We start from the raw sequence: 115,343 nt of genomic DNA on the forward strand, positions 1-115,343 counted from the left end.
GATGAAGACCCTGTGAACCGTAAGGTTCTGGTGTCTATTTTCAACCTGAAGAGCGGGCAGATCAAAGGTGAACGTAATTACCGCTGGACAGACAATAATACCCCTCCAGACGGGGGATTCCGTTCTGGAGGGGCGTATGGTACAGCATTTCTGGACGGCGACAACCTGTATGTTATGCAGGGCCGGAAGGTCGCCCGGTATAACTTCTGGAATTATACTGAGAATGGGAAACCCCTCAAGCAATGGGATCAACCCTTATCCGGCAGTATATTTCCTCTCTACAAGGTAATTCAGGACCGGCTAATGTATTACAATTATAGCGATCAGACCCTGATTGCCATGAAGCTTGCAAATGGACAGGTGATCAACATGAAGCAAGGCGAGAATCCTTCCGTACAAATGGATATCTTCGGCCAGGCCATGTACATTGGACAATCTGACGGATTATTTCATGCCTATGATATCATCAGCCAGAAGCCTCTGTTCACCGTCAGAACTTCTTCCCGTGAATTCCAGCCTTCGCTAAAAACAGGGAACATTCTTATTGTCCGGAGCGGGGGCACCATGACGGGTATACAGCTGCCTGCCGGGATTCAGTAGAAACTGCATTTCTTATTCAGCCGGAGCTACAAAGGTGCGTCCTGCGAATTCAGCATCCAGCATGTAGAAGGCGTTGCTGTCGGTTTCAATCCGCTTCAGCTTGGCGATGATATTACTGAACAACGACTCTTCTTCTACCTGCTCATCGATGAACCATTTCAGGAAATAGATTGTGGCATGTTCACGCGCATCGAGTGCAAGATCAGCAAGATGGTAGAATCTTGAGGTGTTCTGCTGCTCATGGGCGAATGCATGTTCAAAGGCATCCAGCATGGATGTATACTCATTTTTGGGCTCTGGAAGGGCAGCAAGTGTGGCCCGGAAATCACGGTCATTCAGGAATTTGTAGATTTTCATCGCATGGAACCGTTCTTCTTCTGCCTGGATCAGGAAAAAATTTGCGAAGCCATCGAGACTTTCACCGGAACAATACGCAGCCATCGCCAGGTAGACATGTGCGGAATAAAACTCAAAATTCATCTGTTCATTGAGCGCTTTTACCAATTCTTCTTTCATGATCAAGTTCACCTCTTCATATAAATTTGTCTGTCTTGCAGCCATTTCTATGTAGCATCTCTCAATCCCATCTTAACACCTGCACTTGTGATCCAGCAAACATTAAGGAGGAACAGCTTCCAATGACCCATTTCAATGAACACAGCAAGACAACGGTTCGAAGCTATAGAATGATTACTTTGGTTATGGCCATGACTTGCCTCCTCATCAGCAGCGGCTGCAGCGGAAAAGCTGGTTCTGGTCTAGCAGCAGAGCCTCAGGAAGTCCCTTCTACCGCTTCCCCTTCTTCTGTTAATCCACCTTCCCGGCAGACGGAGACCGTCTCACCCTCGGCTAATCAGTCTCCTCTACCGGTGACTTCGGCTTCACCTGAGCCTGCTGTCTCTGAAGGTATCAGGCCCGCAGACGACATCGAACAGCAGATAGCTACTTTGCCGCTAGAAGACAAAATCGGCCAAATGCTACTCGTAGGAATTGACGGTACTGAAGTAAGCGCACAGACGCAGAACATGATCACTACAGATAAGGTTGGCGGCATCATCCTGTATGCGGATAATATTGACAACCTAAAGGGACTGGTCAGCCTCACCAATGGGCTGAAGCGAAGTAATGCTGGAAACCCCGCACCGCTGTTTGTCAGTGTCGATCAGGAAGGCGGCAAGGTCAGCCGCTTGCCGGATGAATATGCCAAGATCCCTGCGAATGGAGCCGTTGGCGTAAGTGGTAATGCGGAAGCTGCGGAAACCATGGGCAAGCTTCTGGCCAGAGAGGTCCAGGGTGCAGGCTTCAATATGAACTTTGCTCCGGTACTGGATATCAACAGCAATCCTAACAATCCGGTGATCGGAGACCGCTCCTTCGGTAGCACCTCCGCGAAGGTTATCAAGCTTGGCATTGCTGAAATGAAGGGGATCGAGAGTGAAGGTGTGGTCCCTGTCGTTAAGCATTTCCCCGGACATGGAGATACATCGGTCGATTCCCATTTGGAGCTACCGGTAGTGAAGAAAACAGAAGCCCAGCTGGCAAAGCTCGAATGGCTGCCCTTCCAGGCCGCGATTAAGGAGCAGACCGATGCGGTAATGGTGGCCCACATCCTGTATCCGAAGCTGGACCCTGACCGGCCTGCTTCCTTATCCAAAGTCATCGTCGGACAATTGCTCCGGGAGCAGATGGGCTTCAAGGGCGTGGTCATCACGGATGACCTGACTATGGGTGCTATCTTGAAGAATTACAGCCTGGCTACGGCTGCTGTGAATACAGTACTCGCGGGCAGTGACATTCTGCTTATCGCTCACGAATACAGCAATGAACAGACGGCGCGAAAAGCCCTGCTGGCTGCTGTGAGGAGCGGTAAGATTTCGGAAGCCAGGATTGATGAGAGCGTCTATCGGATTCTTGCACTGAAGCAGAAATACAAGCTAACGGACGAGCTAATTCCTATCCCTAAGCTTACCGAGCTTAACAAAGACATTAAAATATGGCGACAAAAAATCTCTTTATAACAACAAAAGAAGTAATCCTTCCACTGTTGTGGATAGATTACTTCTTTTTGCATGAAATATTGTCTTTCTTACTGAAGCACTACGGTGTCACCCGGTTTCAGCCCGGTCAGCACTTCTACCATATCTGTGGTTTCCAGTCCGGTAGTAATTTGTTGCCGCTCTGTTTTTCCGTTTCCTTTATCCACCATAACGTAAGAAAGATCTCCTTCATGGATGATAGCAATGTTTGATACCGCGGTAACATTATCTTTGCGTAAGGTTTCTATCTCGCCAGTTAAGCTGAGACCGCCAATTAATAGCTCATTCGGTTCAAGTGAAATGACCACTTCGAACTGCGGGGTTTGGTTGGTCGTTGTATCCTTGGCCGATACAGTCGTCGCGAATTTGGATACCTTTGTTACTACTCCTGACAGCTTCACATCCTTGGAAGCTGTCATTTTGACTTTTACTTTCATACCTGGCTTAATGCTGAATATATCCTGTTCACCCACCAGAGCGATAAATTCCAATTTGCTGAGGTCCACAATTTTGCCGATGTACTGATTGTCGGTTACCAATTGTGGAATTTCACTGGAATTGTCGAACAAGAAAATCCCCGAGGCTGGGGCGCGGTAGCTCGCTGCTTGAATTTTCTTCTTTTTATCCGCAATTTCACGTGCTTGAATCTCCGCATTGACCTGATTCAAATCATCGCTGATTCTTGAAGTCTCTTGTGTCGCAAGAGTCTTTAAGCGCTCAGCTTCAGTAGCACCTACAACGGCTGTCTCCTCATTCTGCTGGTTGATAAAGGCATTCAATTCGGCTTCCAGCTTTGCTTTGCGGATCGTTGCTTCCTGGGTGGCAATGTCATTCTTGAGCGCCTCCGTATCCAGCGTGTACATCACAGAGCCTTTTTTTACTTGTCCGCCGTTTTCTACTTTCCAGTCTGTTACTTTGGAAGCAAAAGGAGCATAGACCAGGGTTTCATGCTGATATTTTGAAGTGCCTTTAACCTGTATAGATTTTGTCATCGTTTCTTTGGTTACCGGGAAGGTAATAGCCTGCATCGGTTCTTCAGGCGCAGCCTGCTCTTTGGGTTTATTCATTTGGTTATAGATAAAATAACCTGCGACAGATAGTATCACCACTAGGATACTCCACTTTATGATCCTCTTCATTCCTGTAACTTCCTTTCAGCTTATAAATGGCTAGTCCCGTTTAATCGCAGTGAGCGCATTGGTTCTTGCTGCACTGATTGCAGGATATATCCCTGACAACACTCCTGTGATTACTGCAAAAACAATGCCAAGGGGTATTGTAGTCAATGGAATAGAAACGATAAGGCTTTCCCCAGTACCCAGTGTCATTTCTCCTGAACTACTGACCAGCTTATTAATCCCTTCCACAATCAAATATGAAAAGCCGATTCCGAGTACTCCACCCATAAAGCCCAGCAACGCGGACTCCATAATGAACATCGTGCGAATTTGCCGCATGTTGGAGCCCAGCACCTTCATAATCCCAATCTGGCGGCGCCGCTGGTGTGTAGACATCGTCATGGCTACTATGATAGAGATGGAAGCAATGATCAGGATAAATCCGCCGACTCCTAAAGCCACCATTTTAAACATAGCAAATTGTGACTTCAGTTGTTCCAGTTGATACAGATTGTTGCTTGTATTTAAAGTTAGTTTCTTAATCAGTGTCTCTACCTGCGGTAAATTCTTCTGGTTATCTACCCGAATAAGTGCTTGGTTGTAAGTTTCACCCGATCCGGCATTTTCCGTCTTCATGTTGAATTCTTCCTTAAGTCTGTCAAAGGTTTCTTGGGATACGTAAATCTTCTTATCATACATAGCTTGATCCGCGCTCATCCCATCCGCTTTTTTCAATATGCCGACGACTTGAAGCTGGGAACTGAGATAGGTTTTTGGAGTATTGTTGTCAAAATTACTGTAACGAAACTGAACCTGCTGCTGGTACAGATCAGAAGGCATTCTGGATAGTTCGTCGTACTTCTGCATCACTTCAGGGTCGTAGGCATTAGTGTTCATCTGTTCGAACAGCTTTTTTTGAGTTTCGATGTCCATTAACCCGATAGTAGCTCCATAGTTAAGCACTAAGCTGCCTACTTGTTTACTGGGTACCCCTTTTTGAAAAGAAAAATCATATTTGGTCAGCAGGGTAAGATCAGTTACAACCAAATTGAAATTGGATATTTTATTGTCAGCGGTTATGATCTCAAAATATCCTGCATCTTGAAACGGCGCTGCAGCCGCGACATGTCTGAGTCCCCTGATAATATCCAGCTTCTGTTCAGTCAGCTTGCCGACATTCGAATTCGCCCCTGTTTTGACCGCACCTTCACCGCCGCCTTGGGAGACTCCTTCATTCGGTGTCACGGTAATCTCATCCATTCTAAATTGGGCAGTGACTTCGCGGCTAACATAGCCTTGCACAGAGTCGCCAAGACTCAAGGCCACGACAATAGCCGAACAGCCGATAGAGAGCCCTAGCATACAAAGCCCCGTAACTACCTTTCTCCGTTTAATCTGGCCCCACGCCAAACGCGTTACATCAAGAATTCGCACGGTCCGGCTCCTCCTCTAAAGGTTCTGATTCAGCGGAACCATCTCTCTCAGTAATCATGTGTCCGTCACGAAGTGTAAAAATACGCTGCATATGCGCTGCCACCTCAGGCTCGTGCGTAACTACAATGAACGTAGTTTTTATTTTTTTGTTTAAATCTAACAATATACTTATGATCTCTTCTTCTGTTTTGGTATCCAGATTACCAGTAGGCTCATCCGCAAAAATAATAGACGGTTCCGTAATCAGCGAACGGGCAATACTGACCCGCTGCTGCTGGCCTCCGGAGAGCTGGGTGGGAAATAACTCGGATTTATCAGGGATACCCACTGCTTCTAACAAAGCAAGTGATTTTTTTCTGCGGACCGACGGAGAGACCGATTGGAAGACAAGAGGAAGCTCCACATTCTCCCGTACCGTCAGGCTGGTGATCAACTCATACGCCTGAAAAATAAAACCGATATTTTTGCGCCGGAATACTGCCAGCTTGTTCTCCCCCATCTTCACGATATCCTTGTCGGCAATGTAAATATGTCCTTCTGTCGGCTTCATCAGACCCGCCATTAAATTCAGCATAGTAGATTTACCGGAACCTGAGCTGCCCAGCAGGGCAACCATATCACCAGGTTTCACCTCGAAATTGATGTTATGGAGCACAGGTGTTACTTCACTGCCGCTTTTAAACGTATGTGATACATTCTCCACTCGCAACATAAGCTGCTCCTTTTTATTCTTTGATATCAGTGCTTGTCTTTAGCTCGGTGGTTGCTGGTCTTTCTATCTTCAGAACGTAGGCCTGGTTGGCCAGCTCGATCCGCTCACCTTGGAATTCATCATACAGTTTGATGGAGTATGTTCCGCCAGTCAGTTTTTTGTACATTTCACTGCTGAAGGTCAAAGAAAACTTGTTATTTTCCCCTTCCATCAAATCCGTTCCAATCGTAATGCTTTTCTCTTGCGTCTGTCCGTATGGATCCGTCATTTTAAGTACAAGCTTGTGATTGAATGCTCCCACATCATAGCTGATATCACGCAGCAGGCTGTAATTCATGTTGATATTAATCGTGTCGCTGCCGCGTACATTGCTGCCTTCTGAATTAAGAACGGACAATGTATAAGGATATAAGGTAACCTTGGATAAATTGTTAACCGGTGTTATGTACTGCGGACTCAGTTCCAAGGCAGAGACATTAATGAAACCTGTTGATTCCTGTCCAGGCTCAGTCAAGTTGTTCCCGGTGATGCCGGGTCCAATATATAGGGTTACATCCGAGGCATCTACTGCTTTTGGGAGCTTTGCCCAGAATGTTACCAGTTGCTTGCCGCCAGGTGTTGCCGCCGTGTCAGGCTGGATTGGTGTGGCCTCATATAGTTGACCGTCTTCGGATTTAAAATAAGCCTGAAGGCGGGCCATTTTACTTTGTCTCTTTTCTTCGCTGCTCATGAACAGTTCAGTGTAGACAATGTTAGAGTTAACACCTTGGTAGATGACCGTTTTGCTCTCCTGTACTTTGGCATTTTTACCTTTTCCGGCAATGGTATAGCTGCCACCTCTGTCAACCTTGTATACGGCATCTGTTACACTGCTCGTGTTCAACGACAGAAAGGGCACAGTCTCTTCTTTCACGACGGAATACAGATTGACTCTCGTTGACTGGAACTCCGTAGTATAAGGGATTTTGCTAAATACATTAACCACCACACTTTGCCCTGGAGCAATAGAGGAACCTTCTTTCTCTATGAATAATTCCGTTGATGCCGTCAAGTCGTTATTATCCAATTTGAGAGCACCTTTAAGTTCTGGCAGTGTAAGATTTACTGACTGCGTATTGGTAATGTTCAACTTGGCGATCAGAATGTCGTCATCTTTCCATGGATAACGCTGCAGGGACAGCAAGCTATAGCCGAATGTACCTGATGGATTGGTGATGGTGTAATTCATATTTTTTTGAGCATCCGTACGTAGTGTGTACGGAATGGAAAAATAAGCGACAGGAATGGTCAGCTTAGCCGTCGCGCCTGGCGATACTGTAGGGCCAGAATTCGCACCTGAGCCCCCCGAAGTCCCTTGATTGACTTGAGCTCCAGTACTGGCCGCATCGCTGCTGCTGACTGCTTCAATCATTTGCAGTTTCAGTGTGTTCTGCTCCACTTCAAGTGGAATCTGGGCTGTAAGTTGTACTACCTTTTCCTCCATGGGCTTCAGCTTGACCCCGCTCACACCGCTAGAGCTGATAGGGAAGGTTGTCCCTTTTGCGGATCGAACCGAGAGGTCATAAGAAGGTAGAACCACCGCTTGTTTGCCGGCATTTTTAATCCGGAACTGGAACGTCCATATCCCTGTAGCATCTTCAGCATAGACATTTGCTGCAGTTAACTGAAATTCGATAGTATTGCTGTTGATGCCGACCTTTTTGATAGCCCCTTTGCCTACGTTCAGGTCAGGGGTTGCAGCCGCAGGAAGCTTGGACGAAAATTTAGCGAGATCAAGTTTAAGCGTCTCATCCCTCTGAACATATTGTATCTTCATGTTGTCGGTCTTTAGGTACGGCGGAATCTCGGTTAGGTAATAAATGGTTTTCTTTTCCTGGGGCTGAATCTTATAACCTGCCTGCGAATTGTCGAGTGCCAGCTCGAAGGCTGTTCCTCCTGCAGACATTAGGTATGCGGAATAACCTGGGTCCGAGAGTACCTTATTCCCCACATTGCTGAAGTTAACCCCAACCTTTGCGAATACCTTGCCTCCATATTTATAGAGCTGTAGGGATTCCGAAGCAGCAGTGACTGGAATGTTGTTAATGTTGAGTTGCTGTTTTTGGCCGATGGCTGCACTCGATGAGTAATTAGAAGGAATACTGAGGGTTCCCGCATGTCTCAGGTAACCTTTGCTTTTGGGGTCCCACACATACATTGTAACTTTAAGTCCGTTAAGTGAATTTATTTTGCCAATGTTAACATAGTAGGTTACCCGTTCGGTTTGTCTGGATACGACTTTGTTCTTAGCCGAATCGGCGGTCACCGGATTGCCTGGAATGACAGAGCCTCCAGAAGTAACTACTCTCGAAAAATAATGACTCAGACTTGCATTGCTACCCCCTGCGTTGGAGTAATTCAGCGTATACGTTAGAATATTCCCTCCCGCCTGAGACCAGAGAGTCACATCTTCTAACGTAGCTTTGACATTCGCCTCCAGCTGGATGGAGCCCAGATTCTTGGGGACGGCGCTTATTGTAGATACTGCAGATCCATGCAAACCGCCGTTATTTACCGGCGCAGAGGCGGCTGATGCAGGATTAGCAGACAGTTGTCCAATAGCGAATGTGCTTAACAGTAACGCGATATATGTAGTTCTAAGCTTTCTCATTGATTTCCTCCCATGTACATTTGCTAGGAATAATTATAGTGGTTGAGAATCAGGTAAATGTATCCAATTTGTAACCATAGATTTCAATCTGTAACTTTCACATGAAAATAGAAACCGTATGTTAAGTCGCAGTTGATCCAAATGCAAGCCTATATTGGTTGGGGGGCATTCCCTCAAACTGTCTGAATACTTTAATAAAATAGCTCGATTGGGCAAAGCCAGCCTGCCGCGCGATTTGTGAAACGGAGAACTCAGTAGATACAAGCAGCAGTTTCGCTCTGGCCAAACGGCATTCTGTCAAATAGCGGTTCGGGGTCTTACCCATGACTGTACGGAACAGACGCAGAAAATGATAGCTGCTGTAACCCGACAACCGGGCCATGGTCTCCAGTGTCCAGGTCCCCGCACACTCCCTGTGAATGAGATTCGCTGTGTTGCGGATGGAATGCCTAATCTCCAAAGAAACTGCGCCATTCTGCGGTTCGGAGTTTTGCAATAGTGTAATCAAGATTTCATATAACAGCGCCGACAGCTTCGGTTCGTAACGGGTCTCGTAGGAAGTGCCAAGCCGGTACATCTCCTCAAATAAACTTTCCAGCCCCGCTTCCGGATCAAAGGTGAAGAAGTAACCCCTCGACTGATCGGCCTCCTCCAGTAATGGCAGCGGCATACCGGTTCCAAAGTGTACCCAACGTACATCCCAGGGCTGGCTCAGATCAGAACCGTACTGTTGATAGGCGCCTCTGGGGAAAAGAAAACCTTTGCCTCTCTCCATCGGAATCCGTTCCCCCTCATGAAATACATAACCTTCCCCGGCAAAGATCAAATGAAGATTATAGCTGTCCAGGAATCCTTCCGCTCTTCTTTCTGTATGCTGGGGAAATTCGGTGTAGTGGCCCAAAAACTCTGGATAACATACATATTTGGTGTAAGCCGGTGTTGGCAGATAACATTGATTTCTCATTCGTTCATTAGCTCCCCTCAGTGCTCTTGTGTAATCTCGCAATATCGTCATATAAAAGCAATATTTTGTTATATAATGTTCATTTCACTTGATAATACAATAGATATGTAAATGAAATAAAGCATATTTTTCATAATATCAGTGAGTCTCTGCCTCTGATATTGCTGCTTTTGCTTGGAAGAAGATCACCCAAAAGCGGCCCCATTTCGGGGACACAACGATGAAGTGTTCTCTATCCTTTGGAGGTTATGATGAGAAAGCCCTTAACAAATGATCAGTTTGAGCTTGGCGTATGCTACTATCCTGAACACTGGCCGGAGGAACTCTGGGCAGATGATTACCGCCGTATGGTTGAAACCGGATTCACAATTGTCCGGATGGCTGAATTCGCTTGGAACCTTTTTGAACCTGAAGAAGGTGTCTTCCAATTTGATCTGTTCGACAGAGCAATCGATCTGGCTCATAGCTATGGCCTTAAGGTAATTCTGGGTACGCCAACGGCTACACCCCCCGCCTGGCTTACCGAACGTTACCCTGAGGTGCTGAATGTTACTTATGACGGAGTGACGCTACAGCACGGCATGCGCCGTCATTACAATTACAGCAGTCCCCAATACCGGGAGCTCTGCGCCAGAATCACCAGACAGCTCGCCCAGCATTATGGCAGCCATCCGGGTGTGGTTGGCTGGCAAATTGACAATGAACTGAATTGTGAAATTAATGTATTCTATTCGGAGAGTGATCACCAGGCCTTCAGAGAATGGGTACAGGCCAAATATGTAACGCTGGAGAAGCTGAATGAGGCTTGGGGAACTGTTTTCTGGAATCAAACCTATAACAGCTGGTCACAGGTTTTCCTGCCGCGCCCTACCCCTTCAACCATGCAGCCTAATCCGCATCAGGCGCTGGATGAGAAGCGGTTCATTTCAGATAACACCATTTCTTTTGCCAAAATCCAAGCTGATATTATACGGGAACTAGCCCCTTCCCAATGGGTAACCACCAATGGATTGTTCGGACATCTGGACAGCCATGAGCTGAATGATCAGCTTCTTGATTTCTTCAGCTATGATTCCTACCCGCAGTTCGCAAGTATCAGTACGGATCCTGCAGAAGCAGAACCGCTGCTGGACCGGAGCTGGAGCCAATCATTGACTGCGGTCCGCTCGATCAGCCCCAACTTTTGCATCATGGAGCAGCAATCCGGCCCTGGCGGCTGGGTTAACCGGATGGATATGCCTTCACCCAAACCTGGTCAAATGAGGCTCTGGACGTATCAGTCCATTGCCCATGGAGCAGACAAGCTGCTCTACTTCCGTTGGCGGACAGCCACGGTGGGCAATGAAATTTATTGGCACGGCATCAATGACTATCATAACCAGCCAAACCGCAGGGTCAGGGAGGCAGAACAGATTGGCCGGGAGCTGGCTGCAGCTGGTAAACATATTGTGGGTACCCGCTCTAAAGCGGATATCGCCATTCTGCGTGACTACGACAATGAATGGGATGGAGAATACGATGTTTGGCATGGACCTTTTACGTGGCAGAGCAACAAGGAATGGTTCAAAGCACTGCAGAAACGGCAAATCCCGAACGATATCATCTACATGCGCAGCAAAACCACCATTGACGACCTGATTCCATATCATGTTCTGGTCTATCCGCATCCGGCCATTATGAGCGATGAGACAGCAGAACTGCTGGATCAATATGTGCAGCAAGGCGGAACGCTGATTTTTGGCTGCCGGACCGGCTACAAGGATACCCGCGGACAATGTTATATGCGGCCTTTTCCAGGTGCTGCGAAGGACCTCTGCGGCATCAGCGTTGAAGAATTCACCATGGTCAAAGGCACCCGTCTTCCTACCTCCATCCGCTGGGGTAACGATTCCGGGGTACTTACCGGGGCAGATGCATTCAACGATATTCTTCATGTCGAAGAGGACACAGTCGAGGTGGTCGGCACCTATGTAACCGATTATTATGCCGGCAAACCGGCAGTCACCAGAAACAAACGCGGCAAAGGAGAGGTGTGGTATTACGGAGCTGTTTTTAACGCGGAAGCAACCCTCCAGATCATAGACAGACTTTCGCTTCACTCCCCTGTAGCGGAATGGCTGGAGCTTCCTTCGGAAGTAGAGCTGCAAATCCGCAAAAGTGAAAATAACAGTTATGCGTTTCTGCTGAACTTCAGTGAAGAACCTGCAACGATTCAGCTCAAAGAACAGAGAATGGATCTGTTGACTGGTGATGTCATCAACGGCCCATACAGCCTTGAAGGCTTCGGAGTACTAGTGCTCTACTAAAGTTGGCGAAAGACTCTTCCATACCGCAGTTATCTGCAGAGGAGGAGTCTTTTTAGTAATTAGAGTTCTCTCTGTAACTGGATATCTTCTTATTTCACTGATCAACCTACGGTTGTTATTCTCATAAAACAGTAAAGAGACCGTTCCGAAGAACCGTCCCTCATAAATCATAAGTTAGTAATTACTTCACCAGACTATTCAGATAAGCATCTGCTTCTTCAAAAGTCGGATAATGGACAGCAAACTTTCCGAATAATCTGTTCATCTGCATCTTCCACACCTTGGAGTTCGCAACATATACCCATCCACCCACTCCATGCGCGACGGCTATCTCACCTGTTGGCGCAAGCATGGAAGCAACCTCAGGGGTGAGAATGGATTGGGACTCCGTTACATCAGTGACTCCAGTGAAGCCTGGTTTCAGTTGCTTCATGGCTGCTTCAAAATCAGATATATAAGCTGGCACATCCGTTTCCGTAAGACCAAATGATTTTACAACCACTTGATTCTTGGCTACATTAACTTCCATTGTGTAAGGCATATTATTTCCTCCTGTATCCGTTCGACCCTCTATTTATCCCAGATCCTTGTGACAAAATCTCCAATATTCCCGATCGCTTCCTGCCCTTCCGGAAGTAGAGCGGACATCATCTGGAACACGCTCCACAGGTTCTCCCATATTTCCAGTTGCACCTCACCTCCGGCAGAACGTACACGCTCTGCGAGCCGTTCGGCATCATTCAGCAGCACTTCCTGATCCCCGACCTGTATCAACAATGGTGGCAGCCCACCCAGTTGAAGCCTTAGTGGCGAGAGCAGATCAGGCATATCCCCCTCATATCCTCCAAGATAATCCTGCAAGATTCTATGATTTCCCTCCCTGCTTCCCGTAGGATCCAGTTCTGCTCTGCTGTCATAGGATTCCCCGTCCAGGTGGACAAGATCGCCGTGTGGGGAGAGAAGAAATGCGGCGGCAGGCAATCCCTCACCTGTATCACGTAACGTAATCAGGGTCATTATTACGAGAGTGGCACCTATAGAATCCCCGCCCAGTATGATGTCTTCCGGCAGGAGACCCTGCCGCAGCAGCCAGAAGTAAGCAGTTAGACAATCTTCATTGGCTGCAGGATATACATGCTCGGGTGCAAGACGATATTCTAACGTAAACACCTTCACACCGCTGGCGGAAGCAATTCTTGCAGACAGATCACGGTAGATCTCACAATTCCCGGAGATGAATCCTCCTCCATGAACGTAGAGTATAGCCTTCTTCCTGTCCTCTGCGGCATAGTCTTCCATAACATTAAGCCATTCTCCTGCTACACCGTCCGAATCAATTCTTTCGAAGGATATTCCATGAAGCGGTGGCAACCGTGAGGCGGATTCGGCCATTTCCTGACGGATTTGAACTGCTGTTTTTCCAATAATTTGATTATTTTGTTTCAAATATTGCTTCATGGCTTGAATCATTTCCTTAGAGCTCTGCATCCTTCATTCCTCCCGGCATTGGCCTGATACCTGTATTGTAAACCCTGTATCAGGGTACAGAGTCAAGCAGGATCAGAAGCGCAAAACCTATGAACGCCTCCCGAATTTTTATGTATCCATTCTAAGAATTTGCAGGGTTTCCTTCACACCGGGATGATGTTCCGCAGATTCAAGGTTTAATTTCAGATTCTGCAGAAGCAGTCTGGTACCCTCACGTTTGGCAATTTCCAGATCCACAGCAATCATCTTCCGCTCAATGGCCATAATGAAATCTGTAATGCCTATACTTCCTTCCTCCGACTTAGCCAGTGCTTTTTTGATTTCACGCAGCGTGAATCCGCAATTCTTGGCATTCTGTATAAAAATGATCCGGGTGAGTGCCTCCTCTGTATACTTGCGATAACCCGAGACCGTCCGCTGCGGCTGGGGAAGCAAGCCGTGCTTCTCATAGTACCGGAGCGTTTCAATATTGACTTTCGCTGCCTTTGCCAGTTCTCCACGTAAATAGGTAACCATGGACTCTCTCTTCCTCCCGTTGCTGTTTCTGAAACGGCTATAACTTCAGCTTTTCCTTCAGCTTTAGTACTTCTGCTTCCGAAGGTTCAGTCTCCCCATATCTGGCCTGATTATAGAACTGGAGAAGCTGATCGGAAGTGGCGTCAGCAGTAATTGTTGAATGTCTATGCTGGCTTTTCTGGCTCACACTCCACTTTTCAACATCTTTCAGAGTCTCCTGAGGGGTAAGATAGCTCCTCTGCAAGTAACCTTGAGCACGTTTGTTCTTCAGCCAGTGGCGGTATAGCCAGCGGGTCTGCTCACGCCCTCCGTTCAAACCTTCCCAGCGGTCCCGCCTGGAAGCAGAAGTTGTACGGTTCCGCCAGTACTCTCTTACGCCTTGAACCGTCTTCTCCCAGGTGAAAATACTTTTTTCTTCATCTTGATATGCGGTATTGGTCGATGGTGATTCTCTGCGGAGTAAGGCTAACACAGAGTCGATGAGTCTTCGCCACACTCCACTTGTATTGCGGTATAACCATCGTAGGCCCAAATACAATATTATGATCAACACCGCTGCTCCAATGGCATAAAAAGCAACATTCAGAATTATCGCCAGCAGTCCAGGCTCATGAGTATCGCCTGGGGGCATATCAGGCATTACAGGTGGCGGAGCATCCAGCTCCGGCGCCGGCTCATCGGAGTCGGAGAACAGCCGGCTCACCCAGCCGAAGAAGACCTTCACGGCACGCCAAATTAATAGTCCCAATACTCTGCCTGCCCCCGCTGCAAGTAGCGCCGCCACTGCAATGAACAAAAGAACAAACAAGCGGTTATGCCGGCGAATCCCTCCCGGAAGAGGAGAACCGGCTCCTGTGAATGAGCTGTAATGCAAGTGACTAGTGTTAGAATCCAAGAGGGCCAGAATTAGACAGAGACTGCCGCTCCAGGTCAATTCTGTAACACTTGGCTGAAGCAGTGGAATACGATCGAAAGCAATTACAGCTACAAAATATACTGCAAGCCCAGCTATATATATGCTAATCCTGTTGCTACGGCTCCCGGCAGTTATGCCAAGATAGGCTGATATCATAGCACCTGCATATAATGGGATTTCTTCTAATGAAAATGATCCTGATAAGATTCCAGCCAGCACACCAAGCAGAAGTGCTGCCAAGAGCTGCTTCCACTTCCGGTCGCAGAACTGATGAAGCGTCCCTCCCGCCATGGATATGAGCGGCAGGGTATAGATCCATGGCAGCAACGCAGAACCGGACTGCAAATACTTCTGTAACACGATCCATACAGGGAGGAACAGCAGCCATTCTACAATACATGTCAGGTAGAGCTGCAATGTATATTTCAAGTGTTTTGGAGCTTGCAGCCTCATACAATCTCCCTCCCTTCCACAGGAATTTGCAGCCACTCTACACCATTCCCGGATAGTCTTAGCTGTTCGGCTGCCTGCTGAAGTTCAGGACCGAGGTGACAGGAAATAATGAGGTAATCTGAGTCGGTGTTTCCTTTCTCCGCTTCCTGCTCCAGCAATCTGCTCATTGGCATTGTCCGATCCAGCTGCAGCCTTGCCAGTAATCCTAGAATGTCATCCAGCCGTCCCATAGGTTCAGCATCTACCGGATCATTCGCACCGCCTCCATCCAGCCTTCCGTTACTGAGGAAGCCGGTTTCGATACCATGTCCAATGGCATAATCTGCTACCGTAGCGACATAACGAATGCCAAGCTCAATCCGCTCCACATCCGTGACGGTTCTCCACATGGAATCGCTGATCTCCATGTTTAGGCAGATCACAAGCCTTGAAGCAGCCGTAAATTCCTTTTGGTGAACCTGCATCCGGCCGGTACGGGCTGTGGCTTTCCAGTTCAATGACCCCAGCGAATCGCCAGGATTGTATTCACGTGTGCCTGCTGTAAGAAATGGGTCCTGAACAATCCAACGCTTGACAGGGAGCTCACCCAGCCAGCTGTGTACAGGAAGAGGCAGCTCGTACAAGTCCACCAACATAGGAAAAACCATAAGTTCAAGCTGTAAGGGGAAGGTTTGGGTGCTGCGGCTAAGTCCGAACAAATCCCCAGTGATCATGGTAGCCGTATCCAGACGGAACAGCCCGCGCTGTAGACAGCGGACCTTGTGTGTACGTTTGATATGGCGGAAAGCCCGTAGGTAGAATAGGCTCAAATGGTTCTGATAGATTTCACCACTGCTGATGCCCAGATTCTCCTGACTTCCGAATTCGAGCCCCCGGGCGATGCTGGACTCCAGACGAAGCCAGGGCAGCGGCAGCAGCTTGCCATTGCTGATCTCTTCCACCATCTCGACTGTTTCTCCCTCAAACACCGCATCAGAAGAGAAATAACGGGTATAATTCACCTTCTTCAGAGCATTTCGCTGATAAACCGCGGAGATGAACAGCATCAGCAGTAGCGTGCTGATGATAAACCAGGGCAGTGTCATGATTTAGTCCACCCTTCCACCTCTGGCGGCCGTTAAAGGCTCAGCGGGAACCTCAACCTCACGTAGTACTTGCTGCACAAGCTCTGCCGCCTGTCCTTCACGGGAACCGGGGCCGCGCTGCATCAGCAGACGGTGGGCAAGCACAGGTATCGCTACTGCCTTGATGTCATCGGGCAGTACATAATCCCTTTCCCGGAGGAGTGCGTACCCCTGGGCAGCACGAAGCAGCGCGAAGCTCGCACGGGGGCTTGCGCCTAGTCTGACTGCAGGAGCTTTGCGAGTCGCTTCAATAATGCTAATCATATAACCCAGAAGATCATCACTGACTGTAACATCTGCGGCAAGCCTCTGCAGTTCTTGAATATCACGTCCGGTAGCTACAGCTACTGTATCCTGCAAAGGATTATTCCCGCGGAATCTTTGAAGAATATGAACTCCCTCTTCATAGGTTGGATAACCTGTGGTGACCCTCATCAGGAACCGGTCCAGTTGTGCTTCCGGCAGCGGGAAGGTTCCCTGGCTGTCCACTGGATTCTGTGTAGCAATGACAAGAAAAGGCGCTTCCAGCTCATGAGTCAGACCATCAATGGTAATCTGCCGTTCCTCCATGCATTCCAGCAGGCTGGATTGGGTCCGAGGAGTTGCACGGTTAATCTCATCCGCTAAGAGAATGCTGGCGAAGACGGGACCAGGACGGAACTGAAACTCGCCTGTTTTCTGATTATAATAATTGATTCCGCTAAGATCCGAAGGCAGCAGATCTGGAGTGAACTGGATGCGCTTGAAGGAGCAGTCCAGCGAGCGTGCCAATGTTTTGGCGAGTAATGTTTTACCCGTACCCGGCACATCCTCCAGTAGTACATGTCCGTTCGCCAGCAGGGCGGTCAAGAGCAGATCTACCCCTTCATCTTTGCCGACAATAACTTTAGCCAGATTGACTCTTATTGCTTGTATTAGTGCGTTCGCTTCCTGAAGCATCATGAAGAATAACACCATCCGTTCCATATTTAGGTATGTGTTAAAGCTTAATCATACCAGAAAGCGCATCCAATTTATAATAGATAAGTCGCTGCGGTTATTTGACAGCCGGACTGATCTTGGAACGGATGACTGCAACGATGTAGTAATAGACTGGGATGCACTCGACGAATAGCCACAGGTAGATGGTCAGATTAGCGTTGAAATCTCTATAGTATATTATTGTATTATTAATGGAATACAAATAAGCTATGATCATGGAACAACCCATTAACAGAGGAACCATATACTTCCGCCCTTTTTGATGGGTCAGGTACATAGCGCATTTGGCAGATATATACATCAAAAATGATCCGTGAATGAACATTGAAGCCGACCAGATCCCAATGAGGATAGGGTCCATATTCCCGAGAATATTGTGATGCGAGGAACTGCGGATCATATCCAGAAAAGGATATTGCAGCTCACTGCCCAAGTGCGGGCCAAAATTCAGCATGGTCAGCACCCATGCAGATAATATGATGAATAGGAGGCATATCCCGGTTACAGCCAGGTTTTTTAGCATCTTGATCCCGATTTTAAACTCCGGTGCCACGAAGAGAAATACGACCCATTCCGCTAACCATGACATTGTTGAAATAGAATCATTGATGGCAAGGCCGGGATCATGATAATGCAGGAAGGCCGGTAACATCGAGAAATCCGCATATGGAATAAATAAATAGACGGATAAAAGAATAGCAGCGAAAAAAATCAAAAAAATTCCATCCGCCATACAGATAATTGTAGACAATCCTAGAGTCGCACAGTACATGATTACGAGTCCTATGACGGTTATTATGAAAATCGGCGAGGTTCCCCTCATATAATTAGAGCCAAAAAACAGGACAAAGTTCTCAATATCTAAAGCAGTATAATAAATACACCAGCATAACAGCATCAGCACCATCAGCCTGTGTACCCATTTCCCCATAATCTCATTGCCAAATTCAATCCATCCCTGGTCTTTTCTCAGGCAGCCTACCTGCATAGTAAAGAACAGAATGATCAGGCTCAGAAATCCGCCGCCGATGAGCGCAATCCATCCTTGATAACCAGAAGTATCCACGAGTACAGGAATCAGGAAAATAGTGGTCTGGGAACTCAGATAAACCAGGCTGAATCTGAACAACTGCCATTTCGATGTGTGCATAAAATCTCCTTTGACTATTCTTTATTTTCCCGAACCAACATCCTGAATCTGAAAGGTTACTTGTACCTTAATTTGTGCCTCATGCGCATAATAATCTGCCCAGTGTTCCCTGAGCTTTTTCCATAGGTCCGGATAATTCCATTCCAGCTGCATGCCCAATTGCAGTACATCCGTTCCCGCCTCCTGTGTAGCACGGATAGAATCGGAAACCTCTTTCATTACCCTATCCTGAATCTTCTCCAGCATAACGTAGCTAAGTAAGATCGCCTTCCGGCCTTGTGAGTCTTTGAAGTTAGTGATGCTTATTTTCCCCTTCAGCTTTACATAGAAAACCGGTTCTCCATCTATTAATTTGGAGCTTATCGATGATTTGTTGCTTAAGAACAGTGCGGTTGCTCGACCCGGATCGTCTCCATCCCAGCTAACCGTATACTCGGGCAGAGCTAGTTGTCCCGCCAAGTTTCCCGCTGCCCAGGCAAGTGCCCTGCCCTCCCTAAATTGCAAAGTAGCCCGCATCTTGCCATCCTGAAACAGCGCAACTCCCTGAATGCCTGCCCAATGTAAAGATTCGCCCTTGTCCGATTGGCCACTCTTATGTCCAAATGAGAGATAATTCATGGCATAGCCCATATTCGAGGACTCTGCCAGCAAGCAGTCTCTAATTGTAGTTGCATACAGAAGGTTCTCCTCCGAAAAATTCATCAGCACCTGGTCGGGCAACTGCTCAAATATAGCCGATAGCTGGGCTACTTCCTTCGCTTTGCCTGGAGCCGTCATCATATATGTTCCAAGCGGGATTTCAGGCTGACGCTTGAACCATTGCAGAGCCTCCTCTATCCCCTGACTGGCGTATTCCTTCCCCAGCACAACCACCTTGATATGAGAGATTTCCAGCCTGCGGGACAAGTCTTTTTGAATTAAAATAACAGCATCCGTAATGTTTGCAGCCGTCTTAGTTACCATAGAATAGGATTTGCCGTCTCCGCCCCCCGATTGTGTGCTGGAGAGCAGACGGTTGGGCAAAGGCGAGCTGATCGAAACTTCAACCGTTCCCGGTTCTTTTCCCACATCAATATAGAGACCAAATATAAAGATGAGTTCATCCAGTTCAATTTTGGATCCGCAGCCAGCCAGATTCAGGAGCAGTACAACGCTCAGAACCAGCTTAAAGAGCTTCATTTTCATTTCTGCCTCTTTTCATTTTTAGTGTTCGTGAACGAAGTGCTTCTTTTCGTCATAAAAGGAGAAGGCACACGAAGCAATGTGTCCTTCCAATCCTGGAAGACAAGTGGGGCAATCGGCTGCAGGTAAGGAGTGCCGAAAGATCTAAGATTCGCCAGATGTGCGTAAATTACAAATGCTGCGACAAATACGCCAAGCAGCCCCATCGTTCCGCCGAGAATCAGCAGCACAAAGCGGAGTAGTCGAAATGTTAAACCCAGCTCAAGATGGGGAATAATATAAGATGCGATGCCTGTAATAGAAACAACGATAACCATGGGAGCCGATACAATCCCAGCCTGGACAGCAGCCTGTCCGATTACAATCCCGCCAATAATGGATACAGTTTGTCCTACAGGCTTGGGGATCCGGGTGCCGGCCTCTCTAAGCGCTTCGAACGTAAGCTCCATAATCAAGGCCTCCGTCAAGGCGGAGAACGGAATATTCTCCCTCGCAGCAGCAATGGTAATCAGCAGATCTGAGGGGATGATCTGACTGTGAAAAGTTGTGATAGCCACGTATAAGGACGGCAGCAGGATAGATATCATGGAGAAAAAGAATCGGACCAATCGAATCCAGCTTCCTGCATAGAAGTTCTGATAATAGTCTTCAGAGGATTGCAGCAAAGAAAAAAAGGTTACCGGTGTCAGTAAAGCTGAAGGTGTCCCGTCCTGCAGCAAGCCCAACCGTCCTTCCATTAGAGAAGCCGCAACCGAGTCCGGACGCTCTGTATACTGAAATAAAGGAAAGGGTGAATACTGGCCCTTCTCTATTTGCTCTGCTACATTGCTTATGCCAAGCGCAGAGTCCACTGTGATGTCCCTCAGCTTTTTCGTGAACTCATCCACAATTTCCGGCTTGCACAGCCCTTCAATGTAGACCAGATACACATCTGTTTTCGTATACCTGCCGATAGAGAAATGCAGGGTCTTCAAATCTGCATGTTTGATCTTATGTCGTAGCAAAGACAGGTTCGTCTGCACATCCTCGATAAAGGCCTCCTGAGGCCCTATAACCACCAGCTCATTCTGCGATTCGGAGACCGCTCTTTTCTGATAATGCGTAATCTCAAAATAATAAACATAAGGAAGACCCTCAATCGAGAGCACTGCTTTGCCGCCTACGATGAGCTCTACCGCACGATCCAACTTATAAGCTCTGATATAAGGAATGGCAAAAGCAGAACCGTGATCCAGCCGTTCCAAAAATCGTGCCCAATCCGGCTCGGCATTCGCCTCCGCCTTAAGTGGTGTGGAGACAAATTCCTGCAGGCTGAGCGTATCTACAATAGAAGGAATATAGATCAGCATACAGGCATGTCCGTATATATTAATGGATTGATATACTGCATCACTGCAGTCCGTAAGCTGCTCTTTAATAGCCTCCAGCATACTTTTCTCTGCCACCTGTAATACCTCCTTGAGATTCCGCTGGGAATTGAATGTAGTATGCCAATAAATTGGAATACTATACTAAAAAAACAGAGCAGCAACTCTCCAAAATGTCCGGAGAATCGCTGCTCTGTTGTCTTTTTAGGAATTACCGTATTCAGCTGAACCCTACTACCGGATGCGGAATGTACGGTTCTTCCAACCGCTTCACCTCAGCCGGTGTCAGCCGGATCGAGACCGCTGCTGCAGCATCCTCTAAATGCTCCATCTTCGTGGCTCCTACAATCGGTGCCGTCACCGGCTTCTTCTGCAATACCCACGCGAGTGCTACCTGGGCCCGCGGAATTCCGCGTTCTTCTGCGATTTCCTTGACTTTTAGCGCGACAGTACGATCCGCTTCTTCGGTTCTGGAGTACAAGTACTTACCGAATTCATCGGATGCTGACCGGGTGCTGGTCTCCTCCCATTCACGGGTGAGACGTCCTCTGGCAAGCGGACTCCAGGGAATTACACCGATGCCTTCCGCTTCACAAAGCGGCAGCATCTCCCGTTCCTCTTCACGGTAGAGCAAATTCACATAATTCTGCATGGATACGAACCGGGTCCAACCATGGCGTTCAGCGACATGTAGCGCCTTCAGGAATTGCCAGGAATACATAGAGGAAGCTCCGATGTAACGGGCCTTACCCGCCTTAACCACATCATGCAGGGCCTCCATGGTTTCCTCGATCGGCGTGGCCGGGTCCCACCGGTGGATTTGGTACAGATCTACATAATCCGTTCCCAGCCGCTTCAGGCTATGGTCAATTTCACTCATAATTGCTTTACGGGATAGTCCCCCACCGTTAGGTCCCGGACGCATGGTTCCATGTACCTTGGTTGCAAGTACAATCTCGTCACGTGCAGCGAAATCTTTTAGCGCTCTGCCGACAATCTCCTCACTGGTTCCATCGGAATACACATTAGCTGTGTCAAAGAAGTTAATGCCGAGATCCAGCGCCTTTTGAATAAAGGGTCTGCTCATCTCCTCATTTAGCGTCCAGGAATGATTTCCCCGTTCCGGAATTCCGTAACTCATACATCCCAGACAAATTCTTGAGACCTCAAGTCCGGTAGAACCAAGCTTCACATATTCCATAATTGACAGCAGCCTCCCTATTAGAAAATATATAAATCCCAATCCACTATAGTATACCGCTGTCAACGGCAATAGAAAAACGAGGTCCGATCGTATATCTCAGTCAGAGCGACGTTGTAAGCCCAGACTTTCACCTATTTATTGGTGGCACCAATATTGGTACCACTTGGTGTACCGGAACCAATCAGATCGCTGCCGGCGGCCAGCTTCAGGAAATTCCCAAGGCTGAAGGAGCCATCTGTATTCCGGACGACGGAAGGAGTCAGACTTAAGAAATCAGTGCTGCTGGCCACAAGACCCTTAGCATTGGTACTGGCGCTGCTCTTCCACCAGACATTGGTGCTGGAAACATCGGTCCCACTTGTTTTATCGCTGGAGGTTCCGGCAAAGCTTAGGTTATTCGTAAATATATGAGTACCAGCATCAAAAGCGAAGTTGCTCGCCCCATTGCTCCAGGAAGTATTATTAGTTAATTGAATCGAACCTGGATTGCTGTTATAAGTAAAACCGTGTTTCTTATTCTGGAAGGCAACATTGTTCGTTACAATATGGTTGACCGCGATAGAATCTCCACCCAGCTTAAAGCCGTTACCATCACTGCTCGTGGTTGTGTTGCCATCCGAAGTTTGGCCATTTTTGTACGCGATACTGTTCTTGATCGTTACAATGCCAATAGGACCGGTATCTGATTTGGTATATAGATCCCACCCATCATCCGTATTCCAGGCAGAGATGCATTTATCGAATACGTTGCCGGGTCCGAGGGTCAGTTTGGCGGCGAAACCGTCCGCATCTTCACCGTTATCCGGGTCGAAATTATCATGAGAATAGACACCGATGATCTGGTTGTAACTTGGCCAATCGCTCATGCTGGATGCTGTAGAGGCGTAGCGGCTGATTTGCAGCCCGGAGTCCCGGTTATGGTGAGTCTCGACATTCTCAATAAGATTATAGTTCCCTCCGATGAAAATCCCATTATCACCGGCTCCTTTGACCTCCAGACCTTTTACAGACCAATAATGGCCGAAGATTTGCAGCCCGCGCTCAGTGGAAGCAAAGCTTTCACCGGAGAAATCAAGCACAGGCTTTTCACTTCCATATGCAGCAATATTCTTGCGAGAGCCGGATGTACCGCTATTATCCCGCTCAATGGTTACCGGTGATGAGAAGGAATACGTGCCGCCCCGCAAATAGATGGTTCCGCCTGCAGCAATTTTGGTCACTGCCGATCCAAGAGTGGTCGGGCTGCCTATGGTTCCCGGGTTGCTGGCTGTACCATCTGGTGCTACATACAGTGCACCCGAAACCGGGGTTGCTGTTGGAGTGACCGTTGGAGTTGCGGTAGGCGCTACTGTTGCTGTTGGTGAAGGCGTTGATGTAGGTATTGGTGTTTTTGTAGGGGCCGCTGTCGGACTAGCTGTCGGCACTGCAGTTGCTGTAGCAGTTGGGGCAGCTGTCGGAATTGCATTGGTACCGCTTACAATAACGTTATCGAACTTGGCAGCAGTCTTGTATGCAATTAATCCAATTCCTCCAGATGTCAAAATGTTATCGTGTGCATTTAATTGCAGCACATTATTCACATACATATTAAGCGAGTCTCCGCTCATTTCAAGCTTCACAGAATACACTGTTCCTGTTGTGATAGCATAATCAGTCTTCGCTGCTAGTGTAGTGCTTGCACCACCCGATTTTTTGCGGATTTCGAGTGTGCCGCCGTTCGAGTTGGATATGGAAGCAGCATAATAGTTATTTCCATCCGTATAACGCCCGCATACATAAGTACGGTTACTGCCGTTAAAATTATCGACCTTAACATCAGCCTGGACGCTATAGTCGCTCCATGTACTGCTGCCTGCGGAGGTGCGCCCTTCAGAGCTGCTGGACTGATAATATACATGAGAGCTGCCATCCTGTACCACAGACCACGTGCCTGTAGTATTATTCCAATTGCCGGCATTGCCAGACTCAAAATCATCACTGAAGATGCTTGCTGCCTGTGCGGAAGGGATGCCCCATTGCAAACCGCCAAAAGCCAGTACTGCAGAAAGCCCAATCCATGCGGTAAAGGCAAATCTCTTTTTTATTTTCACGTTAACATTTACCTCCAGAGTATTTTGTATTTTCAGAGCCTGTTGCAGCTGTTGCATTCTTACATTCCCATTGCTTCCTTACGAACCACAGATGTATTGTCGATCGCACTCCTCCTTGACCGATGACATGCAGATTGCTGCAAAATTCTTTTTTTTGCAGAAGTCAACCTACTATCCACTATAAGTAAATATTTGTAATTGTACAGAGATTTTTTTAGGCATAATATTACAAATATGTGAATTAACATGCCTTTCAGGCAAAAAAAGAACCGTCTGAACAATTTGTTAGACGGATCTTATTGATGTGTTATCCCAATACCACTGGGCTCAGCTTTGGACAAATGGCTTCAGCTTCTGCAGAAGATTCTGCAGCTGTTCGGAACACTGCCCATACATCTTCTTCGCCTGTTCATTGTTAGTAGACAAGCTGAACAACTCCAAATCCGCCTCACACTTCTTAAGCAGTGCATAGAGCTGTGGTTTTTCCTGAGTCTTAGGAACCTCTACACCGTCCGCGTACAAGTCCACGGTAAGTTCTCCATACGAATCCACCTGTCCCAGAAATACATTTTCCGGGGTCAGGTTAAGCTTTTCCAACTGACCTTGTAGCCAGCCGCGTGTCAATCCTAGAGTATCCAGCGGTTCATCCATAATAACCCCATCCATAATTACGGCTTGAGTCGCCTGCTCCGGGGCTACCTTTACCCCAAGATGCTTGGGTGTAAGAGGCTGGTTCTCACGGGTAAGCAGAACGTTTATCGCCCCATCCGACTCCATAATGGCAAATTCTACGTCGGCAACCTTGAAGACATCTTTTTTCCGCAGCTCCTCCAATAATTCGTCGGTCGACAGCCTTTCTTTTTTCATATTCTCCTCAAGGATTTTACCGTCCTTGATGAGCACAGTCGATTTGAAATCAATGAAATCTCTGGCCTTTTTGCTCTTGATCTGCAGATATTCAATTCCCAGTGAGAAAGCAACCCAGACCATCAGTGCTATAATCCCCAAATGCCAAGTCTTGTCGGTATCCAACGAGATATACGCAGCAATACTGCCCACAGTAATCCCTGTGATATATTCGAAGAACGAGAGCTGAGATACCTGCCTTTTACCAAGCAGCTTCGTCAAAAAGAAGAGCATGACCACAGCAAAAAAAGTGCGCCATACAACCTCAAACCATTCCGGCATTTTTTGTAGCCTCCCATTAACCTGTATTCATATCATTAACATTCATTATTTGTCATACGGTGCGGGAATAACCATAAAATATTTTCTAATCGTACGGGAGAGTATACATTCCAGCACCTCGGCAAATAATATTTCGCGAACCGCACCGCCATCCAAAGGAGGAATAATGAAATGACTGTAGCCTCACAAGTTAAAACCTGTGTCTCCTCTTTGAAGAGTGCCCAGGCCAGCCTGGAACAATTCGCCATGGAAACTCAGAATAAAGAAGCTAAGACCCTGTTCACCAATGCAGCTCAACAGACGCAGCAGATTGTAGATCAGGTAGAATCACGCGTGACTGAACTGGAGAATGAGGAACCTCAATATAAAGGTTTTTAGTTCCTTCTACAGAACTTTACCAAAGAGGCTGACTCAGCAGAGAATATCTGCAGTCAGCCTCTTCATCATTTATTTAGTCTTTCGCCATTCACATCCCACGTATTTCCGTCAGCCTCCCAAGACTTGACCGCATCCACAATCAAAGAGACGAACCCGAGCTTACCTTCCTGATATAACCAAATGGATATTTGTGACTTTCGGCGATAAATACTTAGCCTGAAACAGCAAAAAAACGCTTTGGACAGAAATATGCTCCTGCTCAAAGCGTCAAATTCCCCTTTTATTCCTAGTAAAAAACTGGATTCTTCAGCTATTGTCGCTGCATGTTCATTTCACTACTACGCATAAAGCTGGACAGGTCTACTTTCTTTCCCGTCCGGGAACTCTCCAGTGCTCCGAACACCATGGCCATGCTGTAGCAGTTGTCACGGCAGTCCGTCTCAGCCGGGCGGCCTTCTGCCAGAGCCAGGAACATCTCCTCAAGACATCCCTGATGGAAGGTTTCCTTCATCTCGACAGCTATACCTTCTACGCGTTCATAATCACGAATAAATTTACCATCCGCAACACTTTCCTGAACCTTCTCGGCGTAGGGCATTCCTTCGCCGTCCCAGACGGCAGTTCCTTTGTCACCCTGAACCCGCCATGAGGCTTCCCATGAAGTTGGGGCGCCTTCAGCGCACCAGGAGCCCTGATAACTGAAGACCGAGCCGTCCGACATTTCAAAGATACATACTGCGGAAGCATTCCCAGCATACCAGGACCCGGGAGGATTGAATTCCTGACAGTACACCGTAACGGGGTCTGCACCGCTGATGTAACGGGCCTGATCAAAGGTGTGTATCGCCATATCGAGAAGAAGCGGGCTTTCCATGATATCCCGGAACCCTCCAAAATGCGGTGCCAGAAAAAAACTCGCTCCGATATAGCCAATCCGGCCGATATTGCCCCCTTCTATCAGTTGGCGAAGGGAGCGTATACGGGGATCATACCGCCGGTTCTGCATGACGGCATGGCTGCGTCCGGACCGTTCTGCTAAATCCACAATGGCGTTACACTGCTCCATCGTCTCAGCCAGCGGCTTCTCGCTGAACACATCGCATTGACGTTCAAGCGCTGTGCTGGCAACCGAATAATGGCTGCCGGGAACGGTTACATCAAAGACGAGATTGGCATCAGTAATATCTATGGCTTCAGCAATATCGGTGAATACCGGACAATTAAGTCCATGCTTTTTGGCCATATCTGCTGCTGCTTCGAGCCGTATATCCACAAGTGCGACAATACTTACATCAGAACGCTTCATAGCATAACTAATCCATTCATTAGCCATTCCTCCGCAGCCGGCGACGGCTACACGGTATATTGCAGTCATATATGCTTCCCCGCTTTCTGCTATTAGACCGGATTAGGGATGAAGCTCCCACCGCGGCAATGTTTCAAATAATTCAGCGCATGGACCTGACCGGTCATTTCCAGCTCATCCCGGTATACGGGATCATGCCACCCTTCAATGTCGATGGTGCCCTTGTAACCAGCCTGCCGCAGAATGGTGATTACATCCGTCCAATTGGTGTCACCGAAACCCGGAGTCCGGTGCCATACATAAGGCTTGGGACCATGAATGCCATACTCTTTGACGACATCCCAAGCGATTGTTGCGTCTTTGCCATGTACATGGAATATTTTGTCCGTCCATTTACGCAGTTGTGGAATCGGATCGATCAGCGCAACCATTTGATGGCAGGGCTCCCACTCCAGACCGAGGTTGTCTGCCGGAACGGCGTTGAACATTTTCTCCCAGGCTATAGGATTGTGGGCAATATTCCAATCCCCCGACTGCCAGTTTCCATCCATGGAGCAATTCTCAAAAGCTATCCGCAGTCCTTTGTCAGCAGCTCGTTTTGATAGTTCACCGAATACTTCTGCAAATTTCGGTATCGATTCGTCAATTGTCTGCCCGGTCAGTCTGCCTGTGAATCCGGAGACCATATCTGTACCGAATAAATGGGCATGATCAATCAGACGTTCCCAGCTCGCCAGGGTGTCGGCATTGCCGCCCGTTCCCGTCAACGGATTCCCGAAGATTCCCACAGAGGAAATGACAAAATGATGTTCAGCGGCCAGTTCACGAACCCGTGCTGCGGTCTCCACCAGATCTGTTTCACCTGTAGTCTGCCAGAACGTCAGGCTGAAGGATTCAAAACCATGCTTAACGATTTGGGGAATCACACGGACGGCATCCGGCGCCCCGACAAGTGTTCCGATTCTAATGTCTTCGTGCATCTTGTATACCACTCCAATATTGGTTTATAGTAAGTTCAGCAATCCAAGTATATAGCGCATTTGTAGCGAAATCTCTTCTTATCTTGTGCATAAATAGCTGAATATTGTGGGAGTTGATGTGATTGTGACCTATCCAAAGGAACTGAAGGAATATCCTCAGCTTGAAGAAAAAACCTACCCGTTCCGCTTGTTTTTCAATCAATGCCTGGATGCCAAGACTGAGCAGAACATTCTTTTTTTACACTGGCATGAGCATTTCGAGATCATTGTGATGCAGCAAGGCAGAGCCATCTTTCATATTGACAGCAAACCTTATGAAGCCGGGCCGGGTGATGTGATTCTAGTGCCTTCCGGGGGTCTCCATGTCGGTTACAGCTTGATCAGCGGAGATATTGCTTTTGTGTCCATAGTGTTCCATGGTTCCTTGTTCAAGGACCGGAATCAGGATTCGCAGCATGAACTATATGTAGCCCCTTATTTGAATAACTTGTATCATCTCCCTGTCAAGCCTGTAGAACAGAACCCTGTATGCAGCAGCTATTACCCTTTGCTTAACGCGATCATTCAAGAGGTTCAGGAGGAGGGACCGGCATTTCAATTGGTGGTCAAAAATCAGCTGCATCTGTTCTTAATCTTGCTCTCGCGGACTTTTCCGCCCCTGCAACTATCAGAACGGTATCACAGGGAACGCCACTCCATTAACCAGGAACGCTTCAAACCCCTGCTTGAATATCTGGAACAGCATTATGACGACAAAATAACCATTGAGTCTGCAGCCAGATTCGTGAATCTCAATCCATACCATTTCTGTAAAACCTTCAAAAAGCTGACCGGACGCACCTTTATCGATTATGTGAACCTCTGCCGGGTAGAAGAAGCGGAACGGTTACTACTGGAAACGGACTTCACGGTAACGGAAATCGCCGGCAAAGTCGGCTGCGATAATCCTAACTATTTTACGAAACTGTACAAACAGTATAAGGGGATTACACCCTCAGGCGCGAGAAAGTAGGGTTAGCTAATCTCACCAAAGTCTTGTTCATGTGATATCGGCTCTTGTTCCTATATCCGGGTGGCTCTAACGCTTCACTTCATGTAAAAAAACACCGTTCATGATCTGTGAACGGTGTTTTACTGGTACTATCAACTCTATTAATCGAGTGTATAAGGTGCAAGTCCTTGAGGAAGAGGTGCCGGACGAACACAAGTGCTCTCCATCTTATAGAAACACTGCGAATCAGAGGAATCATGAAAAGCCCACATGGCTTCCAGTACATGATAAGCTAATTCGCCGCTGGCACGGTGAGGGCGTCCGCTGCGGATAGCATAGGCCATATCTGCAGGACCGATCCCGCGGGTATTCTGATCGTAGCCTGGAAGAAGCGGCTGTTCTTGCCAGTCACTTTCACCCGTCTTGCGGTATCTGACTTTACCTCCGAACGTGTTCGGATCAGGTACCTGCAATGTTCCTTCTGTGCCGTAGATCTCTATCGGCGGTAATTCACTGCCGCCAAACACATCAAAACTGGTGATCAGCGTAGCGATCGCACCGCTGCTGAATTGCAGCGTTCCGGCAACATGAGTTGGAATGTCGACCGGAATCTTTTGTCCGGCCTTTTTCTCGCTCGTTATGGTACGTTCCTCCATCGCCTTTCCAGTCATGCCGGCTACCATGCGGATAGGCCCAAGGAGCTGCACGAGGGCGGTTAAATAATACGGACCCATATCGAACATAGGCCCACCTCCCGCAGCATAGTAGAATTCCGGATCGGGATGCCAATGCTCATGCCCTCTGCCTAACATGAATGATGTCGCCGCAACCGGGCGGCCAATGACACCTTCCTCAATCAGCATTAGTGCTGTCTGAATCCCGGCTCCCAGGAAGGTTTCCGGGGCGCTGCCAACCAGCAGACCTTTGGCATCAGCCACTTCCAGCACCTTGCGCCCTTCCTCTCTTGTAACCGTGAGCGGCTTCTCGACATAGACATGCTTGCCGGCTTCTAGCGCCCGCAGACTGATATCAGCATGTGCCGCAGGGATGGTTAAGTTGATTATAATCTCAATTTCAGGATCTTCCAGAAGTTGGTCAACCGTATACACGAGAGGAATTCCGTACTTAGCTGCCTGCTCTGCTGCTCTGTCCCGGTCCATGTCCGCACAGGCTGCAAGATCCAGAATCTCGAACTTCTGGCAATTCTCCATATAGATGCTGCTTATCTTGCCGCAACCGATGATGCCAACCTTTACTTTATCCATGTCCTGTTCGCTCCCGCCCTATAATTGGCTGTCCGCCATGCCGCTGTATTCGGCACCTTCCGTTTGTCCGGCACTCCCTGCTGCTTCTGCTTTGCCATCTCCCGCCCATAGCAGTCCTCTACGCATCAATTCTTGTACAGGAGGAAGCTCTACAATATCCGCGTGGTGGCCGAGCGAATTGTAATATACACGCCCCTGACCCCAGCGTTTGGTCCAGACTACCGGCATATCAACTGCTTTGTTCGCTGCGTGCGGCCCTTGCACAACCGGGAATCTTGTTGTCGCAAGCACTTCCACGGCCGGATCAATATGCAGATAATATTGCTCGGATGTGACTTCGAAATCCTCAATACCTGCCGTCAGCGGACTGGAGCTTTGACTGATCTCCACCTTATACTGGACTCCATCATTGCCTGGGTGGGCAACCCATTGACCACCTGTCATGAACTGCCAATCTACATTGGTCCGGAAAGAGTCGCACATTCCACCATGACAGCCCGCCAGCCCAGTCCCATTCTGTACGGCTGCCGATACGTTGTTGACCAGATCCTGTGAGATTTCCCCCATCGTCCAGACCGGTACGATCAGATCCAGCCCCAGCAGCTTCTCCTTATCAGCGAATGCTTCCAATGTATTTGCAACTTCTACCTCATACTGCGCTTCACGAAGAATATACGCAAAAACTCCGGCAACCTGCTCCGGCTCATGTCCATCCCAACCGCCCCATACGATTAGTGCTTTTTTCATCATTGTCACTCCTTCTCCACAACCATAGATTTAAGTATCCTTACATTTCGGACAGTTCTACCCATCGCCGTTCCTGCACCGAACGCTCCACTGCTTCCAGTACCGCCTGGCATTTCACCCCATCATGAAAATTCGGCACAGGCTGTCGGCCTTCGGCTACCGCTGAAGACAACTCCAGAAATTCGTGAATAAATGTATGTTCAAAACCAATGGTATGACCCGGCGGCCACCAGGCCTCCGCATAATCATGAGCCGGATCGGTGGCGAGAATCCGCCGGAATCCTTGCACATCCTCCTCGTCAGAGGTCAGATACACTTCCAGTTCATTCATCCGTTCAAAATCAAATTTCACACTTCCGAGACTGCCGTTGATCTCAAAGGAATTGGTAGAGCGGTGTCCAGCAGCAAAGCGTGTAGCCTCAAAGCTGCCTATGGCACCGTTTGCAAAACGCGCCAGGAACAACGTAGCATCATCTACAGTAACAGGACCTCTTGGGGCACCCGCACTTGCTTTGGCACTAAGACCTGTCATTTCTGCCGCCAATGGCCGTTCCTTGATAAAGGTCTCGCTCATTCCGATAACCTCTTTCAAATCCCCAACCAGATAATGAGCAAGATCGATCAGATGGGCCCCGAGATCGCCATGCGAACCCGAACCAGCAATCTCCTTTTGCAGCCTCCATACCAGCGGGAATTCGGGATCCAGAATCCAGTCTTGCAGAAACCATGCGCGGAAATGATAAATTTGGCCCAGCCGTCCGCTTTCTACCAGCCGTTTGGCCAGCCGCACAGCCGGTGAAAACCGGTAATTGAAGCCCACCATATGCATAACGCCGGCTGCCTCAGCCGCCTTCAGCATTTCACGGGAATCCGCAAGCGTCAGTGCCAGAGGCTTCTCGCAAAAGATATGCTTGCCTGCTTTCGCAGCAGCCAGCGCAATCTCTTTGTGAGCATCACTGGGGGCGTTGATATCGATCCAATCAATATCGTCACGGCTAACAAGTTCTCTCCAATCCGTTACAGTCTCTTGCCAGCCTAGCTGCTCAGCAGCTTCCTTCAGTGCCCCGGCATTCCGTCCGCATAGTACAGACATCTCCGGCTTTAGAGCCTTGGGGAAGAACATCGGCAGACTGCGGTAGGCGTTGCTGTGGGCCTTGCCCATAAACTTGTATCCAATCATTCCGATGCGAAGCTGTTTCATTGAATCCCTCCTGATCTTAATGATGAATCACGAACAACAAGCTTGGTTGGAAGCTTCACGCGGATCATGCTATTCCCGAGATCCACGCCTCCGCTCTCCTGAAGTTCAAGTACTTTAGCTGCAGCAATTTCCCCCAGCTGATAAAAAGGGACCCGGACGCTGCTGAGGGCCGGGGATGTGAGCTCGGCGGCATCCGAATCGTCATATCCGACGATCGCAGGCATCCGGTCTATGGTAACCCCTAATTCCCGCAGGCCTTGCTGTAGTCCAATGGCCATCCGATCATTAGCTACTGCCACTGCATCGATATGCTCAAGCTGAGCCCATATGGCCTTCGCGGCAGCCATTCCGCTTCTTCTGCTGAAATTCCCTTCGAACATAAGCGAGGGGTCCGCCTGAATCCCCTCCTGCTGCAGCGCCCGTAAATACCCTTCCAGCCGGTCACGGCTGTTTGAATATGCCTGAGGACCATTTAGGAAACCTATACGTGTGAAGCCTTGCTGCAGCAGATGCTTCACCGCAAGCTGGCAGCCTTCGACGTGGTCGGCATCCACCTCATGGAAGGATTCGCCTTCATAATGCTGGTTAATCAGGCAGTAGGGATGCCCCTCCTTCTTCAGCTGCCGGAGTGCTTCCAGCTCTCCAGCCTCCTCTTTGGCACCCAGCACTATGCAGGCATCTACCTTGCGCATCCGGAAAAGCCCACAATAATCCAGCGGCTCATCGGCATCACGGAAGATCATCAGCAGATCATAGCCCTCTTCTCTTGCCCGGCTCCCGATTCCGCTTAGAATTTCGGAGAAGTAGTAAGCGGAGAACAGCCGGGCTTTGGGCAGATAAGGCATGACTACACCCAGATTCCCGCTGCGCCTGCGGGCAAAGCTGCGGGCAAGTGAGCTTGGCGTATAGCCCAATTCACGTGCTGCTGCAATCACACGTTCCTTGGTCTTCTCCTTCAGCGGACCGACATTGTTCAGCACACGGGAGACCGTCGCTTCTGAAACACCGGCACGCTCGGCAACCTCTTTGCGGCTTGCTATAGCAATCATCCTTTCATGAAGTCTATCCAAATGTACACGCGTACATTTTCTCACAGAGCACGGTTGGCGTCAATCACCAAATCCGTAATTCGATTAGTCGGTTTATTGTAACCAGGACTGAACATGTTTCAAGAACCGCTTGGTCGCCGGAGAAGCATACTTCAGTGAATGCACGGCGATACCCAGTGAACGGAAGCTGCGCTCTTCAAGCTCCAGCATAGCTACGTTATGATTTTGGCGCTGAATGACAAGCTCCGGCAGTATGCTGATACCCAGTCCGTTTTCAACCATAGCTATAATGGCGTAATCATCTCCGGCCGAGAATTTGATATTTGGCTTAATTGCCGCCTTGTCCAGCACACGTCTGACATCATAGTCCGAACCTGCCTTCGGAATAATGAAATCCTCATAAGCGATCTGTGCAAGCGGCATATAGGGTGCCCCGCTCAGGGGGTGATCCTTGGGAAGAATCGCCAGCATTCTGTCCTGCTGGAGTGGAATAACCTCGAATCTCTCCCGGGTAGGTAGCGAGATGAATCCGCAGTCGACCATTCCAGCTTCAATCCACTGCTCAATTTCCAGATAACCGCCTTCCATCAGCTTAAATTCGATATAGGGGTACTCTTTGCGGAACTGCTTGATCATTCCCGGCAGCCAGTGTACAGAAACACTTGTAAAGGTACCAATAGTAATCGTTCCTGTCTCGAGTCCATGAATGTCAGCAACCTGCTGCTTCAACTGCTCGTTCCACTTGATCATTTCACGGATTGGCTGCATCACCTGCTCACCGTTGACTGTCAGTTTCACCCCGGAACGGTTTCTGACGAGCAGAGCGAAACCAAATTCCATCTCCAGGCTGGAGATCGTATGACTGATGCCGGACTGGGTGAAGCCCATCACCTCTGCGGCCCGGGTCAGGCTGCCCAGCTCCACAACCTTAAGGAATACTTCATACTTGCTAATACTCAACTGGTTGTCACCTCCGGGTATACATTAGTAATTCTCATGTATTGTATGATAAACATTCAGTTAACTTATGCAATCCACCATATTATACTATAGTGGCTTGCTACATGAAATGATGAAGGATGATGATTGAATGAAGCCGCTCAAGGCTGAGCTGATGCTCTTTATAGTAACCATGTTCTGGGGCTCCTCCTATATGTTCATGAAGATGGGACTAGGGTCGCTCGGGGAATTCAATCTGATTGCTTTACGTTTTGGACTTGCTTTTATTCTGGCAGCGATCCTATTTCACAAACGGTTCAAAGCCATAGATGCAACAACGCTGAAGTATGGTGCACTGCTAGGATTTCTGCTTCTTGGTGTGTTTACCTGTATCACCTTTGGTTTGAAGACTACGACCACTTCTAATGCCGGTTTTCTTGTCGCATTGACTGTTATTTTTGTGCCGATGATTGATGTGCTCGTATTCAGGAAAAAAATCGCTCCTCCCCAAATCTTTGGAGCTATTCTGGCGATTACCGGAATCGGACTCCTCACCTTGAATTCTTCTCTACACATGCGACCTGGCGATGTTCTCTGTATTCTATCCGCTGTATTCTACGCTGTGCAGATTCTGGTAACAGGTAAAGCGGTTAAGACCTGCGACAGTCTGAATATTGGTATTCTGCAACTTGGTTTCGCCGGAGGTTTCGCACTGATCTTGTCATTCTTATTCGAGACGCCTGCTCTACCCTCTTCTCTATCCGGTTGGATTGCGATCCTGGCACTTGGCATCTTTTGCAGCGCCTGTGGATTTATACTTCAACCTGTAGCCCAGAAATACACGACACCTACCCGTACGGGATTGATCTTCTCGATGGAGCCCGTATTCGCTGCTCTATTCGGTTATTGGTTCGCCGGAGAACAGCTGTCGATGCAAGGTTACACCGGTGCGGCGCTTGTGCTACTGGGGATCATCGCCTCAGAATTGCTTAGTAAAGCACACTTCGCTCCTTCTACCTACAAGCTGCACAGGAAACGGCGGGCCAATCTATAATAAGTTCAGTCTGAATCAACAACAGCACTTAACAGCAAAAAGCCGCTCAGCAACAAGCTGCAGCGGCTTTTTGTACTAACTTAACACTAATCTGAACAATTTTGCTTAGTGTCCCATCATCATTGCAGGATCAACAGCTTCAGCTTCCGGCGAAGCCGGGGCAGCGCCAACTTTCGGCTTGCGGAGAATCAGGCTGATTACTACACCTGCCACAGCAATGCAGGCTGAGAAGAAGAACACATCATTGAATCCGAGTACCATGGCGGATAGAGGATTTGCGCCTGCGGCCATTTTACCCATATGAACTGTAATTTGACTGGTCAGGTAACCGGTCATTCCAGCCACGGCAAAGGATACCACAACTTGCTGGGCAGCGGCGGTAAGCGGCGTTACCCGGTTCACCCATTCACGCGGTGCCGAGTTCAGCACATGTGTGTTGACCGGCATCATCGACAGACCCATGCCAAGACCCATCATCGCCAGGCAAGACATAATAAACGGCAGGCTAGTATCTACAGTCACACCCGATAGCATAAAGAGTGCGGTTGAAATAATACTTAGACCGATAAACACCAATGGACGTGCACCAATCTTGTCAAACAGACGTCCACCCAGCGGCATACCGATCCCGGAAGCAAGAGCTTGCGGAAGCAGGATCAAACCGGTTTCCAGCGGTGTAAAATTACGAATCTGCTGCAGATATAGCGGTACGAACAGCATGGAGCCGAACAATGCAGCCTGTGTCACCCAGCTGAGAATAATCCCCCGGGTGAAGTCGGATGAGCGGAATACACGCAGTTCCAGCAGCGGATGCTTATGAAGCAGCTCTACGATAACAAACAACACCAGTGCAACACCACCCACAGACAAACCTACAATCGCACCTGTAGAGGACCAGCTTTCGGCGCCGCCCTGGTTCACACCGTAAGCTAGCATGGAGAAGGCTACCGGAGCCAGAATAATTCCCAGAATGTCGAGATGGGCTTTGCCCTTCTTTTCTGTTTTGGGCAAATATTTAATCCCGAGAATGATTCCAACGATGCCAATTGGCAAGTTGATCAGAAAGATCCAGTGCCAGCTCACATATTCCACCAGCCATCCAGACAATATAGGACCAAGCGCTGGAGCCAGCAGCATCGGAATACCTAGCAGACCCATGATAGATCCTCTTCGTTCCGGTGGAGCCAGTCTGAAGACCATCGCCATCCCGATTGGGGCAACCATACCCCCGCCCAGACCTTGAATGACACGGAAAAGCACCAATTGACTTGAAGTTTGCGCTAATGAACATAGCATAGATCCCAGCACGAACATGGCGACCGTTGACACAAATACCTGCTTCGAACCGAACCGGTCCGTCATATAACCGGCAAGCGGGATGACTGCAGCCAGGGCAAGAGTATATCCTGTTATTGCCCATTGTACGGTTTTGAGATCAGTACTGAAATATTCCACCAGCTTGGGTACAGCTACATTGACTACTGTACCGTCAAGGATAACCATGATCATCCCTACGATAATGGCCAGCAGCGGCGGCAGTATGGCTCTTAGTGAGAAAGGCTGCTCAGCAGAAGCAACTTTCGCATTCATTGAATTCGGCATTCATTTTCCACTCATTTCTCTATTTGTATAGTATTAATGAAAAAAACGTTCGAATAACGCGTCGATCTGCTCCTCAAGGGGCGGAGGATTAAAGACCGGCATGAAATCCGTATTGTCCCCAGGCAGGCTCGCAACCATAATAACTGGAAAGACCACTGCTCCGTATATCTGAAGCTGCATCATCATCAGCTTATTTTTGTCCTCTTCTCCGGTGATTTCCTGAATCGCCTGCAAAATCTTTTCCAGCCGCATCATTTTACAATAACGGGAATATTCATCCAGGGAACTCATGATATGATGTCTCTGATCAAGCATTTGTCTGGCCAATCCAGGATAGCGCTTGAGTTCTTCAATGTATCGTGTAAAAAACAGCTTAAGACGTTCCCTTGGGGGCAAAGTATCATCCTCCAGAACTTCAAAGGCGCCATCAAATGTAGCAAGCAGCATTCTTACCGCATCAGCCAGCAGTTTCTCCTTGGAGCCGTAATGATAATTAACAAGCGCCAGATTCGTCTCTGCTTTGGCGGCTATTTTACGCATGGTGGCACAACCAAACCCTTCTGCCCGGATCAGTTCCACTGTTGCTTCAAGTATCGTCTGCTTCGTATCCTTGTCTGAAGGTTCTGTTATGTTATGGGTTCTAGTCATAGGTGTGAGTATGTTCTCCTTCCCCGTCCACTTGTCTGATCAGTGTTTTAAACGGCGTTTAACAAGAGTTAATTTACTCCCTATATGGCCTTCTGTCAATAGTTTCTTGAAATAAAAAAAGGCGAACCTCCACCAACTAAGGGATGGGTCGCCTTCTTGCATATACGGGTTACTTCACTGTAAGAGCCGCAGCCGCATTTGCAGCCACCGGTGCCAAGGTCAGTGTTGTAATCTTTCCTGTTTTGTCTACAGTTAAAGTGAGCAATGCTTCTGACTTCGAGAAGAGCAGCACACTCCGGATTGTCATCACTCCATCAATCCACTGGCTCTCTGTAGTTTTTATGCCAAAATAATTACCAGATGGTGTCGCAACTGCCTCCCAGCTCCGCTGGATCACCGGCAAGAATGCTTGCTCTGCAACAGTACTGCTTAAGTAACGATCCTGAAGCTCCTGATACCTGCCTGCCGCCAGCAGACCGGTAACAGCTCCTGCAGCAACTTCTGGAGCATAAATTTCGACTTGCCCAGTGTTATCATCATAGGCGGCAATAAGCCCTATTGCATTAAAAAAAGACAAAGGAACAAAGATTCGTTTTTGTCTGACTTCAATCCGCTCCTGAAAGGGAACCTTGTCTTTCCCGTTAAGCAGCACTTCATCACCGCTGAGCTTGAAATCAACAGTCTCATTAATCCGCGCTAACTGAACCTGTCCGGTACTGCCTTTGTAAGTAGTATGGTATTTAAGCGCTTCAGCTGTCTCCCTTAGTGGAATCATGACGGCCGATCCGCTCTTGTATGCACTTGACTCTTCCAGTTGTAGAAGCTGTCCATTCAGAACGACTTTAATGGGGTCTGCGGCTTGTGCGCGCTGAGGCACGAATAGCCCTAACCCGCCTGCAAATAACAGAATACTGAGGGTTACGGCTGCGATTTTGTTCAACACATCGATTCCACCTCTCCTGTATTAGATTACATATCTTTGCAAGGCTAAGGAAGAGAACCTACATTAAACATTACCCTTTTGCTTAGATTTTATAACATTCATATGATCGATTGGAAGCATAAGTTTATTCCGCTTCTACTCTACATCGAAATTGAAATATTGTGCGGGAAAAGGCTCCTTGATCAGTGTAAAATGCCACCACTCTTTACTGTACGGTTTGAAACCCTGCTTTGCCATCGCATCCTTGAGGATTTTACGGTTAGCATGCTGCACTGTGCTGATAAGTGAAGTATTGTAATACGATATTTCTCCAAAAAAATCATACGGACTGCCCATATCCACTATAGTGCCTGTCTTGGCATAGGCTAGTGTCAAATCAACCGTGCTGCCACGAGAGTGCCCGGATTTATCAGCGATAAAGCCCAGCTTGAAGAGATTTCGCTTGTCCAGCTTAGGATAATACTGCTGCTTCATTTTAATGTCAGAGGCATCCTTTGACCAGAATACAAAATCATCCACTGCTTTTTGCGGGCGGTAAGCATCATAGATTCTTAAGAGATAGCCTTTCCGGGCCAGATCTTCGCTGACTGCCTTTAACGCTTTAGCCCCCACTCTTGAAAAGATGGCCAGCGGTGCCTTGTATCCCTCAACACGAGATCCTGTGAAATTATTCTCACTATAATAACGTATTTCATATTGCGCGGTAGGAATAACTTCATCCAGATAGACGAACCCCTCAGGCAGGTTGTTTAGCTTTTGCCCTTGAATCTTTCGGTTGGCATCAGTACCCGCACTCTGTCCCGGTTCTGCAGTTACGATATTCCTAGCGGAAGCAAGGTCTCCATGAAACAGAAACGCACCCTCCACACTGACTGCGAGCATAAGAGAGAGAATCAGAATTTTCGTATTGCTTTTGAATACTTCCTTGACGGTTCTCATAGCCCGCTCCCCTCAGCCAGATTAATATACATTATATTTCCATGTATTATATTTTATTCTATTCCCCTCTGTCCATGAAAAGTTACAAATGCCAAAAGACACACCTGAATAACAGATGTGTCTCCTAACAACGATTTCACAGCTCTATGTGATTAATGCATCGAAACCTGTGTTTTATGCTGTACGATGACTCTCTTGAGGAAGAATGCAATCAACAGACCGATAATCGCCATGGACATTCCGAACACGAAGGCATTCTGTACACCTTGTGTAAAGGCTGGCAAAATATTGGCCGGATCGGCAGGATTGCTGGCAGCTTCAATATAGCTTTTGGTCCCTGCAGTCATGATGCTAACTGCGAGTGCCGTACCAATTGCACCAGCTACCTGTTGCAAGGTATTCATGATAGCTGTCCCATCCGGATACAGTTCCATAGGCAATTGGTTGATACCATTGGTCTGGGCAGGCATGAACACCATGGACACCCCTATCATTAGCGCGCTATGCAGCACGATAACGAACACCACGGTCGAAGTGGCGGTGATGCTGGAGAAAAACCACAACGATACTGCGACAATAACCAAACCAGGAATGACCAGCCATTTCGGACCGTATTTGTCAAACAGCCGTCCCATAATCGGCGACATCAGACCGTTGATCAGACCGCCTGGCAACAACAGCAACCCGGCTTTGAAAGCCGAATATCCTTGTCCCTGCTGGAGGTACATCGGAAGAATCAGCATGGAGGACAGAATCACCATCATACAGATGAAGACCATCAGCAGACCTACGACAAACATCGGGAATTTGAATGCCCGGAGATTGATCATCGGCTGCTTCATCGTAAGTTGACGGATTACAAACAGAACAAGTGCAGCCACACCAATCGCGATAGCAATAATGACTTTCGGACTTCCCCAACCCTCAGCTTCCCCGGCGCTGCTGAATCCGAATACCACTCCGCCAAACCCTACAGATGAGAGTACAATGGATAGGATATCAATCTTCGGCTTGGTTACCTCGGTAACGTTCTGCATGAACAGAATACCGCTAATTAGCGCTATAACCAGAAAAGGTAATGACAGCCAAAAAATCCAGTTCCAGCTCAGACTTTCAATCAGCAGACCTGCAATCGTAGGCCCTATAGCCGGAGCGACCATGATAACAAGTCCGATGAGTCCCATCGCTGCACCTCTTTTTTCAGCGGGGATAACGACCAGAATGGTGTTGAACATCAGCGGCAAGAGCAGTGCAGTTCCCATCGCCTGAACAACACGGGCTGTAAGCAAAAATTCAAAATTCGGCGACATTGCGGCCAGGAAAGTTCCCAGGATCGAAAAACACAATGCGGCGACGAACAATTGTCTGGTAGAGAACCATTGCAGCAGCAACCCGGATATCGGTACGAGAATACCCAGTGTCAACAGATAAGCTGTAGTCAGCCATTGTGCCGTCGTAGGGGTAATGTCCAGAACTTTCATCAGGTCGCTTAACGCAACATTAAGGGCGGTCTCACTGAACATGCCAATAAATCCTGCAAGCAGCAAGGAGACTAGAATCGGCAAGGTCTTAAATTTTGTTACTTCGGTTTGATTCTTTCCAGTTTTGGTGGCTTCCACTCTATAATCCTCCTGATAATAAAAGATTGTTCTCTCTATCTGTTTACTTTCTTCTTGCCTAGCTAAGCAATACGGGAACCAATTTGGCGGCGGCAAGTAGCGGCCCTGTACTATGACAGGTCAAGGTCTGCAGCAGCGCGCCCTCAAACAACGAGACCACCACTGAAGCCTTATCTGCTGCGAGCTGAGCATCTACTCCCTCTTCAAGCAAACGCTGCAGAATAACGTCCTGCCAATCCTCGAATACAGACTGGCACGCAGTTCTCAGCTCCTCGCTGATGCAGGATGTTTCCACAGCTACCCAGAAGCTGAAGGGCACCATGCCTTTGTAATCAGACTCTTCCGCATCCTTGATCATCTGACGAATGAACTCCTGAACAGCCTTTGTAACCGAAGTTTCCTTCTCCACATATTGCTTCAGCTGTCTTACAACATACTCACTGGTTTTGTTGATACAGGTTAAAGCCAGTTCCTCTTTGCCATGCGGGAAATAATAATACAGCGATCCCTTGGGCGAGTCACTGTCCTTGATAATCTGACTCAAACCCGTAGCATGATAGCCTTGTGTGAAAAATAGTCGTGAAGCAGTATCCACAATCGCTTCACGTGCATTGGGCTTGTTGGACAAGCGGGACACTTCCTTTACTTTTATAACAATCGGTCTACATAATAAGACCACAAATCGGTATGAAATGTCAACATTTAATTATTAAAATTTTATTTTCTAAACTTTAATTGCTGCATGAGATTTAATACGTTATAATTTCATTAATCCCATGCGAAAGGTGTGAATTAAATGAAAGGAAATGCTATAACAAAAGGTATCCCACGCCCTCTTGTCCAAACCAATCAGACGTTTATTGTATTGTCGGTATTGGTAAGCTGGATTACAGCCCAGCCCTGGATTCTCGCACTTCCGCTTGCCGCTGGATTATCCGGATTGATCTTCAGATATAACCCGGTCCTCAAGCTGGCTTCCCGGTTCCTGAGTAAGGAACGTTCCGCTTATGTGCTTGAGGACCCGGATCAACAGCAATTCAACCAAGGTATTGCTGTCTTCTTCCTTAGCGCCGGGCTGCTCAGCTTCCTTATTGGCTGGACGGCTGCCGCCTACATCTTCACAGCCATGGTCGCAGTGGCTGCCACTGTGGCTATCCTTGGTTTCTGCATTGGCTGCTTCATCCATTATCAATGGAGAATGTACACCTACAGACGCAAGCAAGGAAACATTCAGTAAACACTAGATTCACTCCAGAATGTAATCAGATAATAGCTTTTCAACGGAGGAAGCAAAGCTTTGGCCTGCCCCCCAATCCAATTTCATGACTATTCCTTTCGAGGCCCCTGCCGCGATGAGCCGTACATTCGTTACTCCCTGCAGATTATCGAATATAATGACCAGCGCGGCCTGATTGCCTGAACGGAAGAAATATCGCTCATAGATCATCGTTCCAATCGAATAACCATCGCCCAACTCATTATGCTCTTCATACAACAGCTCTGAACTAACGGGCATTCCCTCTTTCACCATAATCAGAACTTCCTCAGGCTGCAGACTAACATTAAAGCTGTACCCATCTGCCAACACAACCTCCTCCTTCCATGATCCGCTGAAAGGGTTCTAGTAGCCCCTAGTCCCTCTGCTCTTCCCCGGCGACATCCCAGCGGTGCCGGTACTTTTCCAGACGCGGGTGAAGATTACCGGGAGCAGCAGACAGAATCAGCCTCAGCTTAACGATCCACTCCTCAAAAGAAGAATACGAAGCAAATTGGTTAGCCGTTTCAGGTGTCAAATAGAGAAAATAAGGCGAAGGATATATCTCACTGATATGCCGTAGCGCTGTGTCCAGCGGAGTATACTTCTTCCGCTTGCCTTCCAGACTCTCCACGGTAATGTTGGAGCGGCCTTGTTCTCTTTTCCATTCATGCAGGCGGTCTTCCCGTTTATAAAAGGACTTTACCGGCTCCTTGCTCATCCGTCTTACCGTTTCTTCATGCAGCGGATACAGTACCAGCTTGCTGAACTTACGTTCAGATGCGGTGCGGGCAGCCTGCTCCAGCTCCTGATCCGTAATATGTTCAAAGGAATCATAGAACACCAGGGTTCCTTTACGTTCTGCAGCCGGCGGCTCATAGCCAAAAGGTACGTTCTGTATCTCTCTTTTCATCACAGGCCTCCTGCTAATCGTATTTTGACTACAGCATAGCATGCTACAGCAACAGATACATCATTCAGAGATTCACTCGTCAGCTTCCCCTATTTCTTCACCTATCAGCCTCCGGTAAGCATATGCCGCAGCACCCAGCGTGCCTGCCCGGCCGCCCAGCTCTGCCTGAACAATGCTGCATCGGCTGCCGGACAGCTTCAGGGCGTGCTCTTTCACGGTCTCTCGGACGCTGCACAGCAGCCGGTCCCCGGCCGCAGACATCCCGCCACCGATAACAATCACTTCCGGATTCAGCAGATTAATTACGTTGGATAGTCCATAGCCTAGCAATACGCCGGTCTCATGCATGACTTCCACCGCTACAGCATCATCCAGATCATAAGCTTCCGATATCATAAGCGCCGTTATCTTTTCAAGGTCACCGCATATCCAGGTTTGAATAATACTTTGTCTGCCTTGTACCAGCTTTTCTTTGAAGGTGTTCACCATGCCCGTTGCCGATACATATCTTCCAAGACAGCCAGAGCTTCCGCAGCGGCAGGGACGGCCCTGCCTGAACATATTCATATGTCCGATCTCCCCTGCACTGAATGAGGTCCCGTACACCACCTTACCCCCGCTTACAATTCCCGAACCGAGTCCCGTTCCGAGAGTAAGCAGAACTACATTCTTATACCTTCTAGCTGCTCCATACTGCCATTCACCATACAGATTTACCCTGACATCATTATCGATAAATACAGGAAAATCATAAAACGGTCTCATCTCATTGACGATATGTACGTGTTCCCATCCTGGAAAATTGGGAGAAAACAGGGACAACCCTTCTTCAGGATCAAGCAGCCCGGGAATCCCCATACCCATGCAGGCAATATGCTGAATTCCAATTCCCTTCTCCTCGGTCAGCATCTGTACAGCCAGCCGAATACGCGTGAGCACATGTGCCGGTCCTTTTGCAGCTTCAGTGGGTATGGATATTTCTCCAACTGCCGTGAATCCGTCATCAAATAGGGCTGCTTTAATATTAGTTCCGCCTAGATCCACACCGATAGCATACATTTTCAATTCCCCACTCCTCCGGATAAATATCAATGTGTTCATTATGAGGAATCTCGCCTTATGTGAAAAGAGATTTATATAACATCTTATATTACTTTTGGAACTTCCGGTGGGCGTCTTAGCGGCAAAAGAAAAAACAGACCGGCGATTAACGCGCGAGTCTGTCTTTCATCCTTTCCGTGAGGGACCTGCCTTATGAGCCGGCTCCTTTATACTTTTTGACCCCATAATTCCAGGACACAATTCCGATCCCCAGGAACACAGCCCCTACCACCGGAGTCAACAGCGCCATACTCTGCATCTCCTCACGGTGCAGGAACAGCGCCGCCGGATATACGCCGACAAAAGCAAACGGGATAATCCAAGTCAGCAGTACCTGAATCGCACGGTTATAGATCGTAACCGGATAACGGCCATAAGTCTGAATATTGTACATCAGCGGCAGAATACCGGTGGGAGCATCCGAATAGAACGACAGTGAGGTCAAAGTCGTGTATATGCCGGTGTAAATCGCAACCGCACTAAGCGTCAGTACAATAATCATAGGTATCGTCCACCATTCAAAGGGCAGACCCAGATTACTGCCGCTGATCGCCATGATGATTAGACCGATGAAAGAGCCAACCAGTGCCGGAGGGTCCACATTCTCCAGGAAAATCTGGAACAGGTTATGCGCCGGACGGGTCAGAATGCGATCCATTTCCCCTTTTACGATATAGCGCTCACTGAAGCCCCACATATTCACAAAACAGCTGAAGACTCCAAAAGGCACCATAAAGAAGCCGTATACGAACACTACTTCATTCTGGCTCCAACCACCCAGACTATTGGTATGCATAAAGATGACCAGAATGAAAATAAAGTTGGTCGCTTGAAACAGCAGGTCTGACACCACTTCCACCCAAAAATCGGCGCGGTAGGTCAGACGTGTCTTCATATAGTTTTTGATGTATTCCACTAATAAATCCAAGTAATACAACTTCACTCACCCTCCCTGCACGAACAGCCGCTGACGCGACGCGTGGTATAGCCAGACAATTGGAATCAGTAGTACCACGAACCAGATCACCTGGATCCCCAGCACATTCCAAATGCCCACCCCTTGAACCCGCCCAGTAAATACAGAACCCGGCAGGTAAGTAATGGCTTGAAAGGGTAAAACTTTAAGGATAGAGGACAGCCAGTCCGGGAACAGGGTGATTGGAACGATCAAGCCGGAGAATAGGTCAACCACGACACGCTTCATCCGCATCATGCCCTCATTATTCTCGACGAAGAACGCCGATAGACCCGTTATAATATTGATCTGTGAACTGATTAGGAAGCTGAAAAAGAGCATGACCAGAAAACCAACCCAAGCCGAAGGCTCTGTTGGTAAGTGCACCGGGAAGAGCAGGATGGCAATCACCATACCCGGGATCATCAGCATCATAAAGCGGAACATGCCTTCGCCAAGTCCCTGCATCATTTTGACCAGCACGTAGTTATAAGGCCGGATGAACTGGATTGCGATACTTCCATCCCTGATATCGGTAGAAATCTCCCGGTCCAGGTTGTTAAAATAAAAGGCCCTCGCCATCCAGGAAACCGCAACATACGTCGTCATCTGTGCACCAGTAAACCCGCCCAGGGATTCCCCATCCCCATAGATAGCTCTCCAGGTGAAATAGTTCACTCCAATATTGAGTGTATAGATCAGAATACCTGAATAATAATTGACACGGTAAGCGAGCATGGTTAAAAACCTGATGCGTATAAAATCAAAATAAGCACCCAGCAGCAATCTCCATCCCTTTTCCTCGGGACCGCCAGCGGAAGAGCCTCCGGCAGAAGAAGTGGCTGCTGCAGCTTTAAGCTGTTCAGACATGGATGACCTCTTTCTCATCCTTCAGCGCAAGAATCTTCTCTTCCGGTTTCTCGGCCGAACCTGATTGATAAATGCTGCGGACAATATCATCCGTATTGGTTTCAATGATTTTGATATCCGTAATATCTGCTTGACCCACAACTCGTCCAAGTACATCCGAAACGTTCAACTCCAGCGGAATCCATACCTTGGCACCCAGATCATTCTCAGATGACCAGGTCACCGGCATATCCTCTGTCCACTGCTTAAGCTGCTCAAGTTTTGTTGCAACTCCGAACTGGAACTGAACCTCACGGCCTGTACCCCAGCGCTGTTTCAGCTCTTCCAGCCCGCCGTCATAAATGATTCGTCCATCGTCCAGCATAATCACCCGTGAACAAAGCGCTTCAATATCTTGAAGATCATGCGTGGTGAGCAGAATCGTTGTTCCATGTTCACGGTTCATATCCTTCAAGAACTGGCGGATTTCCGACTTTACCACGATATCCAGTCCGATTGTAGGCTCATCCAGGAACAGAATTGACGGATTATGGAGGAGTGCTGCAACCAGCTCACACCGCATCCGCTGCCCCAGACTAAGTTTGCGGACCGGACGGCTCAGCAGATCCTGCAGTTCCAGCCGCTCCACCAGCTCATCCAGCCTTTTCTTAAAATCGAGCTCAGGTACACGATATACCTTGCGGAGTAACTGGAAGGATTCAATCACACCAATATCCCACCACAGCTGGCTGCGCTGTCCGAACACAACACCGATATTACGCACAAATTTCTCCCGTTCCTCATAAGGGATAAACCCTCCAACAGAAAGGCTACCCGAGGTTGGCACAAGAATGCCGGTGAGCATTTTGATCGTCGTGGATTTCCCTGCACCATTCTCGCCAATATAGCCGCAGATCTCGCCCTGGGGAATGGAGAAGGAAATGTCCTTTACAGCTGTAACTTCGGAATATTCCCGCTTAAACAAATCAGCGAAGGCCCCTTTGAGGCCCTCGCGGTTTTTTTGGACTTTGAAGGTTTTGCGTAAGTCCTGCACTTGAATTGCATTCATATTGTACCTCACTAAGTTAAGGATTAGGTTCAGTACCCCATTATAACATTTCTGAATTATTTGGCTACTCGTCCATCAAAAAAATCAGCGTTCGGTACCGCCTCCAGATGGCCGGAACGGGCCACTTTCGTGCGCAGATATTTTTCATTAAATACAGATACGTCGCCCCATAGAGGAACTCTCTTCCCGGTATTCATCCCGGCTGCCTTAAGAGCTTCCATCTTCTTCGGATTGTTCGTAATCAGGGTAACCGGTTTGCTGCGCAGATGCTGCAGGACGCTGATCGCATCTCTGTAGTCTCTGGAATCATCGGCAAAGCCCAGCTCCAGATTGGCTTCTACAGTATCATATCCTTCTTCCTGGAGAATATATGCCATAGCCTTGCTGAACAAACCAATCCCTCTTCCTTCATGATTAGCCAGGTAGAATAAGGCGCCAGAACCGTGCTGCGCGATCATCTTCATCGACGTGCGGAGCTGGAAACCGCAATCGCAGCGTTTGCTGCCAAAGATATCCCCCGTATGGCAGATGCTGTGCATCCGGATCAATGCTTCATCCGAATCTTCAAAGTCTCCATACACCAGCACGCTCGACTGTTGCCCTTCGGCAAGATTCATGGAGGACAACCGGGAGATCAGCAGTTCCGTTGCTTCTTTACTGTCGCCGCCCTGCAGTTCTTCATCCGTAGCTTTCAGCCAGCTGTACCATTTGAAGGTAACGGTCTCCCCGTCCAGATTCACCGGCAGTGTAATGGGGCCAACGAGTATATTAGTAGAATCATCCATGGTTATCCGTTTGATTTTATTCTGTAGTATAGATAAGATATCTGGTTTGATCATGATTGCACCGTCCTAAGCTCATAGTCTAAATTTTAATATTATAAATTAATTCCAACCCTTTAAGTCAAGTAACTATTTGTAAGTTAGTTTATCATTGTAATATAACTTCGTCAAGTTATAATATATATATAAATATTAATAATTACTTATAGTAAGTTTATGATATAATGAATGCGAGGTGAACATTATGGATAATTTCGAAATGTGTCCACGCTTTGAAAAAGCGGTAGATATGCTTAGCAAACGCTGGGTTGCGCTAATAGTATTCGTTCTAATGAAAGGTCCCCGCCGATTTGGTGAAATTGAGAGCTGTCTCTCCAACCTGAGCGGCAAAGTACTATCCGACCGCTTGAAAGAAATGGAGAACGAGGGCATCATTCAGCGTACAGTCTATCCCGAAATGCCGGTACGGATTGAATACTCGCTGACCAGTAAAGGAACGGCACTGGCTCCGATCCTTGGTGAAATTGGCAACTGGTCTACCGATTGGATCGAGATCGGTGCAAACAAGTGATGTCCGGTCTGCAGCCTAAATAGCGCCTTGACGGTTCCATCCCAGGAATCCATCAAGGCGCTATTTGTTGTATCAGTAGTGAAAGTACAGGTTACAAATCCTTGTGCTGAAACCGCAGCAGTCCTATCGCAAACACCACAACCGTATACAGAACGGCATACACCACAAATGAATCCGAAGGAACGGAATTCAAGTCTAATAGTGGAAAGGAGCTTGTATTCATATTAACCATCCCTCCCAAATCCTTCAGGCTGAAAAGCTCTGCTGTCATTTTTTGTTGCAGTCCGTCTGCAGGCATGAGAAGAGACATGATCCCCGTGAGATTATGCAGTGTATGGATCGCTTCTTCTTTCAAGCCTAGCGAACTGCTCAATTTATCGATCATCCCTCCAAGCCAGCCTGCTCCATAGAGCATGGTCATGAAAACCCCGTTGCCAAGTGCCGAGAATAAACCCGACCCAAGCATGGATAAGCTGATTAGCAACGGTACTAGAGAAGCAAAGAGTAGAAAAGCCTTTATAAGCGCATCGTCGTCTCTTGGGATAGAAGCATGTGCACCTGCTATCAGCAGAATCGCTGCAAACAAAAGAAAAGCATAGAGAATTCCTAAGGTGACATACCCAAGCCAGCGCCCCAGATACCATTTCCACCGCGGCAATGGGCGAGGGAGTAATGCTTGCATGATCCCCTGTTCCGCTTCTCCTGAAATGGAGGAGAAAGAACTAAAAATAGCCAGAAAGGCAATCACAAAAGCCCCGAAGAAAAACCCCATGGTCAAAATAAAAGTGCCTGTCGTAAAGCTTTCAATCAGACTTCTCCCATTCATAATGCTGGTTGCTCTTCCAGATTCGCTGCTCCCGACAATAGCTGCAACGAACCAGAACGCGATCAGAAAGATAATAGTCATAACCAGAGTCATGAGCATCACTTTTTTCCGCAGCAGTTCTTTCCAGGTCATTCCCAGTATGGTCATCATTCCTGCTCCCCCCTATGGCTGAGCCCGGATACAGCATCCAGGAACCATTCTTCCAGTCGTTCTTTTTTACGCGAAACCTCATATAAGGTCATACCCTGTTCAATCATCAGTGAATTTAACCAACCCACTTGTTCTTCACTCTCAACTTCCGCCATCAGCCACACAGTGCTTCCTTCGATGGTATCCTGATTCCCGTCCACCACTGCCTGACTGATCTGCAAACCCGTATGATCCTTCAACCATGACAGCAAAAAAGGCGAAAAGCCGCCCACTTTAAAATGCCAGCTTGTTCGCTTGCTTACTACTTCTGAGACTTTGCCGTGCCGCAGGATCTCGCCGTTATTCAGCAGCGCCATCCGGTCGCACAGCACCTCAACATCCTCAAGTAGGTGAGAGTTGAGAAAAATGGTGATACCCCGCTGCTTTAGCCTTTCCAGTATAGATCTCACTTCCATTCTGCCGATTGGATCAAGAGCCGATGACGGCTCATCCAAAAAAACAAGTTCCGGATCATTCACAAGTGCGCAGGCTAGCCCCAACCTCTGCTGCATTCCCTTGGAGTAATACTTCACTCGGTCACGGCCCCGCAGTCCTAATCCTACCTCCTTCAGCAGCTCTGGTATTCTGCGGTCTGCTACAGACTTTTCGATATTGCATAATCGGGCATGGAGTCTAACTACCTCTTCTCCACTCAACCATTCCTGGTACCGGTAAAGTTCCGGCAGATAACCTATCTTCGACTTGGCTGCAAGAGTTCCAATCGGATGTCCGAAAAGAGCGGCACTTCCACTGGTCGGACGAATTAAGCCTGCCAGCATTTTAACAAAGGTGCTTTTACCGGCACCGTTGGGACCGAGGAAGCCGAAGGCTTCCCCTTTCTCAACAGTAATAGTTACATCTCTGCAGCCGCGTCCGTTACTGTATTCTTTGGTCAGTAATTGCGCTTGAATTGCGGGTAGATTCATTGCGTGATCAACTCCTGGAGCTGCTTCATGAATTTCTCTTTGTCCTGATAGAGTGAACCACCGGAAAAGTCGAATAGCTGCCCATTATTCACCCATGTAGCACTATAAGTAGGCCCATCTCCATAATTCATAGTTTCCATGATAATCTTTATACCGTTCACTTCAATCTGCTCGGAAGGATTCCCTTTGATCACAGGCATAGGCAGGTCTCCGGCCAGAATACTGCTCTGCTGCAGACTGGACTTCAGTTCATCCGGGAGAAGCGGGAAATCAATGACAGCCCGCACAGCCTCTTCCACGTTAATTGAAGGATCTACATTCACCACAGGTGTATTCATCTGTATCAGATTCGCCCAGTGATCATCCACAGAATAATCATAACTTACGGATTCTGGAACCGATAGTGTGAGCGGCTTGCCGTCAATGGATTCTGGCAACAGCTCTTTCGCCCCAAGACGTGTCAGCGCCTTATTTACCTCATCCACCTTCAGAGTTAGTGTAATTTGCTGTGAGGAGTTTATATATACGCTTGTAACCTTATCAAAAGCTCCACCGGTCACCGCAGGGTAGCCCAATTTATCCTGCAATGCATTCACTGGCACCATTCCGCTTAACTTACCGGATGAATAGCTGAATGAGCCGAATTTGTTAACAGCTTCATTCATATTTTCTTCTCCGCTGACCTGATAGAACAAATTCCGCAGATCATCTTCATTGACAGCCGTTACTTCCTGCATTCTAAATTGACCCAATATAGCGGCCATGGCCGTATTTCCTATAGGAGTGGCAAGTACGGCTGCAAATATGGCTACGCCCGCTGCAGCAGTTGCCCATTTCCGGCGGCGGTTCATGGTAAACCGTCGTGGCTTCCGGCTATTGGTTTTCACCTGTGCTCCCGTGATGTCCACTGGACTCACTAAAGGCTGAACCTCTTTCTTGCTATCACTTGATTCTGCTATGGATGCCGCATGATCTTCATCTATGCTAATCTCTTTGACATCCTGCCCCCATGATGCCCATACCGGATTCACTGGCTCTGCAGCAAGTTTATTTTGCAGCTTCGCCCAAGCTTCGTTCGTAATTTGTTTATCGGAATCATATTTCATAGGATTGGTCACTGGATGGTTCCTCCTAAAAGTTTGATGTTCATTAACTGCCTGGATTCGCTTCGTACACGAATCAATCGGTCTGAGGATATGAATTAACCGCCTGCTGTTTCAGCTTATGGGTTGCCCGGTTAAGCAGTGTTCCGACAACCGGAGGATTAATGCCAAGCTGCCCTGCAATCTCCGAATAGCTGTAACCCGAGTAGCGCAATAGCAGCGCCTGTCTGTCTCTCTCGGGCAGACCATCCAGCCAAGTCCGGACATCCTCCTGATCCAGCTTGCTGAGTACAGTCTCTTCACCGGAAGGTGGAGCTGCCTCGGCGCTGAACAACAGCTCATGCTTATCCTGGAGCCTACGCTCCCTCGCCTTTTTGTTCAAATAGTCATATCCGATCCGGGTAAGCACTCTATGAAGCCAAGCACCCAGCGCATTCGGATCATCCGGCGGGTTGCGGTATAGTCTGAGAAACACATCCTGGGCTAAATCGTCTGCTGCCGACTCATCCCGTACAAGCGCCGCCAACTTCCGCCGCACCACCGGATAGTGTTCATAAAATATAGTTCGAAACATTTCAGATTCCGGAAATTCCATTGTGTAAATCCTCCTTATCAGCTGCAGCTATAAGTAAGACGAACGTCAAAACGATTTTGTATCAGAGTTAAATGCAATTATTATAACTTTACTAATTTATTTTTCTCCCTGCACTGTCTGTAATGGCAGATTTCAGGGCCATCCGTTACGGATGACCCTTTTTTTTATTCTTGTATGATTCAATAGCGAAAAGGATTCTAGTAACCACGACATCAAAACCGAAACCCCATCCGGTAATCACTGCATCAGCTTGGTAACAGCGAATATTCGTTAAACCCGACATCCGGCGATAACATCGCAGGAGCATATGTTCATCGGAATCAAGGTCTGTAACGAAATGATTCGCCTTTGCTACTCATGCTCATGTGACGGAACGTAAGAAGAGAACCATCAGTGATAATGTTCGGATTCACTTTAAGAATATCCCCGATCCTGCAATTACTAAGAACCCGCATAACCATTGTGGTTATGCGGGTTCTTAGTTTGTATCCGATCATGGAAAAAATGACGATGAAGCTTGAAGGAATGCAAATGTTATTTTGAGACTACATTAGTGGCTTGATCTATCTGATCTTGATATTGACGTTTGAAATACCCTATTATTACAGGAGTTTCTTGATGTCATCCTTAATTTGCTCCGATTGCGGACCAAATACGATTTGCACCGCACCTTGGCCTAGTCTCATTACACCCGATGCTCCCAGCTGCTTCAGCGCAGCATCCTTGACAGCTTTCTCATCATTTACAATTAGCCGTAGCCGTGTAATACAAGCATCGATGTTGCGGATGTTGGATGGCCCGCCGATATTTTCAAGAATTTTAACGGCTCTGGAGGATGCGGAGATTTTTGCTCCACTCACATCAAATGGGGCAATTACTCTCCCCTCGCTAGGTTCTATAGCTAACCCCTTCCCCATATGACCACCTGCGAATGTTTCATCCGGCACATCGTATAATGGAATGGCCTGACCGCTTACCGGAGCGATAATTTCCAGTGTCAGTACTTCGGCCGGACACTTTTCTTTTTTCGATTTCCATGTAAACATGTATCTCTCTCCTCACGGTTGCTATTTATCTAAGGTTTGGAACAATCGCCACAAATGCATGGCAAGGAAGCCAATTTCTTCTTTGGGAACTTCTACACCCAGGGATTCCTGCATAACCTTGCCCATTTTTTGGGCCAGCTTGTATTCCTCTTTGTATTCTTTCTGAATATGCTTCACGAACGGATTATCAATGAGCGAACCCTGCAGAATCCGTTCAATCGAAAATCGCAGATGAATCATGAGCCGTATGTGGTTCATACTTCCATGAGAAAAGGTGAAGTTTCGTTCTCTGCGAATCATATCCAGCAACTCGCTGACGATATTTGAGGATTTTACCAACTGACCTACCGTTACATTGCTGACCGCCGAATATACGTGATACGTTAGAAACCCCACTTCATCTTCAGGGATCTGAACCTGGAACTCTGCACTGATTTTCTCCGCCGCTCTGTAAGCGATCTCAAATTCCTTGGGAAAAGACATTTTGGTCTCCTGTAGAAACGGATTGACAATGTCCATTCCATTCCTGAGACGGTAGACGGTGAACTGGATATGGCTGGGGAGCGCTAAATAGATCTTGTCATTCAGCTTGCCTGAAAATTCAAACGCAATATCCGCAATAATATCATCTGTTATTCTCATCACTTTTGGATCTATATCTTCAAGAAGAATCTGATATTGACTCCATTCCTCACGATCCTCCAACCTGAATAATTTCTCAATCCGCTTATCATTTGCTTCTATGATTCCTGAATCTTTAACAGCAAATCCGATCCCTTTGCCAATAATCACATATTCCTTGTTCTTACGGCCTCCTTGCACCATCACTACGTTATTGCCGATCACCCGCAGTACCTCAAACTGCTCATTATCTTTGACCAAGGTCCCCCTCCTTCCCATTTGTCCGATTTTTTTGCATCAAAAAGAGCCAAGAAAGACTCATTAAAATGAGGTCAATTCTTGGCTCATGCCCTTAAAGGTAACACGCCGATTGCATATAATGGATCATTTATAAAACCATAATAAGTCATACTTATTTTTCAGTCAATTAGTTTTTATAAAGTCAAGCGCGACCCTCTAACAGCCGGCACATTCGTGTCACCACATCCTGAATCACGACCGGCTTACTGAGAAAATCTGAAGCTCCTGCTGCCAGACATTTCTCACGGTCATCCTTCATCGTTTTGGCTGAGATTGCGATAACGGGAAGTTCAGGCAGCTGCAGTTCCTCACGGATGATCGAAAGGGTATCATACCCGTCCAGGTTCGGCATCATGATGTCCAAGAGTACAATATCTATGTCTGGCTGTTCTCTGACGATTTGCAGGCACTCGAATCCGGATTGAGTAGTTAGAATATTCATGTCATAGGGCTCCAGCCCTTTGTCCAGAGCATAGATGTTGCGGATGTCGTCATCTACAATCAGTACAGTCTTCTCACGAAGCTTGCTATAATCCTTGTCGAACTGCGTACGATCCTTCTTAACAGACTTCTCATGCTGCAGTTCACTCCATTCAGAAGCAGCTGCAGCCTGTGTACTCCAGACATCTGGAACCATGGAATCGAACCCGTCATCGATTTCACGGCAAGGGAGGTACAGTGTAAACGTGCTTCCCACACCCTCTTTACTGTCCAGTGTAATGGTTCCCCCTAACAGTCTGGCAAGCTGCTGAGAGATGGACAAGCCCAGGCCGGTACCACCATATTTACGGACGGTTGAGCCGTCAGCCTGGCGGAAAGCTTCGAAGATGCTCTCCCGGTTTGCATCCGATACACCAATTCCACTATCTTTTACGGTAAAGGCGATTGCTGGTTCACCTGTATGAAGGTGTGGCGGTGTGAAAGATTCCACACGGTGGATCACCACTTTTACAAATCCCTGTTCCGTAAACTTAAAAGCGTTGGAAAGAAGGTTCCTGAGGATTTGATGCAATCTCATTTCATCCGTAAAAAATAAATCAGGAGCATCATCCTGAAGTATGACCTGGAAATCAATATTCTTCTGCTCGGCGGTTTTGATAAAATAACCATTCAGTATGGATGGCAGCTCTGTAAGGTTAACGGCATCGCGTTCTACTGTCATCTTGCCTGCTTCTACTTTGGACAAATCCAGTATATCGTTGATCATCTCCAGCAAAGCGCTTCCAGAAGAATGAATAACAGCCGCATATCCCTGTTCTTCTTCTGTCAGGGTCTCGTTGCGGTTCTCGGTAAGCAGCTGTGAAAGAATAAGCATGCTGTTAAGCGGTGTACGCAGTTCGTGAGACATATTGGCTAAAAATTCAGATTTATAGCGGGAGCTTTGCTCCAATTGTTCATTATATTTCTCCAGTTGAACGGCTGCATTCTCGGCAACAGACTTCTGGTCCTCCAGTTCCCGGTTAATAATCAGCAATTCATGGGTTTGATTCTGCAGCTCTTCGGTCTGTACCTGCAGTTCCTCAGATTGTACCTGAAGCTCCTCGGATTGGATCTGTAATTCTTCGTTCAAGACTTGAGATTCCTTATATAAGTGCTGAATTTCCATACGTGTCAAAACAGAATTCAAGGTGACCCCCAACATGGTTAGCAGCTCGTCAAACAGCTTAAGTTGATAGGGGGCCCATTGAGTCAGCGAAGCGGCCTCCAGAACGGCTACAGTCTTGTTCTCGAAGATAACCGGAGCAATAACAGCAAATTTGGGTGCGGATCTTCCGAGTCCGGAATGAACACTTATATAATCCTCTGGCAAATCCTCAAGCAGAATCAGCTTTTTATCGATCGCACACTGGCCAATGAGCCCTTCACCCGCATGTATCTTCGTCTTTCCGATCTCCAGCTTCAGCTTCTCTGAGCCGGCATAGGAATACATTCGTTCATATAATTCATTCTCACCCAGCACATAAATGACACCATATTGCATTTCCAGCATAAAGGATAATCTATTCATAAATGTCCTGCATACGATAGACAAATCAGTAGTTTCTTGTAGAGCCATAGACATTAACGAAATCTGTCCACTACTCCAATGATCCCGCTGAACATTATCTAATAGCTCATTCGTTGCATTTCCCAGTTCATAGATCTCATCACGGGTCTTCACTCTGATCCGTTCGGACATGTTCCCCCCGCTTGCTATACTCTGGATCGCTTGAATGACGTGTTGCAGCGGATTCACAATACTTGCAGAGATCAGGTAAGTTACAAGAGCTGCCAATAGGGCAACCATAGTCCAAAGTGCATACATGGTTATCATTAGCTTATCGTTGCTGTCTTTCAAATTGGCAATTCGTTCGCTTGTAAGCTGTCGTTCGTTATCCCGGAAGTACTCCAGCTGTGAGCGTGTGGAATCAATGATCATTTTACCGCTGTCATTGCGAAAAAAGGCATTCACTGCCTCAGTCTGACCATTGCGTTTCAGATCAACTACGTAACGTCCCGCTGTTCCGATCCATTTATTAATATTCACTTGGATATCTTGCAGGATCAGCATTTGATCCGGGTTATTCTCAATCATTCTGCGTAATTTAGTATAATTAATCTCCCACTCTGCCGTCCCCTTATCAAAGGGAGGCAAATAACCGGGGTCGCCTGTAAGTGCATATCCTCTTTGACCAGTCTCCATGTCTAACATATTTTTTTCAATTTGATAGGTAAGCTCATGCACCTTCATATCATGGTCACTCAAAAAAACAGTTTCCTTCTCCAGGTCAGTGATCCTGCTGGATACAACGAGCAGAAACAGTCCCAGCATTAACAGGATCATAGCATAACCGAGAGCAATTTTTCCGCGGATCTTCAGGCTTATGCCTCGCTCATCAAGCAATGGTCCAACCTCCATCTGGCATTCCATATATATTCCAATTACTCAAGCTGATGTTTTATAATTGTAAATTCTGGCAATTCAGAATGCAAGGGGTCCATTTGCTGCAGGACGTTTTATAAATAACTTTCGCTGCGGGGCAGTCTGTCCTTCAATTGTCTCACATTAGCTTCCAGCTTCAGAATCACATCCTCCAGATCCATCGGATCAATTCCTCGAATAACTGGTGCTACCGCCGGTGCAGCTTCTACCTTCTGAACCTTGTCTTTCATTTCACGAAGCTCAATCTGCTGCTCCTGCCATTTATCCATCAGATCGGCTATAGTAGCATAAAAGCGCTCATAATCCTTAATTACGCTATCCAAAAAAGTGTCTACCTCTTCGGCATCATAGCCGCGTAGCTTCATACTGAATTCTTTCTCGTGTATGGTAAGTGCGTCAAGTGTAATGCCTAGCTGGCTGAACAGCTTTCTCTGCTTATCCAGTCTGCGTTTCATGTGTTCATCCATGTAAGTTACCTCCAAGTATATAGCGTTTCATCCAGCAGTAATCATTATAACAGGCTAACAGCAACCTGAAAATATCACTTAAGTTATAGACCCGCAGTTAATTGGCCTCTGATTGCTTCTGCTGACAATAGGGTAAGGAAAGAATACGGTTTAAGTATAAATATATTCACAGAAAGGAAGATCGACTATATGAGCCATCTATCCAAAGAACAGCTAGCCACATTAAAATCTTCTCTTGAGGAGCGGCAAAAGGAAATCGAGCAGCATTTTTCATTGAATGATGAAGAAAACAGCCTGCTTGGTGACTCACTCAGAATCTCTACCGGTGAACTCTCGTCTGCAGACAATCATCCGGCTGATACGGGAACTGAAACCTTCGAAAGAAGCCGTGATCTGGCCATCAATACTTCGCTTACAGAGGAACTATCCGATATTGAAGCTGCATTAGAGCGGATGAAAGACGGAACCTACGGGATTTGTATCATAAGCAATGAGGAGATTCCATATGAACGCCTTGAAGCCATTCCCTTTACACCCTATGCTGTAGAATATGTGCCGAGCCGTGAATCGTTGAATGACCGACCAGTAGAAGAAGAAGTAATGACACCCCCACCCGCTGGAGCAGGCCGGAACCGCCAGGAAGAGAGCGGCCGATTCGACGATGCAGGTGCTTGGGAAGCTGTAGAAGATTACGGTAGTGCAAGTTCTCCGGTTCCCCCTGCAGGTCAAAATGAAGAAGATGAAGTCTGATACTAGAAATTATCCGCAACGGCTTTATTCAGAATACCCAGGCAGCGGTCAAGATCCGTCTTGACCTGCTTCTTATACAATCTGGCTTTTTCCTCTCCGTCAGCTGTGAAATGATAAAGGACAATCTCCTGGAAATCTACCTTAGGATCATTCCCTTTCAACTGTTTGGTCCGGTATAGAATCCCCTGCTGTACCAGCTCATGCAATGCCCGGTAGATTTCGCTCTGGGGAGGGGAATAGCCATGCATTTTGAAATCTCTCCGTAAATCCTCTAACATTTGATACCCATAACCCTTATGCTGCTCAACCATTGTAATCAGATAAACCTTGATAAAAGCCCGCTGGGCGATCATAAACGCCATGGGACACCTCCTAATGGTGTGTTTCCTTATCTTTCCTGTGTAACTCTAGTATAAACACTATTTCCCTGCTTTCACAATTAGAAATTTTAATATAGTCGCACACCTTATTACCGATAATTATGGTATAAGTACCCGAATAAGTGCGCGTATAATCGCAGGTTCTAGAAAAGTGGATTTATGATTTTACTATTATGAATTTTTCATATGTTGAAATATCATAATTTCACTGCTGAAAAAGGTGGCCATCTAGCAGACGCAAAAAAGACTGCACCTCAGGTTATTCCTGAAATGCAGTCTTTTTTGGTTAAAGATATAGCTCTTATCCGCCCACAGACGGGACTTAATTACATTACATCCGGTTGCCGTTGTAGAGGTCCGGGTCAGTATTTGCATTCATCGAGCCACGGTTGCCCATTGTGTTACCAACTGTCGTATCATCTCTTATCACATCCGGATTCGTAGCCCCCCGGTCAGTAATAGGATCATTCAGGGTAGTATCACTATACCGGCTGTCATATCGGCTGGCATTCAATGAGCGGTTGCCTGTGAATACATTATGGATGTCGCGCCCGCGTCCATTATCATCCACCAGGACGAGAATTTTGCCGCTGTCCACGTAACTTTCATATTCTTTGGCTTCATCTTCAGGAATACCCAGTCCAATTAATCCGCCAACCAGACCGCCCGCTCCTGCGCCGATCGCCGCACCTGTGAGTGTAGCTACGATTGGGCCTGCCGCCAGAATCGGACCGATTCCCGGAATGGCCAACGCCCCTATCCCCGCAAGCAATCCGGTAATACCGCCGACTACTCCTCCTGTTGCAGCACCGGTTGCTACACCTTCCGGAGCCATGGTACCTGTATCATCCGATATATGTTTCAATTCATCCCGGTCACGAGTTATTACTGAGATTTCATCATTGCTTACACCCTGTCGTTGTAACCCTTCAATTGCTCTGGTCGCTTCTTGTTCCGCATCGAATACACCTACGATTTTGTCTGCCACTTGAAGCCCTCCTTCGTAATTGTCGTTCGCTACATTATTACCCGTTCGCATGCTTCCCAAACAGGTTGTAAGCTTTTTCATTGGAATGACAACGAGGATTATCGTTTATTTTGAAGGACGTGTACGGTTCGTAGGAACGGCCTGCAGAGGGTCATCCGGCCAATAATGTTTGGGGTAACGCCCCTTTAAATCTTTTTTGACTTCGAAATACGTGGTTTGCCAAAAACTGGCAAGGTCCGCCGTGACCTGGACCGGTCTCCTTGCAGGAGAAAGGAGATGCAGCAGCACCGCTACCTTGCCTCCCCCGATCCTAGGTGTATCTACCTGGCCGAACAACTCCTGAAGCCTTACTGCAAGAACGGGTACGCCTGGAGTACTGTAGTCCAACGGAATCCGGGAACCGCTGGGGACTGTTATATGCGTCGGTGCTTCTTTATCCAACAGCTGCCGGCTACTCCAATCCAGCATTCCTTCCAGCGCTTTGGCAACAGGCAACCGCTGCAGGTCACGGAGATTGCGCATACCCTGAAGATATGGCTGAAGCCATTCGTGAAGCGAGGACAGCAGGGCTTCTTCCGAAGCATCCGGGAAATCTGTCCGCAATCCATGCAGGAATACCATCCGCTGCCATAGCTGAACCGTTCCTTTATCCCATGGCAGCAGTTCGAGCCCTTTGTCGGCGATTACACGAAGCAAAACCTCTTCTGCCTCTTCTGTTGTAGGCCTTTCATGCGAGGTTTCCTTCAACATCAGTGCACCCAGCAGGGTTCGCCTGCGTGCCTGCACACTCCCGCTCCCGCTATCCCAATAGACTTCGCGCTCTTCTTGCAGACTCTCCTTGTGATGCTTCAGCAGCTCTGCTTCGGGCAGCTCGGCTGCCAGTATAATCCGGCTCTGGCCGGCGCGGTCATCTATGCCGGCCGCTACTATATAGGGCGAACGCGTGAGCGGCTGGCCTTCCCGCATAGCCGCCCCCCGTCCGCCCGAGAGCAGAAACGCGCCATCGCCGCGTTTCTGCCCGATGCGGTCAGGGTAGGCGAACGACAACAGCAGCCCGGTTAGGCTGATGTTGTCCGGCATCGCTCCCGGCGCGGCCTGCAGCTGCGCCAGGAAGCTCCGGCTCTCGCGCTGCACCGCGCGCAGAGCTGCCGGGTCTGCTCCGCCGCTGTCCGCAGCGGAGCGTTCGTACCTGAGCAGCGCCTCCACGCGCAGCGTGAGGTCGCTGTCCATTGCCGCGGGACCCCGCCAGAGGTCCCGCTCCTGGAGCAGCGCCGCCAGCCTGCAGGCGAGCGGCGCCGCTCCCAGCTCTGCCGCGCGCAGCAGCATATGCGCGACGCGGGGGTGCGCGCCCAGCGCGGCCATGCGGCGACCGTGCGGCGTAATGGCGCCGCCGGCGTCCAGCGCGCCGAGCTGGCGCAGCAGCGCGGTGCCCTGCGCATATAGCGCAGCCGGCGGCGCGTCCAGCCAGAGCAGCGCCGCCGGGTCAGGCGCGCCCCACAGCGCCAGCTCCAGAGCGAGCTGCGCCAGGTCGGTCTCCATAATCTCCGGCACATTATCGTCCGGAAGACGGGCATGTTCTTCCCGGCTCCATAGCCTGTAGCATACTCCAGGTGCTGTGCGTCCCGCACGGCCCCTTCGCTGGTCGGCCGAAGCCTTGGATACAGGGACCGTGGTCAGCCGGGGCATGCCCGTGCGGGGCGAGAACATCTGAGTTCGTCTCAGCCCCGTATCGATCACTGTCCGCACTCCTTCAAACGTCAGACTGGTTTCAGCAATCGAAGTAGCCAGTACTACTTTCCGTTCACCCGGTACGGAGGCTGCCACGGCGGCATCCTGCTGCACCTGTGAGAGCTGGCCATATAGTGGACGAAGCACGGTACCCGGAGGTAGATCTCCACCCTCCAATTCACGCTCCGTCCGCCGGATTTCCCGCTCACCTGGAAGAAAGACTAGCACATCTCCCGGTTGCTCAGCTAGCGCCCGGCGAACAGCAGCTGCGGCGGATTGCTCCAGCTGCTTGTCTCCAGAAGCTTGCAGATATATCGTTTCCACAGGAAATACACGGCCGGGGCAATCCACAACAGGCGCATCTCCTAGAAGAGCAGAGACCCTTCCACTGTCCAGTGTCGCAGACATAATCAGAATCCTCAGGTCCTCACGGAGTACAGCCTGCGCTTCAAGGGTTAACGCCAGTCCAAGATCTGCATGAAGACTGCGCTCATGGAATTCGTCAAAGATCACAAGCCCTACATCGCCAAGCGACGGATCACTTTGCAGCATTCGGGTTAATACACCTTCTGTGACAACAACAATACGCGTATCTTTGCCCACTTTAGTGTCACCCCGCATACGGTAACCTACCGTTTGTCCGACACTTTCCCCCATGGAGGAGGCTATATAGCTCGCCGCGGAGCGGGCGGCCAGCCTTCTGGGCTCCAGCATTAGTATCGTTTTGCCGTCCAGCCAAGCCTCGTTCAAAAAAGCCGGGGGCGTTCCAGTAGTCTTCCCAGCGCCTGGTTCGGCAATCAGAACGGCGGCGGGTGAAGTATTCAATATATTTCTCAGCTCAGGGAGTACCTGTGCAATGGGAAGCTGTCTCATCTTATCTCTCCATGTCCTCTTATTGTCCGGTATTTCTAATATGATGGGCGAAACCTTAATAAATTTCAAGCGCTCTGCATACAAAAAAAGAGTCACCCAGCCTTTTCGGGCCAGGTCACTCTACTCCTTATTCTTCCTTAGCAAGCTGCTCCTGAATCTTGTCTCCATACTCGGAGAACGCACTGCTGTTCTCGTATCCACGCTGACGCATAAGTTCCTGCAAGCGAAGCCGTTTCAGCGTAAGCTGGGATTTAAGCGCGTTCCGTTCGCCATCCGCAGCGCTTCCGCTGGAATGACATGACGCGAGCAGCTTCTCCAGGGTTACACATTCGCCGCGCAGCGTGACTTCTTCCGGGACCAAACCGGCGTTCTTCATGATTTTGAAGGACATCCGCAAATCTTCAGGTACCCCGGACAGATCCTCCAGCTGGAGTGGTTTGCCATGTCCCGGCAGATTCTCGAACGCTCCACTGCGCATAGCCTCCTGAATCTTTTGTTCCGCAAGCCAAGATAATATCGTCATGATTTACGGACCAAATATCCCCGTTCCCCGTATGGCGCCAGTTTCTCCAGCCATTTGCTCTCCAATTCAGGCAACAACTTGCGGTATTTAGAAAGCTCGGATACCTCTGCCACAAAATCCTCCTCAGGTTTGATCTGCTCCAGGATCTCAAAGACAAACGCCGAGTCTCCGTATTCCTTCCAGTCTGCCTGAAGTGCTTTGTTATCATGTTTTCCAATGTCCAGCATGAACTTATGCTTATTCCAGACTCCGTCCAGGTTAATGCTGCTGCCCACATAGGCCTTATCATTTAAGGTGTTAACAATGCGGTATACTCCCATCGGCCGGTGGGAATGAGTATAATTATAGGCCAATTCTTTACGTCTAGTCTTATCCATGTTTACCCTTCTCTCCTTCATCTATAGACTAACCCAGTAGCGGCTCCCATCAGGCTCACGGTCCAGCAGCCTATAATCGATCAGATACCGCCGGAGCGTCACATAATCCGCATATGCGTCCTTTAGAATGGTATTTACCTCATTCTCCGAATATTTGCGTCCTGTCTCAAAACGCTTAATCAGCTGGCGCAAAATGGCAGCTTTTCGTTTCTGTTTCTTGGGAAACTCCGTGATGGGGCCCTCCAGACCTTCTTTGAAATAGGTGTTCAGGATCTCTGCATTTTCGTCTTCTGTAATAGCAAATCGCTCATCAACCATAGCAGCGGAACGCGGGATGCTGACAAAAGGCGAAGCTGACCCAGGCTTTTCTTCGGTAAGCTCCATCACTGCTAGGAAGAGTTTTGCCTGCTTCACCTTTTCCCGCAGAGTAAACCGATGATTACGCACCGTAGATGTACTCCCTATGCCCAACTGCTTTGCGACTTCACCATCACTAAAACTTTGCCGGAAAGCACCAAGCAGCCCTTTCTGTAGTTCCGTCAGTCCGGTAAGCTTCTTGTCCAGACCCAGCAGCCACTTAAACATCCCCCCATGTGCATGTTCCACATGATATGCTGCATATTTCCAGGCTTCATAATATTGGCTGTCTTCCTTGTAGATTAACCCTTTCTCAAATTCCTCTCCACAAACCAGACATGTATAGAAACCCGAATGTTCCCGCATCTCAAAAATATAGCCCTGCTTCAGCTCATTAATGGAGGCATTCCAGAATTTCTCTGAAAGACTTACCGATTCATTGCCTGCAGCCAACTCAACCACCCAATCCCTCAATAATATATAGACATATTATCATTTTGTTTGTTATTTTACAATCATCTAATTACATTGTTTATAAAATGAACTAAACTATCTCCTTCAGAACACCTTAGGTTATCGGTGTTAAACTACGCACCAAAAGCCTTACCCTGGTTTTGTGAACCATCGGGTAAGGCTTTTAGGTAATTTCACTTGTTATACGTGTCTACTAAGTGTATCAGGACAGCAAAGATTCTGCGCCATCAATCACAATCTGTGCTCCAGTAATATGGATGGAATCGTCCGAGGCAAGAAAAGATACCAGATCCGCCACGTTCTCCGGTTTACCCGGTCCGTCAGCGAGAGGCTGCGCCCCTTCCGGGAACTCAATGGGAATAACAATAGCCTCTACATCCTCATTAAATTCCGTACTTTCATCAATATTGGTAGAGATGGCTCCCGGACAGATAACGTTAACACGGATTTTGAACTTCGCCAGCTCCAGAGCAGCCATCTTGGCAAAAGCAACCTGCCCGGCCTTGGTAGTACTATACGGTGACCAGCCAAAGCTGGCAAACCGGCTATTGCCATTGATGGAGCTGGTAATGATGATGCTGCCTTTACCTTTTTCCTTCAGATGAGGAATGGTGTATTTCAATGTAAGAAAAGTACCTGTCAAATTCACGTTCATCGTGCGCTCCCAATCGCCCAGACTCAGCTCCTCAATAGGCCCTACTGCTCCATTAATTCCCGCATTGGCAAAAACAATATCGACTCCGCCGAAACGTTCCACTGTTTTGCGTACTGCTTCTTCCATGCGAACCGCATCCGATGTATCCACATCTATAGCGAGGGCGCAGTCTTTGCGTTGTTTGTTCAGCTTCTGCTCCAATACAGATGTCCGTTCGTTCACCAGATCGAATAAGGCTACATTTGCGCCTTCACGGGCCATCTGAATAGCTGTCGCTCTCCCGATTCCAGAGCCCGCCCCTGTAATTATGGCTGTTTTACCTAGAAAACGCTGTTTTTTCACTATACTTGGGCTCATATGTACACTCCCTTTCTAATTCGTCCAGCTTAGTGGCTCTGTTTCAAGATTACCCAAACAGGCCTTGATTATAATCATTTTATGCAAAATTTGCACAAATTTGATGCAACGTGCACACTATACCTGCTAGATAACACTCCTTCCTTCCATGTCAGGAGCATTTCAACATTGCCAACTTACGGGTAACTCGCCCGCCATAATCAATAAAAAAGCCCCGCTGTCGCAGGGCTCTCCTCACTTCTTCAATTCTCCAGCTTACGGACATCCACCTTTACCGTCAGTGTTCCGCTGACTCCGCGGTAGACTCCTTTTACCGGAACGATATCCTTGTAATCACGTCCATGCCCCAGTTTAATATACCGCCAGTTCACTTCAACATTATTCGTAGGATCAAAACCGAGCCACCCGGTACCGGGGATATGCGTCTCCACCCAGGCATGCGAAGCTTGCTCGAAATCAGCATTGCCGCCCTGAAGGTCACCCACAAAATGATACCCGCTGACGTATCGTGAAGGAAGTCCGACACTGCGGCAGACAGCGATCATCAGATGAGCGTAATCCTGACACACACCGCGTTTTAGCTTTAAAGCTTTTTTAACGGTAGTGTTGACACTTGTCGCCTCAGGATCATAGGTAAATTGTTCATAAATCGTCGATGACAGCTTTTTGGTCCACTCGTACATGTCTTCCGCTTCATCAAAAGGATGCTGCGACGCAAATTCGACCAACTCTGGTGTAACCTCGGTATATCGGGTAGGTAAAATGAACTCCACGTACCGGTTCTGGAACTTATCATCATTTAGCAGCTTCACCTGATCCTCCAGCGGAATATGCGGAAGGTCTAATCCTTGCGCCTTATCCAGTGTAACCACAGTGGCCTTGGTATGAATCACCATCTCGGTATGTGGCTTATTCACTGAATAAGCATGCACACGATTGCCGAAAAAATCCTCATAAGTGAGCAAATTCGCTGGCGGAAACACTTCTACCTCATGGTGATAGCAGGACTGGCGGTAATTGGTCCGCGGGGTTAGGCGAATTTCATTGACACTGTCCGTAACCGGCTCCGGGTAACTGTATGTGGTCGTATGATTGATCTCGATTTTCATACAGAGACCCCCTCTCGGCGAAAAAAGGCACCTTCCATCGTTTTACCCAGCTTCTGGCAAGAGGTCATCAGCGATTGCAATACAACCTCTACGAGATCGCCCGACATCTCTTCCTTTTCCATAAAATCAAGCTCTGCCTTGATCTTCCCGGCCTGCCGGATCACCCGCTCGTGACCGGATCCCTTCTCGGAAGTATCCAGATCAAGCTTAGCCAAATGCTCCTCGAGCTTGTGGAATGAGAAGCGGATCGAACGTGGAAAATACGCATTTACGATTAAGAACTCCAAAATGCTCTCCGGGGACATCGCATCAGCATAATAACGCCGGAAGGCCTGATACCCGCTGACTGATTTGAGGACTGCCTGCAGCTGGGTATAGATACCGTTGATATCCTTAGACTTACAGGAGAACGTAACGGCTTGCAGAATTCGGGTCGTATTCTCTGCCCGCTCCAGGAAACGCCCACTTTCAATGAACCGCCACTCATTGGCTCGTAGCATAACGGATTGCTCAGCCCCAAGAAACATGGCAGCCCGTTCTTTGACATGCTGGTAGAATTGATGGGGTCCGACCATGATATCTGCCAAGGTTTGTTCACCGAGCCACAGGTTAAAACTGTTTGCAATATCCCACAACTCACTGGGAAGATGCTGCCTCAGCGTCCGAAGATTATTTCTCGCCTGATGTACGCAAGAGAATATTGAATTGGAATTTCCAAGGTCCAGTGTAATAAAGGACAATACATCCTGCTCGCAAAAGCTGTCAAATTGCTGCTGATATTCTTTTCTGACACCCAACGCATCAATCAGCCGTGACCATTTATGTCCCTCAGCCTGAAAGTCCTCTTCCTGTTGGATATGATAATGCACATCGATCAGCCTGGCATGATTCTCCGCCCGCTCCATATACCGGCCAATCCAGAACAAAGCTTCCGCATTGCGATTCAGCATCGTAGCCACTCCTTCATTTAACGTATGGATGCTGCATTTGTTAATTCTGAAGTCTTATGCTGTAGTGTCTAAGCCATTACCCAAGTGTCTTTTACTCCACCACCCTGGGAAGAATTCACCACCAGCGAGCCTTCCTTCATGGCTACTCGTGTCAGACCACCTGGAATCACATGCGGTTTGCGGTCGGCGCCCATGAGCACAAAAGCCCGCAAGTCAATATGACGGGGTTCCATACTGCCACCTGCAAGCACGGGAGCTCTAGACAGCGACATGATCGGCTGTGCGATATAACGAGCCGGATCGGCAAGAATTTTGAGTCGGAAATCGGAAAGCTCCTCCCTGGTCGCTTCACTGCCAATCAGCATCCCATATCCTCCAGACAAAGAGGTTTCCTTTACCACCATTTCATGTAGATTATCGAGCACATATTGTCGTTCCTGTAACCTTGATAACAGATAAGTAGGCACATTCCCAAGGATGGGTTCTTCGTTCAGATAATAGCGGATCATATCCGGTACGTATACATACATCGCTTTGTCATCTGCAACGCCGGTTCCCGGTGCATTGGCTATGGCTATATTCCCTGCCCGGTATGCATTCATCAGCCCAGCTACGCCCAGAAGTGAATTGGGCTGAAACGCCAGCGGATCTATGAAATCGTCATCCAATCTGCGGTACAGTACATCCACACGCCGGAGACCGTTCATTTCTTTTAAATACACCTTATGGTCCTGAGCAACCAAATCCCGACCTTCTACCAGGTGTATTCCCATTTGCTGAGCCAGAAAAGCGTGCTCGTAGTAAGCAGAATTGTATTCACCTGGTGTCAGCAGAGCTATGACCGGATTCTTCGTCCGAGACGGGGAAAGACTTCGCAGGACTGACAGAAACCGGTTCAAGCTATGGTCCACATCACGTATGAAGCTGGCAAAAGAGACTTCGGGAAACAGCTGGTTCATCAGGGATCTGCCTTTAAACAGGTAAGAGAATCCTGAGGGTGTCCGCAGATTGTCTTCAAGCACGTAATATTCTCCATCATGATGGCGGATCAGATCAATTCCCGAAGTAGTAATGTAAGCTCCGCCAGGTACCCGCATACCGGCCATCTCCGGGCGGAAGTAGCAGTTCGAGATGATCATACGCCGCGGCACGATACCGTCTTTGACAATGTATTGTTCATGATAGATATCATGAATAAAAAGATTTAACGCCGTAATACGCTGAACAATCCCAGCTTCCAGCCTTTCCCACTCCAGCTTGGGAATAATCCGAGGAATCATGTCAAAAGGAATTGTACGCTCCATAGGATGATCCTGTGCAGGATTATACAGTGTAAACGTAATTCCCTCTTCCATCATCCGACGCTGCATCAGTTTCTGCTTACCTTGCAGCTCTTCGGGGCTCATCCCGGAAAACATGCGGTTGACATGTTTGTAATGCGGCCGGACGCTCCGTTCATCGGCATACATTTCATCATAAAAATGTTGCAGTGGATACGGAGACAGCCCGGGCAGAGGATCAAGTTTGGACATGAGCCCGACTCCTTTCGGATCAATTTAATGTTACGTTTATTTACATTGATGCAAATTTCGCAAAAAAAATATGATGAAAATGTTATAAGATACTTTAATAATACGTAAATAATATTGTTCATGTCAATATATATAACGGCAAAATGGAGTTGTACTCCATTAAGCAACGGTGGAATCGCTTCCTTTCTCCTATAAGTGATGATCAGGGACAACCATATATAGAGTACATAGAATTGTATGCGCGAGAGTTGACATGCATTACTATTATGAATTTTTCATATGTTGAAATTTTGATACTTTATCTACAAAAAAAGAGCAGCTGTTGCTTCTATTAAAAGCACAGCCGCTCTTGTTGCCAAATCTCGTTCCATTGACTAAGGTTTAGTCCTGCTTTTCATTCAGTTCTTCATTGGCGATCATTCCAGCAAAGAGGGCATGTACAAACTGGGTAGAATCAAATGGCTGCAAATCCTCCATCTTCTCTCCCAGACCCACAAGCTTAACTGGCAAATTCATTTCTTGGCGGATTGCGACTACAATCCCGCCTTTGGCTGTTCCGTCCAGTTTGGTAAGCACCAGTCCGGTGACACCACTCTTTTCTCCAAAAAGCTTGGCTTGGGTCAATGCATTCTGTCCGGTAGTTGCATCCAGCACCATCAGCACCTCATGTGGGGCGCTTGGAATCTCCCGCTGGATCACACGGAAGATTTTGTTGAGCTCTTCCATAAGATTGCTTTTGTTCTGTAGTCTGCCTGCCGTGTCGCAGATCAGCACATCCACATTCCGCTGCTTGGCCGCCTGAACGGCATCGAACATAACCGCTGCCGGGTCCGAGCCTGCTTGCTGCTTTATGACATCCACTCCAGCACGCTGCCCCCATACTTCAAGCTGTTCTATTGCCCCTGCACGAAAGGTATCTCCAGCCGCAAGAAGTACTTTTTTACCTTCCTGCTTATAGCGATGTGCCAGCTTTCCGATGGTGGTCGTCTTCCCGACTCCATTAACGCCGACGAACAGAATGACAGTGATCCCGTCCGGGTTCTCCTTCAAGCTGTTATCATCATCACCACGCAGGAGTTCCATCAGTTTCCGGGACAGAATCGGCTGCAGCTCGGAAGCATCCTCAATCCGCTTCTGCTTCACTTCTGCTCTTAACTCCTCAACCAGCGTCATCACGGTGTTAACTCCGACATCGGCTCCAATCAGAATTTCTTCCAATTCCTCATAGAACTCTTCATCTATCTTTTTGCGGCGGATGATCAGGTCAGATACCTTCTCTACGAACCCTATACGGGTTTTCTCGAGACCGTCGCGGAACTGTTTTGTGACACTCTCCGTTTTACCGGAGATGCTTTCTTTTAATTTCCGAAAAAAGCTCATTATGTTCCTCCTCAATATTTGTAACGATTCCGTTAAGCAATCTCTGCTTCATCATCCTCCAGTTTAACCGAAACCAGCTTGGAGACGCCGCCCTCTTCCATCGTAACCCCATAGAGCACATCCGCTTCTTCCATAGTTCCTTTGCGGTGGGTGACTACAATAAATTGCGTCTGTTCCGAGAATTCACGCAGATACTGGGCAAAGCGTACTACGTTAGCTTCATCCAATGCAGCTTCAACCTCATCCAGAACGCAGAACGGAACCGGTTTAACCTGAAGGATGGCGAACAGCAGTGCCATGGCCGTCAATGCGCGCTCTCCTCCGGATAACAGCTGCAGGTTTTGCAGCTTTTTGCCTGGAGGCTGGGCTACAATATCAATCCCTGTATCCAGCATATTCTCAGGGTCCAGCAGCATTAGATCTGCTCTGCCTCCGCCGAAGAGCTTGGAGAATACGGTGCCGAATTCACGGCGGATGGCGTCAAAGGTCTGCTTGAAACGTTTGGACATCTCTTCTTCCATCTCATGAATCACGTGGTATAATGTGGTTTTGGCTTCCACCAGATCATCCTTCTGACCGCTGAGGAAGGTATAGCGTTCATGCACACGCTGATATTCCTCAATCGCCCCCAGGTTCACCTCGCCCAGCGCAGAAATGCTGCGTTTGAGTCGCTGAACCTCCATCTGGGCGGCAGGTACATCCTCAGGAATAGGGTACCGCTGCTTAGCCAGTTCGTAACTCAGCTCATAATCATCACTCAACTTGCGCAGAATATTGTCCAGCTCTACATCGAGCCGTCCCACCGCCACCTCGGTCGCACGCAGTTTGTCATCAACCGACTTCAAGGCCTGACGCTGATCCTTGGTTTCACCTTCCGCAAGCTCCAGCTTGCGTGTCAAAGCGGCACGGTCGGCACGAGCCAGATCCAACTTGCCTGCAGTATCTTCTTTTTTCAGCCGGTAATTGTTCAGGTCTTCCTTCTGTTTCACAGCTTCTCTCGTGTTTTCTTCCAGATCCTGTTCAATCGTGATCAGCAGGCTGCGGCTGTGACGCAGTTCTTTGTCCTGCGAACCCGCATCCTGTCTCATGCGCCGCAGCTGCTCTTCCAGCGAGAAAATCTCCTGGTCCAGCTTGCCCTCGGTCACCTTCATCCCGGTCAGCTTGCTTTGCAGCTCTTCTTTGGCCGATTCATTTGCTTTGCGCGCCGATTCCGCATTACGAATCGCCTCATGAGCCTCTTTCTCTTCCTTCTCTAACCGTTCAAGCTCGGACACCGCATGCTTCCGGCTCTCATCCAGTTCACGCACTTCGCTCTCAAAACCGCTGCGCTCTGCACCAGCTCCATCCACCTGCTCCTGTACATGGCGCAGTTCCTGCTCAAGCTGCTTCAAATCACCGGAGACACGCTGCTCTTCCAGCCGTTTCTCATCACCGCCATGACGAAGCTCTTCCAACTTCCGTGAAGCCGTCTCCTGTTCTTCCCGCAACCGGTTGATTCCCTGCTTCAACTTGGCAATTTGCCGCTCACTCTCTTCGATCTCACTAAAGAGCTGGTCAAGCTGACGTTTGCGGCTCAGCAGACTGTTATTCTTCTTATGCTGACTACCCCCAGTCATTGAACCACCCGCGTTGACCACATCGCCTTCCAAGGTTACCACCCGATAACGATATTGACACTTGGCGGCAATACGGTTAGCCTGCTCCAGACTCTCAGCGATAACCACATTCCCAAGCAGGCTGCCGACGATACTCGCGTATTTATCCTCGTATCCCACCAGTTCTGACCCGATTCCCACAAACCCTTCCGCGCCTTCAACCATTGCACGGTCACTTCCGCCAATCTGCCGGGAACGGATAACGTCCAGCGGCAGAAAAGTCGCACGTCCCAGCTGACGCTGCTTCAGGAAAGCAATTGCTTGCCGGGATACAGCTTCGTTATCCATAACTACATGCTGAAGCGAAGCACCCATAGCGGTTTCCACAGCCATTTCCAGCTTCTCGGGAACGGATATCAGCTCCGCGACCGCACCGTGTACACCACGAAGTTGTCCTTTGCGCGCACCCTTGAGCACCTCTTTTACCCCGAGCATGAATCCGTCAAAATCATCCTGCATTTCCTTCATGGTCTCATGCCGGGAAACCTGGGCTTCGCGTTTCTGCTCCCATTTGCGGAGTCCGCCCTGCGTCTCCTCCAGCAGCTTCTGGCGTTTGCTGGTCTGCTCGCTTTCAGTGATGTAAGCATTGCGGAGGGAGCCGATTTCATTGCCCAATCCCGCGATTCTATCCTTAAGTGCGCTCTGGGCGGCAATCAATTCTGCCAGCTTTGCCGTCCACTTACCGCTTTCTTCCTGACTGCGGCTCATTCTACGCTCCAGGCTTTCTTTTTGCTGGTCGGCATAGCGAATTTCATTCCGGGCCTGTGCCATCAGATTCATCAGTTCCAGCAGAGCACTCTTCAGCTTTTCTTCCTTGCTCTGGCTGATGCCTCCAGCAACGCCTTCCAGTCTGGACTCCTCGTCTGCCAGCTGCTTACGCAGCTCTTCGAGCGACAACCGGGATTGCTGGAGCTTATGCTCCAGCTCCGCAAGCTCGCGTTGACGGTCAGCGGAACGTTCGCCAACAGAACCCAGCGTAGCCATCAGCTGCTCCCGGTTACTCTCCAAATTGCGTCTGCGCTCTTTAAGCAGCTCCCCGTAGCCTTCGCTTTTCTCATTAGCTTCGCTATAGCGCAGCAGCTGTTCCTGCAGCTTCTCTACTTCCTCTTCCAATGTCCGCAGTTCTGCACGTCCACTTTCGAGCTTTGCGTCGTGGGCGGACACAACGGTTGACAACTGAAGCTGTTCATTACGGAGTACTTCCAGCCGGTCATTGCCTTCCTTCCACGCCGTATGTATCCCATCAATCTGGTGAACATACACAGCAATCTCCAATTGCTTGAGCTGCTCTCTCAGTTCCTTGTAACGGATTGCCTTTTCGGACTGATCCTTCAGCGGGCCTACCTGGTCTTCCAGCTCGCTGATCAGATCATGAATGCGCAACAGATTCTGCTCGGTTTCATCCAGCTTGCGGCCGGCATCCTTTTTGCGTGATTTATATTTAACAATCCCTGAGGCTTCTTCAAATATACCGCGGCGATCCTCGGAACGGGTGCTAAGGATCTCTTCAATCCGGCCTTGTCCAATAATCGAATAGGCCTCTCGCCCGATACCGGTATCCATGAAGAGTTCAGTAATATCCTTCAACCGGCAGGCCTGCTTGTTAATTAAGTATTCACTATCCCCGCTTCGGTGCACACGGCGTGTTACGGTTACCTCGCTGAAGTCCAGAGGCAGTGCATGATCCTCATTATCCAGAGTCAGTGATACTTCCCCGTAATTCACGGCTTTACGTGCATCACTTCCGGCAAAAATAATATCTTCCATCTTTCCACCGCGCAGTGATTTGGCGCTTTGTTCACCCAGCACCCAGCGGATGCCGTCGGATATATTACTTTTGCCGCTGCCGTTCGGGCCGACTACGGCTGTAATTCCGCGGACAAATTCCATTTCCGTTTTGTCGGCAAATGATTTAAAACCTGCTAATTCAATCCGTTTCAAAAACATACCCTGTTATTCACCTCTGCCCCATTATACCATAGCGCCTCACCGCCTAAAACAGCTCTTCACTACAAACCGTTTCTAGGCTGTATCTCTTTTTATTCCTTTTCTTACACTAGTCTGAATCTCGAAAAAGAGCAGCAAAAGTCTGACCTCCGCCTGTACGCCGGCTTTCAGACCATTGCTGCTCTCCTCCGCTGGACCCGCCACATTGTAAAGCTTGTCCTTGAAGTCAATAACAAAAAGTTCGAGAAATTCCAAAAAGCAAACTTTCACTACAGCACGTACACGGTACTACGCGCCATCTTCCTTCAACTGCAAAAGCGCTGCTGCTGCTGCCTGTTGCTCCGCTTCTTTCTTGGAGCGGCCACTGCCTCTGCCAAGTGATCGGCCGGCCATATAGACCTCAGAGACGAATTCCCGTTCATGTGCCGGTCCGCGTTCTTCAATAATCCGATATTCCAGCGTACCCATTCCGTGATGCTGAATCAGCTCCTGAAGCTCCGTCTTGAAATCGCTCATCTGCATTTGCAGCTTGCCATCCGTCTCCACCAGCGGAAACACATGATTATCCAGAAACCGCCGTGCTGTTTCCAGACCTTGGTCCAGATAAAGCGCTCCCACGAAGGATTCGAATACATCGGCCAGCAAGGCCGGGCGGGTTCTGCCGCCCGTAAGTTCTTCCCCTTTACCCAACAATACATAGCGTCCAAAGCCCAGACTTTCGGCGAATCTCACCAAAGAAGGCTCACATACAATTGCAGCCCGCAGCTTGGTTAACTCGCCTTCAGGTCGGTCCGGAAGCAAATTGTACAAATATTCAGACACCGTAAGCTCCAGAACGGCATCGCCCAGAAATTCCAGACGCTCGTTGTCCTGATGCTGATTGAACCGGTGTTCATTCACATAAGATGCATGGGTAAAGGCCTGCTTCAGAAGTGCAGCATCGTGAAATTGGATTTGAAGTTGGCTCTGTAACTGCTTCAGGTCTCCTTTCACTGCACTGTCTCCCTTACTGATTATATTTTTTGAGAATCACTGTTGCGTTATGTCCGCCGAATCCAAAGGAATTCGACATCACGATATTCAGATCCGCTTTGCGCGGAACATTCGGAACATAATCCAAATCGCATTCCGGGTCTGGATTGTCCAAATTAATAGTAGGTGCAATCATTCCTTTTTGCAGAGATAATCCGCAAATAATCGCTTCCACACCTCCGGCAGCACCAAGTAAATGGCCGGTCATGGATTTGGTGGAGCTAATTGCAACCTTATATGCATGCTCTCCAAGAGCTATCTTTACGGCAGATGTCTCCGACTTGTCACCTACAGGTGTAGAGGTTCCATGAGCATTGATGTAATCGATCTCTTCAGGGGCAATACCTGCATCGCGTATCGCCATCTTGATGCAGCGTGCAGCACCATCCGGATCAGGTTCCGTCATATGGTGGGCATCCGCACTAAGACCGTAGCCAATGACCTCGGCATAGATCTTGGCTCCGCGCTTCTCAGCATGCTCGAGTGATTCGAGAATTAATATTCCGGCTCCCTCTCCCATAACAAATCCATCGCGGTCTACATCAAACGGACGACTCGCCTTCTCAGGCTCATCGTTACGAGTCGACATCGCTCTCATTGCACAGAAGCCTGCCATACCCGTTGGACGAATAGTGGCTTCTGAACCGCCACAAATCATCGCATCCGCATCTCCGCGCTGAATCAGGCGGAAAGATTCACCAATGGAATGACTTCCTGTTGCACAAGCTGTTACTGTTGTAGTATTCGGTCCCTTGGCTCCCAGGCTAATCGACAATTGACCTGATCCCATGTTCGCAATCATCATCGGGATGAAGAACGGGCTGACCCGTTTTGGTCCCTTTTCCAGAAGAAGATTATGATTGTCTTCCCATGTGCCAAGTCCGCCAATACCGGACCCTACAGAGACGCCAATCCGCTCCGCATCGATATCTTCACCGATCACAAGCCCGCTATCCTTGAGTGCATCTTCACCTGCTGCTACTGCAAACTGGACGAAACGATCCATCTTGCGTGCTTCCTTACGGCCAAACCGCGCCTCCGGATCAAAGTCTTTAATGGATGCTGCTATTCTGGTTGTGTACTCGCTGACATCAAAAGCGTCCACTGTCGACACTCCGGATTTGCCATTCATCAAATTATCCCAGAACGTATCCAAATCCGTGCCAAGCGACGTCATCACGCCCATACCTGTTACAACTACTCTATGACTCAAACGCAATCACCCCATCTGTAGGCTGTATCTTCTTGTTATTAGAAACTATATAAACTTCAATCGCCGCAAGAACATTCCATGCGCGGTCCAGTTATTTTCCCCGTAAAGGTGCATATGGCATCCTTTGGTATTGACTTATTGCTGTAAAATGAGGAGAAGTCCCGCCCTCTGTAGGAACGGGACTCTCAATCATATGACTCTAGGTATGAGATTGTATGTACTTCACAACTTCACCCACGGTCGTAATCTTCTCTGCATCTTCATCAGAGATTTCCATATCGAATTCATCTTCCAATTCCATAACCAATTCTACTACATCAAGAGAATCAGCACCTAAATCATCTTTGAAAGACGCTTCTAATGTTACCTCAGCTTCATCGGCACCTAAGCGGTCGATGACAATGCGTTTTACACGCTCCAATACATCGGACATCCGGTTCACCTCCTCTTTTGGTATTATACGAGATATGAAGTCAAAATACCATAGAGCTCAAAAAACGCTTTCCGGCCGCCCCAATTCTCTTCCACTGTAGACTTTACAACTTTTGTGGCCTTACATGTACATTCCGCCATCCACATGGAGTGTCTGACCTGTCATGTAGGCTGCCCCTTCCGAGGCTAGAAATACAACCGTCATGGCAATGTCCTCCGGCCGCCCGAGACGTGCAAGGGGAATCCCCTTCTCGTATTCGCTGCGGACTTCATCGGACAACTGGTGTGTCATTTCGGTATCTATAAAACCCGGAGCAATACAGTTGACCGTAATTCCCCGTGAAGACAACTCGCGTGCTGCAGATTTAGTCATTCCAATAATACCTGCTTTGGCAGCCGAGTAGTTCAACTGTCCGGCATTTCCAATCACACCGATGACCGAAGAAATATTAATAATCCGGCCGTAACGCTGCTTCATCATGGGGCGGGTTGCTGATTTCAGACAGTTGAACACGCCTTTTAGATTCGTCTCAATAACCTGATCAAACTCTTCTTCCTTCATGCGCATGATCAGATTATCGCGGGTGATACCGGCATTATTGACCAGAATATCGATCTTCCCCCAGGTGTTTATAACCTCTTTCACCAGGTTATCTGCTTGCTGGCTGTTACCGACATCGCCCTTCAGCGCAATCCCTTCCGAGCCCAGTTCGACGATTCGCGCGACGGTCTCTTGTGCTGCCGCTTCATTACCGGAGTAATTCACAGCTACTTTCACACCATATTCCGCAAGTGCCAGTGCGATACTACGGCCAATGCCGCGAGATCCGCCAGTGACGAGAGCCGTCTGGCCTTTTAATGCTGAGAACATGCCATATTCCCCTTTCATCCATTCCACATCGTTTGACTATATCAGACTTTACCAGCCTGTCTGCGCACTTTCCAGACTATTGATATTAACAACTTTAACGGTTTTGTCAATCTTTCGGATTAAGCCTGCAAGCACACTGCCTGAGCCAATCTCCACAAAAGTATCCACTCCGGCTGCAATCAGCCATTCTACGCTATCCTGCCACAACACAGGAGAAAATACCTGCTGAACCAATAGTTTGCGGATCTCATCCGGTTCGGTCACGGCTGTTGCATTCACATTAACAACCACAGGAACAGATGGAGTATTAAAGGTCACCTTTTCAAGTTCAACAGCCAGGCGTTCAGCAGCTTCCTTCATCAGGGAAGAATGAAACGGTCCGCTTACTTCAAGAGGAATAGCCCGTTTCCCGCCAATTTCTTTGACACGCTTCACTACTTCATCAACACCAGCCTGAGAACCGGAGACAACAATTTGACCAGGGCAGTTGACGTTGGCCAGTTCCACAATCTTACCTGCTTCCGATATCTGGCGGCAGAGCACAGTCAAGGCTTCACGTTCCGCACCAAGCACAGCTGCCATGGCCCCTTGACCGCCGGGAACTGCTTCTTCCATAAAGCGTCCACGCAGACGCACCAGACTTACTGCATCTTCATAAGACAGCACTCCGGCCGCTACCAGAGCACTATACTCCCCAAGACTGTGTCCTGCAACATAGTCAGGTGTGACTCCTTGTTCCCGCAACGCCTCGAGATAAGCCACACTCGTTGTAACAAGTGCCGGCTGTGTTTTTGCAGTCTGCTTCAGATCACTGTCAGGGCCCTCAAAAATAAGGCGGCTAAGCGGAAATCCCAGCACTTCATCGCCCTTCTCGAACACCGCACGGCTATGCGGAAGAGCATCATATACATCCTTACCCATCCCTACGGCCTGTGCACCCTGGCCAGGAAAAACAAATGCTATTTTACCCATAACTCAATACTCCTTCACGTTGAACAATGAGGCAACCAGCCTGCTTACGACTGTTCTGCCATCACTTCCTTCTATTATTATAGAATCCGCGGCTTTACCAGATCAGGACAGAAGCGCCCCATGTAAGACCTCCACCGAAACCTACCATCAGCACAGTGTCGCCTTCCTTCATCCGGCCTTCTTCCGCTGCCTCTACGAGTGCGAGAGGAATCGATGCTGCAGAAGTGTTAGCGTATTTATCGACATTGATGACGCATTTCTCCGGCGGCAGATCCAAACGCTGCATCGCCGATTGGATAATGCGGATATTAGCCTGATGAGGTACAAACAGATCAATATCTTCTTTGGAGATACCTGCTTTGGTTAGTACACGCTCCGTCGCTGAACCCATGATCCGCACAGCAAATTTGAAGACCTCTCTGCCGTTCATGTAAATGAAATGTTTTTTATCTTCCACTGTTTGCTGTGATGCCGGGAGTCGTGAACCACCTGCTTCCATCTTCAGCAAACTTCCGCCGGAACCTTCAGCACCGAGATCAAAGGATTGGAACCCTCTTCCTTCAGGCACCTCCCCGAGAATAACAGCACCCGCACCGTCACCGAATAGAACACAGGTATTACGGTCTGTGTAATCGGTGATCCGTGACAAGGTATCTGCACCGATAATCAGTGCGTTATTGTACATCCCATTCTGGATAAATCCGGTTGCTGTAGCCAAGCTATATACGAATCCAGAACAAGCAGCAGACAAATCAAATGCCGCCGCCCCTTTTGCACCCAGTTTGTCCTGCAGGATGCAGGCCGTAGATGGAAATGCACTGTCCGGCGTTACCGTTGCGATAATAATCAGATCCAGATCTTCCGCTTTCATTCCCGCTGAATCCAGCGCTCTGAGCGCTGCTTCGTAGGCAAGATCGGAAGTCGCTTCATGCGGAGCGGCTATATGCCGTTCCCGGATACCTGTACGGCTGACAATCCATTCATCGTTGGTTTCGACGATCTTCTCCAGATCACTATTGGTTAATATTTTCTCAGGCACATATTTCCCAGTGCCAATAATCCCTACCGGACGTAATTGTTTCATGTCCTCACTCACTTCCCGCTAATTTCCTTGGATATACTGGATACCAAATCTGCTTGCAAAGCAATTCGTGCTTGTCTGACTGCATTCTTGACAGCGTTACCGTCAGATGAGCCATGTCCTTTCACTACCAACCCGCTAAGACCGAGCAACGGTGCTCCGCCATGCTCTTTATAATCCATTTTGCCTTTGAGGTTTCTAAGCTCTGGCATCAGTATGGCTGCTCCGAGCTTAGTCTTCAAGGACTTGCTGAACTGTTCCTTCAGCAGAGAGAACATCGCGCCAGCTGTACCTTCCAGTGTCTTCAATAGTATATTCCCTGCAAATCCGTCACATACGAGCACATCACAGTTGCCAGTGAGCACATCCCGGGCTTCCACATTGCCGACAAAATGGATCCCCTGCATTGCTTCCAGCAGCGGGTATGCTTCCTTTGTTAGTTCATTGCCTTTCCCAGGTTCGGTACCCACGTTCAGCAGGCCCACACGAGGTTTAGCTATGCCATGCACCTTACTGCGGTAAATACTGCCCATGAGAGCATATTGCACCAGATGTTGGGGCGTGGCATCCATATTGGCACCCAGATCGAGTGCCAGCACACCGACATCATCCAGAGTCGGAATCATGGGAGCCAGAGCAGGGCGTTCAATCCCCTGCATTCTCCCTACAACCAGTAACCCCGTAGTCATTAAAGCTCCTGTATTCCCTGACGAGATCATGGCGTCCGCTTCACCTTCGCGAACCATACGGCCTGCCACTACCATGGATGAATCCTTTTTACGGCGGACCGCCTTTACCGGTTCTTCATCAGAACCGATAACGTCCCCCGCGTGACGCACAGACACATTAGACGGTTTGTTCTTCAGCAGTGGTTCAAGTCTGGCCTCATCGCCGACAAGCACAATCTGCGTGTCACTCCACTCTGCTGCTGCGGATAATGCACCCTCAACATTACATTCAGGAGCATTGTCCCCACCCATCGCATCAATGGCGATCAGCACTGCGGTTTCCCCCTTCGCTGTATTCTTCAAATGCGGACCGGTATACCACGAAATGGCCCTGAAAAACCAATTCTTCACCGACATAGGTAAATACATCCACTTCCGCTTTGCCGTTCCGGCCCGCGAGTGAACGCACCTGCGCTTTGGCGATACATTTCTCATGGAGTCTAACCATTCGGATAAAACGAATATCAGCGGAAGCCGTCAGGGCAATCTCATCATTGATCACGGCAACCGCCAGTGAATTGGCTTGGGCGAACACATAGTGTCCACGCGCGATCCCGTTTCTGGAGAAGACATGCTCTTCACGAATTTCAAATATGGAAATCCCGCTCCGGTCCAGCTGCAGGTCTACAATATCACCGACCACTTCATCAGCAGGCAAAGAGCGCACCTGATCGTAGGAATGCTCGGCCATCTGCTTCATCCGCTCACGCAGCTCGGGAATCCCAAGCTCCATCCGGTCCAGGCGGATCGTCTGTATGCTCACTTTGAGCTGCCGGGTCAGTTCCCGGTCAGTTACAAATGGATTGCCGTCTATAATCTGCAGCAGCTTCTGCTGACGTTCTTTCTTGGACATCCGCTCTATGGCGGCTCACCTCCTGGCACATGCCAAGCGGAAACGGCTTCGGCGCCCATGAACAGGACGTCCCGTTTCAGCGAGAAATATAAGGACATTGAGTAACATGAAAAATTGGCTTCCTTATATTTTGAAAATAGCATCCGGCCTTGGATGGCCGCTGTTATCATAGCTATAAATCTTATGAAAAATTTAGAACCAGGTACTAATATGTAGTATAAAGCATGCCGCTACAAAAATAAAGCGCAGACTTACAAGCTTGCTTAAGAAGGCCTCATAACGCCGAGAACTTGAATGCGTGAAACATAGTATATAAAGCTTTTCACATGAAGCCTTTATAGATATTCCGAAGCAATCATGACAGCTTACCCCTCATAGAGATAGGATTCTTAGCAGTCGTGAAATCGAAGAACCTTTTATACGATTTAGTCTGTAAAAGCTTATCATTTCAAAAAAAATAGCACCTCACCAGCAGATGAAGTGCTACTTTTGTCGAGAGACTATTGTTTGATGATCTCTCTAGCTTTGTAAGTTCCGCAAACTTTGCATACGTGGTGAGCCAGTTTCAGCTCTCCGCATTGTTCACATTTCACCATGCCCGGCACAACCAGTTTGAAGTGGGTGCGGCGTTTGTCACGGCGTGTTTTGGACGTTCTCCGTTGAGGTACTGCCATTGTGTTACACCTCCTAATTCTGTTTTAACCCGTTATCACTCGGGATTTGTTCTTAGTCATCTTGCTTGGTAAAGAATCCTTTCAACCCAGCGAGTCTTGGATCGATCACTGTGTTGTCGCAACTGCAGGTGCCTTCGTTCAAATTTTGTCCGCATTTCTGACAAAGACCAAGACAGTCTGCCTTGCACAATACCGAATCCGGTAAGTGCAGTACGAAATTTTCCTCCACAAACGGGACAAGATCCACAATCTCATCCTCGATGTAAATGAGTTCATCATCTTCATCTTGGGGAAGAAGCGGCTGCTTAAGCCATTTGAAAGTCTCAGCAAAAGGAATGTTCAATTCACTGTTAACCTCTGTAAGGCAACGTGCACATAACATGTCCACATTCCCGTTCAATTTCCCCACCACGTTCACACAATCGGTGTCCGCGGGCAGCGCTTTAAGGTCCACTGAAAGTGGTGCAACAGCAAGTATATCCTTCCGCCCTTTGACAAGCTCGCTTACATCCAGTGTATCCTGAAAGTGCAGAGGCTCGTCGGCATTAGCCAATTTGCGAAAGTGAATCTTCATATTTCATCACTCCAAACAAACAAAATTTATTATACCTAGTATTACCGAACTTTGTCAACCATTTTCCCTTTATATTGTTTCGATGGACAGATCAAATTATGATATAACTAATCTAGAATCCTAATTATCAAGAATACGGGGTGAAATCATAGTGACTGCGGTCGGTATTATTGCAGAGTACAACCCTTTACATAACGGTCATGTCCACCACTTTGAGGAGGCCAAAAAACTGTCCGGTGCGGATCACTCCATTGTGATCATGAGCGGGCCATTCACCCAGCGCGGCGAACCGGCGACGGTGAGCAAGCGCGCCCGCACGGAGATGGCGCTCCATATGGGAGCCGACGTCGTGATTGAGCTGCCGGTGGCGTATGCCGTACAGCCGGCAGAGTGGTTCGCCTTCGGAGCGGTTGCTCTGCTGGAAGCGACCGGGGTCGTGGACAGCTTGTGCTTCGGCTCCGAAGCCGGCACTTTGAGCGTGCTGCTGCCGCTGGCCGAATTCCTGGCCAAAGAAAGCAGCGCGCTCAAGAGCGAGATCCGCAGCCGCATGGCACTCGGAGCGAGCTTCCCCGCCGCGTACAGTGCAGCTGCGGCGTCCGTCTGGGAAGCTTCTCTCCCCGGACAGGAGAGAAGCTTCGATGCCGCCGGGCTGTTGCGCCAGCCGAACAACAGCCTCGGCCTGCACTATCTGATCGCGCTGCAACGGCTCTGCAGCGCGATCAGGCCCCTGACTGTGCCGCGAACCGGCGCAGGGTTCCACGACCCGCTGCAGAGCGGGTCGAGAATTGCCAGTGCCACAGCGATACGCCAGGCGCTGTCAGAAGGCGAATCGCCAGAGGCATACATGCCAGATTATAGCATGTCCATCCTGGAAAGAGAGCATGCAGCCGGCAGAGGCCCGCTGAATCTGGAAAGCTTCAGCATTCAGCTCCGCCACCTGCTCTCCATACGGACAGCGCCCGAGCTGCAAATGCTGCAGGACATGAATGAAGGCCTGGAAAACCGGCTGCTGCGGATACTGCCTGCTCTTCCCCACTTCACTATGTCCGGTTTGCTGGAGGCACTGAAAAGCAAACGCTATACACATACCAGACTGCAGCGTCTGCTAATCCATGTCCTGCTGAACCACAGCAAGGAAGAAATGGCCCCTGCCCTCCTCGCTCAGGGACCCGGATACATTCGGGTCCTCGGTTTTCGGGAAAGTGGCCGCCAGTTGCTGAAACAGATGAAACACCGTGCTTCCTGGCCTGTAGTGACTAGTCCGGCCCATTTCTCTCATCCGCTGCTCGACAGAGATCTGCAAGCAGCGGCCGCTTATGCAGGAGCATTCAGCAACCCTTCGCGCACAGATTTTTACAGCGACTATCTGGAGTCCCCGGTCAGGATTTGACCGGCAGCTCCTGCATATATTTCAGTGCTTCGGCAAAGGTCGATACAGGTACAAGCTTCATGTCCGTACCGATCTTATCGGCCTTCGCCTTGGCTTCATCATAATTCTGAACCGGCACGAAAAAGATTTCCGCCCCTTTTCGGTCAGCAGCTACGATCTTATGTTTAACTCCTCCAATAGCCCCTACTTTTCCATCCGCATCAATGGTGCCTGTACCTGCAACCCGATGTCCCTTTGTCAGATCACCAGGAGTCAATTGGTTGTATATCTCCATGGTGAACATTAGTCCGGCAGAAGGCCCGCCTACATCTGTATCTACAAATTTGACCGTTGTGCCTTCAATCTCGGGTTTTACCTTCTGCACAGCTCCAATTACAACCCCAAGACCAGGTTTTACTGCTCCCGTCTGCTGATTCTTGACTTCTACAAGCTTGACCGTTTCCTTTACTTCCTTGCCTTCCCTTTGCAGTACAACCACTGCCGGATCACCAATTTTTCGGGTTGAAAGAAGTCTGGATAACGAGTCCGGATCAGGAATGGACTGTCCCTCTACACTGATAATTTTGTCGCCGGGTTTGAATTTTTGCTGATTGCCAGTCACAGGCACCGAGAATACGTACAGGTAGTCCACTACATCTTCATAAGGAATACCCGCAGCATGATAAGCCGCCTGGACTGCATAGGACTGTGAACTATTCATGTAATATACTTGCTCGGCCGCATACTCCTGCTCCGTTTTATCTCTCAGCCGGGTTTCTTTCAGGACCACCTCTGCATTGGAATTGAACACAGAGGCTACCAGTAGTGCTACATTGGCATAGCTGGCAGATACTGTGGTCATCATGAAGGTTCCCTTTTCATCCTTGTCAGCATTCTGAACCTGAATCATTGGCTCCACTTCAGAGGCGCTACCGGGTTGATAGACAATATAAGGCGTATTCATAAATACAGCAACATAAACAATCACCACAAATGTGAACAAGTAGACTGTGGCACGGAATCCTACCCGGCGTTTCAATGGCCTCACTGCTTTTCCCTTCTTTCCCTCAGCACTGGACTATACTCTTGGAATGATCTGTAAAGGCGGCTGGTTGAACCGAGGCATGACGGTTGTCTATTCTGCATAAATTGATAACAGTCTTAAGCCTATGTCCTAAGCTATGAAGAGGTGATGCTCAAAATGAGTCCTATGAAAATACAACGAATAACCTCAGGTGCCGCTCCATTTGCTGGCGGGGCAGCAGCCATACTGCTGGCTATTGCTATCGTATCTGCGCCGGAATCCTCATTCGCGGCCTCTCTGCAAGGCCTTAAGCTATGGTGGACCCTTGTTTTCCCGGCCCTTCTACCTTTCCTAATCCTCTCAGAGATGCTTACCGCATCCGGAATAATTCACGGCATAGGTGTATTGCTGGAACCTTTAATGAATCGAATATTCCGATTGCCCGGAGCGGGCGGCTGGACCCTTGCTCTGGGCATGACCGCAGGTTTCCCCGCCGGAGCTGGAGCAGTAATACATCTGCATAAACAGGGCCGTATTACGGACAAGGAGGCAGGAAGGTTAGCTTCTCTGGCCCACTATGCCAGCCCGGTGACTGTGCTGATCGTGGTAGGTGCAGCTTTTCTGCACAGTCCCGCGTCAGGATATGTACTACTGTCCATCCACTGGCTTGCCGGGCTATCAGCAGGCTGTACATCTGCTTTGTTTGCCAAACGTCCTAAGCTTCAATCAGCCATATCGCTGAAACAGCCACATCACAAAAGAGCTTCTCTGCTGATACGCATCAATCGTGCGGCTGCGGAAGCTCGTCTACAGGACGGACGCAGCTTCGGCAGACTGCTTGGTGAATCCATAAGTACCGCCGTCCAGAACCTCATGATTGTCGGCGGTTATATGATCATTTTTGCAGTAGTAATCCATATAGCGGCTTCAGTATTCCCCCAGATACCCCAGGCACTGGTTTCAAGTCTGCTTGAAATTCACCTAGGGGCAAATATGCTTACCACCGGAATCAAAGCAACCTCTCTTACAGTCTACAGTCATATGGACGCACTAGAAGCTGCCTGGTTATCGGCTGCCCTTGGCTGGAGCGGAATATGCGGACAGCTCCAGGCACTGACTTTGCTTAAGCAGGCAGGTGTAAGTTATCTTCCTTATGCTGCAAACCGATTGCTTCATGGCATGTATGCTTTTGTGTTCACGATTCTCCTATGGAAACCGTTGCTTAATCTGCAGACGATTGTACAGCCAGTAACGAGCGTACCGGATGAACATATGCCAGCAGTCATACTAAATCCTGTAGCATTCTGGAGCTCAATCCCGAAATTACTTGGTTTGCAGGTACTGATCCTGCTCTTATTATTAGCACTATCTGCAGCTGTATATGTTACGGCTTCACTCCGCCGTCCATCCGCTTGAATTTGAGATTCATGGCTTGCTCAACTTCGGGTGTCACGAAGTCGGACACATTCCCGCCGAAGTGTGCAATCTCCTTCACGACACTCGAACTTAAATAGGAATATTTCGGATTGGTCATCATAAAAATGGTTTCTGCGTCGGGGTCCAGATTATGATTGATCGAGGCATTCTGCAGCTCATATTCAAAATCGGTAACCGTTCGGATTCCGCGGACAATGACCTGGGCATCCTTCTGCCGGACATAATTGACCAGCAGATCACGGAAGCTGTCTACCTCCACATTAGGTATGTTTTGGGTGGCCTGCCGAAGCAGATCGGTACGCTCTTCCACAGTAAATAACGGATTTTTGCTTAAATTGTTAAGAACGGCAACAATCAGTCTGTCGAACTGTTTGGCTGCACGGTGAATAATATCCATGTGTCCCATCGTCACGGGATCAAAGGTTCCCGGATATATGGCCACACGTTCTTTTCTAATCTGCAGACTCATCATTACCCTCCTTGCCGCTCTCCTGAGTTTCTTGGGAGGCCGGCTCATACTTATAAATAGAGACTGTCGTCTCTCCGTATACAGCTTGCCGTATTCTCTGGAATCCCGGAATGTCCTCCGGATATTCATAGCCCGACTCATGCTCCAGCACGATAACGGCATCCGGGCGCAGCAGTCTCTTTTGTACCATAGCCAGCATTAGCTCATCCCCGTGCTTCAGCCTGTATGGAGGGTCCAGGAAGACCAGATCGAACGAACGACCCCGTTTCTCCAGTGCACTAAGCGCTCTCCCGGCTTCATTACGATAGACTTCTGCTTGTTCCTCCACCTTGGCCGCCTTCAGATTTGCGCGCACCGTATCGATACTCTTCTGTTCCATATCCACAAATACCGCCTGATCCATTCCTCTGCTCAAGGCCTCAATTCCGAGACCGCCCGTTCCGGCAAACAAATCCAGCGCGGCGCCACCCTCAAAATATGGACCAATCATACTGAACATTGCTTCCTTGACCTTGTCGGTTGTTGGCCGCGTTCCGCTTCCCGGAACACTCTTCAAAGGTCTTCCCTTTGCACTTCCCGATACAACTCTCACCGCTCATTCACCTGCTCTTATGTCTCTGTTAGTTATGCTGATTAGGGCATAAGTCCAAGCCTATAGTACCACAATTGTTTAATGAAATAAAAAGAATGTCTGTATATGTCTTCCTAAGACCGATAGAATTCCTCCGGCTTCTCATGTATAAGATTGGTCTTGCAGGGACATCATGTAATTATCGGCATTGCAAAATGTCGTAGACAACCGCGGAGCAGGCTTACGTTTCCCCATAAGCTCTTCGTCCGGTTTCTCCTCTCCCATGAAAGGGCGCTCCGAAAGGGGCGCCCGATTGTTATTTTAGGCCCCCCACTTTTGATACATAATTATTATCCGCAATACAAAAAAGCTGCCATCGTGGCAGCCTTTTACATAAAACCACACTTGAATCCATTTCTTCTTGTTCCGTTAATGACTTACTCAAAAAAAGCACCGAGCAAGGTGCTTTCTGAGCTCTTAATTACTTGTTTTTGGCGTACAACCAATTGTAATAGCTGGCATGTTTGATTTCATCCGTCATGATCTCAAAGATCCAGTCCCGGTACTGCGGGTTAATGTGCAAATACAGCTTGCGATACTTTTCAAACGCTTTAAGTTCACCCATCAGCGCCTTTTCAATCCCCTCCAGATAACTGGACGGCAATGGTTCTGTTCCTTCATCTGAAACCACAGGAGCCATTCCGGTCAGCTGGGTGTAAAGCGTCTTGAACATTTGCCGGTGTCTTCGCTCATCATCACGGATACCTGCAATAATCTCTTGTTCTTGCCGTGTAGGGGCCAATTTTATAAGATAGTCATAAAACAGCTCATCATTACGTTCTCCTTGAATCGATTGCTGAATGATTTGAAGAACCATTTCATCATTGCGGGTCAGAAGCCGGTTGGGCGTCTGGAAATTAGAAGCAAAATACGGTTGATAATTCACAGTGGCACCGCCTTTACTATAAATAGGAACACTTAATTACAGGATATTCACCTATAGCCTAAATGTTCCCCCGCGACGGATGTATACTCTAAGCAGTATTCTTAAATACTCACATCCTTCCAGACTCTTTCAGGAAAATAAAGTCTTTGCCACGCCGGGTCAATCTCACACCCTGTGTGTTGACGCCAAGCAGCCGGTTGCCGGCCCTTGAGAAGATAATATTCTCTACCAGCCGGTCATCAAAAATCTCCTCTATTCTTTCATTGAAATCTTCCTCACCCAGTTCCAGCGTCTCCTTATCCAGAGGAATACCCGATTCAATCAGCTTAAGTATGATATATACTCTTTCTTTCTCTTCCATCACTCCACCACTCTCATAGATAATTAAATTTGCACACAAAACTATACCCTCTTATTCTACACTACTCTTCTATATAATCACTGGCTTGTCCATCAACCCTGCGGCCGGAGACGCGACCCGGCATTCCTGCTCAGATACGCGTCTATATCCTGTATTAGATGAAACAGGCACTCAAAATAATAACCAGAAGGATATAAAGCACCAGAATCGCACCTGTGGAAGTAAACGGACTTCCAACAGGACCAACATTAGCACCACCTACATTAGCGCCATATCCGCAATCTGCACCCATGAGATTACCCCCTTCAATTTGATTACTACACAGTAGAATATGTACCCGCTTCCTATACAGTTTGGGCTAAACGATTTATTTTTAGGCCCTGGCTTGTATATTACCAAAAAGCATCCTGCCTTCTTAATGAAAAGGAATGACAGGATGCTGCTTATTAGTCCGAAACCAGAATCCCGTCGAAGTTCTCCGGTCCGACCCGGACAGTACCCAGAAGATTGGAGGAGACCAAACAATTGAGGCGTGTTGATTGCTTGGTCGACTGGCGTATGAGTAAGGCTCTAATATAAACAGGGGTCAATCCTTGGTTGAACCGTCCCTTTTGTTGAATGCAAGCTCAAAAAGTCCGGTTGCAGACAATCCTGCAAGTCCACCTGCCCAAAGGCGCAGAATCAGATTCATATCCGTAAACGGATAGGCAACAGCACCGACAAGCAGCCCAATCACCAGTCCAACGGCCGGCACCAGATTTCGCGGGAGGGTCACGGTTGTTTTGACCAATTGTACCAAAGCGAGGACAAAAACAGCCAAGACTGAAGCAAATGCCAGAACATTATTTAATGCCTCATTCACCACATTCATCACCCTTCCTTCTTCTCCGGCAAGAGGTCTGCCCGGTATAATATGGTGAGTGTTCTGTAGAAATCATAGCTGCCCTGGGAAGGGGTATCCAGCACTCCAGCACTTATTGCAGCGCTAACGGCTGATTTCGCCCACTCCGGAACATCCATGGCAAAATGTCCTTCTACAGCAGCCAGACGCTGCTGGAGTTCCTGCACCTTCGCTTCCAGAACATCCAGCCTTTGTCTATCTTCTGCTGACATCTCATCATCCTCCTTCATCTCATCATATGGAAACAGATTATTGGCCTTCATAATTTGAATAAGCTTAGAAGCATAATCGGGATCCGTGGCGTACCCTGACTCAGCGATCTCTCTTGCAGCGTCGGCGCCACCTAACCCAATTACCTTACTGTACAGATTCCGGTTCCAGTAAACCCCGTTCCGGATCAGCTCTGAATGGTCAGCAACGGATTCTCCCCAGTTATTATAGGCACGAAAAGCCGTAGTGACCTTCATGGCCTTGCCATCACGATATTCCGTAGTCTGCATTGAGATACTACCGGCTGGTCCAGTTCCTTTGATCCCGAACAAATTATTGGCTCTAACTGTTAATCTGCTACTGCCCCAGCCGGATTCAAGCGCAGCCTGAGCGATCGTTAAGGAAGCTGCAATACCACTTCGTCGCATATCAGCTATAGCAAAGGGGGCGATTGCAGCTATAAATTCTGTTCCGGTCATCCCATCACATCCTTTCTATATATAGAATGCTCGTTCTGTTAATATGCTTGTGCTGTCTCCTATAGATATGCGATTTTAGTAGATTTAAACACACAAAAAAACACCAGAGCATCAGCCCGAGCGTTCTATTTACGAAGATTATCCATCGGTTATACGGCACATCATATTTAGCTCATCGTCTCACATCGCATATAGACAGGATGTTCTTTCTTCATTTATCTGATCGCTTATAGCAAAATAATACTATGTTATCTGTATGATAATGCTTACATGAGAACGCTGTAGTATAATCTGCTCATCAACCATCACAAGGAGTGATCTCTGATGTCAGAACAATTCGAAATGTATGATGACCCGTTCAAGATGCTTATCCTTCTGGCTACCTTAATTTCCGAGAAGCAGGGTACTGAGCTCAAATATGAGCATGTCCCTTCGTATGAAAATGCTGTTTTTTCTATGGAGCATGAGAGATTCCTTTATAAAAAGGATCACACTGAAATTACATGGTTTGAATTCCTGGGCAGAGACATCGCTTCCTCCCGGGACTTGTCACGGTCTGAATACAACAAAATGTTCGTGGACTGCATGTCTTCCCTCTACAATCTGTAACCCGCTAAGCGATCCTACATAGTACCGCTTGATTTAGGAATCCCCTCCCTCATACCACTGAGGCTGAGGGGATTTCTGTTATCATTCTGAAAATATAATTCTTTTATTTCAAAAATAGCACTTTAGTAGATTGCCCAGATCCGAACAGTTCGATATAATAGCAAAAAAAAACAGCGGAGGTACATATGGACGACTCCAGCAGAAAAGAACCGTTCCGATACGTGATGAACCAGCCCATCGAATGCTGGCTGGAACTTCCCGCGGACAATTCCGGTCCAGGTGCCGGAAAATTGACAGAAGGGGTACTGCTTGACCTTAGCCGTTCCGGCTGCAAGGTGCGCACTTCGCTTAACCTCCGCTTTACCGCTGGTGATACGAGGCTGATCATTCATTTTCAGCTCGCGGATGACAAGCTGCAATTCGAAGGCAGCGTGCGTTGGGGATGGATGTTCGGACTGGGCCAGTTCCAGTATGGAATCCGTCTCGATTTACAGGAAGACGAAGAAGAGCAGCTGCTGCGCGAATTGGAGCTTTGGACCAACACCCGCAGAGCTCAAGGATTATAACAGGCTCGTCATGTTAGATGCCCTCCTTCAGGAGGACGTCTATTTGTGATGTGTGGTTCTGCCTTATGCCAGGACCAGAGGCTGCTGAAGACAAGGTCACCTATTCTTCAATCCTCTTCTTGATCAGCACAGTCATTACATAAATGAGAATGGCTCCAACAGCAGCCTCAAAGATCAGTGCCCACAGATTCGTTCCGATGTCAGGCAGACTTAGTCCAGTGTGTATGGCAGAAGCATCATAAATCTTAAACTGGAATGCTTTATCCAGTGCGTTCATGTAGCTTCCCCAGAACTTATTTTCGATAAAGCTTATTCCGTTATCGATCAAAGCAAACACGGCGATAGCGATCCAGATTGTCCCTTTTACCCGGAGGCTCATGGCTACGGTGATCGCAAACATTAAGAGGATTAACTCAAATCCGGAGGTCCAAAGAAGATTCAGTACGCTCCAAGGAGCCACATGCCAGAAATTCACCGGAAGAAAATCAGAGGAGTACACCAGAACATATAGACCCAGATGGATCGCTGCAATAAGAACCACCAGGAAGAGCAGAACCCAAATGAGCAACAGTGGCGAAAGAACGTTCTGAACAGTACCTACCGGTACAAGCTTTCTGGCATAAGACTTCAAGTAGCGAACATAGTTGAACACGACAAAAAGCAGCAGGATGCATCCAAAAATGCCGTAGATCATCATATGATATGAAAGTAGTTCAACACCCATGGAGCTGTTCGAAATCCATGTTCCGACCTGTGCCAAGAGCATAATAACAAATACTGCAAGAATCCGTTCCCGTCTGCGTTTCAAGTCGTATTTCATCAGCCTTAGCATTCTGCATACACCTCTCTGAATAGCTCATCAACACTTTTTCCGTGCTGAAGCCGGAGCTCCTCAACTTCACTATGGAGCACAAGCTTCCCCTCTTTGATAAAGATCACTTCGTCAAAGATCCGCTCAATATCCGTTACAAGATGTGTGGAGAGCAGAATTGTACTGTCTTCCTCATAGAACTCCATCAGCGCGTTAAGTATCTTTGTCCGGGCAACAGGGTCAACCCCGCCGATAGGCTCATCCAGAATATATAAGCTAGCCCGGCGTGAGAGCACCATAGTCAGCTGCAGGCGTTCACTCATTCCTTTGGACAAGGTGCGGACCTTGTCATTCCCCCTAAGCTTCATGAATTCAAGCATCTTCTTCGCTTTGCCTGGATCAAAGTCCGGATAAAAGTCCTGCTGAAACTTAAGCGCATCCCCCACATTCATCCAGGATTCGGTTAAGGGACGGTCTGGCATGAAAGAAACCAGCGATTTGCTCGCTTCTCCTACCGGAACACCAAGCACGGAGATCTTTCCTGAAGTCGGGTGGGCAAGCCCGGCAATAAGCTTCATCAGCGTAGTCTTGCCACTGCCGTTGCTGCCGAGCAGACCAACGATTTTACCCGCACCGATCCCCAGTGTGACATCATGCAGTGCGTGCTTGGAACCGTATTTTTTGGTCACATTTTCAACCTGAAGTATCCTGTCCACTGAAATAATCCCCCTATGATTTATTCCTTGAAGCAATATTTTCTGCTACAGCCGTCAGGATCTCTTCGCTCTGAAAGCCCAGCTCCTGCATGCCCCGAAAAAATCGTTCCAGCACATCCTGTGCCATCTCTTTTTTTATTGTGAGAATAGTTTGTTCATTACCTGTAACATATCTGCCCATCCCGCGCCGGGTTTCCACGATTTCTTCACGCTCCAGTTCCTGAAAGGTTCTTTGAACCGTATTCGGATTAATCTGCAGTTCTGCGGCCAATTCACGTACGGAGGGGATTTTATCTCCTGGTTTCAGCTTTCCGGTGACGATTTCCCCTTTCAGATAATTCATAATCTGGAGATAAATCGGCTGATTGTTGTCAAATTCTATGGTCATCAAGCAACGTCCCTTCGTCTGAACACCATAAACCCTGCCAAAAGAAACAATACGAAGTATACTGCCAGCACCAGGATAGAGAAGTGCAGAGTCATTCCCGGAATAGGGGCTCCTCCCCCTTCATAAGCCGCCAGATTCATATTAGGAAATAATACATATTTGTAGAACTCGCGGAAAATAACCAAATTGCTAATCGTAATAGCAAACATCGTGCTCCCTATGGTTACTCCAGTGGAAGTAGTCAGGATTCCAATCATAAAAGAGAGCGCAGTGTACATCACCAGATACACGCTGTTATAGAGCACAGAAGTGAGAACATCGCGAATACCAAAGCTGCTCCCCTCCATTCCAAACCACACACTGCCTGATGCATACACCGCAATGGTGGTCACGACGGTCAGGCTTAGGGCATACAGCAGCACGGTCACGTATTTCGAGGCCAGAATGGCAGTTCGGCTTCGCGCACGGATCAGCAGGAATTTGATGGTTCCCTGACTGTATTCCTTAGTGACCATACCCGCAGTCCCGATAATGACCAGAATACTCAGCACCTGGCCGATAGCATTCGGCATCATCATTTCCTTCGCAAATGCAGGCCCGGAGGCAAAAAGATCTGACGCAACCGAGTGCACAACGTACCCTACCAAAAAAGGCAATCCGATTAAAAGCGCGTAAGCTACGAAAAAGGTGCGTTTCTTGGATAATTTTAGCCACTCATTCAGTACCAGATTATTGAATTTACGCAATGCGGTTCCCTCCCGTCCATTTCAGGAATTCTTCTTCCAGACTCTGTTTGTTGTCTGTAATGCGGTAGACACCCACTCTTGATTCGCTGAGTGCAGCTACGAGCTCTGGCACTTCGTTATCTTTTATACTGACCACGAGTTCAGAATTCGCCTCGTCCGCCCGAATGAGCTGTACTCCCGATCGGGCTCCAATGACAGCAAGAGCAGCTTTCAGCTGATCTACCCGGATCGTAAGTGGGATCTCACCTCCGGCCTGCACTTCTTCTCCCAGGGGAGTTACAGCAATCAGCTGACCATTCTGAATGACAACCGCGCGGTGACAGATCTGTTCGATCTCTGCAAGCATATGGCTGGATATTAGAATCGATATCCCTTCCACCTCAGCTATTGTACGCATATATTCACGCATCTCACGGATTCCAGCAGGATCCAGCCCATTCGTAGGCTCATCAAGGATTAACAGCTTTGGCGCTTGCAGCAGAGCCTGGGCTATCCCAAGACGCTGGCGCATCCCCAGTGAATAGGCTTTTACCTTCTTGCCCATAGCTTCCTGCAGGCCGACTAGCTGTACCACTTCATCGATTCGGGCATTTGTGATGCCATCACTCATCCGCTGATATTGCTTCAGATTGTCATAACCTGTTAGATGGGGATAAAACTCCGGGTTCTCGATAATCGCGCCAATGTGGGCGATGGCCTTGTTGAAGTTATTACGGATACTGTGCCCGTCGACCAGCACATCGCCTTCCGACATACGGATTAGTCCGGTCATCATACGGATTGTGGTCGTTTTGCCGGCTCCGTTAGGTCCGAGCAGCCCCACAATTTCTCCCTTACGAATATCAAAAGACAGTTTATCGACAATCGCTTTCCCTTTGATAATCTTGCTGACACCATTCATTTGCAAGATAATCGGCGCGTTCCCAAAACCTGATGATTCAGCATGATATGCAATCTGACTCATGGCACCCTCCTGGATGAAATCAAATATTTCCGGTAAATTTTCGTTGTACCGGTGTGTTAGTTAAATAGTACACTGACTCATGTCATTTGTAAAGCCTAATTCTTCCAGACCGAATCTGTGGAACCAAGGCTGACGATGAATTCAAGAAGCTGGTATCTTGAATCATGTTACGGGTAATAACTATTTGGCTTGCGGAAGCTGTAGGGTCCCGCTATGATCAAAAGATCAGTTTTTTTAGGAAAGGAACCCGTACTTATGATTCTCTTCATTCACCGCAAAGATTTGCGGACTACCGATCTACCGGCCTTTGATGCCATCCATTCTGGTGGTGCAGCCAGCTTACATGTACTCATCCTTGATCCTTTTCTGCTGCGTAAAGAGCGGTATCTTGAACACAGCGGCCTGAACTTTCTCAAGCAAGTTGCAAGGCTACAGCAGGATTATATCCGTGCGGGAAAACAGCTTCATATTCTGTACGGCGAGCCTGACACAATCGTCAGGAAGCTTGTACAGACCCAGCCCATTCAGCAAATAATGGTTCATGCAGATTACACTCCTTATGCAGTGAAAAGAGACAAGCTGTTGAATGATACAGCATCCTCTCTTGGTATCCGTTATCAAGCTTACACAGACAACATGCTCTGTGACCTAGATGATTTCATGGAGTGGAGCGGGCGGGCAGAACCTTATAAGGTGTTCACTCCCTATTACCGCCGCTGGCGCACCTTCCTCGCAGAACGTTTCCGTCCTCCTTATTCCACAGACTTGAAGGAACTGCAAACGGTCAGCCTGGAACAAGGTATAACGGATACCTTCAGGATTCCGGATGAGATTGGCCTGCAGCTCAGGCTAGTATCCAGTCAGACCAAAGATCTGGATCCAAATCGAATGCTCGATCATTTTTTTAGTCAAAAACTGGCGGATTACACAGTGAATCGGGATCAATATGCGGAGGATGGCACGAGCCGGATCAGCCGGCATCTGAATACTGGAGCAATTTCAGCAAGGGCGATATACGTAAGGCTTACAGAGGAAGAACGGAGCGGAGAAGATTGGCTAAGACAGCTGGCCTGGCGGGATTTTTACCTGCTTCAGGCTCGTCTGGATACTGATTTTTTCAACTATGAGAATGTCTTTGATCTGACCAGCCTGGGTACCAAACATTTTGAAGCCTGGTCAAAAGGGAACACTGGTATTCCAGTCATCGATGCGGCTATGCACCAGTTGAACGAAACAGGCTGGATGCCGAACCGTCTGCGGATGATTACCGCGATGTTCCTCTCGAAGAATCTGGGCTGTCCGTTTATATACGGAGAACGGTACTTCCGGCTGAAGCTGAGCGATTATGATAACGTGCTGAACCGGGGCGGTTGGCTGTGGAGCTCTTCTCTCGGATTCGACGCCTCCCCTTACTTCAGGATTATGAATCCGGTAACCCAATCACAGACTCATAATCCAAGCGGAAGCTATATCCGTAACTGGCTGCCGGAGCTGTCAGAATTGTCTGACAAAGAAATCCATCTCCCCCGCCCCGGAGCGATTGTGGATCTGAAAAGCTCACGGGCACGGGCGATTGAAATCTATAAGGAAATTCTCCAAAGTAAAGGATAGATGCTTCAAATCCCCTCTTGTTCTTGCTTGAGAATTTCCAGAATAAGTGTTGTCCCTGCCGATAGCTGAATTAAGTCTTCTGCCAGCAGCTTCACTTGCTCCTGGAGCACATGCGCCTCATCTGTACCCTCCAGATACCGGGTGACAAAATGAAGAAAAACATCTACTTTTCTAAGCAGCATCAGAACTGGAATAGCCTTAATTTCTGCTTCCGTGAGATGGATATGGCGGCTGAAGCCCCGGCAAAAAGCTTGGACTGCGGCCCTTTCCTCCGCATGTCCAAGCAGCCCGGACAAAACAACCGCCGGCTCCATCGCCCGGACATCATAGGTACAGAATTCAAAATCCAGCAGCGCGGCTACTTGCCGGCGGCCGGTTGTCTCTACCAGAAGATTAGAAGCATTTAGGTCCCCGTGCACCAGCTGGTGCGGTAGTTCTTGCAATTCTGTCAGCGATCCAGCGATGTTGTCATAAGCTTCATATAGCATGTTCAGCTCTTGAGCAAGTTCTGCAAACGGCACAGCCGGCTTCAGACATAGCTCACGGATCGTATCTGCACTGCAAAGCGGATATGCCTGCCGGAGTTCATAATATGGCTTGTACACCGGAGAAAGGCCGGCATGAATGTCAGCCAGAGTGGAAGATAATACGCCTGCAGCCTCCCCGAAGGATTCTAAATATCCGCTATCCCCTTCTGACGGTGAATCCCCGTCAATATATTTGAACAGGCAGGCGAATTTGCCGTCTGCATCTTTCAACTGCACCACTGTCTCTCCAGCTGGGGTACAGACCGGTACAGGTATTTTAAAAGGTAAAGCGAGCTTTCCCAGCTTTTGCAGCAAGGCATGCTCAAATTCTATTTTTTCTCTGTCACGATGTGTATCATATATCCGCAAAATGCTCTTCCGGGCACCGCCGTTTACAATATAAGTCGTATTATTCCAGCCTCCGCTGCGCTTCTCCAAGGTTCCGGTCCACTGCGGCCAGATCTCGCTAACTATTGTTTCCACAAGGTGCGCCTCTCTTTCATGAATTTCAATCACCTATCAGTTCAAAAGCAATACTATATTTGTCATCCGTCTGTGTCAAATCCCTTTTCCCAACACTGAAAACGAATTTGAGGCCTGTATGCGTCTCTGTGTTTTTTCCGCTATAATAAATTTCATATTGATATGAGCAAAGGATGGGATATTTATGGACGCTACAGTTTCTAAGCGCTGGCTGCTGGCCAGGCTCTATGAGCCCGAGCAGACGATCGTGGACTGCCGTTTCACCCTCGGTAAACCGCAGGCCGGACGGGAGAGCTATGATCAGGAGCATATTCCGGGTGCTATTTATCTGGATCTGGAGCTGGATCTATCAAGCCCAGTAGGTGACCACGGTGGACGTCACCCTCTGCCCGATCCGGAGGTGCTTGCTGCACGTCTCTCCAAACTCGGAATCGGCAATGATACACGTATTGTCGCTTACGACGATGAGAGCGGTATGAATGCAGCACGGCTCTGGTGGCTGCTGCGCTACCTTGGGCATGAGCAGGTATTCATTCTGGAGGGCGGCTTCAGTTCATGGAAAGCTGAGAAATTCCCGGTCACAGATCATCAGCCGGTGCGGATACCAAGCAGCTTCACACCAAAGCTTCAACCGCAGATGCTGGCAAATGTCGATGAAGTTCGCAGTATTTCGGAGCAAACGGTTAAAGCAGGTGCGGGGGCTGGAATTAACGATTCTGCTGCAGGCTCGCCCGCTACTCTCTCCATCCTTATCGACTCCCGAGCGAATGACCGCTATCAAGGCAGAAATGAGACTCTGGATAAGAAAGCCGGTCATATTCCCGGAGCGGTCAACTACTTCTGGAAAGACACACAAAATGAGGATGGAAGCTTCAAGACCGCCGAACAGCTATCTGAACACTTCGCAGGATTAGATAGAGATCGTGAGATCATCGTCTACTGCGGCTCCGGCGTTACCGCCTGCCCGAATGTGCTGGCCCTTGAAAAGGCAGGGTTCAAGAACGTACGGCTGTATGCGGGGAGCTGGAGCGACTGGATTAGTTATGAGCAGAATCCCGTGGCTATTGGAGAGGAATGAACAATGGCATAAGCATGCAAAAGCCCGCGTCGGGTTCTCGCCCGACGCGGGCTTTTTGTACTGATTACCGCTACACTGGCGGTGCAACTTGATTTCAAAAAACACGGACTCCCTGTGCTTTTCCAGCGATTCGCGCTTATTACAATTGCTGCACAGACTCAAGTTGCGTATCTGCTGACTTCTACGGCCACATGCTCGAGCTTGGTTTTGCTTAACGAATGATAGGAGCAAAGGTTTGAATGATCTTTTTGTACTCAGCAGACGAATAAGGCACATCGCTCACCGTGAAGTTCAGCTTTTGGGAGGCTGCGGTGGAATTCGAAGCGACAGACGCTGCCTGTCTTTCCATATTACCGGCTGCCGAGGACGGCTGAGCCGATACGATTCCTGTGTTTGGTCAGCACATGCGCGCTCACAAAGTAATCCCTGTCTTCATATTCGTCATGGACGAACTCCCACAGCAGCGAAAACCTTAATTCAACTTTATACAACCGCATAATTTGCGGATGAACGTGGACAAATGCCCCCGGCAGGCACAAGCCTTGTTTTGCCATCTCCGGCAGATGCCCGTAAATCAGGTCAAAGTTTTCCCGGAGATTTCCTCCCGTCAGCTCCAGAGTCTTAAAAGCAGCCGGGCTGGTATAGCCGGTTGTTTTGATGTGCTGCAGCAGCAAAGTATCCGTTAAATGGACAATCACCCCTTCCGGTGCCAGAAGGCCCCACAAAGATTGAAAGATATTGATATGGATCCGTTCTAGCAGCCGATCCAGCTGAGCGCTGAATTCTGGCGTATGGGCAACCTTATTTTTCTTCCGGTAAAAAAAGGCGGAGATGAGCTGAGTCGTGAAGCATAAATTCATGACCACGTCAAAAGGAGGGTGCAACGGCGAGAAATCCACGTTTGGCAGCAATTCGTCAACCTTTGCTTTCAAGTCATCCGGCGATGACACTTCCGTTCCTACTCCGGTCAAATCAATGATTGCCCGTTCGTATTTTTCCGGGTGCGCCGACTTGGCCAGAAAACGGTCCAGCGCTTTTTCATCGATATCAACGATTGTGATCCGCTCAAATATAGACTCAATGTACGAAATGGGCACATCGTTTCCGTTCCCGGCCCCAAGCAGTAAAATATGCCCGCGCCCACAGCGGTTATGTTCCAGCGTTTGCTCCAGAACTTGCTGAATCTGATCCCGGTAACCCGCCCAGTGCTGCCAGTCATGCTGGGTCGAGTCATTTCGGAGGGTGTTGGCTTTGCGGAATCTGATGTAAGGCACTTTGACTTTTCTAGTAAATGGATTCATATCGGGATTCACCTTTTCTATCCAGAATGGAGCTTTAAGGAAATTATATCGTTTTTTCAGCCTTATCTCACCGGACTATGAGCAGGCCTCGAAATCCGTCGCCAGACTGAAGGTGTTCGATATCGGAACGGTCATTACTTATCACGGCGGTGTAAATACGGAACGAATTAAGGAACGTCTCACTGAAATTGCAGATGGATGAGGCTAAGTTCCGGTGGCTACTGGAAAAGAATAGTGATAAAGGTCCGCAGCGTATGCGGGCTTTTGTGCGTAGCACGATGTACAAAGGCTCAATGGATGCCCGCCATTAACATTGTTTCCAGTATAATTTCTGCAATCTTCAGTACTCAGTCAAATAATATAATTAATTGTTTGTCTATTCGTATAATATATGGTATAAATTGTAATAAGAAGAACAATATGCAAACTGGAGAGATTTTTATGAGGGATCGCAAAGAATTAAAGAGAATGGCTAAGGATGTACTCCGCACCTCGTATTGGAAGGCTTCTGTGGTAAGCTTAATTCTGGTTTTTCTCGGAGAAGGCTCGGGTATACCAAGCTTGAATCAAAGAATGGGTTCCTCATCGCACCGTGTTGATTTGTCCTAGCGGATTATCCCTATATGATTAAATGAGCAGCCTGTGTCTGATATCACGAAACTGCCTGATTCTGTTTGGTGACATGCAATGATCAGAAAGCTTGCCGCCCTCCTCCTTTAGCCTCTGCCTCAATCGTCGCCTTCATAATCTCCGCACCGCGGTGTACTCGCGCCTCAATCTCTGAAGCGAGCTGCGCCGGAAGAAAATCAGTAATCCAGATTAGTCTGGCGCTGTTGTCACCATGCGGGAAGACTTGAAACGATGCATGATGATGCGCAAGAGGCATACGGCCTTCAACAACCGCGTACGCCATTCGGCGTTCCTTGTGGTCCGTGGAGACGATATACTCACGTGTAATTCCGCCATTTGGCAGTATGAGTGTCCTTTCGTAACCGTCGAGCAAAGTGTTCTCGGTATAGATTGGAACTAGACGATAATGTACGGCTCCTACGTCACTGACGGCATCCCACACTTGCTCGGGTGAAGCATCAATAATAATCTCTTTGCGAATCGATGGCAAATGATCACGCTCCTTGTAATCATTTTAGGTATTGATACATTTAGAAGTCAATTAGAACAGAAGCCAAATTTAAAGAGAAGTATCTGTCAGCATCCAGGAGTATCTGGCAGCACTTTTGCGAACCCGTCCGCTGAAGGTTTCAGTTCCCGTCTTAGCGGTAATCTCCCTATCTGAGGACGACTGGTCCTCGTTGGGTACATTTGGACTTTCCTGTATAATGTTAAACATTACGTCGGATGTGATATTACACGTACGAGCCAACAAGTCAATATTGTCTATCCGACGTCTGAAACCGCAATACGGAAAGGATGAAGTAAATTGAGTTATACGGAAGTACTGGAGCGGAAAAGCGAAATTCTGAAGAAAACGGTGGAAAATTGGCTTTTGAAAGAAAATCGTGACGGATTGAACCGACAGGAGATCCATATTTATAGAAATACGCTCAAGGAACTTCATCAGAACCAACATGAATTAAATGGAGCACGGGACGAAGAAGTAATCAAACGTCAGGACTCCGAGTCCACGGAAAATAAATTGTAAAAGCCCTCGAACGGGCGGCGCAAATGCAGTGATCTCTGAAACCCAGGCGGTCAGCAGACTAGCTTCATGTTCCTCAATCCAAATCAAAAACCTCTAAACATCTCTAACTTCTGATTATAATGACGGATTATATTATCTTGATTACTTCACCTCGATCAATCCGCTCAACGAAGCAGGCTGGAGAGATTCTGAGTATGATAGCTACGTTCAAAATGCACATCTGACCAGCGATCCTACCACTAAAGCGCTAATGATGCAAAAAGCAGAACAGATTCTTTTAGATAAGGCGTTCATTATTCCTTTGTAATATAAATCTGAGTTATGGGTGCAAAAGACGATTATTCACGGAGTTTACATTAGTTTTGAGAAAAAGTTATTGATTCTTAATTAACCTCTTCTCTTTAACCGTAAATAAGTACCGATCATGGTGAGGTAACCGTGTTCGGTACTTTTTATTATAGTTGAAGTTAAAATAGGCTAAGTTCAACTCTACATTCCAGCGAGGTCACGCAGCATTGGCAGGCTTTAAACCCGTGTTCCAATGAACTCTTTCCATAAAGAGGTATTGAATGCGAGACATAACCCTTCCTTTTGGAAAAGAGAGATATCTCTTATCAGCCTCTGCAGGTTACATTCCATTCCTTTTTCAGTCATATCATTGATCACAGACATAGTCTTTTCTACTCATTGGCTTTGACATAGCAATATAGTGAATCCCATATCAGCTCTGGCTTTTCCTTCGACGCCTTCTCGAAATAGGTTCCCCATTCATACCAGCCGTCGTCACCTAAATCGGTCAGGTTTTCAATCGGAGGTGAGACACACAGCCAATCAATCTTGTTATACCCTTTATCAAAGCAAAGTTGGACAACTGCTGACACAACCTTCTTGGCAAGACCATTTCTTCTGTATTCAGGGTCTGTATGAATCCCCACAGCAATGCTATCACCTGCGCAACAATCGCTGATAGACCAACTGACAATTTTGTCATCCTTACGTATATAGCAGCCGCAGCCTGATTCCTCGAACCTCTCTTCGCTGCCCCAAGCCTCTGCCCAGTCGTAGATCCGATTTGCATTGCTGTAGTTTTTTTGCCTAAGCTCCTTAAGCTTAACGGTTTCAAGGACATAACCCTGCGGGAGGGAGAGATCCGCCATGATGTAATCTTTTCTAGTCAGAGTGTATTTATATCTTGTATACTCCCTAATCAATCGGTTGGGATGAACGGCTGGGATCTTCACTCTCCACTCATCACTATCGGGGGTTATGCTATCCCAAAAATCCAACATTCCGGAAATTCCCTTGTTATAATCCTCATGGGTGACACTACCAGCAATCAGTGTGGTCTCACTGGTCTTAATGAGCACTACATCCCGGTTTTCTGCTGAATTCACTATCACCTCACCAGACATTTCCCCGTCCAAAACTGAGAATACAGATAGCTCGTTTTGACTTTTCACCAGATGTCTTACCTTTCCATATTCCTCTTCTTTTAAAATAATCATTGTTCTATGATTAGTTCCCATTTATTACTAGGTAAAGTTTAGATAAAACTAAATTATTCGTATTTTCTAGAAGGTATAGCAGCTGGAGCAACCGGAACAATATGAACCTGTTAGAGAACAATACAGAGCTCTCAACTTTATCTGTAAGTAACTTCTATTTGTCACAATTGCTTTTAATAGAATATATTGGTAGATTGAATCCATGAACAAAATTGACTTAGTTATTCGATCTCGGTAAGTGGCGGAAGAGATACTGAATAATGATGATTGACTGATCATCTCAAATCGTGCTCAAAAGTAAGCTTATGTCTAACGAGGGGAGATCAAATTATATGAATATCGCCTACAAGATGATGAAAAAATTCAAAGACCGAGATACCCAGAATAAGCTGAAGATCTATCGGGACACAACAGAGCTCATCAGGCAGCGGAATTTGGAAGCATGGGACGATGAGCAGCTACAAGCGGAGTCCCTCCGGCTGCAAAAGGAAGCAAAAGCGGGCACGCCTTTAGATGAACTGCTTGTCGATGCGTATGCGTTAGTCTGCGAGGCGGCGAAAAGAAAACTCGGATTACAGCCTTACGAAGTCCAGATCATGGCTGGTATTGCTCTACATGAGAGATTTCTGATTGAGCAGCATACAGGTGAAGGAAAAACACTCTCAGCTGTTATGCCTGCATATCTAAATGCTCTGACTGGAAAAGGAATCCATGTGCTGACTTTTAACGATTATTTGGCCAAGCGTGATGCGGAGTGGATGGGCCCTATCTATTGTTTCCTCGGGTTAACGGTAAATTCGGTCCAAGCGGGCATGAAATTGTCCGAGAAACGGGAAGCATACTCCGCAAATATAACATATGTTACAGCTAAAGAGGCCGGATTCGATTATTTGCGCGATACAATCGCACTAAGCAAAGCCGATACCGTGCATCGTCCTTTTCACTACGTAATTGTCGATGAAGCGGATTCGCTGCTTCTCGACGAAGCTCGGGTGCCGCTAGTCATCAGTAGTGATTCGGCCTCTTTCTGGTCCGATGGCTTTCGTTTCGCAGAAGTGGCTCGGCAGCTCAAGCAAGCAGCGCACTACGAATTCGACGAATTCCAGCGGAACGTTTACTTAAATGAAGCAGGCGCTGCAAAAGCGGAGTCGCTGCTGGAATGCGGCAATTTGTACGATACACATAACATTCACCTGCTGACATCATTAAATTGTGCGCTGCATGCGGAATCGTTACTAAAAAAAGATGTCGATTACATCGTCCGGGATAACAAAATCGAGCTGATTGAAGAATATACCGGCCGCGTAGCAGAGAACCGGTATTTACCGGACGGGCTGCAAGCCGCTCTTACAGCCAAGGAAGGGTTGCACTCCATAGCCGGCGGGAAAATTCTCGGGACGATTACCCTTCAACACTTCATCAGTCTGTATCCGCAAATTTGCGGAATGACGGCTACCGCGTATGCTTCCGCAATGGAATTCAATGATATTTATGCGCTACAGGTCTTGCAAATCCCGCCGAACCGGCCAAACATTCGGATCGACCATCTACACCGGATTTATACCCATAAAGAAGCCAAGCTTAAGGCACTGGTACAAGAAATCTCATCTGTCCATAGTTCGGGACGTCCCATTCTTATTGGTACATCAAGCGTTGAGGAGTCTGCGTTGCTGACAGAGGAGCTAGCGGCTGCCGGTGTACCTTGCCATGTTTTGAATGCGAAAAACGATGCAGAAGAAGCCGCCATTATCGCCAAAGCGGGAGAAGTTGGCGCAGTAACAGTGTCTACAAATATGGCGGGACGCGGCGTGGACATACGGCTCGGCGGCGGCGACCCCTTGCAAGCAGAAGTAGTCGCCAAGCTGGGCGGGTTATACGTCATTGGCACCCATGTGAACGAGAGCGTGCGGATCGATGACCAGTTGCGCGGGCGTTCCGGCCGGCAAGGCGATCCGGGAGCTTCCGTTTTTTATATAAGCTTGGAGGACGAGTTGCTGCTTCGCTTCGGCATCCATAAAGCGGTTCGCGCTCAAAGGCAGGATGAGGCTCTTGAAGATCCGGTGCTCCGCAGCAAGATCACAAGTATTCAGCGTATTGTTATGAGCCAAAACTTCGATATCCACAAGGAACTGAACTGTTATTCGGATATGGTGGAAGATCAGAGGCGAATTCTATACGCAGAGCGGCTCCGAATATTGAAAGGCGAGCAGCCGTTGAGCCCTGCGGAGCAGCGGGTCCGGCTTTTCTATATCGACGAATTCTGGGCTGAACATCTGGCATACGTCTCTTATCTTCGCGAAGGCATTCACTTGGAGGGCCTTGCCAGCCGCAATCCGATCGACGAATTTCATGCGCATATCACCGAAGCCTACGAACAAATTCCTTCTAAAGTAAATTGTGCCTCAGAGAATATGCTTGAAATGCTCGGAGGTTCGAATGATCCGGCAGAATGGGAAAAGTTCGGTCTGAAGAGCCCTGCTTCCACCCGCACATATATTATTAGTGATCAATACCTCCAGAATAAGCGTAGCTCATGGACCGGATCAACCGTATTTGCTTATTGGCTTCGCACGATTATAAGGCCGGTATTCAAGCTGTCAAAATATTGATGCAGCGTCCAAGTTACAGGCCCTAGGCTTAGTAACACAAAAAATACATCGCCGGTGCATAAATCTCACTCGGCGATGTATTCAGAAACTGCGAACGATTAGAAATTAGCGTAGAAAAGTCCATCACGTTCACCGCGTATGTCGTTCCACAACGTGGAGAGGGTAACAATAACAGGCACACCCTGCCTTCTTAACTGTAGAATTGCCAGAATGCAAGCTGTCCCACCAGAATAATCATCATCACCACGGGAAGAATGACCAACCACTTGCCACGGGCAGATGAAGAAGAACGGTTATTCTTCCAAGATAGCAGCATTGCCGCCAAGAACAATACAGCCAGTCCAGTCAGACCATAGTTAACCATAATCTGTGGGTATACTTCGGCATAGGCACGCTCATTGTTGCTGAGCATTCGCAAGGCCAGAACCAGATTGTTAACCACAATGCCGGTTCCCGACAAGGTAAGTCCTACCACTAACTTGCTGTTGATGGCAGAAGGTACAGGGCGTGTTCTCCCTCTACGCTTATTCAAGACCACCTGCACCAGCCATACAAACGGGGCGATAATGAAGTAGGCGATGGCCAACACAGCCAGAGCGGCACTCAGGAGCAGCACCGGCAATGATTTATAGGCAGGTAGCGGCAAATAATCAGTGGTATAGACCGAGATCGCTTTTACCTTTCCATCATCAACCTTGGCATGTAGCATTGGCCAGGCATCTAGCGCCGAGTCTCCACTAACTTTCTCATAGAGGTATGGTTGAACCTGCTGATAGCTTCCGGTCATGCCTGCAAGAGACACCCGGATCTGATCTGCTCCCTGCGGCTCAATCTTCATCAGCGTGAGACAAGGGAATAGATTCATGAAGCCATGTTCAGTGCGGCGGGCTGCTACGAATTCGCCTTGAACTTCTGACGCATCCGGCAGATCGGCAGGAGCTGCCTGCTCACGCTGGCCCACTACTTCTTTGGTCAGACCATGGACAATATGGGATTCACTCGCCTGATTGGTCATAATTACGATCGCAAACCGGTCTTCAGGTACGATCTGCAGATTAGTGGCAAAAGCAATCGTATTCCCGCCATGTCCGAGCGTCCGGTGCAGTCCGGGATATTCCCAGAATCCATGCGCAATGCCCGGCATTCCTTCAGCTGAGGCATAACTCTGAGTGAGCATCATGCCTAGCGTCTCGGGCTTCTGGAACAGAGGGGAATGCTCGCCAGTTGCAGGCAGGAATGCCATCGCAAACTTAGCCAGATCTTCCGCAGTGCCATTATTACCGCCGTTGGGGTACATGGACATATAATTCCACGATCCCTGCTTAAAGGACCCTTCTCCTTCGAAGAAATAACCTTTAGCTTTATGTGCCAGCAGCTCCGGGCGGTCCTCTACGACGGAATATGCAATGGAATCCTTCATTCCCAGTGGATCAAAAATATGCTGCTGAACGTATTGATGATAAGGCTGACCACTGATTCTCTCCACTATATACGCAGCCAGTGAGTTGCCATAATTCGAATAGGCCACAACCTCACCAGGTTTATAAATCTGAGCCGGCTGGGCAAGCCGCAGGCCCTCTTCCAGCGACCGCACTTCCTCAGGGGATTGATAGGCCATATCGAACATATACTCTTCGAATCCGGCATTGTGGTTCATTAGGTTGAGCATCGTTATGGGATCATCATATTTCAGCTTGGTTAGGAAATGCTCCGGCAAATAGCTGCGGATATCTTCATTCAGATCAATTTTCCCTTGTTCCTCCAGCTGCATCACAGAAGTCCACACAGTAAGCTTGCTGATCGAACCCCACTCCATTACCGTATGCGGTGAGACAGGGATTTTCTGCTCCACGTCGGCATAGCCGTAACCCTTGGACAGTACCACCTTGCCATCCTTCACCATAACAACAGATGCTCCTACGGATTGTTTACCTATGTACTCTTTTACATAATTGTCTACAAAAGCTTCCAAACCGTCCAGCGGAATCCCGGAAGGGGTTGCTCCCCCTGCTCCCCCGCTTACCTTCGCCGCTGCAAATGTTGTGATACTTCCGGACAAAAGCAAAAGTATCAAGAACACAACTGTAAATCCTTTTCTTAACAATGAGACATCTCCTTCAACCCAATAAATTCCTGAAGCTCTCCTATTCTATCAAGAATCCGGACACATAACTGCATACTTTTGTAAATAGAAGCTAAGAAGAGCCCCCTATCTTATTTAAAAGCCACAGATTCTAGAATCCTATCCGTTTCAGCTTTTTCCTCATCCTTTATGTAGGTAACAATGAAACAGAGTGCATACTCATCTATTAGTGTGCTGTAAACCTCTTGTGTAGTTACAACAGCAGTTCCATAATCAACGGTCCCCTTCAACTTGTACATCTTTTTTCCACCAACTTTTACCTTGATGATATCTTCGAATTCATATGGGTACCCAGCTTTATTCATAAACCTTAGATAAGCCTTCAATTAGCTATGAGGAGAATCCGTTGTCGACGGGAGAAGAGCCAGAACTAAGATAGATCAGACAATTAGCTTAAGAGGAAATACATCGCCATAGGGTGAGAGTGCCATGAGCGATGTATTTTCTATGCCGGAGTCAACAAGTGGGGTGGAAATCCTTTGGTACAGAAGAAGCATGCTGTACTGCGGGTAGCATTCAGGCATAATCTTTTACAAAAGGATATAGGAAGAGTAGCACAAAGAACCTGTGCTGAATGCAGGTTCTTTGTGCTGGAAATTAAGCGGCTGTTAAGCGTTGAGATTCTGGGTGAGCCGTGTATAGATACACAAAAGCCGCCAAAAGATGGCGGCAACAAACTTGTTCAAAAAATATGCTTTTAAAGCTACACCCCACGCAGATAAGGTGTATAACATTTATGGAATAAGAATTGTACAATTGGGAAATAGCTCAGTCGGATTCGGACACATCGGCATCGGTGGCATTGTTGGTATCGGATAGAACGTCGGTGTCGGCGTTAATGTCGGAATTGGTGGTAGTGTCGGCTCCGGCGTCGGAGTTGGCGTCGGCTCCGGTGTTGACGTTGGTGTCGGCTCCGGCGTTGGTGTTAGCTCCGGTGTTGGCGTTAGCTCCGGTGTCGGCTCCGGCGTCGGAGTTGGCGTCGGCTCCGGTGTTGACGTTGGTGTCGGCTCCGGCGTTGGCGTTAACTCCGGTGTTGGCGTCGGATCAAAGGTTTGTGCTGGCAACGGTGTTGATGTTACAGTTGGTGCTACAGTTGGTGTTGGTGTCGGTGTTGGTGTCGGTGTCGGTGTTGGTGTCGGTGTTACTTTTGTCAGCGGCACATACTGTTGCTTGGCTTCATACGCCCCAGTAAGGAGCAGATCGCGTGTTGCATTAGCTTGACCACCAAACTTTCCATCTGTACCTGCAGACAACAATTTCAATGATATTGCCTGAGCGACATAACCTTGCGCCCAATCGGATACCGTTGTATCGGTTCCAGTTTTGGCTTTAGCTTCTTTGTCTTTACCCAAGATTCTAACCAGAAACGTTGCTAATTGTTCTTTGGTAACCTTGCCGGCCGGATCGTATACCCCTGCACCGTATCCATCTGTAATTCCGGCAGTTTTAATTGCTTCTATGTAAGGTAGTGCATAGCCATTAGCGGCGTCATCAGCTTTGACGTCCTTAAAACTGGATGTCTTCAGTGAAGTCTCGACGTTAAGACCCGTGATCAACGCGGCAACCTTGGCGAACTGGGCACGGTTCATTTCATCTTTTAACCCGAATGTCTTATCTGATATACCGTCGAAAATGCCAGCTGAAATCAATGCATCGAACTTAGCTTTCGTCGCAGCATCCAGATCCTTTAAATCGGTAAAATCGGCAGAGGTTTTTATCTCGGCCTGGGCAAGGCTAATCGAACCGTTTAAGCACAGGAATACAGCAATCGCAGTGCTCACAATTTTCCTTTTCATTTTTCCCACTACTCCTTCTTATGATTTAATAGACTCTTAGTTCATAGTTGCATAATATACCAGTAAAATATAAAAATAAAGAATTTTAATTTTTAACGATTTAGAAAAGTCAATACTTTTACATATAAAAGATAGATTGGTAAATAATTAATCTTAAAACTAACAGAAAGTGATGTCTCTTCCTCTTATTGGTTGCAATGAAATATCTGATGCATCAATTCGGCGAGGGATCATTTTTAAGTGATGGGTACCCGAGTGAATGACCGCTATCACAGCCAGACTTAGATACTCGGCAAAAAGGCCGGGGAGAAGAATGCTGAGAAAGCAGTTTTAAGGCATCCAAAACAGCCACATTCGCGGCAGCTAACACGTACTGGAGTTAAATGCTCTGTTGGTTCACAATTTACAATGACGCAGGGGATCAGTTTTGTTTACTGGATTTATCTGAAATGTGTGTATGACTCTACTATAAGGCCAATTAGCACTGTCATAAGTTTCACGAAGAAGTATCAGGATTGGGCACTTGATTCTGATTTGGAGAGTTGGTAGTGAGTTGATGAGGTCATGGAAAAGTCGATACTTCAACCCAAATCACTTACAGAAATAATTGATGGGTGGATTATTCTCGATTCTTCACAAATTAATAGTAAATGGACTGGATCAATCGTGGTTCAAATATAACCCGTCATGAAAGGTTCATAGATTTTTTCAATAAACTCGCGAAAAATATTTGATTGGTAAATTGATGTTAGGTTATATAAACTTATTAAAAATTCTAATAAGGCCGGTGTTACCCAATCCACGATCAGACAGGGAGTGTTTGTTAAAGTGTCCACCCTTCTTTCAGTTACTTCAGAAACTTTTAACCAGGCTGTAAAGTATGTACAGCAAATTTACGCCGATGTCCAACTCCGCGACCCGCATGAACTTGAGTTCCATCAAGCCGTCAAGGAATTTCTGGATTGTCTTGTACCCGTTCTAGCCCATCATCCCCAATATATGAATCATGGTATTCTGGAGCGGCTCGTTGAACCTGAACGCAGTATCTCCTTCCGTGTGCCATGGGTGGACGATTCCGGCAAAACCCAGGTCAACCGCGGCTTCCGCGTTCAGTTCAATAGCGCAATCGGCCCCTACAAAGGCGGACTCCGCTTCCATCCCTCAGTATACCTTGGTATTATCAAATTTTTGGGCTTCGAGCAAATTTTCAAAAATGCTTTGACCGGTCTGCCCATGGGCGGCGGCAAAGGAGGCAGCGATTTCGATCCCAAGGATAAGTCGGATCAAGAAATTATGCGGTTCACTCAAAGCTTCATGACTGAGTTATACCGCCACATTGGTCAAGATACGGATATTCCTGCCGGTGATATTGGTGTTGGCGCCCGCGAAATTGGTTATATGTTCGGGCAATATAAGCGGATTCACGGCGGGCATGCAGCCGGAATACTTACAGGAAAGGGAATTTCGTACGGCGGCAGCCTGGCTCGTAAGGAAGCTACTGGATACGGCTGTGTATACTTTGTACAGGAAATGCTATCAGCGCGGGGAACCAGTTTACGTAATAGCCGGGTTGTTGTATCTGGTTCAGGCAACGTCTCCATATATGCTATCGAGAAGGCTCAGCAGCTTGGAGCGTTGGTTATAGCTTGCAGTGACTCGGATGGTTACATCCATGATCCTCAGGGAATTAATTTGGCGACTGTTAAAAGACTAAAGGAAACCGAACGTCTGCGCATCAGCGAATACGTGAAAGAACATCCTCATGCCGAATACCAGGAAGGCTGTATCGGAATTTGGAACCTTCCCTGCGATATCGCTTTGCCATGTGCTACCCAAAACGAGCTCGACAAGGCATCTGCCCAAACGTTAATTCGTAACGGGGTCCAGGCGATCGGCGAAGGGGCGAATATGCCCACCACGATTGAAGCGGTTGAACTCTTCCTTGAGAATAATGTGCTGTTTGCTCCAGGCAAAGCGGCGAATGCGGGCGGGGTAGCAGTCTCCGGTCTGGAAATGAGCCAGAACAGCATGAGACTGGCTTGGAGCTTTGAAGAAGTAGATGAGAAGCTGCAGCAGATTATGAAAAATATTTACTGTAGTTCCATGCAGGCGGCAGAAGAATATGGCGTTGCTGGTAATCTGGTAGCCGGTTCCAATATTGCCGGTTTCCTGAAAGTTGCTGATTGTATGATTGCTCAGGGTATTGTATAAATTTTCGCATGCATAAGATTGATTCTGACAAAAAGACCCACAAGAATGAAGCCAGTTCATCGGCTTAGCCCCTTGTGGGTCTTTCATTTATATTGATAGTCCAATCAAATCTTTACAGAAGCTCCCGACGCAGTGTATCTGCCGATTTTCTGGAGAGGTAGCCCAGAGGAATATCGAATACCGTCTTTGCTCCCTTGCTTCCTTCACGGTTCATCCTATGGGCTGCCCGGGCGTAGGCCACCAGCACACTGGCCGTAAATTCGGGATTACTGCCAAGCTTCAACCCGAATTCCGCAATCTGTTTGCTTCCGCCGCCTGTTGACCCGCTGCGAATAACGAAACCGCCGTGCGGCATGCCTGAATGCCCGGATGCAAGTTCTTCTTCCGTAATAAAGGTGACGGATGTATCATAATCGGCAAAATAATTCGGCATTTCAACAATGAGCCGGGTAATTTCATCGCGGTCCGCTCCTTCTTCCGCCACGACAAAACATTCCCGGCAGTGTTTCTCGCGGGTGGACAACTGTGGTGTTTCTCCGGCCCGGATGCTGTCAATTACTTCTTGGACAGGTACGGTATATTGTACGCCTGCCTTCACTCCCGGAACACGGCGGATGGCATCCGAATGCCCTTGGCTGACCCCGGTGCCCCAGAATGTATACTCCTCACCTTCCGGAAGAACTGCCTGCATCAACAGACGGTTCATGGAGAAGAGCCCCGGGTCCCATCCCGTTGATATCACACTTACCTTCCCTCCTTCCAGCGAAGACTTATTAACCTCGTTGAAGAAATCGGGAATTTTGGCATGGGTATCAAAACTATCCACCGTATTAAACAATCCAGCAAGCTGCGGTGTCTGCTCCGGCAAATCCGTAGCCGATCCGCCGCATAGAATCATAACGTCGACTTTGCCTATATATTGATCGGCTGCGGAAATATGCTCTGTGAGCACACCCGTGATCTCAGCTAGTTGCTGTGGATCTCTGCGCGTGAATATGGCTGCAAGCTCCATATCCGGATTTTGTGCAATGGCCTGCTGAACCCCTCTACCCAAATTTCCATACCCGACAATCCCAACTTTGATTGTTGAATTCAATATAATCCTCCCTTTCCACTTGTTCCGGAAATATATTCTTCATAAATTATAAGTATATATACATTACACGAAATGTAAACATTATACCACAGACCTTCACTTCCTGATTGTTGAAGCCAAAGTTGTGATAAGCCAGCAAAATGACGTATAGAAGATTCTGCGGCTCTGAGATTGGTTCGTTTACTATTGTCTCTGGAAAAGGTAGGTTACTAGAATGTGAAGTTACATGCGGGGAGTTAGAGGACTGAACCAGCAGATTCATGATTCTCCTGTTACAGTCCTCTCATAACATTAATTAGCTTTCTCTGGTTTCTCTACTTCTACTCCATTGAGGATTAGATGCGGGTGAATCTCTGCTTTGAGTGAATCAGAGACGGCACAGTATTTCTCCTCAGCCATCAGGATGGCTTTCCAGAGACGGTAATCGGGGACGTTCCCATCGATATGAAAATACAGGTCAATCGCTGTAAATCCAGAAGGATTCGCTTCCTTGCGTGTTCCGTCTGCTTCAATTTCGAGGCGTGTGATTTCAGGCAGGAATCGATCCAGTATCATTGTGATATCGATACCCATACAGCCTCCCAAACCTGCCAGCAGCAATTCCATCGGAGTCATCCCTTCGCCGTTTCCGCCGTATTTGGGAGTTGCATCCATTCCTACGGAATAACCTGAAGGCCCTGTGGAATTAAACATCCGTTTACCCTTCCAAATGGTCGATACTTTCATAATATATACCTTCTTCCTTAAATTTCGCTGATCTGACGTAAGAATCTCCGCGTACGCTCCTCTTGGGGATCTTCAAAAAACCGCTGCGGAGCGGCTTCTTCGACAATTTTTCCATCTGCCATCAAAATGACTTTGGAGGCCACCTCACGGGCAAACTTCATCTCATGTGTTACGACCAGCATCGTCATGCCCTCCTGGGCAAGCTCGCGCATTACGCTCAACACCTCACCTACAAGCTCGGGATCAAGCGCAGAAGTAGGCTCATCGAATAACATCACCGCAGGTTCCATGGCCAGAGAACGAGCAATTGCCACTCTTTGCTGCTGCCCGCCGGAAAGTCGGGAAGGATAATATTCTTCACGATCCGCAAGTCCAACACGGTCCAGAAGCTTTCGGCCTATAGCTACCGCTTGATCCTTCGGCAGCTTCTTCACGGTAAGTAGACCTTCGATTACATTGCCGAGCGCTGTTTTATGCGGATATAGATTGAATTGCTGGAATACCATCCCGCTCTGCTTACGGATATTCCGGGTGGCCAGCTGGCGCGTACGTCTGGAGGCTGCGGCATCCACCACAATCCCGTTCACTTCAAAGCTCCCGCCCGAGATGTCCTCCAGACCATTTAAGCAGCGAAGCAATGTACTTTTCCCTGAACCGCTAGGTCCCAGGACGACGACAATATCTTGTGCGGCCACCTGTATATTGATGCTCTTCAGCACTTCATGATCCTGAAAATGCTTAGATAAGCCTATAGTCGTTATCATATTAATGTCATCTCCATGTTCAGTAAGCTCTGGCTAATCTCCGTTCAACCCTCTCCAGGATGAAGGCCAACCCTGTACTCATAATCCAATACATGATTCCGATTCCCAGATAAAAAGGCATATATTGATAATACTGCGCAATGAGCAGCTGTGCTTGACGCAGCAGTTCGCTGACTGTGATCACCGATACGAGTGAGGTCTCCTTCAGCATACCAATAAACGTATTGCCCATAGGAGGGATCGCAATACGCATGGCCTGAGGCAGCACAATTCTGCGCATAGCCTGCCATGGCGTCATTCCGGTTGAATACGCAGCCTCCAGTTGTCCCTGCGGAACAGATAGAATGGCCCCGCGAAACGTCTCGGACAAGTAAGCCCCGGCATTCACACTAAGCGCAATATAGGCTGCTGTCAGGGAACCCAGCGTAATTCCATAATCCACAAGCCCATAATAAATGATTACTATCTGTACCAGGAGCGGTGTACCGCGGATAATAGATACATAGAAACGGGCAATCCACCGAATCGGCGGATTCCCTTTGAGCCGTGCAATCGCCACCACTAGCCCGATGATCAAACCAAAGAACATGGAGACGATCGTCAAAATCAAGGTATATCCGGCGCCCTTCAGCAAGAAGGGCAGGTTGTCGAATACGAGTTGCATAGATACTACCCCCTTCCCGCCATAGGGCGCACGCTCCAACATTTATTTTGCAGGTGTCTCATTGAACCATTTCTGAAAAAGAGTATCGTAGGTGCCGTCTGCCTTCATATCTGCCAATGCTTTATTCATAGCATCCCGGAGTTCTGTGTTATCCTTACGGAGAGCTACACCCGCCATATCGGATTTGATAGCTTCGCCAACGGCTTTAATCTGAAAGCCATTCTCATCCACTACCGGCTTCAAGGCATACAGATTATTAATGGTAGCATCAATCCGGCCGGCATCCAGATCTTTCAATGAAGTAATGACATCATCATAGGTCTTGATCTCAAAATCCCCAACCTTTGGCAGCACTTCGGTACGCAGGTAGGTTTCATCGTTTGTTCCCAGTCCAACACCAATCTTCTTGCCTTTGAAGTCTTCCAGCTTCGTGATATCTGTATTCTTGGTATTGACGATGATCTTGACATTGTTCGTGATATAAGAATCCGTGAAATCAATTTGTG

115 protein-coding genes (2 of these 115 only partly in view) are annotated in these 115,343 nt (G+C 48.1%); 19 read left to right on the forward strand and 96 right to left on the reverse strand.

Features of this window, described 5'->3' with window-relative positions; genetic code table 11:
• Positions 1 to 600, forward strand: partial view of an outer membrane protein assembly factor BamB family protein gene (locus tag ACAN54_RS07825; RefSeq protein ID WP_379152724.1) — the final stretch only. Its footprint begins 756 nt before the window's first position; 600 of the gene's 1,356 nt are visible here — the last part of the coding sequence; its start codon lies beyond the left edge, outside the window; its stop codon occupies positions 598 to 600.
• A gap of 12 nt (positions 601 to 612) precedes the next feature.
• On the opposite strand, the gene ACAN54_RS07830 is transcribed toward ACAN54_RS07825, so the two are convergent.
• Positions 613 to 1,116 carry a ferritin gene (locus ACAN54_RS07830; RefSeq protein WP_379152726.1) on the reverse strand — a complete coding sequence of 168 codons (504 nt, stop codon included), beginning with the start codon at positions 1,114 to 1,116 and terminating at the stop codon, positions 613 to 615.
• Positions 1,117 to 1,238: 122 nt separating this feature from the next.
• On the opposite strand from ACAN54_RS07830, the gene nagZ reads away from it, so the two are divergent.
• Complete coding sequence (gene nagZ / locus ACAN54_RS07835) at positions 1,239 to 2,618, forward strand: beta-N-acetylhexosaminidase (protein ID WP_379152728.1); 1,380 nt, start codon at positions 1,239 to 1,241, stop codon at positions 2,616 to 2,618.
• 68 nt (positions 2,619 to 2,686) lie between these two features.
• Here the strand turns inward: nagZ and ACAN54_RS07840 are convergent, their stop codons facing one another.
• From ACAN54_RS07840 to ACAN54_RS07860, 5 genes are all read right to left on the reverse strand, one after another.
• Entirely contained in the window at positions 2,687 to 3,703 is a 1,017-nt protein-coding gene (locus ACAN54_RS07840; RefSeq protein WP_379152730.1) for an efflux RND transporter periplasmic adaptor subunit, read from the reverse strand.
• A gap of 102 nt (positions 3,704 to 3,805) precedes the next feature.
• Positions 3,806 to 5,188: an ABC transporter permease gene (locus ACAN54_RS07845; RefSeq protein ID WP_379152732.1), complete on the reverse strand. Its 1,383-nt coding sequence runs from the start codon at positions 5,186 to 5,188 to the stop codon at positions 3,806 to 3,808.
• Positions 5,175 to 5,900 carry an ABC transporter ATP-binding protein gene (locus ACAN54_RS07850; RefSeq protein WP_379152735.1) on the reverse strand — a complete coding sequence of 242 codons (726 nt, stop codon included), beginning with the start codon at positions 5,898 to 5,900 and terminating at the stop codon, positions 5,175 to 5,177. The genes ACAN54_RS07845 and ACAN54_RS07850 overlap by 14 nt, the downstream gene beginning before the upstream one ends.
• Before the next feature lie 13 nt (positions 5,901 to 5,913).
• Positions 5,914 to 8,550, reverse strand: coding sequence for a hypothetical protein (locus tag ACAN54_RS07855; protein WP_379152737.1), 2,637 nt, complete (start codon positions 8,548 to 8,550; stop codon positions 5,914 to 5,916).
• A 121-nt stretch (positions 8,551 to 8,671) separates the two neighbouring features.
• Positions 8,672 to 9,514: a helix-turn-helix transcriptional regulator gene (locus ACAN54_RS07860; RefSeq protein ID WP_379152739.1), complete on the reverse strand. Its 843-nt coding sequence runs from the start codon at positions 9,512 to 9,514 to the stop codon at positions 8,672 to 8,674.
• 251 nt (positions 9,515 to 9,765) lie between these two features.
• Between ACAN54_RS07860 and ACAN54_RS07865 the strand changes: the two genes are divergently transcribed.
• Entirely contained in the window at positions 9,766 to 11,820 is a 2,055-nt protein-coding gene (locus ACAN54_RS07865) for a beta-galactosidase (RefSeq protein ID WP_379152741.1), read from the forward strand.
• A gap of 181 nt (positions 11,821 to 12,001) precedes the next feature.
• On the opposite strand, the gene ACAN54_RS07870 is transcribed toward ACAN54_RS07865, so the two are convergent.
• From ACAN54_RS07870 to ACAN54_RS07925, 12 genes are all read right to left on the reverse strand, one after another.
• Entirely contained in the window at positions 12,002 to 12,361 is a 360-nt protein-coding gene (locus ACAN54_RS07870) for a hypothetical protein (protein WP_379152743.1), read from the reverse strand.
• Positions 12,362 to 12,390: 29 nt separating this feature from the next.
• Positions 12,391 to 13,308 carry an alpha/beta hydrolase gene (locus ACAN54_RS07875; RefSeq protein WP_379152745.1) on the reverse strand — a complete coding sequence of 306 codons (918 nt, stop codon included), beginning with the start codon at positions 13,306 to 13,308 and terminating at the stop codon, positions 12,391 to 12,393.
• A gap of 108 nt (positions 13,309 to 13,416) precedes the next feature.
• Positions 13,417 to 13,824 carry a MerR family transcriptional regulator gene (locus tag ACAN54_RS07880; RefSeq protein ID WP_379152747.1) on the reverse strand — a complete coding sequence of 136 codons (408 nt, stop codon included), beginning with the start codon at positions 13,822 to 13,824 and terminating at the stop codon, positions 13,417 to 13,419.
• Positions 13,825 to 13,861: 37 nt separating this feature from the next.
• Complete coding sequence (locus ACAN54_RS07885; RefSeq protein ID WP_379152749.1) at positions 13,862 to 15,169, reverse strand: hypothetical protein; 1,308 nt, start codon at positions 15,167 to 15,169, stop codon at positions 13,862 to 13,864.
• 20 nt (positions 15,170 to 15,189) lie between these two features.
• On the reverse strand, positions 15,190 to 16,278 hold the full coding sequence (locus ACAN54_RS07890) for a DUF58 domain-containing protein (protein WP_379152751.1): 1,089 nt from the start codon (positions 16,276 to 16,278) through the stop codon (positions 15,190 to 15,192).
• A 3-nt stretch (positions 16,279 to 16,281) separates the two neighbouring features.
• Entirely contained in the window at positions 16,282 to 17,259 is a 978-nt protein-coding gene (locus ACAN54_RS07895; protein ID WP_379154153.1) for an AAA family ATPase, read from the reverse strand.
• Between the two features lie 94 nt (positions 17,260 to 17,353).
• Positions 17,354 to 18,448 (reverse strand): GerAB/ArcD/ProY family transporter, encoded by a 1,095-nt coding sequence (locus ACAN54_RS07900; protein ID WP_379152753.1) that lies wholly within the window; start codon positions 18,446 to 18,448, stop codon positions 17,354 to 17,356.
• Between the two features lie 21 nt (positions 18,449 to 18,469).
• A complete protein-coding gene (locus ACAN54_RS07905) occupies positions 18,470 to 19,633 on the reverse strand; it encodes a Ger(x)C family spore germination protein (RefSeq protein WP_379152755.1) in 1,164 nt (387 codons plus the stop codon).
• A complete protein-coding gene (locus ACAN54_RS07910; RefSeq protein WP_379154155.1) occupies positions 19,630 to 21,060 on the reverse strand; it encodes a spore germination protein in 1,431 nt (476 codons plus the stop codon). The genes ACAN54_RS07905 and ACAN54_RS07910 overlap by 4 nt, the downstream gene beginning before the upstream one ends.
• 157 nt (positions 21,061 to 21,217) lie before the next feature.
• Positions 21,218 to 22,198, reverse strand: coding sequence for an aldo/keto reductase (locus ACAN54_RS07915; RefSeq protein WP_379152757.1), 981 nt, complete (start codon positions 22,196 to 22,198; stop codon positions 21,218 to 21,220).
• A gap of 134 nt (positions 22,199 to 22,332) precedes the next feature.
• Positions 22,333 to 23,625 carry a right-handed parallel beta-helix repeat-containing protein gene (locus ACAN54_RS07920; protein WP_379154157.1) on the reverse strand — a complete coding sequence of 431 codons (1,293 nt, stop codon included), beginning with the start codon at positions 23,623 to 23,625 and terminating at the stop codon, positions 22,333 to 22,335.
• Between the two features lie 993 nt (positions 23,626 to 24,618).
• Complete coding sequence (locus ACAN54_RS07925; protein ID WP_379152759.1) at positions 24,619 to 25,479, reverse strand: DUF421 domain-containing protein; 861 nt, start codon at positions 25,477 to 25,479, stop codon at positions 24,619 to 24,621.
• A gap of 171 nt (positions 25,480 to 25,650) precedes the next feature.
• Here ACAN54_RS07925 and ACAN54_RS07930 point away from each other — a divergent pair, with 171 nt between their 5' ends.
• Positions 25,651 to 25,857, forward strand: coding sequence for a DUF1657 domain-containing protein (locus tag ACAN54_RS07930; protein WP_379152761.1), 207 nt, complete (start codon positions 25,651 to 25,653; stop codon positions 25,855 to 25,857).
• 310 nt (positions 25,858 to 26,167) lie between these two features.
• On the opposite strand, the gene ACAN54_RS07935 is transcribed toward ACAN54_RS07930, so the two are convergent.
• Positions 26,168 to 27,232, reverse strand: coding sequence for a Gfo/Idh/MocA family protein (locus ACAN54_RS07935; RefSeq protein ID WP_379152763.1), 1,065 nt, complete (start codon positions 27,230 to 27,232; stop codon positions 26,168 to 26,170).
• A gap of 23 nt (positions 27,233 to 27,255) precedes the next feature.
• Positions 27,256 to 28,143, reverse strand: a complete 888-nt coding sequence (locus tag ACAN54_RS07940) for a sugar phosphate isomerase/epimerase family protein (protein ID WP_379152765.1) — start codon at positions 28,141 to 28,143, stop codon at positions 27,256 to 27,258.
• 124 nt (positions 28,144 to 28,267) lie between these two features.
• Between ACAN54_RS07940 and ACAN54_RS07945 the strand changes: the two genes are divergently transcribed.
• Positions 28,268 to 29,155 (forward strand): helix-turn-helix transcriptional regulator, encoded by an 888-nt coding sequence (locus tag ACAN54_RS07945; protein ID WP_379152767.1) that lies wholly within the window; start codon positions 28,268 to 28,270, stop codon positions 29,153 to 29,155.
• A 140-nt stretch (positions 29,156 to 29,295) separates the two neighbouring features.
• Here the strand turns inward: ACAN54_RS07945 and ACAN54_RS07950 are convergent, their stop codons facing one another.
• The 5 genes from ACAN54_RS07950 to ACAN54_RS07970 all read right to left on the reverse strand — a co-directional run bounded on the left by ACAN54_RS07950 (position 29,296) and on the right by ACAN54_RS07970 (position 34,356).
• Entirely contained in the window at positions 29,296 to 30,399 is a 1,104-nt protein-coding gene (locus tag ACAN54_RS07950; RefSeq protein WP_379152769.1) for a Gfo/Idh/MocA family protein, read from the reverse strand.
• A gap of 18 nt (positions 30,400 to 30,417) precedes the next feature.
• The gene (locus tag ACAN54_RS07955) at positions 30,418 to 31,146 is read right to left on the reverse strand and encodes a ThuA domain-containing protein (protein ID WP_379152771.1); all 729 of its coding nucleotides are present in this window, start codon (positions 31,144 to 31,146) and stop codon (positions 30,418 to 30,420) included.
• Positions 31,147 to 31,186: 40 nt separating this feature from the next.
• Entirely contained in the window at positions 31,187 to 32,347 is a 1,161-nt protein-coding gene (locus ACAN54_RS07960; RefSeq protein WP_379152773.1) for a Gfo/Idh/MocA family protein, read from the reverse strand.
• Complete coding sequence (locus ACAN54_RS07965) at positions 32,344 to 33,396, reverse strand: LacI family DNA-binding transcriptional regulator (RefSeq protein ID WP_379154159.1); 1,053 nt, start codon at positions 33,394 to 33,396, stop codon at positions 32,344 to 32,346. The genes ACAN54_RS07960 and ACAN54_RS07965 overlap by 4 nt, the downstream gene beginning before the upstream one ends.
• 93 nt (positions 33,397 to 33,489) lie before the next feature.
• Positions 33,490 to 34,356: a LysR family transcriptional regulator gene (locus tag ACAN54_RS07970; protein WP_379152776.1), complete on the reverse strand. Its 867-nt coding sequence runs from the start codon at positions 34,354 to 34,356 to the stop codon at positions 33,490 to 33,492.
• A gap of 130 nt (positions 34,357 to 34,486) precedes the next feature.
• Here ACAN54_RS07970 and ACAN54_RS07975 point away from each other — a divergent pair, with 130 nt between their 5' ends.
• Entirely contained in the window at positions 34,487 to 35,389 is a 903-nt protein-coding gene (locus ACAN54_RS07975) for a DMT family transporter (RefSeq protein ID WP_379152778.1), read from the forward strand.
• Positions 35,390 to 35,494: 105 nt separating this feature from the next.
• Here the strand turns inward: ACAN54_RS07975 and ACAN54_RS07980 are convergent, their stop codons facing one another.
• The 6 genes from ACAN54_RS07980 to ACAN54_RS08005 form a co-directional block, all read right to left on the reverse strand.
• Positions 35,495 to 36,979 carry a DHA2 family efflux MFS transporter permease subunit gene (locus tag ACAN54_RS07980; RefSeq protein WP_379152780.1) on the reverse strand — a complete coding sequence of 495 codons (1,485 nt, stop codon included), beginning with the start codon at positions 36,977 to 36,979 and terminating at the stop codon, positions 35,495 to 35,497.
• Positions 36,980 to 37,024: 45 nt separating this feature from the next.
• The gene (locus tag ACAN54_RS07985; protein WP_379152782.1) at positions 37,025 to 37,639 is read right to left on the reverse strand and encodes a TetR/AcrR family transcriptional regulator; all 615 of its coding nucleotides are present in this window, start codon (positions 37,637 to 37,639) and stop codon (positions 37,025 to 37,027) included.
• A 169-nt stretch (positions 37,640 to 37,808) separates the two neighbouring features.
• Entirely contained in the window at positions 37,809 to 38,579 is a 771-nt protein-coding gene (locus tag ACAN54_RS07990) for a stalk domain-containing protein (RefSeq protein WP_379152784.1), read from the reverse strand.
• A 138-nt stretch (positions 38,580 to 38,717) separates the two neighbouring features.
• Positions 38,718 to 39,521, reverse strand: coding sequence for a M15 family metallopeptidase (locus tag ACAN54_RS07995; protein WP_379152786.1), 804 nt, complete (start codon positions 39,519 to 39,521; stop codon positions 38,718 to 38,720).
• 152 nt (positions 39,522 to 39,673) lie between these two features.
• Entirely contained in the window at positions 39,674 to 41,140 is a 1,467-nt protein-coding gene (locus tag ACAN54_RS08000; RefSeq protein ID WP_379152788.1) for a DHA2 family efflux MFS transporter permease subunit, read from the reverse strand.
• Positions 41,141 to 41,198: 58 nt separating this feature from the next.
• The gene (locus ACAN54_RS08005) at positions 41,199 to 41,768 is read right to left on the reverse strand and encodes a TetR/AcrR family transcriptional regulator (protein ID WP_379152790.1); all 570 of its coding nucleotides are present in this window, start codon (positions 41,766 to 41,768) and stop codon (positions 41,199 to 41,201) included.
• A 168-nt stretch (positions 41,769 to 41,936) separates the two neighbouring features.
• Here ACAN54_RS08005 and ACAN54_RS08010 point away from each other — a divergent pair, with 168 nt between their 5' ends.
• Entirely contained in the window at positions 41,937 to 42,377 is a 441-nt protein-coding gene (locus ACAN54_RS08010) for a DUF4395 domain-containing protein (RefSeq protein WP_379152792.1), read from the forward strand.
• A gap of 9 nt (positions 42,378 to 42,386) precedes the next feature.
• Here ACAN54_RS08010 and ACAN54_RS08015 read toward each other — a convergent pair whose 3' ends face one another.
• From ACAN54_RS08015 to ACAN54_RS08045, 7 genes are all read right to left on the reverse strand, one after another.
• Positions 42,387 to 42,725: a DUF6054 family protein gene (locus ACAN54_RS08015; protein ID WP_379152794.1), complete on the reverse strand. Its 339-nt coding sequence runs from the start codon at positions 42,723 to 42,725 to the stop codon at positions 42,387 to 42,389.
• Positions 42,726 to 42,771: 46 nt separating this feature from the next.
• Positions 42,772 to 43,308: a hypothetical protein gene (locus ACAN54_RS08020; protein WP_379152796.1), complete on the reverse strand. Its 537-nt coding sequence runs from the start codon at positions 43,306 to 43,308 to the stop codon at positions 42,772 to 42,774.
• A 72-nt stretch (positions 43,309 to 43,380) separates the two neighbouring features.
• The gene (locus tag ACAN54_RS08025) at positions 43,381 to 44,367 is read right to left on the reverse strand and encodes an ROK family protein (protein ID WP_379154161.1); all 987 of its coding nucleotides are present in this window, start codon (positions 44,365 to 44,367) and stop codon (positions 43,381 to 43,383) included.
• A gap of 193 nt (positions 44,368 to 44,560) precedes the next feature.
• Positions 44,561 to 45,304 carry an ABC transporter permease gene (locus tag ACAN54_RS08030; RefSeq protein ID WP_379154163.1) on the reverse strand — a complete coding sequence of 248 codons (744 nt, stop codon included), beginning with the start codon at positions 45,302 to 45,304 and terminating at the stop codon, positions 44,561 to 44,563.
• A gap of 48 nt (positions 45,305 to 45,352) precedes the next feature.
• Positions 45,353 to 46,147, reverse strand: a complete 795-nt coding sequence (locus tag ACAN54_RS08035) for an ABC transporter permease (RefSeq protein WP_379154165.1) — start codon at positions 46,145 to 46,147, stop codon at positions 45,353 to 45,355.
• Between the two features lie 79 nt (positions 46,148 to 46,226).
• On the reverse strand, positions 46,227 to 47,282 hold the full coding sequence (locus ACAN54_RS08040) for an ABC transporter ATP-binding protein (protein WP_379152798.1): 1,056 nt from the start codon (positions 47,280 to 47,282) through the stop codon (positions 46,227 to 46,229).
• Positions 47,283 to 47,338: 56 nt separating this feature from the next.
• Positions 47,339 to 48,121, reverse strand: a complete 783-nt coding sequence (locus ACAN54_RS08045; protein ID WP_379152800.1) for a GTP cyclohydrolase II — start codon at positions 48,119 to 48,121, stop codon at positions 47,339 to 47,341.
• Positions 48,122 to 48,308: 187 nt separating this feature from the next.
• Here ACAN54_RS08045 and catR point away from each other — a divergent pair, with 187 nt between their 5' ends.
• The gene (catR, locus tag ACAN54_RS08050) at positions 48,309 to 48,635 is read left to right on the forward strand and encodes a catDE operon transcriptional regulator CatR (RefSeq protein WP_379152802.1); all 327 of its coding nucleotides are present in this window, start codon (positions 48,309 to 48,311) and stop codon (positions 48,633 to 48,635) included.
• Between the two features lie 91 nt (positions 48,636 to 48,726).
• Here the strand turns inward: catR and ACAN54_RS08055 are convergent, their stop codons facing one another.
• The 8 genes from ACAN54_RS08055 to ACAN54_RS08090 all read right to left on the reverse strand — a co-directional run bounded on the left by ACAN54_RS08055 (position 48,727) and on the right by ACAN54_RS08090 (position 57,631).
• Positions 48,727 to 49,611: an ABC transporter permease subunit gene (locus ACAN54_RS08055; protein WP_379152804.1), complete on the reverse strand. Its 885-nt coding sequence runs from the start codon at positions 49,609 to 49,611 to the stop codon at positions 48,727 to 48,729.
• Positions 49,608 to 50,576, reverse strand: a complete 969-nt coding sequence (locus ACAN54_RS08060; RefSeq protein ID WP_379152806.1) for an ABC transporter ATP-binding protein — start codon at positions 50,574 to 50,576, stop codon at positions 49,608 to 49,610. The genes ACAN54_RS08055 and ACAN54_RS08060 overlap by 4 nt, the downstream gene beginning before the upstream one ends.
• The gene (locus ACAN54_RS08065) at positions 50,573 to 51,694 is read right to left on the reverse strand and encodes a hypothetical protein (RefSeq protein ID WP_379152808.1); all 1,122 of its coding nucleotides are present in this window, start codon (positions 51,692 to 51,694) and stop codon (positions 50,573 to 50,575) included. The genes ACAN54_RS08060 and ACAN54_RS08065 overlap by 4 nt, the downstream gene beginning before the upstream one ends.
• A 61-nt stretch (positions 51,695 to 51,755) precedes the next feature.
• Complete coding sequence (locus ACAN54_RS08070; RefSeq protein ID WP_379152810.1) at positions 51,756 to 52,274, reverse strand: sigma-70 family RNA polymerase sigma factor; 519 nt, start codon at positions 52,272 to 52,274, stop codon at positions 51,756 to 51,758.
• Positions 52,275 to 52,876: 602 nt separating this feature from the next.
• Entirely contained in the window at positions 52,877 to 53,320 is a 444-nt protein-coding gene (locus tag ACAN54_RS08075; protein ID WP_379152812.1) for a glucose PTS transporter subunit EIIB, read from the reverse strand.
• A gap of 21 nt (positions 53,321 to 53,341) precedes the next feature.
• Positions 53,342 to 54,202 carry a PRD domain-containing protein gene (locus ACAN54_RS08080; protein ID WP_379152814.1) on the reverse strand — a complete coding sequence of 287 codons (861 nt, stop codon included), beginning with the start codon at positions 54,200 to 54,202 and terminating at the stop codon, positions 53,342 to 53,344.
• Positions 54,203 to 54,383: 181 nt separating this feature from the next.
• The gene (locus ACAN54_RS08085) at positions 54,384 to 57,125 is read right to left on the reverse strand and encodes a CHASE3 domain-containing protein (protein WP_379152816.1); all 2,742 of its coding nucleotides are present in this window, start codon (positions 57,123 to 57,125) and stop codon (positions 54,384 to 54,386) included.
• Positions 57,126 to 57,238: 113 nt separating this feature from the next.
• Entirely contained in the window at positions 57,239 to 57,631 is a 393-nt protein-coding gene (locus tag ACAN54_RS08090) for a DivIVA domain-containing protein (protein ID WP_379152818.1), read from the reverse strand.
• A 189-nt stretch (positions 57,632 to 57,820) separates the two neighbouring features.
• Here ACAN54_RS08090 and ACAN54_RS08095 point away from each other — a divergent pair, with 189 nt between their 5' ends.
• A complete protein-coding gene (locus ACAN54_RS08095; RefSeq protein ID WP_379152820.1) occupies positions 57,821 to 58,381 on the forward strand; it encodes a TraR/DksA C4-type zinc finger protein in 561 nt (186 codons plus the stop codon).
• 2 nt (positions 58,382 to 58,383) lie between these two features.
• On the opposite strand, the gene ACAN54_RS08100 is transcribed toward ACAN54_RS08095, so the two are convergent.
• The 23 genes from ACAN54_RS08100 to ACAN54_RS08210 form a co-directional block, all read right to left on the reverse strand.
• A complete protein-coding gene (locus tag ACAN54_RS08100) occupies positions 58,384 to 58,743 on the reverse strand; it encodes a replication termination protein (RefSeq protein WP_379152822.1) in 360 nt (119 codons plus the stop codon).
• 349 nt (positions 58,744 to 59,092) lie between these two features.
• Positions 59,093 to 59,749: a general stress protein gene (locus tag ACAN54_RS08105; RefSeq protein WP_379152824.1), complete on the reverse strand. Its 657-nt coding sequence runs from the start codon at positions 59,747 to 59,749 to the stop codon at positions 59,093 to 59,095.
• Positions 59,750 to 59,854: 105 nt separating this feature from the next.
• A complete protein-coding gene (gene hrpB, locus ACAN54_RS08110; RefSeq protein WP_379152827.1) occupies positions 59,855 to 62,350 on the reverse strand; it encodes an ATP-dependent helicase HrpB in 2,496 nt (831 codons plus the stop codon).
• 127 nt (positions 62,351 to 62,477) lie between these two features.
• Positions 62,478 to 62,873, reverse strand: coding sequence for a DnaJ family domain-containing protein (locus ACAN54_RS08115; protein ID WP_379152829.1), 396 nt, complete (start codon positions 62,871 to 62,873; stop codon positions 62,478 to 62,480).
• Positions 62,870 to 63,250, reverse strand: a complete 381-nt coding sequence (locus ACAN54_RS08120) for a GIY-YIG nuclease family protein (protein ID WP_379152831.1) — start codon at positions 63,248 to 63,250, stop codon at positions 62,870 to 62,872. Before ACAN54_RS08120 ends, ACAN54_RS08115 begins: the two co-directional genes overlap by 4 nt.
• Before the next feature lie 21 nt (positions 63,251 to 63,271).
• Positions 63,272 to 64,060 carry a DUF2087 domain-containing protein gene (locus ACAN54_RS08125; RefSeq protein WP_379152833.1) on the reverse strand — a complete coding sequence of 263 codons (789 nt, stop codon included), beginning with the start codon at positions 64,058 to 64,060 and terminating at the stop codon, positions 63,272 to 63,274.
• 223 nt (positions 64,061 to 64,283) lie between these two features.
• Complete coding sequence (locus tag ACAN54_RS08130) at positions 64,284 to 65,093, reverse strand: SDR family oxidoreductase (protein ID WP_379152835.1); 810 nt, start codon at positions 65,091 to 65,093, stop codon at positions 64,284 to 64,286.
• 242 nt (positions 65,094 to 65,335) lie between these two features.
• On the reverse strand, positions 65,336 to 66,202 hold the full coding sequence (locus ACAN54_RS08135; protein WP_379152838.1) for a transglutaminase family protein: 867 nt from the start codon (positions 66,200 to 66,202) through the stop codon (positions 65,336 to 65,338).
• Complete coding sequence (locus tag ACAN54_RS08140) at positions 66,199 to 67,152, reverse strand: alpha-E domain-containing protein (RefSeq protein ID WP_379152840.1); 954 nt, start codon at positions 67,150 to 67,152, stop codon at positions 66,199 to 66,201. The genes ACAN54_RS08135 and ACAN54_RS08140 overlap by 4 nt, the downstream gene beginning before the upstream one ends.
• Positions 67,153 to 67,220: 68 nt before the next feature.
• Entirely contained in the window at positions 67,221 to 68,684 is a 1,464-nt protein-coding gene (locus ACAN54_RS08145) for a circularly permuted type 2 ATP-grasp protein (RefSeq protein WP_379152842.1), read from the reverse strand.
• 381 nt (positions 68,685 to 69,065) lie between these two features.
• The gene (gene ftsY, locus ACAN54_RS08150; RefSeq protein WP_379152844.1) at positions 69,066 to 70,064 is read right to left on the reverse strand and encodes a signal recognition particle-docking protein FtsY; all 999 of its coding nucleotides are present in this window, start codon (positions 70,062 to 70,064) and stop codon (positions 69,066 to 69,068) included.
• Positions 70,065 to 70,096: 32 nt separating this feature from the next.
• Positions 70,097 to 73,666, reverse strand: coding sequence for a chromosome segregation protein SMC (gene smc, locus ACAN54_RS08155; RefSeq protein WP_379152846.1), 3,570 nt, complete (start codon positions 73,664 to 73,666; stop codon positions 70,097 to 70,099).
• A 75-nt stretch (positions 73,667 to 73,741) separates the two neighbouring features.
• Entirely contained in the window at positions 73,742 to 73,921 is a 180-nt protein-coding gene (locus ACAN54_RS08160; protein ID WP_379152848.1) for a hypothetical protein, read from the reverse strand.
• Between the two features lie 33 nt (positions 73,922 to 73,954).
• Positions 73,955 to 74,659 (reverse strand): ribonuclease III, encoded by a 705-nt coding sequence (rnc, locus tag ACAN54_RS08165; RefSeq protein WP_379152850.1) that lies wholly within the window; start codon positions 74,657 to 74,659, stop codon positions 73,955 to 73,957.
• Positions 74,660 to 74,672: 13 nt separating this feature from the next.
• Entirely contained in the window at positions 74,673 to 75,911 is a 1,239-nt protein-coding gene (gene fabF / locus ACAN54_RS08170; protein WP_379152853.1) for a beta-ketoacyl-ACP synthase II, read from the reverse strand.
• 199 nt (positions 75,912 to 76,110) lie between these two features.
• Positions 76,111 to 76,344 (reverse strand): acyl carrier protein, encoded by a 234-nt coding sequence (locus tag ACAN54_RS08175; RefSeq protein WP_019911228.1) that lies wholly within the window; start codon positions 76,342 to 76,344, stop codon positions 76,111 to 76,113.
• A gap of 120 nt (positions 76,345 to 76,464) precedes the next feature.
• A complete protein-coding gene (gene fabG, locus ACAN54_RS08180; RefSeq protein WP_379152855.1) occupies positions 76,465 to 77,214 on the reverse strand; it encodes a 3-oxoacyl-[acyl-carrier-protein] reductase in 750 nt (249 codons plus the stop codon).
• Positions 77,215 to 77,262: 48 nt separating this feature from the next.
• The gene (gene fabD, locus ACAN54_RS08185; RefSeq protein WP_379152857.1) at positions 77,263 to 78,186 is read right to left on the reverse strand and encodes an ACP S-malonyltransferase; all 924 of its coding nucleotides are present in this window, start codon (positions 78,184 to 78,186) and stop codon (positions 77,263 to 77,265) included.
• 94 nt (positions 78,187 to 78,280) lie between these two features.
• Positions 78,281 to 79,270, reverse strand: a complete 990-nt coding sequence (locus ACAN54_RS08190; RefSeq protein WP_143191797.1) for a beta-ketoacyl-ACP synthase III — start codon at positions 79,268 to 79,270, stop codon at positions 78,281 to 78,283.
• A gap of 8 nt (positions 79,271 to 79,278) precedes the next feature.
• On the reverse strand, positions 79,279 to 80,268 hold the full coding sequence (gene plsX, locus ACAN54_RS08195; protein ID WP_379152860.1) for a phosphate acyltransferase PlsX: 990 nt from the start codon (positions 80,266 to 80,268) through the stop codon (positions 79,279 to 79,281).
• Positions 80,252 to 80,848: a transcription factor FapR gene (gene fapR, locus ACAN54_RS08200; protein ID WP_379152862.1), complete on the reverse strand. Its 597-nt coding sequence runs from the start codon at positions 80,846 to 80,848 to the stop codon at positions 80,252 to 80,254. Before fapR ends, plsX begins: the two co-directional genes overlap by 17 nt.
• Positions 80,849 to 81,348: 500 nt before the next feature.
• Positions 81,349 to 81,522, reverse strand: a complete 174-nt coding sequence (rpmF, locus tag ACAN54_RS08205; RefSeq protein WP_019911234.1) for a 50S ribosomal protein L32 — start codon at positions 81,520 to 81,522, stop codon at positions 81,349 to 81,351.
• Between the two features lie 52 nt (positions 81,523 to 81,574).
• Positions 81,575 to 82,096, reverse strand: a complete 522-nt coding sequence (locus tag ACAN54_RS08210; RefSeq protein WP_379152864.1) for a YceD family protein — start codon at positions 82,094 to 82,096, stop codon at positions 81,575 to 81,577.
• Positions 82,097 to 82,247: 151 nt separating this feature from the next.
• On the opposite strand from ACAN54_RS08210, the gene ACAN54_RS08215 reads away from it, so the two are divergent.
• Positions 82,248 to 83,486, forward strand: a complete 1,239-nt coding sequence (locus tag ACAN54_RS08215) for a nucleotidyltransferase (protein ID WP_379152866.1) — start codon at positions 82,248 to 82,250, stop codon at positions 83,484 to 83,486.
• On the opposite strand, the gene ACAN54_RS08220 is transcribed toward ACAN54_RS08215, so the two are convergent.
• Positions 83,476 to 84,513, reverse strand: a complete 1,038-nt coding sequence (locus ACAN54_RS08220) for a SepM family pheromone-processing serine protease (protein ID WP_379152868.1) — start codon at positions 84,511 to 84,513, stop codon at positions 83,476 to 83,478. The genes ACAN54_RS08215 and ACAN54_RS08220 overlap by 11 nt on opposite strands.
• Before the next feature lie 162 nt (positions 84,514 to 84,675).
• On the opposite strand from ACAN54_RS08220, the gene ACAN54_RS08225 reads away from it, so the two are divergent.
• Positions 84,676 to 85,905: a nucleoside recognition domain-containing protein gene (locus tag ACAN54_RS08225; RefSeq protein ID WP_379152870.1), complete on the forward strand. Its 1,230-nt coding sequence runs from the start codon at positions 84,676 to 84,678 to the stop codon at positions 85,903 to 85,905.
• On the opposite strand, the gene coaD is transcribed toward ACAN54_RS08225, so the two are convergent.
• The 8 genes from coaD to ACAN54_RS08265 form a co-directional block, all read right to left on the reverse strand.
• Positions 85,874 to 86,395, reverse strand: a complete 522-nt coding sequence (gene coaD, locus ACAN54_RS08230; protein WP_379152872.1) for a pantetheine-phosphate adenylyltransferase — start codon at positions 86,393 to 86,395, stop codon at positions 85,874 to 85,876. The genes ACAN54_RS08225 and coaD overlap by 32 nt on opposite strands.
• The gene (rsmD, locus tag ACAN54_RS08235) at positions 86,379 to 86,987 is read right to left on the reverse strand and encodes a 16S rRNA (guanine(966)-N(2))-methyltransferase RsmD (protein WP_379152874.1); all 609 of its coding nucleotides are present in this window, start codon (positions 86,985 to 86,987) and stop codon (positions 86,379 to 86,381) included. Before rsmD ends, coaD begins: the two co-directional genes overlap by 17 nt.
• A 141-nt stretch (positions 86,988 to 87,128) precedes the next feature.
• A complete protein-coding gene (locus ACAN54_RS08240; RefSeq protein WP_379152876.1) occupies positions 87,129 to 87,251 on the reverse strand; it encodes a hypothetical protein in 123 nt (40 codons plus the stop codon).
• Positions 87,252 to 87,447: 196 nt separating this feature from the next.
• A complete protein-coding gene (locus ACAN54_RS08245; RefSeq protein ID WP_379152878.1) occupies positions 87,448 to 87,912 on the reverse strand; it encodes a ferritin-like domain-containing protein in 465 nt (154 codons plus the stop codon).
• Between the two features lie 109 nt (positions 87,913 to 88,021).
• Positions 88,022 to 88,312 (reverse strand): hypothetical protein, encoded by a 291-nt coding sequence (locus ACAN54_RS08250; protein WP_379152880.1) that lies wholly within the window; start codon positions 88,310 to 88,312, stop codon positions 88,022 to 88,024.
• A gap of 115 nt (positions 88,313 to 88,427) precedes the next feature.
• Complete coding sequence (locus ACAN54_RS08255) at positions 88,428 to 88,565, reverse strand: YjcZ family sporulation protein (protein ID WP_379152882.1); 138 nt, start codon at positions 88,563 to 88,565, stop codon at positions 88,428 to 88,430.
• Between the two features lie 294 nt (positions 88,566 to 88,859).
• Positions 88,860 to 89,144: a holin gene (locus tag ACAN54_RS08260; protein ID WP_379152884.1), complete on the reverse strand. Its 285-nt coding sequence runs from the start codon at positions 89,142 to 89,144 to the stop codon at positions 88,860 to 88,862.
• Complete coding sequence (locus ACAN54_RS08265) at positions 89,144 to 89,863, reverse strand: glucosaminidase domain-containing protein (protein ID WP_379152886.1); 720 nt, start codon at positions 89,861 to 89,863, stop codon at positions 89,144 to 89,146. The genes ACAN54_RS08260 and ACAN54_RS08265 overlap by 1 nt, the downstream gene beginning before the upstream one ends.
• A 324-nt stretch (positions 89,864 to 90,187) precedes the next feature.
• Here ACAN54_RS08265 and ACAN54_RS08270 point away from each other — a divergent pair, with 324 nt between their 5' ends.
• Both ACAN54_RS08270 and ACAN54_RS08275 read left to right on the forward strand, forming a co-directional pair.
• The gene (locus ACAN54_RS08270; RefSeq protein ID WP_379152888.1) at positions 90,188 to 90,472 is read left to right on the forward strand and encodes a hypothetical protein; all 285 of its coding nucleotides are present in this window, start codon (positions 90,188 to 90,190) and stop codon (positions 90,470 to 90,472) included.
• Positions 90,473 to 90,657: 185 nt separating this feature from the next.
• On the forward strand, positions 90,658 to 91,038 hold the full coding sequence (locus ACAN54_RS08275) for a PilZ domain-containing protein (RefSeq protein ID WP_379152890.1): 381 nt from the start codon (positions 90,658 to 90,660) through the stop codon (positions 91,036 to 91,038).
• 100 nt (positions 91,039 to 91,138) lie between these two features.
• On the opposite strand, the gene ACAN54_RS08280 is transcribed toward ACAN54_RS08275, so the two are convergent.
• The 5 genes from ACAN54_RS08280 to ACAN54_RS08300 are packed head-to-tail and all read right to left on the reverse strand — an operon-like array spanning position 91,139 to position 94,663.
• Positions 91,139 to 91,870, reverse strand: coding sequence for a hypothetical protein (locus ACAN54_RS08280; RefSeq protein WP_379152892.1), 732 nt, complete (start codon positions 91,868 to 91,870; stop codon positions 91,139 to 91,141).
• Entirely contained in the window at positions 91,864 to 92,565 is a 702-nt protein-coding gene (locus ACAN54_RS08285) for an ABC transporter ATP-binding protein (RefSeq protein ID WP_379152894.1), read from the reverse strand. Before ACAN54_RS08285 ends, ACAN54_RS08280 begins: the two co-directional genes overlap by 7 nt.
• Before the next feature lie 13 nt (positions 92,566 to 92,578).
• A complete protein-coding gene (locus tag ACAN54_RS08290; protein ID WP_379152896.1) occupies positions 92,579 to 92,953 on the reverse strand; it encodes a GntR family transcriptional regulator in 375 nt (124 codons plus the stop codon).
• Positions 92,953 to 93,699 carry an ABC transporter permease gene (locus ACAN54_RS08295; protein ID WP_379152898.1) on the reverse strand — a complete coding sequence of 249 codons (747 nt, stop codon included), beginning with the start codon at positions 93,697 to 93,699 and terminating at the stop codon, positions 92,953 to 92,955. The genes ACAN54_RS08290 and ACAN54_RS08295 overlap by 1 nt, the downstream gene beginning before the upstream one ends.
• On the reverse strand, positions 93,692 to 94,663 hold the full coding sequence (locus tag ACAN54_RS08300) for an ABC transporter ATP-binding protein (protein ID WP_379152900.1): 972 nt from the start codon (positions 94,661 to 94,663) through the stop codon (positions 93,692 to 93,694). The genes ACAN54_RS08295 and ACAN54_RS08300 overlap by 8 nt, the downstream gene beginning before the upstream one ends.
• 213 nt (positions 94,664 to 94,876) lie before the next feature.
• Between ACAN54_RS08300 and ACAN54_RS08305 the strand changes: the two genes are divergently transcribed.
• Positions 94,877 to 96,274, forward strand: coding sequence for a cryptochrome/photolyase family protein (locus tag ACAN54_RS08305; protein ID WP_379152902.1), 1,398 nt, complete (start codon positions 94,877 to 94,879; stop codon positions 96,272 to 96,274).
• Between the two features lie 5 nt (positions 96,275 to 96,279).
• Here ACAN54_RS08305 and ACAN54_RS08310 read toward each other — a convergent pair whose 3' ends face one another.
• On the reverse strand, positions 96,280 to 97,284 hold the full coding sequence (locus ACAN54_RS08310; RefSeq protein WP_379152904.1) for a phosphotransferase enzyme family protein: 1,005 nt from the start codon (positions 97,282 to 97,284) through the stop codon (positions 96,280 to 96,282).
• 184 nt (positions 97,285 to 97,468) lie between these two features.
• On the opposite strand from ACAN54_RS08310, the gene ACAN54_RS08315 reads away from it, so the two are divergent.
• Positions 97,469 to 98,362 (forward strand): sulfurtransferase, encoded by an 894-nt coding sequence (locus ACAN54_RS08315; RefSeq protein ID WP_379152906.1) that lies wholly within the window; start codon positions 97,469 to 97,471, stop codon positions 98,360 to 98,362.
• 211 nt (positions 98,363 to 98,573) lie between these two features.
• Here ACAN54_RS08315 and ACAN54_RS08320 read toward each other — a convergent pair whose 3' ends face one another.
• Both ACAN54_RS08320 and ACAN54_RS08325 read right to left on the reverse strand, forming a co-directional pair.
• Positions 98,574 to 98,711, reverse strand: a complete 138-nt coding sequence (locus tag ACAN54_RS08320) for a hypothetical protein (protein WP_379152908.1) — start codon at positions 98,709 to 98,711, stop codon at positions 98,574 to 98,576.
• Between the two features lies 1 nt (position 98,712).
• Positions 98,713 to 99,636, reverse strand: a complete 924-nt coding sequence (locus ACAN54_RS08325) for a hypothetical protein (RefSeq protein WP_379152910.1) — start codon at positions 99,634 to 99,636, stop codon at positions 98,713 to 98,715.
• A gap of 1 nt (position 99,637) precedes the next feature.
• On the opposite strand from ACAN54_RS08325, the gene ACAN54_RS08330 reads away from it, so the two are divergent.
• Entirely contained in the window at positions 99,638 to 99,865 is a 228-nt protein-coding gene (locus tag ACAN54_RS08330; protein ID WP_379152912.1) for a hypothetical protein, read from the forward strand.
• A gap of 489 nt (positions 99,866 to 100,354) precedes the next feature.
• On the opposite strand, the gene ACAN54_RS08335 is transcribed toward ACAN54_RS08330, so the two are convergent.
• Complete coding sequence (locus tag ACAN54_RS08335; protein ID WP_379152914.1) at positions 100,355 to 100,783, reverse strand: SRPBCC family protein; 429 nt, start codon at positions 100,781 to 100,783, stop codon at positions 100,355 to 100,357.
• 318 nt (positions 100,784 to 101,101) lie between these two features.
• Between ACAN54_RS08335 and ACAN54_RS08340 the strand changes: the two genes are divergently transcribed.
• Positions 101,102 to 101,323 carry a hypothetical protein gene (locus tag ACAN54_RS08340; protein WP_379152916.1) on the forward strand — a complete coding sequence of 74 codons (222 nt, stop codon included), beginning with the start codon at positions 101,102 to 101,104 and terminating at the stop codon, positions 101,321 to 101,323.
• A gap of 680 nt (positions 101,324 to 102,003) precedes the next feature.
• On the opposite strand, the gene ACAN54_RS08345 is transcribed toward ACAN54_RS08340, so the two are convergent.
• On the reverse strand, positions 102,004 to 102,828 hold the full coding sequence (locus ACAN54_RS08345; RefSeq protein WP_379152918.1) for a GNAT family N-acetyltransferase: 825 nt from the start codon (positions 102,826 to 102,828) through the stop codon (positions 102,004 to 102,006).
• Between the two features lie 332 nt (positions 102,829 to 103,160).
• Between ACAN54_RS08345 and ACAN54_RS08350 the strand changes: the two genes are divergently transcribed.
• A complete protein-coding gene (locus ACAN54_RS08350) occupies positions 103,161 to 105,437 on the forward strand; it encodes a preprotein translocase subunit SecA (protein ID WP_379152920.1) in 2,277 nt (758 codons plus the stop codon).
• A gap of 190 nt (positions 105,438 to 105,627) precedes the next feature.
• Here the strand turns inward: ACAN54_RS08350 and ACAN54_RS08355 are convergent, their stop codons facing one another.
• From ACAN54_RS08355 to ACAN54_RS08365, 3 genes are all read right to left on the reverse strand, one after another.
• A complete protein-coding gene (locus tag ACAN54_RS08355; RefSeq protein ID WP_379152922.1) occupies positions 105,628 to 107,541 on the reverse strand; it encodes a serine hydrolase domain-containing protein in 1,914 nt (637 codons plus the stop codon).
• Between the two features lie 110 nt (positions 107,542 to 107,651).
• Positions 107,652 to 107,885 (reverse strand): hypothetical protein, encoded by a 234-nt coding sequence (locus tag ACAN54_RS08360; protein ID WP_379152924.1) that lies wholly within the window; start codon positions 107,883 to 107,885, stop codon positions 107,652 to 107,654.
• Positions 107,886 to 108,314: 429 nt separating this feature from the next.
• Complete coding sequence (locus ACAN54_RS08365; RefSeq protein WP_379152926.1) at positions 108,315 to 109,376, reverse strand: S-layer homology domain-containing protein; 1,062 nt, start codon at positions 109,374 to 109,376, stop codon at positions 108,315 to 108,317.
• 828 nt (positions 109,377 to 110,204) lie between these two features.
• On the opposite strand from ACAN54_RS08365, the gene gdhA reads away from it, so the two are divergent.
• Positions 110,205 to 111,587, forward strand: a complete 1,383-nt coding sequence (gdhA, locus tag ACAN54_RS08370) for an NADP-specific glutamate dehydrogenase (RefSeq protein WP_379152928.1) — start codon at positions 110,205 to 110,207, stop codon at positions 111,585 to 111,587.
• A 112-nt stretch (positions 111,588 to 111,699) separates the two neighbouring features.
• Here the strand turns inward: gdhA and ACAN54_RS08375 are convergent, their stop codons facing one another.
• The 5 genes from ACAN54_RS08375 to ACAN54_RS08395 all read right to left on the reverse strand — a co-directional run.
• On the reverse strand, positions 111,700 to 112,683 hold the full coding sequence (locus ACAN54_RS08375) for a diaminopimelate dehydrogenase (RefSeq protein WP_379152930.1): 984 nt from the start codon (positions 112,681 to 112,683) through the stop codon (positions 111,700 to 111,702).
• Positions 112,684 to 112,974: 291 nt separating this feature from the next.
• Positions 112,975 to 113,409, reverse strand: a complete 435-nt coding sequence (locus ACAN54_RS08380) for an OsmC family protein (protein ID WP_379152932.1) — start codon at positions 113,407 to 113,409, stop codon at positions 112,975 to 112,977.
• Between the two features lie 17 nt (positions 113,410 to 113,426).
• A complete protein-coding gene (locus ACAN54_RS08385) occupies positions 113,427 to 114,173 on the reverse strand; it encodes an amino acid ABC transporter ATP-binding protein (RefSeq protein ID WP_379152934.1) in 747 nt (248 codons plus the stop codon).
• A gap of 19 nt (positions 114,174 to 114,192) precedes the next feature.
• Positions 114,193 to 114,837: an amino acid ABC transporter permease gene (locus ACAN54_RS08390; protein ID WP_379152937.1), complete on the reverse strand. Its 645-nt coding sequence runs from the start codon at positions 114,835 to 114,837 to the stop codon at positions 114,193 to 114,195.
• Positions 114,838 to 114,879: 42 nt separating this feature from the next.
• On the reverse strand, positions 114,880 to 115,343 hold the 3' portion of the coding sequence (locus ACAN54_RS08395; protein WP_379152939.1) for a substrate-binding periplasmic protein. Its footprint extends 358 nt past the window's final position; 464 of the gene's 822 nt are visible here — the last part of the coding sequence; the start codon falls outside the window, past its right edge; its stop codon occupies positions 114,880 to 114,882.

This window comes from Paenibacillus diazotrophicus (assembly GCF_042610465.1).

Coding starts and splice junctions, on each gene's coding strand:
- ACAN54_RS07830 (WP_379152726.1), bottom strand. CDS start 1,116: ATGAAAGAAGAATTGGTAAAAGCGCTCAATGAACAGATGAATTTTGAG.
- nagZ (WP_379152728.1), top strand. CDS start 1,239: ATGACCCATTTCAATGAACACAGCAAGACAACGGTTCGAAGCTATAGA.
- ACAN54_RS07840 (WP_379152730.1), bottom strand. CDS start 3,703: ATGAATAAACCCAAAGAGCAGGCTGCGCCTGAAGAACCGATGCAGGCT.
- ACAN54_RS07850 (WP_379152735.1), bottom strand. CDS start 5,900: ATGTTGCGAGTGGAGAATGTATCACATACGTTTAAAAGCGGCAGTGAA.
- ACAN54_RS07855 (WP_379152737.1), bottom strand. CDS start 8,550: ATGAGAAAGCTTAGAACTACATATATCGCGTTACTGTTAAGCACATTC.
- ACAN54_RS07860 (WP_379152739.1), bottom strand. CDS start 9,514: ATGAGAAATCAATGTTATCTGCCAACACCGGCTTACACCAAATATGTA.
- ACAN54_RS07865 (WP_379152741.1), top strand. CDS start 9,766: ATGAGAAAGCCCTTAACAAATGATCAGTTTGAGCTTGGCGTATGCTAC.
- ACAN54_RS07870 (WP_379152743.1), bottom strand. CDS start 12,361: ATGCCTTACACAATGGAAGTTAATGTAGCCAAGAATCAAGTGGTTGTA.
- ACAN54_RS07875 (WP_379152745.1), bottom strand. CDS start 13,308: ATGCAGAGCTCTAAGGAAATGATTCAAGCCATGAAGCAATATTTGAAA.
- ACAN54_RS07880 (WP_379152747.1), bottom strand. CDS start 13,824: ATGGTTACCTATTTACGTGGAGAACTGGCAAAGGCAGCGAAAGTCAAT.
- ACAN54_RS07890 (WP_379152751.1), bottom strand. CDS start 16,278: ATGACACTGCCCTGGTTTATCATCAGCACGCTACTGCTGATGCTGTTC.
- ACAN54_RS07895 (WP_379154153.1), bottom strand. CDS start 17,259: ATGATGCTTCAGGAAGCGAACGCACTAATACAAGCAATAAGAGTCAAT.
- ACAN54_RS07900 (WP_379152753.1), bottom strand. CDS start 18,448: ATGCACACATCGAAATGGCAGTTGTTCAGATTCAGCCTGGTTTATCTG.
- ACAN54_RS07905 (WP_379152755.1), bottom strand. CDS start 19,633: ATGAAAATGAAGCTCTTTAAGCTGGTTCTGAGCGTTGTACTGCTCCTG.
- ACAN54_RS07910 (WP_379154155.1), bottom strand. CDS start 21,060: ATGCTGGAGGCTATTAAAGAGCAGCTTACGGACTGCAGTGATGCAGTA.
- ACAN54_RS07915 (WP_379152757.1), bottom strand. CDS start 22,198: ATGGAATATGTGAAGCTTGGTTCTACCGGACTTGAGGTCTCAAGAATT.
- ACAN54_RS07925 (WP_379152759.1), bottom strand. CDS start 25,479: ATGCCGGAATGGTTTGAGGTTGTATGGCGCACTTTTTTTGCTGTGGTC.
- ACAN54_RS07930 (WP_379152761.1), top strand. CDS start 25,651: ATGACTGTAGCCTCACAAGTTAAAACCTGTGTCTCCTCTTTGAAGAGT.
- ACAN54_RS07935 (WP_379152763.1), bottom strand. CDS start 27,232: ATGACTGCAATATACCGTGTAGCCGTCGCCGGCTGCGGAGGAATGGCT.
- ACAN54_RS07940 (WP_379152765.1), bottom strand. CDS start 28,143: ATGCACGAAGACATTAGAATCGGAACACTTGTCGGGGCGCCGGATGCC.
- ACAN54_RS07950 (WP_379152769.1), bottom strand. CDS start 30,399: ATGGATAAAGTAAAGGTTGGCATCATCGGTTGCGGCAAGATAAGCAGC.
- ACAN54_RS07955 (WP_379152771.1), bottom strand. CDS start 31,146: ATGAAAAAAGCACTAATCGTATGGGGCGGTTGGGATGGACATGAGCCG.
- ACAN54_RS07960 (WP_379152773.1), bottom strand. CDS start 32,347: ATGAAACAGCTTCGCATCGGAATGATTGGATACAAGTTTATGGGCAAG.
- ACAN54_RS07965 (WP_379154159.1), bottom strand. CDS start 33,396: ATGATTGCTATAGCAAGCCGCAAAGAGGTTGCCGAGCGTGCCGGTGTT.
- ACAN54_RS07975 (WP_379152778.1), top strand. CDS start 34,487: ATGAAGCCGCTCAAGGCTGAGCTGATGCTCTTTATAGTAACCATGTTC.
- ACAN54_RS07980 (WP_379152780.1), bottom strand. CDS start 36,979: ATGAATGCGAAAGTTGCTTCTGCTGAGCAGCCTTTCTCACTAAGAGCC.
- ACAN54_RS07985 (WP_379152782.1), bottom strand. CDS start 37,639: ATGACTAGAACCCATAACATAACAGAACCTTCAGACAAGGATACGAAG.
- ACAN54_RS07995 (WP_379152786.1), bottom strand. CDS start 39,521: ATGAGAACCGTCAAGGAAGTATTCAAAAGCAATACGAAAATTCTGATT.
- ACAN54_RS08010 (WP_379152792.1), top strand. CDS start 41,937: ATGAAAGGAAATGCTATAACAAAAGGTATCCCACGCCCTCTTGTCCAA.
- ACAN54_RS08020 (WP_379152796.1), bottom strand. CDS start 43,308: ATGAAAAGAGAGATACAGAACGTACCTTTTGGCTATGAGCCGCCGGCT.
- ACAN54_RS08025 (WP_379154161.1), bottom strand. CDS start 44,367: ATGTATGCTATCGGTGTGGATCTAGGCGGAACTAATATTAAAGCAGCC.
- ACAN54_RS08030 (WP_379154163.1), bottom strand. CDS start 45,304: ATGAAGACACGTCTGACCTACCGCGCCGATTTTTGGGTGGAAGTGGTG.
- ACAN54_RS08040 (WP_379152798.1), bottom strand. CDS start 47,282: ATGAATGCAATTCAAGTGCAGGACTTACGCAAAACCTTCAAAGTCCAA.
- ACAN54_RS08045 (WP_379152800.1), bottom strand. CDS start 48,121: ATGATCAAACCAGATATCTTATCTATACTACAGAATAAAATCAAACGG.
- catR (WP_379152802.1), top strand. CDS start 48,309: ATGGATAATTTCGAAATGTGTCCACGCTTTGAAAAAGCGGTAGATATG.
- ACAN54_RS08055 (WP_379152804.1), bottom strand. CDS start 49,611: ATGATGACCATACTGGGAATGACCTGGAAAGAACTGCTGCGGAAAAAA.
- ACAN54_RS08060 (WP_379152806.1), bottom strand. CDS start 50,576: ATGAATCTACCCGCAATTCAAGCGCAATTACTGACCAAAGAATACAGT.
- ACAN54_RS08070 (WP_379152810.1), bottom strand. CDS start 52,274: ATGGAATTTCCGGAATCTGAAATGTTTCGAACTATATTTTATGAACAC.
- ACAN54_RS08075 (WP_379152812.1), bottom strand. CDS start 53,320: ATGTTTACATGGAAATCGAAAAAAGAAAAGTGTCCGGCCGAAGTACTG.
- ACAN54_RS08090 (WP_379152818.1), bottom strand. CDS start 57,631: ATGGATGAACACATGAAACGCAGACTGGATAAGCAGAGAAAGCTGTTC.
- ACAN54_RS08095 (WP_379152820.1), top strand. CDS start 57,821: ATGAGCCATCTATCCAAAGAACAGCTAGCCACATTAAAATCTTCTCTT.
- ACAN54_RS08100 (WP_379152822.1), bottom strand. CDS start 58,743: ATGGCGTTTATGATCGCCCAGCGGGCTTTTATCAAGGTTTATCTGATT.
- hrpB (WP_379152827.1), bottom strand. CDS start 62,350: ATGAGACAGCTTCCCATTGCACAGGTACTCCCTGAGCTGAGAAATATA.
- ACAN54_RS08115 (WP_379152829.1), bottom strand. CDS start 62,873: ATGACGATATTATCTTGGCTTGCGGAACAAAAGATTCAGGAGGCTATG.
- ACAN54_RS08120 (WP_379152831.1), bottom strand. CDS start 63,250: ATGGATAAGACTAGACGTAAAGAATTGGCCTATAATTATACTCATTCC.
- ACAN54_RS08130 (WP_379152835.1), bottom strand. CDS start 65,093: ATGAGCCCAAGTATAGTGAAAAAACAGCGTTTTCTAGGTAAAACAGCC.
- ACAN54_RS08135 (WP_379152838.1), bottom strand. CDS start 66,202: ATGAAAATCGAGATCAATCATACGACCACATACAGTTACCCGGAGCCG.
- ACAN54_RS08140 (WP_379152840.1), bottom strand. CDS start 67,152: ATGCTGAATCGCAATGCGGAAGCTTTGTTCTGGATTGGCCGGTATATG.
- ACAN54_RS08145 (WP_379152842.1), bottom strand. CDS start 68,684: ATGTCCAAACTTGATCCTCTGCCCGGGCTGTCTCCGTATCCACTGCAA.
- ftsY (WP_379152844.1), bottom strand. CDS start 70,064: ATGAGCTTTTTTCGGAAATTAAAAGAAAGCATCTCCGGTAAAACGGAG.
- smc (WP_379152846.1), bottom strand. CDS start 73,666: ATGTTTTTGAAACGGATTGAATTAGCAGGTTTTAAATCATTTGCCGAC.
- ACAN54_RS08175 (WP_019911228.1), bottom strand. CDS start 76,344: ATGTCCGATGTATTGGAGCGTGTAAAACGCATTGTCATCGACCGCTTA.
- fabG (WP_379152855.1), bottom strand. CDS start 77,214: ATGTTCTCAGCATTAAAAGGCCAGACGGCTCTCGTCACTGGCGGATCT.
- fabD (WP_379152857.1), bottom strand. CDS start 78,186: ATGGGTAAAATAGCATTTGTTTTTCCTGGCCAGGGTGCACAGGCCGTA.
- ACAN54_RS08190 (WP_143191797.1), bottom strand. CDS start 79,270: ATGAAACAATTACGTCCGGTAGGGATTATTGGCACTGGGAAATATGTG.
- fapR (WP_379152862.1), bottom strand. CDS start 80,848: ATGTCCAAGAAAGAACGTCAGCAGAAGCTGCTGCAGATTATAGACGGC.
- rpmF (WP_019911234.1), bottom strand. CDS start 81,522: ATGGCAGTACCTCAACGGAGAACGTCCAAAACACGCCGTGACAAACGC.
- ACAN54_RS08210 (WP_379152864.1), bottom strand. CDS start 82,096: ATGAAGATTCACTTTCGCAAATTGGCTAATGCCGACGAGCCTCTGCAC.
- ACAN54_RS08225 (WP_379152870.1), top strand. CDS start 84,676: ATGAAAATACAACGAATAACCTCAGGTGCCGCTCCATTTGCTGGCGGG.
- coaD (WP_379152872.1), bottom strand. CDS start 86,395: ATGAGTCTGCAGATTAGAAAAGAACGTGTGGCCATATATCCGGGAACC.
- ACAN54_RS08240 (WP_379152876.1), bottom strand. CDS start 87,251: ATGGGAGAGGAGAAACCGGACGAAGAGCTTATGGGGAAACGTAAGCCT.
- ACAN54_RS08255 (WP_379152882.1), bottom strand. CDS start 88,565: ATGGGTGCAGATTGCGGATATGGCGCTAATGTAGGTGGTGCTAATGTT.
- ACAN54_RS08260 (WP_379152884.1), bottom strand. CDS start 89,144: ATGAATGTGGTGAATGAGGCATTAAATAATGTTCTGGCATTTGCTTCA.
- ACAN54_RS08265 (WP_379152886.1), bottom strand. CDS start 89,863: ATGACCGGAACAGAATTTATAGCTGCAATCGCCCCCTTTGCTATAGCT.
- ACAN54_RS08270 (WP_379152888.1), top strand. CDS start 90,188: ATGTCAGAACAATTCGAAATGTATGATGACCCGTTCAAGATGCTTATC.
- ACAN54_RS08275 (WP_379152890.1), top strand. CDS start 90,658: ATGGACGACTCCAGCAGAAAAGAACCGTTCCGATACGTGATGAACCAG.
- ACAN54_RS08280 (WP_379152892.1), bottom strand. CDS start 91,870: ATGCTAAGGCTGATGAAATACGACTTGAAACGCAGACGGGAACGGATT.
- ACAN54_RS08290 (WP_379152896.1), bottom strand. CDS start 92,953: ATGACCATAGAATTTGACAACAATCAGCCGATTTATCTCCAGATTATG.
- ACAN54_RS08300 (WP_379152900.1), bottom strand. CDS start 94,663: ATGAGTCAGATTGCATATCATGCTGAATCATCAGGTTTTGGGAACGCG.
- ACAN54_RS08305 (WP_379152902.1), top strand. CDS start 94,877: ATGATCAAAAGATCAGTTTTTTTAGGAAAGGAACCCGTACTTATGATT.
- ACAN54_RS08315 (WP_379152906.1), top strand. CDS start 97,469: ATGGACGCTACAGTTTCTAAGCGCTGGCTGCTGGCCAGGCTCTATGAG.
- ACAN54_RS08320 (WP_379152908.1), bottom strand. CDS start 98,711: ATGGAAAGACAGGCAGCGTCTGTCGCTTCGAATTCCACCGCAGCCTCC.
- ACAN54_RS08345 (WP_379152918.1), bottom strand. CDS start 102,828: ATGATTATTTTAAAAGAAGAGGAATATGGAAAGGTAAGACATCTGGTG.
- ACAN54_RS08350 (WP_379152920.1), top strand. CDS start 103,161: ATGAATATCGCCTACAAGATGATGAAAAAATTCAAAGACCGAGATACC.
- ACAN54_RS08360 (WP_379152924.1), bottom strand. CDS start 107,885: ATGAATAAAGCTGGGTACCCATATGAATTCGAAGATATCATCAAGGTA.
- ACAN54_RS08365 (WP_379152926.1), bottom strand. CDS start 109,376: ATGAAAAGGAAAATTGTGAGCACTGCGATTGCTGTATTCCTGTGCTTA.
- ACAN54_RS08380 (WP_379152932.1), bottom strand. CDS start 113,409: ATGAAAGTATCGACCATTTGGAAGGGTAAACGGATGTTTAATTCCACA.
- ACAN54_RS08385 (WP_379152934.1), bottom strand. CDS start 114,173: ATGATAACGACTATAGGCTTATCTAAGCATTTTCAGGATCATGAAGTG.
- ACAN54_RS08390 (WP_379152937.1), bottom strand. CDS start 114,837: ATGCAACTCGTATTCGACAACCTGCCCTTCTTGCTGAAGGGCGCCGGA.